The 80839-nt window shown below is 35.4% G+C and carries 69 protein-coding genes; 17 read left to right on the forward strand and 52 right to left on the reverse strand.

Going from position 1 to position 80839, the window contains the following annotated elements:
* Both B0X80_RS17760 and B0X80_RS17765 read right to left on the reverse strand, forming a co-directional pair.
* Nucleotides 1–107 (reverse strand): NAD(P)-binding domain-containing protein (locus B0X80_RS17760; RefSeq protein ID WP_139345340.1); only part of this gene is annotated, 107 nt, incomplete at its 3' end.
* Between the two features lie 219 nt (nt 108–326).
* A complete protein-coding gene (locus B0X80_RS17765; RefSeq protein ID WP_175623983.1) occupies nt 327–1397 on the reverse strand; it encodes a GDSL-type esterase/lipase family protein in 1071 nt (356 codons plus the stop codon).
* 232 nt (nt 1398–1629) lie between these two features.
* Between B0X80_RS17765 and B0X80_RS17770 the strand changes: the two genes are divergently transcribed.
* From B0X80_RS17770 to B0X80_RS17800, 7 genes are all read left to right on the forward strand, one after another.
* The gene (locus B0X80_RS17770; protein ID WP_076418696.1) at nt 1630–1845 is read left to right on the forward strand and encodes a DUF6500 family protein; all 216 of its coding nucleotides are present in this window, start codon (nt 1630–1632) and stop codon (nt 1843–1845) included.
* 36 nt (nt 1846–1881) lie between these two features.
* Nucleotides 1882–2178 carry a hypothetical protein gene (locus tag B0X80_RS17775; RefSeq protein WP_077342744.1) on the forward strand — a complete coding sequence of 99 codons (297 nt, stop codon included), beginning with the start codon at nt 1882–1884 and terminating at the stop codon, nt 2176–2178.
* Between the two features lie 25 nt (nt 2179–2203).
* Complete coding sequence (locus B0X80_RS17780) at nt 2204–2869, forward strand: DUF2982 domain-containing protein (RefSeq protein ID WP_245825495.1); 666 nt, start codon at nt 2204–2206, stop codon at nt 2867–2869.
* 98 nt (nt 2870–2967) lie between these two features.
* A complete protein-coding gene (locus tag B0X80_RS17785; RefSeq protein ID WP_077342746.1) occupies nt 2968–4239 on the forward strand; it encodes an O-acetylhomoserine aminocarboxypropyltransferase/cysteine synthase family protein in 1272 nt (423 codons plus the stop codon).
* A 211-nt stretch (nt 4240–4450) separates the two neighbouring features.
* A complete protein-coding gene (locus B0X80_RS17790; RefSeq protein ID WP_175623984.1) occupies nt 4451–5359 on the forward strand; it encodes an AraC family transcriptional regulator in 909 nt (302 codons plus the stop codon).
* Between the two features lie 153 nt (nt 5360–5512).
* Nucleotides 5513–6535 (forward strand): hypothetical protein, encoded by a 1023-nt coding sequence (locus B0X80_RS17795; protein WP_077342750.1) that lies wholly within the window; start codon nt 5513–5515, stop codon nt 6533–6535.
* Nucleotides 6535–6906 (forward strand): hypothetical protein, encoded by a 372-nt coding sequence (locus B0X80_RS17800; RefSeq protein WP_077342752.1) that lies wholly within the window; start codon nt 6535–6537, stop codon nt 6904–6906. Before B0X80_RS17795 ends, B0X80_RS17800 begins: the two co-directional genes overlap by 1 nt.
* A 175-nt stretch (nt 6907–7081) precedes the next feature.
* On the opposite strand, the gene B0X80_RS17805 is transcribed toward B0X80_RS17800, so the two are convergent.
* The 3 genes from B0X80_RS17805 to B0X80_RS17815 form a co-directional block, all read right to left on the reverse strand.
* Nucleotides 7082–8263, reverse strand: a complete 1182-nt coding sequence (locus tag B0X80_RS17805; RefSeq protein ID WP_077342754.1) for a cystathionine beta-lyase — start codon at nt 8261–8263, stop codon at nt 7082–7084.
* Between the two features lie 217 nt (nt 8264–8480).
* Nucleotides 8481–9329 (reverse strand): delta-class carbonic anhydrase, encoded by an 849-nt coding sequence (locus B0X80_RS17810; protein WP_077342756.1) that lies wholly within the window; start codon nt 9327–9329, stop codon nt 8481–8483.
* Nucleotides 9330–9583: 254 nt separating this feature from the next.
* Nucleotides 9584–12121, reverse strand: a complete 2538-nt coding sequence (locus B0X80_RS17815) for a DNA polymerase II (RefSeq protein WP_077342855.1) — start codon at nt 12119–12121, stop codon at nt 9584–9586.
* 93 nt (nt 12122–12214) lie between these two features.
* Between B0X80_RS17815 and dinG the strand changes: the two genes are divergently transcribed.
* Both dinG and B0X80_RS17825 read left to right on the forward strand, forming a co-directional pair.
* The gene (gene dinG, locus B0X80_RS17820) at nt 12215–14293 is read left to right on the forward strand and encodes an ATP-dependent DNA helicase DinG (protein ID WP_077342758.1); all 2079 of its coding nucleotides are present in this window, start codon (nt 12215–12217) and stop codon (nt 14291–14293) included.
* Nucleotides 14294–14342: 49 nt separating this feature from the next.
* Nucleotides 14343–14774: a DUF3291 domain-containing protein gene (locus tag B0X80_RS17825; protein WP_077342760.1), complete on the forward strand. Its 432-nt coding sequence runs from the start codon at nt 14343–14345 to the stop codon at nt 14772–14774.
* A 116-nt stretch (nt 14775–14890) separates the two neighbouring features.
* Here B0X80_RS17825 and B0X80_RS17830 read toward each other — a convergent pair whose 3' ends face one another.
* Nucleotides 14891–15139: a DUF3297 family protein gene (locus tag B0X80_RS17830; protein ID WP_076418706.1), complete on the reverse strand. Its 249-nt coding sequence runs from the start codon at nt 15137–15139 to the stop codon at nt 14891–14893.
* Between the two features lie 178 nt (nt 15140–15317).
* On the opposite strand from B0X80_RS17830, the gene B0X80_RS17835 reads away from it, so the two are divergent.
* Nucleotides 15318–15860, forward strand: coding sequence for a TrmH family RNA methyltransferase (locus tag B0X80_RS17835; protein WP_077342857.1), 543 nt, complete (start codon nt 15318–15320; stop codon nt 15858–15860).
* A 37-nt stretch (nt 15861–15897) separates the two neighbouring features.
* Here B0X80_RS17835 and B0X80_RS17840 read toward each other — a convergent pair whose 3' ends face one another.
* From B0X80_RS17840 to B0X80_RS17860, 5 genes are all read right to left on the reverse strand, one after another.
* On the reverse strand, nt 15898–17418 hold the full coding sequence (locus B0X80_RS17840) for a methyl-accepting chemotaxis protein (RefSeq protein ID WP_077342762.1): 1521 nt from the start codon (nt 17416–17418) through the stop codon (nt 15898–15900).
* A 56-nt stretch (nt 17419–17474) separates the two neighbouring features.
* A complete protein-coding gene (locus B0X80_RS17845; RefSeq protein ID WP_077342764.1) occupies nt 17475–18719 on the reverse strand; it encodes an ABC transporter substrate-binding protein in 1245 nt (414 codons plus the stop codon).
* A gap of 641 nt (nt 18720–19360) precedes the next feature.
* Nucleotides 19361–19783 carry a DoxX family protein gene (locus tag B0X80_RS17850; RefSeq protein ID WP_139345348.1) on the reverse strand — a complete coding sequence of 141 codons (423 nt, stop codon included), beginning with the start codon at nt 19781–19783 and terminating at the stop codon, nt 19361–19363.
* Entirely contained in the window at nt 19784–20176 is a 393-nt protein-coding gene (locus B0X80_RS17855; RefSeq protein ID WP_077342768.1) for a hypothetical protein, read from the reverse strand. It lies immediately after the preceding gene.
* A 13-nt stretch (nt 20177–20189) separates the two neighbouring features.
* Entirely contained in the window at nt 20190–20726 is a 537-nt protein-coding gene (locus B0X80_RS17860) for a peroxiredoxin-like family protein (protein WP_077342770.1), read from the reverse strand.
* 71 nt (nt 20727–20797) lie between these two features.
* Between B0X80_RS17860 and B0X80_RS17865 the strand changes: the two genes are divergently transcribed.
* The gene (locus B0X80_RS17865; RefSeq protein ID WP_217697166.1) at nt 20798–21418 is read left to right on the forward strand and encodes a TetR/AcrR family transcriptional regulator; all 621 of its coding nucleotides are present in this window, start codon (nt 20798–20800) and stop codon (nt 21416–21418) included.
* A gap of 136 nt (nt 21419–21554) precedes the next feature.
* On the opposite strand, the gene pdsO is transcribed toward B0X80_RS17865, so the two are convergent.
* The gene (gene pdsO / locus B0X80_RS17870; protein ID WP_077342772.1) at nt 21555–22373 is read right to left on the reverse strand and encodes a sortase-associated OmpA-like protein PdsO; all 819 of its coding nucleotides are present in this window, start codon (nt 22371–22373) and stop codon (nt 21555–21557) included.
* Between the two features lie 232 nt (nt 22374–22605).
* Here pdsO and pdsR point away from each other — a divergent pair, with 232 nt between their 5' ends.
* On the forward strand, nt 22606–23331 hold the full coding sequence (pdsR, locus tag B0X80_RS17875) for a proteobacterial dedicated sortase system response regulator (protein ID WP_077342774.1): 726 nt from the start codon (nt 22606–22608) through the stop codon (nt 23329–23331).
* A gap of 81 nt (nt 23332–23412) precedes the next feature.
* Complete coding sequence (gene pdsS / locus B0X80_RS17880) at nt 23413–25662, forward strand: proteobacterial dedicated sortase system histidine kinase (protein ID WP_077342776.1); 2250 nt, start codon at nt 23413–23415, stop codon at nt 25660–25662.
* A gap of 9 nt (nt 25663–25671) precedes the next feature.
* Here the strand turns inward: pdsS and queE are convergent, their stop codons facing one another.
* Complete coding sequence (gene queE, locus B0X80_RS17885) at nt 25672–26349, reverse strand: 7-carboxy-7-deazaguanine synthase QueE (protein ID WP_077342778.1); 678 nt, start codon at nt 26347–26349, stop codon at nt 25672–25674.
* Nucleotides 26350–26468: 119 nt separating this feature from the next.
* Here queE and queC point away from each other — a divergent pair, with 119 nt between their 5' ends.
* Complete coding sequence (gene queC, locus B0X80_RS17890) at nt 26469–27128, forward strand: 7-cyano-7-deazaguanine synthase QueC (protein ID WP_077342861.1); 660 nt, start codon at nt 26469–26471, stop codon at nt 27126–27128.
* Between the two features lie 453 nt (nt 27129–27581).
* Here queC and B0X80_RS17895 read toward each other — a convergent pair whose 3' ends face one another.
* From B0X80_RS17895 to yceD, 36 genes are all read right to left on the reverse strand, one after another.
* Nucleotides 27582–27968, reverse strand: coding sequence for an RNA-binding S4 domain-containing protein (locus tag B0X80_RS17895; protein ID WP_077342780.1), 387 nt, complete (start codon nt 27966–27968; stop codon nt 27582–27584).
* A gap of 170 nt (nt 27969–28138) precedes the next feature.
* A complete protein-coding gene (gene pyrD, locus B0X80_RS17900; RefSeq protein ID WP_077342782.1) occupies nt 28139–29149 on the reverse strand; it encodes a quinone-dependent dihydroorotate dehydrogenase in 1011 nt (336 codons plus the stop codon).
* A gap of 209 nt (nt 29150–29358) precedes the next feature.
* The gene (locus B0X80_RS17905) at nt 29359–34200 is read right to left on the reverse strand and encodes an NAD-glutamate dehydrogenase (protein WP_077342784.1); all 4842 of its coding nucleotides are present in this window, start codon (nt 34198–34200) and stop codon (nt 29359–29361) included.
* A gap of 308 nt (nt 34201–34508) precedes the next feature.
* Nucleotides 34509–36863 carry an efflux RND transporter permease subunit gene (locus B0X80_RS17910; RefSeq protein WP_077342786.1) on the reverse strand — a complete coding sequence of 785 codons (2355 nt, stop codon included), beginning with the start codon at nt 36861–36863 and terminating at the stop codon, nt 34509–34511.
* A 2-nt stretch (nt 36864–36865) separates the two neighbouring features.
* A complete protein-coding gene (locus tag B0X80_RS17915) occupies nt 36866–37891 on the reverse strand; it encodes a WD40/YVTN/BNR-like repeat-containing protein (protein ID WP_077342788.1) in 1026 nt (341 codons plus the stop codon).
* A gap of 90 nt (nt 37892–37981) precedes the next feature.
* Entirely contained in the window at nt 37982–39358 is a 1377-nt protein-coding gene (locus tag B0X80_RS17920) for a DUF1329 domain-containing protein (protein WP_077342790.1), read from the reverse strand.
* A gap of 10 nt (nt 39359–39368) precedes the next feature.
* Complete coding sequence (locus tag B0X80_RS17925) at nt 39369–41414, reverse strand: DUF1302 domain-containing protein (RefSeq protein WP_077342792.1); 2046 nt, start codon at nt 41412–41414, stop codon at nt 39369–39371.
* Between the two features lie 316 nt (nt 41415–41730).
* Nucleotides 41731–41946 (reverse strand): DUF2835 domain-containing protein, encoded by a 216-nt coding sequence (locus B0X80_RS17930; RefSeq protein ID WP_077342794.1) that lies wholly within the window; start codon nt 41944–41946, stop codon nt 41731–41733.
* Between the two features lie 12 nt (nt 41947–41958).
* Entirely contained in the window at nt 41959–44535 is a 2577-nt protein-coding gene (gene pepN, locus B0X80_RS17935) for an aminopeptidase N (protein WP_077342796.1), read from the reverse strand.
* Nucleotides 44536–44730: 195 nt separating this feature from the next.
* Nucleotides 44731–46179 carry a Na+/H+ antiporter NhaC gene (gene nhaC / locus B0X80_RS17940; protein WP_077342798.1) on the reverse strand — a complete coding sequence of 483 codons (1449 nt, stop codon included), beginning with the start codon at nt 46177–46179 and terminating at the stop codon, nt 44731–44733.
* A gap of 215 nt (nt 46180–46394) precedes the next feature.
* Nucleotides 46395–48431 (reverse strand): carboxy terminal-processing peptidase, encoded by a 2037-nt coding sequence (gene prc, locus B0X80_RS17945; protein WP_077342800.1) that lies wholly within the window; start codon nt 48429–48431, stop codon nt 46395–46397.
* 13 nt (nt 48432–48444) lie between these two features.
* The gene (proQ, locus tag B0X80_RS17950) at nt 48445–49086 is read right to left on the reverse strand and encodes an RNA chaperone ProQ (RefSeq protein ID WP_077342802.1); all 642 of its coding nucleotides are present in this window, start codon (nt 49084–49086) and stop codon (nt 48445–48447) included.
* 23 nt (nt 49087–49109) lie between these two features.
* The gene (locus B0X80_RS17955; protein WP_077342804.1) at nt 49110–49391 is read right to left on the reverse strand and encodes a hypothetical protein; all 282 of its coding nucleotides are present in this window, start codon (nt 49389–49391) and stop codon (nt 49110–49112) included.
* Complete coding sequence (locus B0X80_RS17960) at nt 49391–49870, reverse strand: GAF domain-containing protein (RefSeq protein ID WP_077342806.1); 480 nt, start codon at nt 49868–49870, stop codon at nt 49391–49393. The genes B0X80_RS17955 and B0X80_RS17960 overlap by 1 nt, the downstream gene beginning before the upstream one ends.
* 141 nt (nt 49871–50011) lie before the next feature.
* Nucleotides 50012–50419 carry a type 2 periplasmic-binding domain-containing protein gene (locus tag B0X80_RS17965; protein ID WP_077342808.1) on the reverse strand — a complete coding sequence of 136 codons (408 nt, stop codon included), beginning with the start codon at nt 50417–50419 and terminating at the stop codon, nt 50012–50014.
* Between the two features lie 12 nt (nt 50420–50431).
* On the reverse strand, nt 50432–51640 hold the full coding sequence (locus B0X80_RS17970; RefSeq protein ID WP_076417869.1) for a hypothetical protein: 1209 nt from the start codon (nt 51638–51640) through the stop codon (nt 50432–50434).
* 24 nt (nt 51641–51664) lie between these two features.
* The gene (locus B0X80_RS17975; RefSeq protein WP_076417868.1) at nt 51665–53284 is read right to left on the reverse strand and encodes a methyl-accepting chemotaxis protein; all 1620 of its coding nucleotides are present in this window, start codon (nt 53282–53284) and stop codon (nt 51665–51667) included.
* A gap of 192 nt (nt 53285–53476) precedes the next feature.
* Nucleotides 53477–54655, reverse strand: a complete 1179-nt coding sequence (gene prpF, locus B0X80_RS17980; protein ID WP_077342810.1) for a 2-methylaconitate cis-trans isomerase PrpF — start codon at nt 54653–54655, stop codon at nt 53477–53479.
* Between the two features lie 308 nt (nt 54656–54963).
* Entirely contained in the window at nt 54964–57582 is a 2619-nt protein-coding gene (acnD, locus tag B0X80_RS17985; protein ID WP_077342812.1) for a Fe/S-dependent 2-methylisocitrate dehydratase AcnD, read from the reverse strand.
* Nucleotides 57583–57756: 174 nt separating this feature from the next.
* Nucleotides 57757–58881 carry a bifunctional 2-methylcitrate synthase/citrate synthase gene (gene prpC, locus B0X80_RS17990; RefSeq protein WP_077342814.1) on the reverse strand — a complete coding sequence of 375 codons (1125 nt, stop codon included), beginning with the start codon at nt 58879–58881 and terminating at the stop codon, nt 57757–57759.
* Between the two features lie 80 nt (nt 58882–58961).
* Nucleotides 58962–59852 (reverse strand): methylisocitrate lyase, encoded by an 891-nt coding sequence (gene prpB, locus B0X80_RS17995; protein ID WP_077342816.1) that lies wholly within the window; start codon nt 59850–59852, stop codon nt 58962–58964.
* A gap of 32 nt (nt 59853–59884) precedes the next feature.
* The gene (locus tag B0X80_RS18000) at nt 59885–60580 is read right to left on the reverse strand and encodes a GntR family transcriptional regulator (protein WP_077342818.1); all 696 of its coding nucleotides are present in this window, start codon (nt 60578–60580) and stop codon (nt 59885–59887) included.
* Nucleotides 60581–60766: 186 nt separating this feature from the next.
* Nucleotides 60767–61996, reverse strand: coding sequence for a nucleoside recognition domain-containing protein (locus tag B0X80_RS18005; protein ID WP_077342820.1), 1230 nt, complete (start codon nt 61994–61996; stop codon nt 60767–60769).
* A gap of 485 nt (nt 61997–62481) precedes the next feature.
* Nucleotides 62482–63249, reverse strand: coding sequence for a TatD family hydrolase (locus tag B0X80_RS18010; RefSeq protein WP_077342822.1), 768 nt, complete (start codon nt 63247–63249; stop codon nt 62482–62484).
* A 76-nt stretch (nt 63250–63325) separates the two neighbouring features.
* Complete coding sequence (locus B0X80_RS18015; RefSeq protein WP_076417860.1) at nt 63326–63652, reverse strand: PilZ domain-containing protein; 327 nt, start codon at nt 63650–63652, stop codon at nt 63326–63328.
* Nucleotides 63649–64596 carry an AAA family ATPase gene (locus B0X80_RS18020; protein WP_077342824.1) on the reverse strand — a complete coding sequence of 316 codons (948 nt, stop codon included), beginning with the start codon at nt 64594–64596 and terminating at the stop codon, nt 63649–63651. Before B0X80_RS18020 ends, B0X80_RS18015 begins: the two co-directional genes overlap by 4 nt.
* A 135-nt stretch (nt 64597–64731) precedes the next feature.
* Complete coding sequence (tmk, locus tag B0X80_RS18025) at nt 64732–65373, reverse strand: dTMP kinase (RefSeq protein ID WP_077342826.1); 642 nt, start codon at nt 65371–65373, stop codon at nt 64732–64734.
* Nucleotides 65374–65406: 33 nt separating this feature from the next.
* The gene (gene mltG, locus B0X80_RS18030; protein WP_077342828.1) at nt 65407–66468 is read right to left on the reverse strand and encodes an endolytic transglycosylase MltG; all 1062 of its coding nucleotides are present in this window, start codon (nt 66466–66468) and stop codon (nt 65407–65409) included.
* Complete coding sequence (pabC, locus tag B0X80_RS18035; protein ID WP_077342830.1) at nt 66468–67268, reverse strand: aminodeoxychorismate lyase; 801 nt, start codon at nt 67266–67268, stop codon at nt 66468–66470. The genes mltG and pabC overlap by 1 nt, the downstream gene beginning before the upstream one ends.
* A 212-nt stretch (nt 67269–67480) precedes the next feature.
* Entirely contained in the window at nt 67481–68713 is a 1233-nt protein-coding gene (gene fabF, locus B0X80_RS18040; RefSeq protein WP_077342832.1) for a beta-ketoacyl-ACP synthase II, read from the reverse strand.
* A gap of 131 nt (nt 68714–68844) precedes the next feature.
* Complete coding sequence (acpP, locus tag B0X80_RS18045) at nt 68845–69078, reverse strand: acyl carrier protein (RefSeq protein WP_076417854.1); 234 nt, start codon at nt 69076–69078, stop codon at nt 68845–68847.
* 152 nt (nt 69079–69230) lie between these two features.
* Nucleotides 69231–69965, reverse strand: coding sequence for a 3-oxoacyl-ACP reductase FabG (gene fabG, locus B0X80_RS18050; RefSeq protein WP_077342834.1), 735 nt, complete (start codon nt 69963–69965; stop codon nt 69231–69233).
* Between the two features lie 8 nt (nt 69966–69973).
* The gene (gene fabD / locus B0X80_RS18055; RefSeq protein WP_077342836.1) at nt 69974–70909 is read right to left on the reverse strand and encodes an ACP S-malonyltransferase; all 936 of its coding nucleotides are present in this window, start codon (nt 70907–70909) and stop codon (nt 69974–69976) included.
* Nucleotides 70910–70981: 72 nt separating this feature from the next.
* Nucleotides 70982–72013: a phosphate acyltransferase PlsX gene (gene plsX / locus B0X80_RS18060; RefSeq protein ID WP_077342838.1), complete on the reverse strand. Its 1032-nt coding sequence runs from the start codon at nt 72011–72013 to the stop codon at nt 70982–70984.
* Between the two features lie 129 nt (nt 72014–72142).
* Nucleotides 72143–72313, reverse strand: coding sequence for a 50S ribosomal protein L32 (rpmF, locus tag B0X80_RS18065; RefSeq protein ID WP_076417850.1), 171 nt, complete (start codon nt 72311–72313; stop codon nt 72143–72145).
* 41 nt (nt 72314–72354) lie between these two features.
* Nucleotides 72355–72867, reverse strand: a complete 513-nt coding sequence (gene yceD / locus B0X80_RS18070) for a 23S rRNA accumulation protein YceD (RefSeq protein WP_077342840.1) — start codon at nt 72865–72867, stop codon at nt 72355–72357.
* A 118-nt stretch (nt 72868–72985) separates the two neighbouring features.
* Here yceD and B0X80_RS18075 point away from each other — a divergent pair, with 118 nt between their 5' ends.
* A complete protein-coding gene (locus tag B0X80_RS18075) occupies nt 72986–73576 on the forward strand; it encodes a Maf family protein (protein ID WP_077342842.1) in 591 nt (196 codons plus the stop codon).
* Nucleotides 73577–73661: 85 nt separating this feature from the next.
* Here B0X80_RS18075 and B0X80_RS18080 read toward each other — a convergent pair whose 3' ends face one another.
* Both B0X80_RS18080 and rluC read right to left on the reverse strand, forming a co-directional pair.
* Nucleotides 73662–74327, reverse strand: coding sequence for an HAD-IA family hydrolase (locus B0X80_RS18080; protein ID WP_077342843.1), 666 nt, complete (start codon nt 74325–74327; stop codon nt 73662–73664).
* An 8-nt stretch (nt 74328–74335) separates the two neighbouring features.
* On the reverse strand, nt 74336–75319 hold the full coding sequence (gene rluC, locus B0X80_RS18085) for a 23S rRNA pseudouridine(955/2504/2580) synthase RluC (protein WP_077342845.1): 984 nt from the start codon (nt 75317–75319) through the stop codon (nt 74336–74338).
* A gap of 639 nt (nt 75320–75958) precedes the next feature.
* Here rluC and rne point away from each other — a divergent pair.
* A complete protein-coding gene (rne, locus tag B0X80_RS18090) occupies nt 75959–79033 on the forward strand; it encodes a ribonuclease E (protein ID WP_077342847.1) in 3075 nt (1024 codons plus the stop codon).
* Between the two features lie 100 nt (nt 79034–79133).
* On the opposite strand, the gene B0X80_RS18095 is transcribed toward rne, so the two are convergent.
* The gene (locus tag B0X80_RS18095) at nt 79134–79670 is read right to left on the reverse strand and encodes a VC2046/SO_2500 family protein (RefSeq protein ID WP_077342849.1); all 537 of its coding nucleotides are present in this window, start codon (nt 79668–79670) and stop codon (nt 79134–79136) included.
* Between the two features lie 129 nt (nt 79671–79799).
* On the opposite strand from B0X80_RS18095, the gene B0X80_RS18100 reads away from it, so the two are divergent.
* A complete protein-coding gene (locus B0X80_RS18100) occupies nt 79800–80261 on the forward strand; it encodes a GNAT family N-acetyltransferase (RefSeq protein WP_077342851.1) in 462 nt (153 codons plus the stop codon).
* Nucleotides 80262–80839: the final 578 nt, after the last annotated feature.

Here is an 80839-nt window from a genome sequence, read left to right on the forward strand (position 1 = left end):
GAGCGGTTAAATGCTGTTACTGTAAATCCTTTACTTGCCATATTAAGGATCAAGTTTTCGCCCATAACTGCTAGGCCAACAACACCTATATCTGATTTTGCTTTCATGTTCTCTCCAAAGAAATAATTTTATTACATTTGTTATATGTAATACATATAGCGAATAAATATTATTTTTACACGAAGTTTAAATTTCGCACAAATTACCTACATTTATTAAAGCTAAGATACCAGATATTGATATAACGTACAGTTACATTAATATCTGGTTTATAACATTTAGAAATATAGAAAATTAATAATACTTATAACGTTAGTTTTAAACGCTTACCAATTCATTAGCGCCTGAATATGGCGTGTAAGTTTATCAGCATTTGTTACATGTTGCTGCACTCTTGGATGCTTTTTATATCCATTAAATTCAAATAATGTCATATCAATCTTAATTTTGTTGTTTTTTTGTTCAACCTTTTCAATTGCTCGTTTTACGTAACTTGGCCACGTATTATTTTTTGAAGAATCCATGCTACCAAGCACTGATATAAATTGTGCATTTGGATATTTAACACTCAAGGTTGTTATAAAATTTGCGTAGGCATCAATTATATTTTGCTCGGTAGGTTCTGGTTTCAATCTTTTTTCGTTATCAATTAACCAGCTATCGTTTTGCCCTAAATTAACAACCACAACATCAGGTTGCCATTGACTAAAGTCCCATTGTGAATCGTTGTTATTTACACCCGTTAGTTGGTCATAGTAATCAGGCATAATAAAATCAAACCAACTTACCATAAAACCAATACCGCTGCGTGATACGGTATGAAACTCAGCATTTAATGCTCGAGCAGTAATTGCAGCATATGAAAGGTAATGATTTTTTTCAGATGCCCTTTTATCGATGTCGTTATCGGCTGCTTCATTACCCATTGCACTGGTTACTGAGTCACCAAAAAAGGCTATTTTTCTACTAGCCCTCTTAGGTGGGTTTGCTAATGAATAACCATTTTGTACTTCTACGCCATGGAAAAAGGTGCCACCTTCGTAGCCTTCGGTTCTCTTAAATAATTCAAACTCAGTAGTTTTACTGGTAATTAAATGACTTAAATCATATTTTTTAAAACCTTTATTCAACTTAAGTACATACGGGTATAAAGTGTTACCATTAACAATTACATTAAAGTAATTTTCACCTTTTTCATCTTCAATCAGCAATACAAGTTTATTACCGTTTATATTGGCCTTAACACTTGAGCCCGGCCATGTAAGGTAAGGCTTGTTTTTATTAGAAAAATCGATTCTTCCGCTATAGAGAAAGCCCTTATCAGACGCTATAATCTTATCCGCAAGAGCTGAAAAACTTATAACTAAAACGAATAACGCTGTAAATATTTTATTCAAAAAACACCTTCCCATCGTTGAACTAAAAAGCCCCAAAAAATGACGTTCTAAATATGACAAAACCTAAATTCAGTACTTTTATATTAATAACTAATTTAATACTCAAACATTATATAAAAATGTATGATTAATATCAGTACAATAAAAAATATTTTTATATATAAAAACACAGATTCATAAAAAAAACATAAACTTCGTATTTTATATAGCCCCTCCACTTTAAAGGATTTATATGAGAGAAAGCATTAAGACAAAAATCATTCAAGTATGTAACCAAAAAATTGAACAAAAAGGTGATAATGTAGGTTTATCTTTTTATGCGTTTTTCAAAAATAAAAATTCAGAGCCTGAAGTATTAATGGAAGTGGCAACATGGTGGATCATGACAGAAAAATTAGATCATTTTGAAAAAGCAGTAAAAATTAAAAACATGGTACAAGCTTTATAACACCTATTAGTATTCAAACCTTTAAGAACTAAAACAATGAAACATTCTAAAACAACACAAAAATTACAAAACAAACTTGACACCACCATAGAAAAATTAACAACATTATTGCAAGAAGAGTTAACAGGTTTTACTCACGTAAGTTTTACCGTTAAATTTGATAACTTCCCAAATAGTTTATTAGTACATTGTACTTTTGATAATGACGTTAACTTAAGTGCAGCAAAAACCATAGAATCAACTTACCAAAAAAAACTACACCAACTTTTATTTAAACAAGGTATTTTATTAAAAAATTCGAGTCATAATTTAGCTTTCATTCAAACTAAATAACTTGTTTATTTTTGAGGTTAATCAATTGCCCCCTTCTATTGAAGAACAAATAATAATAAAACCCAGAGCCAAACATAATAGTATGTTTCTCATGTTATTAGGTTTTTGTTGTATTTGTATTAGCATGCTACTCAATTCATGGTTTTGGGCCGAATTTAAATTTCAGTTAATGCTACTCTTTTTTGCTAGCTGCATTGTTTTTTTAACAGGCGTATTAAAATATTCAGAGCCAGATATCAGCTACAAATTAACACGAAAACATTTGTGTTTTTTTCATAGGAATGGGAATTGGGCAATACAATGGAACAGTATTATTCGATTAGGTGTGCCTACATCAAGTAGCGTTTTTAATGTAACTCACCTCCCCTATATTGGTATTAAATTAAAAGATATTGCTCTCATTGCTGACAATATTTCACCTCGCCTTGCCAACAAGTTGATTCATGAACAAAGAGAACTACTAATATTAGCGGCTAAAAATAACGAAATAACACTTGATAATGGCTTGATCAGCTTCGATCATTTCACTTTAAATAACAAAGTATATAAAGGTCCTATTGCCGCTTGGCTTTTTAGAACAGAGCAATTAAACACTATTTACGGTTATCACCTTTATTTACCTGATACAGGCTTTGATAGGAATACAGAGGATTTTTTGAAATTACTAAAACAATGTAAAGAACACGCATAACTTTATAAATAACTTATATATTCAAAAATATTTTTTTCGCTGTATTTTAATGATATAAATATTGCACGAATAACCTTTAAACAACGAATGGACCCATTATGAAATTAGCCTCACTAGCCTTACACCACGGATATGAGTCGGAAGCAACGACTAAAGCCGCAACCACGCCTATTTACCAAACAACATCTTATACCTTTGACAATACGCAACACGGTGCAGACTTATTTGATTTAAAAGTTCCAGGGAACATTTACACTCGCATAATGAACCCAACCACTGACGTGTTAGAACAACGTGTTTCAGCGATGGAAGGTGGTTTAGCAGGTTTGGCTGTAGCCTCGGGTATGGCAGCTATTACTTATGCCATTCAAGCAATTACCTCTGTAGGTGATAACATTATTAGTACTAGCCAATTATACGGTGGTACTTACAACCTTTTTGCTCACACTTTTCCAAGACAAGGTGTAAACGTAAAATTTGCCTCTGCCGACAATTTAGCTGCATTTGAAGCCTTAATTGACGACAACACACGTGCTATTTTTTGTGAATCTATCGGTAACCCTGCAGGTAATATTGTCGATTTAGCTGGTTTAGCTAAAATAGCAAACAAGTATGGCGTACCATTAATTGTAGATAATACAGTGGCAAGCCCTGTTTTATGTCGCCCATTTGAACACGGCGCTCATATTGTTATTCATTCACTCACTAAATACATAGGCGGCCATGGCACAAGCATCGGCGGTATAATTGTTGACTCAGGTAAATTTGATTGGGTAGCAAACAAAGAACGTTTTCCTATGCTAAACGAACCAGATCCTTCATATCATGATGTTGTTTACACTGAAGCATTAGGCGCTGCCGCCTATATTGGTCGTTGTCGTGTTGTACCGTTAAGAAATACCGGTGCAGCCCTTTCACCACATAGTGCCTTTTTAATTATGCAAGGCTTAGAAACTTTATGTTTACGCATGGAACGCCATTGTGAAAATGCATTAAAAGTAGCTAACTACCTAAATAATCATGAAAAAGTCAACTGGGTAAATTATGCAGCCCTACCAACAAGTCCTTATCATGAGCTATGTAACACCATAACCAGCGGTAAATCATCAGGTATTTTAAGCTTTGGTATTAAAGGTGGTAGTGAAGCAGGCGGACGTTTTATTGATGCACTCAACATGATTTTACGCCTTGTAAATATTGGTGATGCTAAATCGTTAGCCTGTCATCCAGCGTCTACAACTCATCGTCAGCTAAATCCTGAAGAATTAAAATCAGCTGGAGTTTCTGAAGATTTAGTGCGTATTTCTGTAGGCATTGAAGATATTGACGACATTATTGCAGACATTGAGCAAGCATTAGAAAAAGCGTAAATCTTTTTCAAAAACGATAAACTTAAAGCTCAATTAAACAACCAAAGGAATGAATATTAACGTATTCATTCCTTTTTTATTTATCATTTACTATAAGCAGTTAATCAACAAACAACAGCAAGATCTGTCAGGTAACCTCTCATATGTTATGACACTATTCAGAACCTAATGAATAACTACATTTAATTTATTAAAAATGAACGATATAAATATGGAAAGCATAAACAGCATCCCATTTCAAAAAGTGTGTCATTTTATAGATAAAAATTTAAATACAAAGCTTCCTTTAGATGATCTATGTAAAATTGAACATTTATCAAAATATCATTTTCATCGCTTATTTCACCTGCATGTAGGGTTACCTGTTTTTCAATATATTCAATTACAACGAATGAAAAAAGCAGCTAATCAACTCTATTATCATCACTTAACAATAACTGACATTGCTTTAGATGCAAGTTTTGAAAATACTGAATCATTCTCTCGCGCGTTTAAAAAAGTCTTTTTGGTAACACCCACACAATTTAAACAATCACCCAACTGGGCACCCATTTCAGGTAATAGCCTAAATAACGTAAACACGACACAAGCGAATCAGCCTATGGAACATTCATTAATAGCTAATGTAAAAATACAATGGTTTGATAAAACCCAAATAGCCAGCTTATCCCACAAAGGTTCACCTCAAACGTTACATATCAGCATAAAACGTTTTATTGAATGGCGAAAAGCACACCATACCCCACCAACACTCAGTAAAACCTTTAATATTTTGTATAACGACCCACACACTACACCAGCAGAAGATTACCGATTTGATATAGCCACCAATATCACCTCAATAAACCTAACAAACGACGAGCAGTTAAAAGAAGATAAACTTAAAGAAAACACGCAAGGTGTAGAGCTGAGCGAAATTCCCAAAGGATATTGTGCCGTATTACGATATACAGGAAGTGATGACAATTTAGGTGAACTGATAAACGCTCTTTACAGCCAATGGTTACCTCAAAGCGGTAAACAGTTACGTGATTTCCCCTGCTTTATTGAACGTATAAAAATGTTTACTACCGTTAATCAAACCGAAGCGGTTACTGATATATATTTGCAGATTGAATAGCATAAATACTTTTTAGTTACTTACAACAAACTGGTTTATGTATATGCAACTAGTCAAAAAGAGTTGCTTTATTAAACCTTACATATTGAGTACAATCTCAAACGATTTATTATGGATTTAACAAAATCACAATGGAAATTAAAGGAATAAAACATGGACGCACTACCTAGTACGCAAAACAAAGCAATACATATTGTTGAAAAACAGATGCCTGTAGATCAACTTATTATGATTATGTACAACTCTCCCTCTGAAAATACTTATAAACATTTTAAAATGGTTAACTCTCATATTAAGAATGGGATAGTTCAAGTTGGGCAAGTTGTATTATTATCTCCTGTTGATACTCAAGAATGTACCATTGAGGAAGCTGAGTTTTTAGATATAGCCAAAGCAGTGGATTTAACCTTATTAAAATTAAGTAATTCAGAAAAACAATTACTGGTGAACAGATATGAGTTTTTATCTAATGTTGCTAGCTATAATGGCTTACTTATAGGTGTAAGTAATACTGCGTGGAATGCACATACCAACCAAGTAAAATCAATTCTGAAAGATATTGAGCGCACCTATGTTACTAGTTATAAATCAAATGGTAACTTAAATAATCAACATTTTTTCACTCAACGTAAAATACAATTTGCGAGATTAGACGCAGCTTTAAATCGTTTTGGTCAACCGAGTTTAGGTGGAACACTTGTGACTGGAGATATTCGCAGTAACTTAGGGTTAAGCAGTAAAAGCATCATTCATCAATGGAATAAGCAACCTTCCAATGTTACGGCTATTCCTAATTTTCATAAAAATTATGCAGCAGTAGCTGATATGTCACGTAATTTAAAGCGTGTAGGCTATCTAGGTATTGCACTAACGGGGCTTGATGCAGTCTCTAACATTCAAAAAGCTTGTACCGTTGGTGATAATGATCAATGTAGCAAATCTAAATATACACAAACAGGTAAGGCTGTTGGTAGTATTGGCGGTGGGGCTTTGGGTGGTGGTGTTACAGCATGGGTGACATGCTCTTTAATATTTGCTTTGCCTACAAGCGGAACTAGCTTTTTCGGTTGTGTTATTGTGGCCGGAGCTGGTGGTGGTTATCTTGGCGGAAAATATGGTGGGGAATATGGAGAATATAAAGGAGAAGTTTTATATAAAGCTAATGGTATTAAGTAATGCAAAGCATTGATCCTTCATTTATTTCACTCGTTTCAACCTATTTGTTTTTCGGTGGGTGTTTAGGTATTTTTATTTGGATTGGTATAGTCATTTACTTAAAAAGTAAATGGCTGATTTTATTAGAAGATATTCTTGATGATGGTGTTAGGTTTTATAGTCTAAATATCTTTTTTTCAGGTAATGGGGTTCTACAATACGCTACCATATTTCTTTGGTCTTTCCATGCTAAGCGTTACGGGATGCTTGAAAAAAGAAAAAAAGTCCCTATACATATTCAAAAATGGTTTATTTTTTCTTTTTGTTGGTTTTTTTCAAGCGGATCTTTAATGATGGCAAGTATGGTTATCCATAAAATATACAACCTATAAGTAACTAGCAGTGCTTTAAAATAAAGCTATAGTTAGTTCAAGTATCTCATTGATAGTTATTTAAAGAAGCTTAGTAAACCTTTCATAAAAATATGAGTTAACACTCGTGCTTTAAATAACAATTTAGACAGAAAAAAGCACATAAACGTGCTTTTTTATTGCTTACCTTATAAGATTAACCTTGCTCTAGCACCGAATTAAAGCGCTCAAAACCTTTAGTTAAATCTTCAATTAAATCATCTACATCTTCTAAACCAACATGAAGCCTAATTAACGGAAATTCGTATTTCCACTCTGTAGCAGTACGCATAGACTTTACGTTTGATATAGCTAAAATAAGGCTTTCAAAACCGCCCCACGAATACCCCATTTTAAAGTGTTCCATACCATCAAGTAATTCGGTAATTGCGGCTTGACTGCCCTTGTTTAATACAAACGAAAACAAACCATTTGAACCATTAAAATCACGTTCAAAAAATTCATGACCTGGGCAAGATGGTAAAGCTGGATGAAGTACCGTTTCCACTTCTGGTCTTGTTGCTAACCAATTAGCTATTTTAAGCGAGCTCGCTTGATGTTGTTTTAGCCTAACACTTAACGTGCGAATCCCACGCAACGCCAAATACAAATCGTCTGGTGACGTGCACTGTCCCATAATGTAGCTATTTTCACGTAGCTGTGGCCAGTATTTTTCAACAGCAGTTGCAGTACCTAGCATGACGTCTGAATGCCCTACTATGTATTTAGTAGCCGCTTGTACTGATATGTCTACGCCATGATCAAACGGCTGAAAATTAACCGCTGCGCCCCATGTATTATCAAGCATTACTATACAGCCATGCTTATGGGCCACTTCTGCAATACCAGGGACGTCTTGAACTTCCATAGTGATTGAACCTGGAGATTCTAAAAATATAACACTCGTGTTTTCTTGAATAAGCGCTTCAATACCTTTACCAATTAATGGATCGTAGTAGGTGGTAGTTACGCCCATTTTTGCGAGGATTTTGTCACAAAAATCACGAGTGGGTTCGTAGGCATTATCGATCATTAAAATATGGTCGCCAGTTTTAACCACTGAAATAATTGCATTAGTAATCGCGGCAGTACCTGAAGGATATAAAGCACAGCCAGCTCCGCCTTCAAGCTCAACCATAGCATCGCTAAATGCAAACGAGGTAGTAGTACCTCTTCGACCATAAAACAACGTTTGATTTGTTCTATTTACTGCTGCTGCTTTCATTTGTTTAACAGATTCAAAAACAACGGTTGATGCGCGTTGCACAGGTGGGTTAACCACACCGTTAGTCCATTTAGCAGAGCGCCCTGCTGACACTACTTTGGTTTCAGTTTTCATTTATGTGTTCTCATTTTCAGATATTATAGCTATCTAGCCATCTATAATGTATTTATAACCTGATTAGATTAAAGGTGCACGAATTATTTATCAAACAGAATAAAGGAAAGAATTAATTAATCATTAAAACTATCACTGTTTTAATACGAAATAAGCCAATAAAAAGCACTTTTATTTGAAAAGTACTTTAAAAACGACAGTAAGGATATCAATACGACTATTGAATTTGAGAAAGTAATTTAGGGTTTTTAACGAGGTTTCTAACACCATGAGCATGATCTTCTTGGTAAATATTTCCCTTACACCATTTACCTACACTTGCAATATTAACTTTAGCGACCCTAGGCCTAACACTCCAGCTCACTTGATACGGTGACCCCTTTTCATTATATCCTGGTCCTGTTGTTGAACCTTTATATTGAACGGGAGTCCCTGTATTAGTAGGAATATTCAATGCTTGATTTTTACCTATAATTTTTTTATAAGCCGTTAATTCAGAAAAATCAAGCGCAGTAGTATCATTAACAAGTACATAGACTTGTGTTTCTACTCTCAATTGTGGATTTAATATAGCATCATTAAAACATGAGCCTAACGTTGGTCCGGGCTCTACTTGCGCAGTAGAATATACATAATGAACCTCTATTGTAGCACCAGGCTCTAATGCGCCATGCTCACTAGGGCATACATCTTTATCCGTTTTTTTAAGCTCAGCGGCAGTTAACGACCCTGAATACTTATAACCACTCTCATAACCATGGCCGCTACCATTACCAGCATATTCAGTAAATTCACCGCCTTTATGTTCAGCATTTTCATGAAAATGAATATTACAAAGGTTCATTTTATCTGCTGAAGGCGCAGTATCAAATAATATTGAGTTCTCACCAAAAGCAATATCAATATCTCTAGGTGATTGAGGACCAAAACCTTTACTATTTGTATTGATTGCTAATTCAGCTCTTTGATGTGCTATTTCTTCATCAGAAACGACACTATCTTGAGCTAAAATATGAAGAGGAAGTGAAGCAGTAAGAGCAAATGCAATGAGGTTATTTATTTTCATTAATTTATTCCTTAATTAATGTTACGTTTTTTGGAGTTAGTACGGATAATGATGCACTATAAATTTGGCAAGATATGATTTACAAACATCATACATACAATCCCTTACTTATAAAGTGGTTATATAAACTTTTTAATTATTGTTTATATAAATATGACATTAAACAACATGCAAAGACTAACAATCAAAACATAAATAGTCCAAATCGGTTCCCTACTTTCGCTATTAATATAATCAAACTTGTTAGTATGGGCCTATCCAAACAACCCCATTTGTTTATTAGTCACTTCATTAAAGCTCGAACCGACAAAAGGTAAAATACCATCGGCTACCGCTTCTAATTGTCGGTCAATATAAAACTGATAATCTAACGGCGCCGACAAATACTCTTTTGCCTGCGGACCATTTAAGGTGATGTAATATTCAATCCAACCTTTATGTTGATACCTTAACGGCTTGCCTTGTTCTTGATTAAGCATATCAGCAAGGCGCGCGGCTTTTACATGAGGCGGAACATTTTTTACGTACTCGCTTAGTCTTCTTCTTATACGCTTACGATAAATTAATTTGTCGTCAAACTCTCCTGCTAAGGTTCGCTCTACCATGTCAAGTATGTAAGCGGCGGTTGGTTCATTGTTAAATACTTTTAAATATAAAGCTTGCTGAAATTCTTTCGCTAAGTCTGTCCAGTCGGTTCTAACAGTTTCTAAGCCTTTGTACACCATTTGTTGATGTTCAACGCCTGACGGTTTATCTCGGTTTACAATCATACCCGCATAGCGTTTTTTAGTGCCTACATCTAACCCTCGAATGGTGGGCATTAAAAATTTAGTAAAGTGTGTTTCAAACTCGATTTCTAATTGGCTAGTAACACCATGTTCATCCAACAATAACTTATCCATTTTAGTATTAATTAATGTTTGCAGTTCTTTACCTAAGCTTAAGCTTTGTTCTTGTGATTTATCTACGCCTACATGTACAAATATAGAGTCGGTATCGCCATAAATAACTTGGTAGCCTTTATCTTCAATCCATTGTTTGGTGATTTTTAATAGCTCATGGCTACGCTTAGTAATAGACCCTGCTAAACGCGGATCAAAAAAACGACAGCCTGTTGAGCCTAAAATGCCATAAAACGAGTTCATGATAATTTTGATGGCTTGCGATAGCGCCGCGTTTTTTTCTACTTTAGCTTTATCGCGTTCTAACCAAAGAGATTGAATAATGTCAGGCAAGAAGTGTTTGTCTCTTGAAAAATACGCCCCATCAAAACCTTTAATAGGATTATTACGCTGATGTTTATCGTCTTCTAAACCTTCAATTAGCCCCATAGGATCAACATTAAAGGTGCGAATAATACTAGGATAAAGGCTTTTAAAATCGAGAACTAATACGTTGTCGTATAAACCCGGAATTGAATCCATAACAAAACCACCGGGCGAAACAAGCCCTGATTCACCGTCGCCCATATTAGGTGCTACATAACCACTACGATGCAGTTTAGGTAAATATAAATTGGTAAATGCCGCAACAGAACCGCCCATGCGATCTATCGCTAACCCAGTAAGTTGAGAGCGTAATATGGCAAATTCTAACAGTTGTGTTTTTTCAAAAATCAACCAAACTAAACGACAATCTTCAAGGTTGTAAATAGCAAGATCTTGTTTGTTATTGTGAAAATTGTCGGTAATTTCTTGCACACGGTTATCAACGTCTTTTACTTTTTTACCGGTATTTAATAGTGTATTTGATACATTTTCGAGGGAGAAGCTAGGAAAGTTATGAGTCGCTGTTTTTAATAAGTCGATACCGTCAAGCACCACTCTACCCGCTATTTCAATAAACTTTTGTTCGCTGGTAGCATTTTTTCGCCAATGAGGTGGTGTACCATCTCTGCCAATTGAAAATTTTATACCGTGTAAATCACAACGTTTTTGAAATAAACTAAAATCAAAATTAACAACATTCCAGCCAATCATAATGTCTGGGTCATTAACGTGTATCCATTCAATAAACGCAATTAATAAAGCTGACTCATCGGCTACCCATTGAATATAGTTAAGTTCAGTTTCTTCTGGCTCACCTATCATCAATACGCAATTTACATCTTCACCATTTACCTTAGCGTAAAGCCCTATTGAATATAGCTCGCCTTGCATTGAACATTCTAAATCTACCGACACCATAGTTAGTGCAATGTTTTTATCTGCTTGATGATACGGTAAAGTTTTACACTTTACTTTTGAGTAAGCTTTGTAGTTAGCTGGGTTATTTTTAGTTTCAAAGTTGGCTTTTTCAGATCCTATAAAACTTAAATTAGCCGTAATAAAACGTTCCATTAAAAAGCGATCGTCTGGCCTAAAATCATCTTCATAACATTTTATACTGTGATATTTTAATCTATCGCGTGCAGCATAAAAATCTCGCATAGATTTAAAATAAAAACCGCTGACGACTTCTTGATTAAAAGTTTTAAGCGTTAGCGTATTAACTTTTTCAATTTTAATAGAAGCATCATTTAGTATATCAACCGCTTCTTTTTGTTGAACTTCACTGACAAAAAACACCGCTAATTCATCATGTATTTCTAATTTTACAGGACCTGATGCTGTTTTTAACCATAAGGTAATGCAAATGCGTCCAAAGCGATCTTGCGATTGCCTTGTTAATATAAAACCTTGGTTAATCTCTTGCTGCAAGCCATTATTATTGGTTTGGTTAGAGATTAACCCCTTCTCTAATAAAGCGTCTGCTGAAGAGTTTTTTAAAGACCTATCTGAAGAATTACGCATAATGATTAAAAGAATACTCGAAAAAGACATAACAAAACTGTTAATATATACAGCAGTGTAAATGATACCACTCTCTATGGAAACCTTCTTCACATGCTAAGTGACAAAATAAAGCAAGTTATACGTACCAGCTACAAAGCCATTGGTGAAAATATGACGAACTTTAACCCGCGTAAACAGCAAACCTTTTTAATTGCTGAAATAGCTAAAACACTAGCAGGTGAATACGATAAAGATCGGAAAATCATTGTCATTGAAGCAGGTACAGGCACAGGTAAATCACTCGCTTATTCATTAGGTTCTATCCCTTTAGCACTTTCCCGTGACAAAAAGGTGATCATTTCAACCGCAACGGTTGCTTTACAAGAGCAATTAGTTGATAAAGATTTACCTTTTTTAAAAAAACATTCTAAACTCGACTTCTCGTTTACCTTAGTTAAAGGTCGCCAACGCTATGTTTGTAGGCAAAAGCTCAGTGCCGCAGTTACCAACGGTGACGATCCTCAAGCAGGCTTCACATTTGCACAAAAACCTAATGCCGCAGATGTAAGAACACTTGGCGATATGCATAAAAAACTTTCCGACAATAGCTGGCAAGGCGATTTAGATTCTTGGCCAGACAGCGTTCCTCATTACATTTGGCAACAAGTGCAATGCGATAAACACAGCTGCTTAAAACATTTATCTGAGCATACTCATTGCCCTTTTCATAAAGCACGTGAAACCATGGACATGAGCGATGTGTTAGTTATCAACCACAGCTTATTGTTAGCCGATTTAGAGTTAGGCGGTGGTAAAATATTACCTGCGCCTGAAGACGTATTTTATATTATTGACGAAGCCCATCATTTACCTAAAGTAACGCGTGATCATTCCAGTGCCAACGTTACCGTAAAAGGTGCGATAGAATGGCTAACTAAGCTAAAAGAAACGGGCGATAAAATGGCGAAACTTATTAAATCGCAACGTGCTATTTCGCCTGCTTTAAAATTAGGTGACGATTGCCAAGATTTATTAGTAGAGCTTCAAAAAGTTTTTACCTTTATCGAAAACAACAAAGCCGCCTACTTCCCCAAAGAAAAACAATACCGCTTTGAAAACGGCATCATACCTAAAAATTTAAAAAACTGGGCTGAAGACATTAGCGAGTTAAGTAAAAAATCACTCGCCCATACCAACAAACTTTACAATTTATTAATGGAGTCAGTAAAAGATGGTGAAACCCAAATGTATTTGGCAGAGCCTCTATTAGCCGAGTCTGGCTTTATGATCCAACGACTTGAAAATCTACATGCCCTTTGGCAAATGTATGAAAAAACAGATAACGAAAAAGCTGCACCGCTTGCGCGTTGGATAGAAATGTCTGAAGGTAAACGCTCTGACTATGTTATTTCAGCTTCTCCTATCGAAGTAGGCTTTACGCTTGAAGACAACTTATGGAGCAAATGTGATGGTGCCGTATTATGTTCAGCCACCATTTTAGCTTTAAACTCATTTGATCATTTTAGGTTTCAAGTAGGCTTACATACTAACGATGGTACACAATATCAGCAAGTTAACTCGCCTTTCGATTATCAAAACAAAGCTGAACTTGTTGTGCCTAACATGAAATATGAACCAAGCGCCGATCAGTTTACTGATGAAGTGATTGAAAAATTACCCGAACTTATCGACCAAGGCTTTTCAACACTGGTATTGTTTTCATCTTATTGGCAAATGGAAAAAGTAGCGGCTGCATTACGCGACAAACACAAGCTTGAAATTCAAGTACAGGGTGAGCAATCACGCCAACACATTATCGAGAAACATAAAAAGAACTGCGATAGCGATAAACAAAGCATTATTTTTGGTACACAAAGCTTTTCTGAAGGATTAGATTTGCCCGGTAAATACTTAAATAATTTAATTATTACCAAGCTCCCCTTTTCAGTTCCTACTTCGCCGGTTGAAGAAGCACAAGCAGAGTACGTTACCGCTAAAGGTGGTAATCCTTTTATGTCGCTTTCAGTACCCGACACTTCTAAAAAATTAGTGCAAGCAACCGGTCGATTACTCAGAAATGAAAGCGACGAAGGTACAATTACATTATTAGACAGGCGTGTTGTAAGCAAGCGCTACGGTAAACAACTACTTGATTCGTTACCGCCTTATAAACGTATTATTCAATATTAACTAATACAAATTTTTAAGCTATTTACACAATTTAAAGGATTAAACAAACATGCACCTAGCCCAATTAAATATCGCCACAGCAAAATACGATTTAGAAGCCATAGAAATGAAAGACTTTATGGATAATTTAGAACCAATCAACGCTATTGCAGAATCGAGCCCTGGTTTTATTTGGCGCTTACAAGACGAAGCCGGTGATGCTACTAGCATCCAGTTTTTTAATGATCCAAAAACGATTGTCAATATGTCGGTTTGGGAGTCTGTAGATTCACTTAAAGATTTTATGTTTAGAACGCACCACAAAGATTTTTTTAAACGTAAAAATGAGTGGTTTACTAAAGAAGCTGAAGATACATACGTATTATGGTGGATACCTGAAGGAACAACACCTACGCTTGAACAAGCGGTACAAAAACTCTATTACTTACGCGAACATGGTGAAACTCCGCAAGCGTTTACTTTTAGAAGTCATTTTGAATAAAAATAAAGTAATATAAAATTGAACAACGACTTAACCCAAACTTGGGATACTTATTCTGAGCATAAAAAAAGAGCCTAAATATCGACTCTTTAATACAATAATAGTTTAGGTTTATTTTACTTATAAAACGCTTCAACAGTACCTTTTAGCTTAATCAACATAGGTTGACCACGGCGATCTAGTGCTTTAGGTGAAGGTATTTTAATCCAGCCTTCACTAATACAGTATTCTTCAACATCGAAACGCTCTTTACCGTTTAAACGAATACCAATAGTGTGCTCAAAAATTTCAGCAACATGATGAGGGCTACGTGGGTTACCTGAAAGTTGATCAGGTAAATCAGGTTTTGAATTAGTGTCAGTCATTTTAACAATCTAAGATAAATAAAAAGTGCGCCATTGTAGACAATAAATTCCTAACGCTCAAGAAAGACTGTAAAATTTGAGAACTAAATCTAATTCTCTGTTTGATTACCAAGCCTCACTCATTGATACTAGCGCATATCACTTATCATTCGTGAAACACCAAGAAGAAGCCGAGAGCATGCCGTCGAAAATACAACTCAGTAAAGAAGAAATAAGAAAAAACAAACCAACACGAGATGAGTACATGAATAAACCCAAAGTTCCTTTAATATTGGTATTGGATAACGTAACTAATAGCTACAATATTGGAGCATTTATCCGTTTAGCAGATGCATTTGCTATCGAAAAAATTATTGTTTGTGGTGAGCTGACTATTTCAGACAAAAAACTAAAAAAAGCCTCCAGAAATGAAGCAAAATGGGTCAGTATTGAATATAGCGATAGCACAACAGCCTGCTTAAAAGCGCTTATAGATAAAGACTATACTGTTTACAGTGTTGAGTTATGTCACGAGTCGGTTGACTACAATGAGGTAACCTATTCATCTCCATGCGTATTAGTATTAGGCAATGAACGAAAAGGTGTGAGCGAAGCCGCGTTACAATTAAGCCATCAACACATACATATTCCGATGTTTGGTATGGGCAACTCACTTAATGTGTCTACAGCGGGTGCTATAGTTTTAGCTAAATGCGCTCATGTACTTCGTGAAGCACTATAAAATCTATATAACTACACTACATATATTAGCGACATCGCTATATTTTGAACTTCTCGAGTAAAGCAGCGACTTTATGACTCAACTCGGCAGTACTTTCATTAGATATTGCTGACTTTTCAGCTATTTCTAATGTTTGATCATTTAATGTTTGAATTGACTCTATATTAACTTCAAGTGCCTGCAAGTTTCGCGTTTGTTCTTCTGAAGCTGAGGCTATAACAGCAGTACTGTCAAAGTTTTGGGAAATGGCATGGTTAATTTCTTCAAATACCTCACCGACTTTAGCCACTGAGTTTACATTCTCTTTGGCTTTAATTAATCCCATATTCATTTGTTCATGCGTGTCGGCAGATAAAGTTTGTAGTTGTTTAATAATATTAACAATTTCAGCTACTGACGATTGAGTACGTTGCGAAAGTGTCCGTACTTCATCAGCAACCACTGCAAAACCTCGTCCATGCTCACCAGCTCTTGCTGCTTCAATAGCCGCATTAAGGGCTAATAAATTTGTTTGCTCTGCAATCCCCTCAATAACTGAAATAATAGAACCTATAGCTTGGGCATGCCCATCTAATTTTTCAGTTCCCGTTAAAATATTCTCTACGTTACAGGCTAATTCTTGGATCATACCGTTTGCTAGCGTAATGTTCTCCATACCTTGGGTAGATAAATCTCTTGTATTGGTCATTACCCCTGTTAAGCTGATTGCTTGACTTGTCATATCTTGAGACGTTACTCCCATATCTTTCATTGAACTAACAATATGTTGAGTCTGCTCATTTAAATCAGCGACTAAATCCGTTAACTCTGCAGTATTACGCTGCCCATCTACTGAAGAAGTATCTAATTTTATCGACATATCAGCAATATCACTCACAATAGCATGAACATTATTAATAAATCGGTTAATACCAAAGGTTAATTGTCCTAATTCATCATTAGAGCTTGATTCAATACGTTTAGTTAAATCACCTTGCCCTTGTGCTATATCATCTACCCGATTTTTAATATCATCTATTGTTTTTAAAACAAGTCGATTAACAAGATATCCCATAAAAAAGATAATAATAATATCTAATAAAATAACTTGAATAACGCTACTAATAATGGCGTCTGTAAATGCTTCCTTTAATGTTTTATCTGAAAAAACAAGTTGGATACTGCCCGCTTTAAAAGCTTCTTCCTTAACTTTATATTCTATTGTTTTTTCAATATTAAAAAGTGAAGTTCCAGTATAATCTCCTTTTATAACTTGCTGAGAAGCTTCATCCCAATACGCTTTAAATAACTCTTTCTCATCAGAAGAATGAATAATAATACTCACTAAGTCATTAGTACCTAATTCAGCAGAAGCTATTTCTTCAACATCATTAATACTGTAATCCCACAGAGGTGAAGATAATGTAATACCTAATCTCAGAACTGTGCTATTTGACGCCCTTTTTACTTTTTCTTCTAAAGTATTTTGCTTTAAATAAATATCAATAGCAGCATAACTAAGCAATGTAAGAGTGAGTACCACAGAAAGTGTAAATATTAATTTAATACGTAAATTCATTATGTTCCCTTATGATTCACCTTAATTATTGTATTAATCGTTTAAAACAAGCATTTTTATTTCAACAAGTGTTTATTCCTAGCCTTTTCCAATTGCTCTATTGCAATTTCGATATTACGCTTAGCAATAAATTGAGTAAAAATCTCTGTCGCTTCAGAAGACATTTCATCGTTTGTATCTCTATCAAAAAACTGCGATAAACCAACCGCTTTATTTAACATATCTTTTCCTACTACAGAAAAATAATCATCTGAATCTTTCACATTAATATTAGGAGGGATCATACCTAATTGATGATTGAGTGATTCTTGAAATTTGGTGCTTGAAATAAAGGTAAGAAAACGTTCAATAGTCGGAGTTATTTTGGTGTAGTGAGGTAACATAAAAACGTCTAAAGGCGCTTCCTCATATATAGGTACGTTATCGTCTATAATTGGAAAGCGGAAAAAATCAAAATCATCTTTTAATGATTCAGGCATACGACCAGTAAAAAAATTACCTATTAAAGTCATTCCAGCAAGATGGTGATAAAGAAATGGCATGGCTTCATCCCACTTCCACATATGAGTATGAGCAATAAAATAATTAAGATCTAATAATTGTTTCCAATATTTAAACACCTCTCTGACTCTATCATCATCAAACGAAATTTCTCCACGTAATAGTTTAGAGTGAAAATCTAAGCCATTAATTCGTAAATCAAAATAATCAAACCAAGCAGATGACGGCCATTTGTTTTTATTCCCTAATGTTATAGGAGTAATATTATTATTTTTTAAAACTCGGCATATTTCTAAAAATTCATCCCAAGTATTTGGGGGGCTTAAGTTAAATTTTTTAAACGTCGACTTACGATAATAAAATCCCCATTGGTAATAAGAAATCGGTATCCCATAAACTTTGTTCTCCAAAGTAACAGCACTAACAGAACCTTGACTAAACTTATCGGATAACTGATATTTTTTCCAAATACTATCTACCGATTTTATTTTATTTTTACGAACATACTGATATAAGCGCTCGCCTGCTTGCCAATTAATAACATCAGGACCTTCACCAGAATCTAACCATTTTTTCAATTCGACTTTAAATTCTTTATCAGGATATATGATGAGTTTTATATCAACATCAGGGTTTTCTTTACTAAATTGAGATAGTGATGACGAAATAATAGAGCGTTGCTGGCCACTTGTTAATAAAACAGCAATATTTAACGTTTCTTTCCCGTAGGATTTTAGAGGATTCAGAAACATTACCACTAACAACAATGAGAAAAAACTCATAAAAAATGGTTTTATCACGTTAATCTCCCTAGAAAAAATATTTTATTTAATAATAGTCAACTCTAAATAATTGTCTATTTTTTAAGTAAAACAATACTTAACAACACACATTATTTATATTTGTTGATAAAGCTTGTATAAACTAATCGTATCTTATCTAACTTCATATTGTTGGTTAAGCTGAAAATAAATATTTTAGTATCTTTGATTAACACTACAATATTTGTAATAGTTTTACCGAAGTATTACATTAATTTGAGCACTTACTCTACCTATACTATTTAATACTCGATTGATTTTACTGAGTTTAAAAAGTACATTCATTGATATTCCCAACATTTAAAAATAGCAATAAGAATAAAGTCTGTGGAGAGAACGTCACGACTTTATTGACTAATCATTATGTGAATGTTTATAGGTGATTTTTTGTGTTTATAAATTATCCAACTAAAATCGCATAGTAAATCATTAGGATTCATGCTGTGATGATTCACCTTTATTACTAACAAATCATAAAGCTATGACTATAAAGGTAAAGCGCATAATTGGGTTGAGTTAAATAGTAATATATAACAATATATTTTCGTGATTACTTTAAAATAAAAGGAAGCTTTAGTTTACTTCCTTTGCACATATTAAAATGGTGTTGAGTCAATAATTTAATTAGTCCATCTACCAAATAAATTTCTTTGTGGGCGACCACGTACTTTATTACCCAGTAAATATGAAACAGGAATTACGATCATACCCACTAACGCGTGACCAAAAAAATCACCGTAAATAATATGTCCAACTAACGCCATTGCCATATTGATAAAATAGGCGGCATAAGCCATATCACGCAAATCGTTATATCGATGAGTAACAATAATTAAAATTGTTGCTATTTTTAAATAGGCTAATGGATAAACCAAATAAGTGGGATAACCAAACGCAGTAAAGTAGCCCGCTTGAGTGTCATGAATAATATGATACGAAGCAGCTGCCCACGTTAATAAAAATAAAACAATACCAGTACTTACCCAGTACAAAATTTTGGTTAGTATATGAGGTTTATATTCTGTTGTTCCAGTTGTCATCATTTATTCCTCAGCGTGTACAAATATAACTTCGCGCATAACTTGCCAAGCGTTATTTTCTTTTACTAAATCAATACTCAAAGTAATTTTTTGCTCTTCAGCCATTAACTTAACTTTACGTGAAATGAGTACATGAGCATTTTTGTCATCGGCATCAATTCGGTGAAATTCAGCCCAGGTATTTAATGCTGGTTCTTTGTTATCTCGCTTGCTTTGAAATAAACCTTTAAACATCGCTTTATCTGCAATAGACGTAGCACCAGAAGGATCGAGCATAATAACCTGTAAATCGTTATGATAAATTCTTTCAAGGGCATCTATATCAAAGCTAGTTCCAGCTTGGATCAGATCATTAATTAATTGTTTTACGTCTGCTGCATGGGTATTGGTTGTCATAATAAAATGCCTACTAATAAGTTAACGTACCGCGAATAGGATATTGATTTTCAGGATTTCGAATAAAACCTAATCCTCTGATCACTGACATTAATTCAGGTCTTAGGAATGGCGCATTCGAAATATCAATTAACTGAATTTCCTTCGATGAGTTAATAACAAACAAACCAGGTTCAGCGAAAGGACGATCAGTTTCGGCCTCAGACCTTGGGTTTGAAATATATAAACCAAGTGTTTGCATTTGCTCGATAGATAAATCGTAACCTATCTCAAAATTTGGCTTAACTTCATTTATTTGAATTAACGCTTTTTCTTTTGGATCGGCCGACATAGCGACAACATCGACACCTAATTCATTAAATTTAGGCAGTAACTCATTTAATGTTGATAAATACTGTGTACATAACGGGCAATGTTTACCACGATATACAACCACTAAAAGCCAATCACAATCGCCTTTTGGATTTAAAAAATCTAATTTTCCGCCGTCTAATTTATCAACCGATAACGCTGGAAATTTCTGTCCTGCACTTAATTTTTTACTTGTCATTTTATTTCTCTCTTGAGTTTTGTAATGAACACTATAATAATAGACAAATAATTTTAGTCAAGAGTTTTGTAATGAACGATACAAAAATAAAAAAAATGGGCCGCCCTTTAAAATTTAACAAAGACCAAGCCCTAGCCTCAGCTATAAATGTTTTTTGGAGCAAAGGTTACGAAGGCAGCTCAATGAAAGATTTAACAACCGCTATGGGAATTAATGCTCCAAGTTTATATGCAACCTTTGGCGATAAACACCAGCTGTACTTGCAAGCAATAGACAGCTACACCTCAAAAGACGACTGTGGTCCTATTGTTGCTTTTGAAAGCGAAAGTAATATAAAAGAAGCGATTAAGTCATTTTTTAAAACAGCCCTTGAATATGCCACTACCAATGAAGATGGTATTCAAGGTTGTTTTTTAAGTACCTGTGTTTCAACAAGCGCCGGCTCTATTGAAGGCGTTCAAGAACGCTTAAAGCAAGCCATTAAAGAAACTGATATCCGTTTAGCTGCTCGCTTTGAAGAAGAAATGAGCAAAGGAAATTTACCCAAAAATTTTCCTTCGTTAAAACGTGCACAGCTGATGTTTGATTTAAGGCAAGGTTATTTACTTAGAGCAAGAGCTGGCATAAGTATTGATGAAATGAATAAAGATTTTGAAGACAAAGCAGAAATGGTTTTAGGCTTTTGTAAATAAAAATGCTAGCTGATAAATATCAGCTAGCATTTAAATTAGCAATTAATGGATGTTTCTATTCAAAAAATCTGGAGTCACCTCCTTAGAATAATTTATATTCTGTAATACATTGAATAACATAACTTAAAATAGAGGACTAAAAGTTTTGTGCTGTTTGCCCTTCGTCAGTTTGATGTAACTTAATAACCACCCTACGGTCGTAAAAACTAATTTCTTTATCGGTACTAGCGACTACAGGTTCGCTTTCACCTAGTGCAAATATTTGAATGCGATCGCTTTCTACCCCGTCATTTATTAAGGCATTTTTAACCGCATTTACTCGTGCTAACGACAATGCCTGGTTTAACGCTTCGTCACCTTGTAAGTCGGTATAACCTGACAAGTCGATAGATAAATCAGGCGACTGCGCTAACATTTTAGCTAGCGAGCTAATTTGTTGTTGGTAATGGGCTTTAATTTCGCTTGATCCCGTTGAAAATTGCAGGCTCATTAATAAGTTTTCTGCTTGCAATTGAGCCGATTTTTTATAGTTACTTTCTAACGATAACAGCTCTGCTTGGTATGATTGCTCTGTTGCTTGTAAGGCTTTTTGATGTTGTGCAATTACGTGATCAATATTCTGTTGTTTACTGGCTAGCGTAACCTCTAAATCTTCAATAGAGTTTTCTGCATTGACGTTTTTTGCGATAAGTGTACCAACAAAACCTGCAACTATTGCGCCTATTGGCCCTGCAACTACAGCACCAACAAGCGCACCAGATCCAAATCCTATTTCTACATTAGTATCTGCTTGCTGTGCCTTTTCTTGTTCTGTTGCTACTTTATATTCCTCATTAAAGGCATAGCTCGGTGTTGCCATTAATGAACCGATAACCAATAAACCAATAACTGATTTTTTAGTTACTGAGTGAGGAGTTACGTGGTTTGAGTGTGTAGTTGTGTTAAAAGTTTTCATATTGTTTTCCTTTAGTGGTTGTTTGTTTAATTGCTTAACTCTTTGTTGGTAACTATTAAACAAAACAAGTCGGACGAAATACCGACGCAAAAAAGGAAAATCGACGAACAAATGTGGCAACAATATGGCAATATCAATAAAAGCGCGAAGTTAGGGAAATAATTAGATATATTTACCTCATTGAAGAGTGCAGCTTGGCTTAAAGAGCTAAAACAGAAAGGTAAAAGAATAAATGAGTAAACGCATAGCGATAGTAGAAGATGAAGCAGCCATAAGAGAAAACTATGCTGATGTTCTACGCAGCCAAGGATATCAGGTACAAACCTATGTAGATCGCGAAAGTGCCACACAAGCGTTTTCTTTACGCTTACCCCATTTAGTTATTTTAGATATTGGCTTAGAAGAAGAATACGACGGCGGTTTTATTTTGTGTCAATGGTTACGCACCCTTTCAACCACTTTACCTATTATATTTTTAACGGCTCGCGATAACGATTTTGATACCGTATCTGGCTTACGTATTGGCGCTGACGATTACTTAACAAAAGATATTAGCCTACCTCATTTAAGCGCAAGAATATCAGCTTTGTTTCGCAGACAAGATGCTATGAATCAACCACAACAAGAAGATCATTTAATTAGCGTAGGATCGATGACAATAGACAGCCAACGCATGAGTGTTAAATGGAAGGAGCAATTAATCGACCTGACCATTACCGAATTTTGGATGGTTTATGCACTTGCTAAACACCCAGGTCATGTAAAAAACAGAACCCAGCTCATGCAAGATTCTAATATTTTTGTTGATGACAGTACCATTACCTCGCACATCAAACGTATTCGTAAAAAATTTATCAAAACAGACGACACATTCGATTACATTGAAACCGTTTACGGTATGGGTTATCGCTGGAATGAAGATACACAAAACAGCATGAGTTCAGCAAGCCATGCTTAATATCACGCTATCAAGTACAAGCTTAATAAAAAGTATGTTGATAAAAGTATCATTTCAACAATCAGGTCGTAAACTGTAACTATGCCCGTTAAAAATAAGTCGTTCTTCAGATTTGGTTTACGTATTAAGTTACTTTTACTGTCGTCTTTTCTATTCAGCCTGCCTTGGTTTGGTTATCAATACGTGTGGGAAATGGAAAAGTACCTACGCTACGGTCAAGAGCAAACTATTGTAGGTACAGCACGAGCTTTAGCCACTGCGCTGCATGAGCGCCCTAACCTTTTTAATAACCAAGCAAGTTTTCTTCCTAATGTTGAAAAAGGAAAAGATCTTTACAGCTATAAATTAACCACCGCTATTCAATTAGACGGTCTACCAATCGACTGGCCTTTATTTAACTCGCGCGCCCATTACTACGGTGAAAAAAATCAGCTCAGCAAATCAACCTCAGCAGAAAACTCACTACACTTTAACGCCAGCGTAGGCCAGTACGATAAGTATTTATACATGATGTTTACTGTGGTGGATAACCAACTGATTTATCGCCATAAAAATGCGCGTGGTATTTTTAAAAACGATCATTTAGAAATTGGACTTGTTGATCCACAAAATCACTTTAATCGTTTTATTATCAGCAATAAAAAAGCTGGTTGGTTAGATGCATATAAGGTTGAAACACCGATTATTGAAACAGACCCTTTTACACAAACCAATCCAACTAATCCCCAAAAACAAATAATCACCGTGGCTCCTAAAATTCAAGGCCATTGGTTAGAAACACCTCAAGGTTATAATGTAGAACTACGTATTCCTATGGATATTGTTGGCGATAATATTGCTTTTGCTTTTCATGATGTAGATACAGAGTTTGCTGATGAACTCGCCAGTGTTGGCTCTGCAAATCCAAGTACCGCGCAAACTTTAGGTACGGTTTTAGTACCCTCACCTGAAATTGAACGTATTGTAAAAGGCATGAGCTACACTAACTCAAGTGTTTGGGTGGTCGACCAACATCAACGCGTATTAGCCAAGGCAGGAAATTTAAAACAAGCCAGTGGTGTATGGAATAAAAGAACAACAAGTCATTCAACTTCTAGCAATTCAAACGATTCAATGATCACCTCATTATGGAACACCATTGAGCAAAACTGGTTATTGCCGTTATATTATAAATTTTTAACTAAGCCACCTAAAGACTTTATCGACGAGCTTTACGATGCTCAACACTTAACAGGTAAACACATAAAAAGTGCGTTACAAGGTAATGCGCATTCACAATGGCGTTTAACCACAGACCAACAAGCCGTCGTTCTTTCAGCCGCTTATCCTATTTATATTAATAACCAAGTACATGGCGCCGTTATTGTTGAAGAAACCACAAATGGTATTAGAACCTTAAGAAACCGCGCCTTAGAAAAACTTTTCACCTCAATTATTGCCATTATGCTATTAGGGGCAACCAGCTTCTTTTTGTTTGCTTCGCGTATATCTAACCGCATTAGAACCCTACGGAACCAAGCAGAATCAAGCATTGATGAAAACGGACGTATCAATAACCAGCTTGTTGCTTCAACCGCTAACGATGAAATTGGCGACTTATCGCGTAGTTTTTCAACCGCAGTGAATCGATTGAGCCAATATAATCATTACCTTGAAGGTATGTCGTCGCGTTTATCTCACGAACTTAGAACGCCTATTGCGGTAGTTAGAACCTCTCTTGAAAACCTCACTATGCAGCAATTACCTGATAGCACAGCTCCTTACATAGAACGTGCACAAACAGGCATAAACACCCTTAATTTAATACTCACCAATATGAGTGAAGCCACCAACTTAGAGCAAATGTTAGAAACCACAGAGCGTGTACCTTTTAACTTACAACAAGTGTTATTTGGCTGTGTGCAAGGTTATAAACAAATTTACACAGAGGTAAAGTTTTCATTAACGGGCTTAAATGAAGAAAATGCTCGTAGCAAAGCACCCAATATAGAAGGTTCACCTGAACATATCGCTCAGTTGCTCGATAAAGTATTTGCTAACGCGGTAGAATTTAGTAACGACAATAAGGTTAGCATTAGCTTACAAGAAACATCGTCAACCTTTATTATTCACATAAGTAACAACGGTAAACACTTGCCTGAATTAATGAAAGATAGATTATTTGATTCTATGGTATCGATGCGCGACACTAAACGCCAAGCACAGCCCCATTTAGGTTTAGGGCTTTATATTGCGAGGCTTATTGTGGAATTTCATCAAGGTAGTATTAGTGCGAACGATCATCACAATCCATCAGGCGTTACTTTAAGTATTACCCTTAATAAGATTTAGGTATTAGCGCTATTCAATTCCAATATATTTATGTACTTGAATAGACAAACGCCAATTATTTTTAATACAGGTTTCAATGGCTAATTCAGTCGCGCGTTGCTTTTGACTAATAGGCTGTAAATAAATTGGCGTGTTAGTGACTTCATGCTCGGCAAGTAGTTTTTGAAGCTCGTCAACATGATGTTCAGTGGCTACAGGGTGCTTTATTTCGTTAGCACGATCTAACGCTGAACGTAAAATTTTATAACCGCCTTTCATATTAATTTTAGGCGACACCGTAACCCAGCACTTATCGGTAACTCTCACTTCAAACGTACCTGACGTTTCTATTTGTGTACTATAACCAAGTGCCTCAAAGCCTGCACATAAAGGAGTTAGGTCAACCATGCAAGGTTCGCCACCCGTAATAACAATATGTTTAGCTTGGTAACCTTGTTTTTTTACCCAATCAAGTATTTGTTCAACCGACATATTCGCCCATTGGGTAGATTCTTCACGCTTACTTGCCATTATTTCAGTAGACACTGAATCATCAAGATTAATGTCCCATGTATGTTTAGTATCACACCATGAACAGGCTACAGGACAGCCCTGTAAACGAATAAATATAGAAGGTTGTCCGGTAAAAGACCCTTCGCCTTGAATGGTTTCGAAGAACTCATTAATTTTATAGCAAGTTGTTTTCACTTTTGTGCTTTAGCCTGTGTTGATTTTCTAGTAAAATGCGCGCTTTTATTATTATAACCCGAACTCTTGTTAATCATTTAACGAGAATTGCGGGTATTGTACCTCAAGAGACATTACAAATGGCTAACAAAGTTGTTGTTATTTATTCAGGCGGCATGGATTCGTTCACCGTACTTAATCGCGCTATCAAAGATGGAAAAGAAGTGTATGCCCTCTCTTTCGATTACGGACAACGCCACGTTAAAGAGCTTGAATGCGCAAGCCAAGTTTGTAATGAACTAGGCGTTCAGCATAAAGTAATAGATATTTCAGCCATCAACCAATTATTAGCGGGTTCATCGTTAACTGATGATATTGATATTCCTGAAGGTCATTACGAAGCTGAAAACATGAAGTCGACTATTGTGCCTAACCGCAATATGATTTTACTTTCATTAGCGGTTGGGTATGCCGTTTCAGTAGGCGCTGAACAAGTCTATTACGGTGCACATTCTGGCGACCATGCAATATACCCAGATTGTAGACCTGAGTTTGTAATGAAAATGAACGATGTTTGCCAAATTGCCAACTACGAAGCCGTTGAAATATTTAGCCCGTACTTAAACGTAGATAAAACTGCAATTTTAGCTGACGGTATTAGCATGAACCTCGACTACAGTAATACATGGACCTGCTATAACGGCCGTGAAAAAGCCTGTGGAAAATGTGGTGCTTGCCAAGAACGTTTAGAGGCATTTGAAGAAAATAACGTAACCGACCCAATTGCATACGAAGGTTAGTTATCCATTGAATTCATATACTATTGCGGTCATTTTTGATCGAATAAATAATCTAACTTGGATATAAATATTACAGAAGTTAGTTATTCGTTTTTATTTAGGCCAACAAATCGCTAACAAGTGACATTTGTTTTATCAAAAACATATTGACCATAAATATGCTGAAAAATTGAGCGACAACATTTTATCGACATTTTGGTGAATACAAAACAATAGTGTATTACTCAACTTACAACAGTGATATTACTTATTTTTCAGCGCATCTTCGCTATAACGAGGATGCTAAGCCGCAATAAAATCAAAACTATAGGTAATTGTTCAAACTTAATTTCTATTAAATTTGAGTCAGTATCACTCGTGAAGGCAAAAAGGCGATTGAATCCGTCGTTTCTAAATACTTAACGCTATCTTTCTCACTTTCCTTTTTACAAGCCTATCAATCTACCGAAATTTCTAGAGACCTTTAGGTTCTGTAACTTTCGCTTTTTTGCGTGCGTCCAACGGTTTAGCGACCGTTCCTGAAGCAATAACTCGTGCTTTACTTTTAGCTATTCTTTTCTTTTTTGCGCTTACATTTGCTGATGCTATTTTACTAATAACTTCTGCTGGTTTTTTAGTTGGATTAAAGGCAAGTTTAATAGATTTTCCGTTAAGTTCAATAACATCGCCACGGCGAACTTTTTTACGCTTTTGATCGACTACTTTCTTATTTACTAAAACATTGCCTTCGCTGATCATAGTTTTTGCTTCGCCAGCGCTTTCAGCCATGTTAGAGATTTTAAGTAATTTAAATAGTTCTATCGGTTCAACACAAATGTCGAAAATTGAATGTGCAGACATAAGATACGCCTAGTGATTTTAAATAATAATATGGTTAAATTCTAACATGTATTGAATCAAACTTATATTAAGCATAACTAACAATTAATATTAGATAGATAGTTACAAAAAAACTCCATTACGGAGTTTTTTATTTCAATAACAATAATTAATTAACTAAATAATGCAAACTAAAGCGCGGTAACTACATCTTTAATTAAGTCTGGGCCTTGGTAAATAAAACCGGTGTAAACTTGCACTAGTTTAGCGCCAGCTTCTATTTTTTCTTTCGCGTCAGCACCGTTTGAAATACCACCAACACCAATAATCGGTAATTTATTGTCTAACGCTTTAGCTAATAATTTAATCACTTGCGTGCTTTTCTCTTTAACTGGCGCACCACTTAAACCGCCCATTTCTTCGCCATGTTCTAGGCCTTCAACACCTTCACGTGAGAGTGTTGTATTAGTCGCTATAACGCCATCAATGTTATTGGCAATCAAACATTCTGCGATTGATTCTACTTCTGGTTCTGTTAAATCAGGTGCAATTTTTACCGCTATAGGTACGTATTTTCCGTATTTTTCAGCTAAGGTTGTTTGTTCCGCCTTAAGCGCAGAAAGTAATTCGTTTAAGGCATCGCCGTATTGTAAAGAACGTAAACCTGGGGTGTTAGGTGACGATATGTTAATAGTGATATAAGAGGCAAAATTATACACTTTTTGCATACAGTGAATGTAATCGTCTTTCGCATTTTCTTCTGGTGTGTCTTTGTTTTTACCTATGTTAATACCTAAAACACCTTTAAATTGTGCTTTACGTACTTGGCCTACTAAGTAATCGACTCCTTTGTTATTAAAGCCCATACGGTTAATAACAGCGTTTGCTTGGGGTATTCTAAAAATACGAGGTTTGTCGTTACCCGGTTGTGGACGAGGTGTTACTGTGCCCACTTCTACAAAACCAAAGCCCATTGCGCCAAAAGCAGGAATACATTCGCCGTTTTTGTCTAACCCAGCAGCTAAACCAATAGGATTAGGAAAATCGATCCCCATAACCGTTACAGGCTTTGATGGTACGTTTTGACAATATAAAGCTCTTAGAGGCGTGGTTCCTGTATTTTTTAATGCTTTTATGGTCATTTCATGAATGGTTTCAGCATCAAACTTAAAAAACACTTTACGAATAGCAGAATAAAACATAACACCTCAGAGCGAATAAATAGATAAGTAAACGAGGGGTTCCTTTGTGAAAATAAAAATCCCCGCACAATTGGCGGGGATTTTATCAGTTAAAGATTCACCATTAAAGACTACTTTCTATTTAATAACGATTCATACCAAACGCATTAATGAATTGACCTATTTTATATGAAAAAAAATCATCAACAGGTTATTACAATTGGTATTATCTACTTATCAGGATCACACTTTAAGCTGAGTAGCATTAATTCGCGTAAAGCTACTGAGAACTTGGCAAACTCGTGAGTTTCACCAATTCTAAACTCAGCTAATATATGATTCCAACGCTCTAATGACTGTTGGTTTTCTTCAAACCAGTTGTCTAGTAAAACCTTAGTTTCTTTTGTTTTAGTATCCGTACGTAAAATAACGCTAGCAAGAGAACGTTGTTGCCAATCTAACTCTTCTCGATACGATGATCTTGCTAATGCTTGCCAATGGTTAGCAACTGGCTGGCGTGTTATTTGATCTAAGAACCAATGTAACTCTAATCGAGCTCCTAATTCAAAATACGTACTTGCTACAACACTTACGTTTCTATCACCTTCTGAGGTTAACTCTGCGATATCCATAGCTGAGAAAATAGAACTCAGTTTAGCAACATAACTTGCCACATCTTCAGGTACGTTAGCTTTTACTAAATCGTTTTCAATACGCTTTAATTGCTCTACTTCATCGTCAACCATGTAATTGTGTATATTATTACTCAGATCAATAAAAGTTGAACGGTAAATGTTAATTGAATCTGCTACATTTAATGATTTGTTACGATGACGTAAAAACCATCGTGTCGCTCTTCTTACTGTTCGGCGTATTTGAAATAGCATTTCCGTTTGAACAGCAGTAGATATTTTATTATCTAAGTCTTCAATTTTTTCCCATACTTCAGCCATACCAAATACATTACTTGCTACGGTGTAACAATTCGCTATTTCAGCAACTGTTGCTCCTGTTTCTTCAAACATGCGATTAACAAAGTTAAACCCCATGTAGTTTCCCATAGCATTAGCAAGCTGCGTTGCGATTATTTCAGCACGCAGCGGATGGTTTTGCATTTCAACTAAATATTTTTGCTGTAATTTTTTAGGGAAATACTCAACCAAGAACTTATCGTAATATGAGTTTCCTGTAATTTCTGGGCAAACTAGGTCGTCTTTTAATACCATTTTATTGTAGGCAAGTAATACGGATAACTCAGGTCGAGTGAGTCCATTACCTTTGATCAAACGATCGGCTATTTCATCATCATTAGGAATAAATTCTAATGCGCGATCAAGCTTACCTGTTCGTTCAAGCTCACTGATAAAACGAGACTGCTCTTTTAACTGACTTCCCCCTCGCATAGCAGTAATAGAAAGCGAATGAGTTTGGCGGTAGCAGTCTTCTAATACTTTTTCAGATACATCGTCTGTCATATCGTAAAGTAATTTATTACGTTGCTTAACAGTTAAATCACCATTTTGCACAAGACTATTCAGTAAAATTTTGATATTTACTTCTTTGTCTGAACAGTCAACACCACCTGCGTTATCAATCGCATCTGTATTAATTCGTCCACCATTAGCGGCAAATTCAATTCGTCCTAGCTGTGTAAAACCTAAGTTACCCCCCTCGCCTACTACTTTAGCTTGTAGTTCGTTACCATTTATACGTAAGGCATCATTTGCTCTATCACCAACTTCTAGATGTGATTCTTTTGATGATTTAACGTAGGTACCTATGCCACCATTCCATAACAAATCAACTTGCATTTTTAATATGGCTTGCATTAATTCTAGTGGCGACATGTTTTGCTTTTGTGTGCCCAACATTTTTTTAATTTGTGGGGTTAATTTTAAAGATTTAGCAGAACGGCTATAAATTTCACCTCCGTCAGAAAGTAACTTTTTATTGTAATCGTCCCATGTACAACCCGGTAAATTAAATAAACGTTCGCGTTCTTTATAAGAGCTTGCTGCATCAGGTGTGGGGTCAACAAATATGTGCATATGGTTAAATGCGGCTTGCAAGCGAGTATGTTTAGATAAAAGCATACCGTTACCAAATACATCACCCGCCATGTCGCCTATAGCAATACATGTAAAATCAGTGGTTTGGCAATCTATATCCATTTCTCTGAAATGACGTTTAACAGATTCCCAACCACCTTTAGCGGTAATCCCCATACCTTTATGGTCGTAACCTACACTACCACCTGAAGCAAACGCGTCGCCCATCCAGAAGTTATATTCTTCTGAAATACCGTTAGCAATATCTGAGAATGTTGCAGTGCCTTTGTCTGCAGCTACAACTAAATAAGGGTCATCTTCATCAAGTCTTACAACACTTTTGGGTGGTATAATTTCTCCACCAACAATATTGTCGGTAATATCTAATAAAGCGCGGATAAATGTTTTATAACATTCTTTTCCTGCTTCAAATATTTCTGCTCTTGTTCCTTCTGGTAGCTGTTTACAAACAAAGCCACCTTTAGCACCTACGGGCACAATAACGGTATTTTTAACTTGTTGTGCTTTAACTAAACCTAATACTTCAGTTCTGAAATCTTCACGTCTGTCTGACCAACGTAAACCACCACGAGCAACTTTACCGCCACGTAAATGAACACCTTCAACTTGCGGTGAATAAACAAATATTTCAAACTTAGGTACAGGTTGTGGTATTTCGCTAATTAACTTAGGTAAAATTTTGAATGAGATATAAGGTTTATCTTCATTATTCGCATCTTTTTGAAAGTAGTTAGTACGTATAGTCGCACTCATCATTTCTACAACTTTACGAATAATTCTGTCGTCGTCTAAGTTAGCCACTTTATCTAAAGAGGTTTCAATGTCTTCTTCAGTTTTATTGATTGCTTTTTCTGACGATTTACCTTGTGGATCAAATTTCAAATTAAATAATTTAATCAGTAGCTTGGCGATATTAGGGTAACGAGAGAAGGTATCTTCAATATAACTTTGACTAAAAGTACCACCAATTTGACGTTCATACTTTGCATACGCCCTTAAAATTGAAACTTCTCGCCCACCTAATTCCGCACCTAAAATTAATCGGTTGAAACCGTCATCTTCAAGCTTACCTGACCATACTTTAGCAAAAGCGTCTTGGAATAAACTTTGTACTTTTTCTAAGTTAAATTTACCTTTACCGGTAAGTAACATTGAAAAATCAAGTATCCAGTAAGTTTCACCGCCAGCTGTTTTAATTGAATAAGGACTTTCACCAATAACGCGTAAACCAAAGTTTTCTAAAATAGGTAAAACGTCAGATAAATGAATAGGTTCACCTAGGTGAAATAACTTCAACTTAACTAAACGGCTATCAGCACTTTCTTCTTGCGGCTGATAAAACAACATTTCTAAATTATGCTCTGGCGTAAGAGATTCAAACTTTTCAATATCAACTAAAGCAGAACCTGGTAAGACTTCATCTTTGTATGCTTGTGGGAAGTGAACATACTTTCTAGAAAGTGTTTTGCCTAACGCTTCACCTTTATTAGAGTTTAACGCTGTAGCTAATTTATCGTCCCAACTAGAAGCCGCTTCATTTAAATTACGTTCAATTTCTTTCACATCAATATCCGCTTTAGTTGAATTAACCCTAACAATATAATGCGTACGCGCTTGAGCTGATTCTGAAAAATAAGTGGTAAACTCTACATCTTCTTCGCTACCAAAGGTTTCTTTTAATAACGCTTGAGTTTGTATTCTAAGTTTAGTGTTATAACGCTCTCTTGGTACATAAACCATACATGAATAAAAACGGTCAAAGGTATCTCTGCGAACGAATAGCCCAGTATAATCACGCTCTTGCATTTGAAAAACACCCAACACATTGTTAAGTAATGTTGAGGTAGTCGATTGTAATATTTCATCTCTAGGGTAAGTTTCTAAAATATTAATCAAAGCTTTGTATGCATGTGTACCTTGTGCGAATCCTGAAGATTCACAAACACTGGCCACTTTAGATTTAATAAGTGGTAAATCAAGCGCGCTGTTGGTGTAATAAGCTGAACCAAATAAACCAATAAAACGATCTTCGCCTAGCACATTACCTTTGGTATCAAAACGTTTAACACCAATATAATCAAGTAAAGCAGGACGGTGAACACGCGAGCGTGAATTAGATTTAGTTAAAACTAAAATGTTATTACCTAAAGCGACTTCTCTAGCCACTTCACTTAACTTAGAGAGTAACCTTTCTTCAGTCCCTTTAGATTGCTTCATTAACCCTAAACTTGTTTCGTTTTGAGCAGATAAAGCAATATCTCCTTTGATACTTTTAATATCATACGAGCGATATCCCATGAAGGTGAAGTTATCGTCTAATATCCAATTTAAAAACTCTAAAGTATCAGTGTGTTCTTCTTTGCTACAAAAATATTTAGATTTTTTAATGGTAGTTATTGTTTCATTCAACTTTTCTTTCATGGTTTGCCAATCAGTAACGGTTAATGAGATATCACTAACCACTGAATGTAATTCTTGAACCACACTATCAAGTAAGTTTTGTTCTGTAATACGGTCGATTTCAATAAAAAAAGCAGTTTCTGTTGAGGTAGCTTTAATTTTTTTATCCGATGTTGCTGATAATTCAATAATTTTATTATTACTGTCACGTACAATTTTTATTGGGCTATTTAACATTAAGTGCGGTGTTAACCCTAATCTCCCCAAGGCTATTCTTAGAGAGTCCACCAAAAATGGCATATCTTTAACGACCACCTCAATCACAGTATGGCTTGATTTCCAACCATGCTTTGATACCTGCGGATTAAAGACTTTAATAACAGGTTGGTTAATTTTGTGATCATTAAGCGAATTCCATAAGCTTAATGTTGCACCGTACATATCACTGTCATTGCGATTATTTAAATCGAGTGTTGATATGTTTCCATACAGTAGCGTTGAAAATTGCTCTACTAGTGGTGCAATAGATTTAGGGACTTTAAGGTGTATTAATTCTGTAACGTTGTTAAGTATTACGGAAGGTAAACCGTTTACTAATGCCATGCCTTGTTCCTTTTGGATAAAACACTTTATTGAATGTTGAAGTAATAGTTGTATTTTTATTAACGATTATAAAGAATCGTTTTTTATACCCATCTTTAATGATAGACGGTAATTAGGATTTTATTAGTAATTTTAAGCAATTGCGAGGGATTTTTATTTACATGAAAGGTTTACAAGTGAGTTACAAGGCTAAATATTCATAGGAAATGTTGTTTATTCACTTCCTATAAATAGAAAATGACCTTACGGTCATTTTCATGGTTAATTATTCATAATAAAATAATTAAAAATAATTAAAATTTATTTGATTATTTTTTGTCTTTCCAAAGAAAAGCAGCAATAGCAGGTAAAATAACCACCGCTGCGAACATATTAACCAAAAACATAAAGGTTAATACAATCCCCATATCCACTTGAAATTTAAGATCTGAGAATAACCATGTTGAAACACCAATAGCTAATGTTATACCGGTAATAATAACAGCGCTTCCTCTTTCCGTTAATGCAGCATGATAAGCCGCTTTAACCGTAGCTCCATTTTTAAGCTTTTCGTTCATGGTAGAAAGTATATATATGCCATAGTCCACACCAATACCAACCCCTAAAGCAATAACAGGTAGTGTAGATACTGTTAAACCTATATCTAATGCGGTCATTAACCATTGCGCTAATATAGAAACGATATATAAAGGCACCACAACAGATATTGTTGCTTTGATGCTTCTAAAGCTAAGTAAACATAAAATAATAACGGCGCCATACACATACAACATCATAGGTAACTGAGCTTCTTTAACCGCCTCATTTGTTGCTGCCATTACACCAACAGGACCCGAAGCTAAATTAAAGGTTAACTCTTCGTTATTAAGTTCACTTGCATTAAGTTTTACGGCATCGACTACTCGATTAATAGTTTCGGCTTTATGGTCGTCTAAAAATAAGATAACCGGCATAGCACTACAGTTATTATTAAGTAAACCACTTGAAGAAGGAACACGTGCAATTGATTGAACAAGTGTTTGTTGATTTTTAGAAAGCACACGCCATTTAGCATTACCTTCGTTATAACCCGCATTCACGATTTTTGCGACCGATGCTAAACTAATTGCCGATTGTACTCCTGGAACATTCTCCATACGCCATTGAAACTGATCAATAACATTCATTATTTTATATTGTGTACACGCATCAGGTGTTGTTTCAACAATAACAGACATGTAATCAACACTAATAGCATAACGGTTAGTGATTAAGAAAGTGTCTTGGTTATAACGAGATGTTTCATGTAAAGCTGGAGCCCCCGCATGCAACTCCCCTATTTTCATATTTTGAGAATTAATATAACCAAAAATAAACAAAAAGGAGGTAAATATTAAGATAAAAGAAGCGGGCCCTTTTGTTGCAAAATTTGCGATAAAGTCCCAAATTGTTTTTTTGCTAGTGTCTTGAACACCATAGTTTTTGGGTGAGCTTTTTACTTTTTTCTCTACCGTTGGAGAAATACGAATAAGTGATACTAGTAAAGGTAACAAAACTAAATTCGTTAAAATAATCATAGCTACGCCTAACGAAGCAGCAATAGCTAGCTCTCTAATAATACCAATATCGATGGAAAGCAAAGTTAAAAAGCCGACGGTATCAGACAACAATGCAATACCACCAGGAATAAGCAATGCAGCAAAACTTATTTGCGCTGCTTCAAGGCTTGTTTTCCCTTTTGATACAAGTTTCTTAACTGAGTTAATCATTTGAACGCCATGACTAACACCAATAGCAAAGATCAGAAACGGGATCAAAATAGACATAGGATCTAGGCCGTAACCTAATGTAGATAACATACCCATTTGCCAAACAACGGCAACAAATGAACAGGCAATAGGCAGTATGGTTAATTTTACTGAACGACAAAAGAAATAAACCATAATCGCCGTAATAGCTATTGCTATACCAAAAAAGGTTACAACGCTTTTAGCTCCGTTGGCTACGTCTCCTACCATTTTAGCAAAACCTATAATATGAATACTTATATTATTTTTTTCGAATTTTGCTCGTATTTGAGTTTCTAATTGTTCTGCGATACTAATAGAATCAAGCTTTTCACCAGTTTCTGGATTCACTTCCATTAAAGAAGCATTTACCATGGCGCAACTGTAATCGTCTGAAACTATTCGACCGACAATACCTGCTTTTTCAATATTTCCTTTTACAATATTTAAGCCCGCTTTATTAGCCGTAAAATTAGCAGGAATAACTGGCCCGCCAGCAAAGCCGTCTTCAACAATTTCAACAAATCGAGTACTTGGTGAAAATAACGATTTAACTTGAGTTCTATCTATACCTGGAATAAAAAATAATTGGTCGTGAACCCCTTTTAAGGTATTAAAAAAAGATTCATTAAAAATATCGCCTTCTGAATCACATACTGAAATTAAAATATTATTAGCACCACCAAAATTTTCTTGATGCTTTAAATACGTTTTCATGTAGGAATGTTGTAGGGGAATGTTTTTAGTAAATGATGCGTCTAATTTTATTTGGCTTGCTTGGTATAATAAAAACGCCGTAATAACAGCAAACAAAAAAAGTACGAATGAACGCATTTTAAATAAAACGTTTTGTGTACTTTTAGATGAATGATTATTTGATGAAGAGTTAATAGCCATAATTAATAATTAAACCCTGAAGAATTCATAAAAATGTTTTTAATTCCAACATCTGAAACCGCAACAATTCTATTATTAAACCAAACGCCCGCAATTAATGACTTACCATCAGGCTGCATTTTCAATACAAAAGAATGCCCATCGTCATGACTTTCTAGAATAACGCCGTTGTTACCTAGAATAAAAATACGTCCTTCATCTGACAGCACAATTGAGTTAAGCAAAGAAGTGGTATCTGTTTTACTTTCTTGCCAAGGCGTACCATTTTTTAAACTTCTAAACACATGACCACGTAAACCAGCTACGACTAAATTACCTTCATGGGTTCTTGATAAATCAAAAAATGAACCGCGGTATATTTCATCAAACTTGGTCCATGTCAGTCCTAAGTCATTACTTTTGGCAATTAAACCAATTTCACCTACTAAGTATGTTGTTCTACCGTCAGATATTATTCGATTAAAGTGAGGTAATATACTTTCTCTTTCATCAAAGTACGCCTCTTCATCATCTACTTTTAATTCATCTAAAAAAGCTTTGTCTTCTTCTAATAAAAATTCTTCATGAAATTCTGATAGCCATGTTTTACCCCCATCTATGGTTCGAAGAAATTGGCCGTAAGCACCAACAGCAACACCATGAAAAGGGTCTTTAAAAACAATGTCTAATAGTGGTTTTTGGAGTGAGGGATTGGAATATTGAAGGTGCCAATTATTACCGCCATTGGTTGTTTTTAAAATAGTAGAATTATGTCCTACAGCCCACCCAACAAGGTTATTGATAAAAAATACACTTGTTAACGTTTCTTGAGTAGGAACACTGACTTGCTGCCAGTTATTACCATCTACAGAAAGTAGCACGTGACCCCTTTCACCAACCGCCACTAATTTTTTTTGCTGTATACTTGTTATATCAAGTAATAAGGATTTTTCAGCTAAAGGGGCGAGCATTGAAGATGTTATAGCATCATTTGCATTAACAGCCCCCCCTAAAAAACACCCCAAACAAACGATCAAAATACGTAACATAAAAAATTAAAACTCCAAATTATTTAATTCAATATTTTATCCAAACAAAAACGGCTGACATGAGTCAGCCGTTTCATCACTAAATTAAGATTAACGACGTCCTTCTCTTCTTAATGCTGAAGGAGTAAATGATGAATCACTCAATTCAGTTGAAAAGTCATACATTTTAGCTTCGTTATCTAATCCCATAGCGATATAACGACGAGATTGTAAATCATGAAACACTTCCAGCGTAGACCATTGTGTAGGAACTTCATAGTAATTTAATCCGTGAGCAACACCTACTCTATACAGCTCATCACGATTATCATAAATATCAGTTACGGCTACTTGCCAGCTATCTTCATCAATGTAAAACACACGTTTTTTATAAGTATGTCGGGTATCTGATTTCAGTTTTGCTTCAACGACCCAAACACGATGTTTTTCATAACGTACATATTGTGGATTAATATGACCCGGTTGTAAAATTTGTTCGTACTTTAAATCATTGCTATGTAAGCGATAATCGTTGTATGGAATATATAATTCTTGTTTTCCTTTTAGCTCCCATGTATATCGATCAGGTGCGCCATTGTACATATCAAAATCATCGGTGGTTCTTAAACCATCTGATGCGGTACCTGGTGTATCGTAAGCCACATTAGGCGCACGACGAACACGACGTTGCCCGGTGTTATATGTCCACGCCTGACGCGGTGTTTTTATTTGGTCCATAGTTTCATGTACAAGCAATGCGGTACCCGCTAAACGTGCTGGCTCGGTAACTTTTTGTTTAAACTTAAATAAAATGTTAGTTTCTTGTAATGTTTCTGGCTTAGCACCTTGTACGTTATATGGAAGTATTAAACTTTCTTCAAAACCTAAATAAGTATAGTCGCCACTTGCTGTAGGCGCTGCTTGCCCGCCTTCTCGAGTAACCTGCTCACCACGATAGCGTAATATATGATTCCATATAACTTCTAAACCGGTTTTTGGTAAAGGAAAAGGAATGCCTACAGAAGCTTGAACAATACCATTACCTTCTTCTACGAGTTCAGAACGAGTCGCATTGCTTTTAATCGCATCGTATACATGTGATGGGAACGATGCTGAGCGTCTAGTTTGATATACGTTCATTTTGTATGTGTCAGGATATGTCTCAAATAATTTAACTTGCCCTGGCGTAAGATTATTCTTGTAGTCACTTAAATTACTTGATGTGATAGTGAATAATGTTTTGTCATCTGCGAAAGGGTCAATATGATGCTGACCAACAACATATCCTTTAGGCGCTTGTGTGATCCCACCTTCCCATTCAGGGATTGAACCATCAGCATTTGCTTTTTGTTCAGCTCCCATAGGGGTTAGTTCTTTACCTAATTTATTCGCTTCTTCAGGTGTCACTTTTGCAGCTACATAACCACTTGTTAGCAGTAAAGAAATAGTAATTGATAGTAATTTTGATGTTTTTGTAATTTTTTTCATGAAACAGCTCCTAAATTGAATACTTAACGCTGAAAGAAACGTAATCGCGGTCTGATAGTTGGTTCGTTGTACCTACACCATCAAAAAAGCTGTTATAGCTAATATCTGCAGACCAACGGCTTTGATAATCAAAACCAACACCTACAGCTAATGACTTTCTATCTTCAACAAATAAAAATAAAGGATCTGGCGTTATTCCTTCTACATCATGAGAAAATACAACTTTAGGTGAAACGTTGATACCAGCAAAAACATTGCTATAGTCAAGTTTGCCAACTAAGCGATATCCCCATGCAAAATCATCAGGAAATGGGTTGGCTTCCACACCATCTTGTAAAGCTATTTCTAAACCTTCTTTACCCTCTATACCACCGTTTCTTGCTGTACCAGGACCATTTAAACGTAAAACATCTTGGTCTGGCATATCACGAATATCAATTCCACCGACTTCAAGTAAAGTAGTAAACTGATTGGCTCCAAGTGACGGCCCCCATAAATGCGTTAGTGTTACTTGTGCTTGTAGTGTGTCTGATAATACAAAGCCATCAACTCTGTCACCTAACCCCACTGTTGGAATTTGTGAGATACCATCGAAACCTGCTCCAACAGAAATACCTGCATTAAAAAGCTGTTGTGGCATAGCTAAAAGAAGTAATTCAACATCATCAATTTGTAAAGGTTCATCTTGTCTGTAAGTGACTTCACCCGCAACAGACGTTTCACCTAATGTAGTATTAAAACTAAAAGCATATAATTGAATATCTTCAATATAATCAAGTTCAACACGTGAGAATGAACCTAAATCAGTGTAATTGTCATAGGTAATATCACCTGATGCTATTTTTTGAACATCTGTAGTTATTTGAGAAAAATCAGCCGTTATACCTGAAAAAACAGGACGTCTGCTATGGTAATTCATATAGTACAAACTAACTTCGGTTTCATTAAAGCTAGGTAAATACCAAGATAAACGTAAACCGTATTGACCACCATTTTCAGGTTCATTTTCGGCACCTGATTCTCTTAAGGTTAATTTAGTAGGGAATCCACTTAAGTAGGCCATTCCTGCTTGTTCTGCTGTGAGTCCGCCACCGCGAATAGCATCACCTAAAACATTTAAATTCGTAATTAATGAATCTAAGTCCATATCGGGATTGCTAGCAAAATTTAATTGAACATTATTAAAATGACCACCGTCTCCAGCAAAATCATTAGTTGAGAAGTAACTTCCCGGTGCAGGAAGTATCGTTTTTTCCCAGCTATATTGATAAAACATTTCAATATTAAAGTTATCGGTAACGCCTAATGACGCCCAAACAGCACCAAAAGGAATAAAAGCTTCTTTCAGTTCAGCACCAGGTGCTTTTAAGCGAGCAACATCTACGGGGTTTAATTCGCTAATACCATGAGAAATGAGTGTACTTTCCCCCCAGCTAATCACTTGTTGACCTACTCGCACTGATAATGGCATTTCACCAATATCGAAGTCACCATAAACAAAAGCATCTAATAATCGAATATCACGACAAACTTGGTCTCTGGCTTCATCATCTCGACATGGGTTATGTACTTTATTTGAAGAAGGATTAGTCCAATCTCGATCATTGTCCATCATTTCAAAGTCGTAGTAATACATGCCTCGAGCAAACAAGCCAATATTGTCATATCGGATATCTAGGTCATGTGAACCTTTGATAATTTTAGAAAAACTTTCGCCAGCATCATAGTTTAAATTACCATTATCGCTGTTTGTTGAATAGGTACCTGCTCCATTCCAGACAGTTCCAGCATCAGGGCTAGTATTTAAAGCGGGGTGATAATGACTAAAATCAAATCCATTGTTAAGGTTATTTGATTTACCTACATTACCATTCCAATCACGATTCTCTACACGCCAGCTAGAGCCCACTGAAAAGGTTGAATCGAAACTAATATCAAAATCGCCTAGTTGAAAGTTTTTTGCTTGAGTCGTTGAAGCTGATATCGACAATAAGGCAACACTTATACTTACAGCTATTGGTTTTAATTTACCGTAGCTGCGAGAATTATTTTTCATTTCTTTTCTCCCCAGATCCAAAATAGAGTATTTTTTTCTTATAATAATGCGTTGATTGTTTGTCCCCTTAAACGGGATAAAACAATAATTGCATCATTTAAAAAAACTATCAAGCGTAAATATAATTTATTACATCCCTTATTTTAAAGGGGCCATAGGGAAGAGCAGACCACTTAAAAACTACTGTTTAAAACACTCATTTAAAACAATAAGACTTTAAGAGCTACAACGTTGTATTTCAGTGCCTTCGTTGCAAGTATTAAAAATAATATTCATATCAAAATGGTCAGACCACTGTTTAAAGCAGAAGCTCTAATTATTGAATTTTCTCTAATGATATAAATTTATTATTTTCAGTATGCATACAAAAAAAACCATTTATACCATGCGGCATTAAAAATTTTTTTATATGCATTGCTGGAAACTTAATGCGCTGCCCTTCTGTACTCATAACCATGACCGTACTAATTCTCCCTTGATAATAAGGGAGAAAATCATCGTACGTCATGTTCACACTAAAGTAATATTTCATTATAGTAGATATTTATTTAAGTGCCGCATCGAGCTTTTCTTTTAGATCTTTAGATAAATTAGGTAAACGATTTAATTTATCTAATTCTGCCCTCATTAATTTTTGTCTAGCTTTATCAAAGCCTTTAAATTGAATAAGAGGAGTAATTAATCTTGAAGCTACTTGTGGGTTAATTTCATTTAATTGAATAAGTTGATCAGTTAAAAACGCATAACCTTTACCACTCAAACAATGAAAATATTTAGGGTTTTTAGCAGAGAATGCGCCTATTAAAGAACGCGCTCTATTGGGGTTAGTTAGACTAAATAATGGATGTTTTAACAATTTTGTTAATCGTTCAAAAATATCATCACTTTTTAAAGAAGCAGCAAGAACAAACCATTTGTCCATAACCAAGACGGTATCGCTCCACTGGGTTTCAAATGCTTTCATTTGAGTATCAAATTCTGGCATATTATTGTCCGCACTACATGAAAGCGCAGCAAGTGAATCTGTCATGTTATCAGAGGTTGAAAATTGTTCATTAATAAGGTCAGTTTCACTTGGAATTAACGCTAAGTAAGATAAACAAACATTTTTCAATGAGCGATTAGCAACACTCACTCCATCAATTGCAAACACATCACGACTTAACTCTGTGTACAGCGCCTTAAATGTATCGACTAACCCATGAGCTAGCTGATGTTTAATATTATCTATCGCATCAACTAAAGCTGAAGCATCAACTTCCTCAATAGAATCGGCTACTTCGTCAAATGTAGGTAAAGTTAATTGTTCAGCTTTTAATGCCGGATCAATTGAACTATTCAAAATATGTTTGAAAGAATTGAGTAAGTTTACAGGTAAAATCTCTGATGGATTATTGAATAACTTCTTAATATAAATTTTTAATAATTGTTGCCCTGCGTCCCAACGGCAAAACTCGTCTTGAGCATTTACCATGATATTTTCTAAATCATGGTCAGCTTGTTCAAAGTTAACTTTCACTGGTGCACTGAAATTACCTAAAAAGGCAAGCACAGGTTTTTCATCAAAACCTTCAAAGCTAAAGCTCTGTTCTAGTTGTGTTAACTCAACTAAGTGACTTTGGGTATTAGCTATTGCATTTGCTTGAGTTGAAATTAACTCAACATTCACCGGCACATGTAAAGCATGCGTAGCATGATCTGAGCGACTATTTTTTTGTGTTATATGAATAGTATAAGTTTTGTCTTCAGGGTTATATTCTTCTGTTACAGTAAGAATTGGCGTACCTGTTTGAACATACCATAATTTAAACTGCTCTAAAGATATGCCTGATGCATCTGACATAGCATTAACAAAATCATCACAAGTTACAGCCATACCATCAAAACGTTTAAAGTAAAGATCCATTCCTTTTCTAAAGTTTTCTTTACCTAATATGGTATGAAGCATTCGAATAACCTCAGCCCCTTTCTCATATACAGTTAACGTATAAAAGTTATTCATCTCCATGACTTTTTCAGGTCGAATAGGGTGTGCCATAGGACCAGCATCTTCAGCAAATTGAAGTGATCTTAAAACTCTTACGTTTTGAATACGAGTGACACTTGCAGAGGTCATATCAGCACTAAACTGTTGATCTCTAAAAACAGTTAAACCTTCTTTAAGACTTAATTGGAACCAGTCTCGACAAGTTACGCGGTTTCCAGTCCAGTTATGGAAATACTCATGTGCAATAACGGCTTCAATATTAAAATAATCAACATCTGTTGCCGACTTTTCATCAGCCAAAACAAACTTACTATTAAAAACATTTAGTCCTTTGTTTTCCATAGCTCCCATATTAAAAAAGTCGACCGCAACTATCATGTAAATATCAAGGTCGTATTCTAATCCAAACGTATCTTCATCCCATTTCATTGAATGCTTTAAAGAAGCCATAGCATGATGTGCTTTAGATAAGTTACCTTGGTCAACGAAGATTTCTAAAGCCACCTCTCGACCAGAACATGTAACGAAGGTATCGCTTAATAAATCAAAATTACCTGCAACAAGTGCAAATAAGTAACATGGTTTTGGAAATGGGTCTTGCCATTTAGCAAAGTGATAGCCATTTGCTAAATCACCAGCTTCCACTTTATTACCATTTGATAATAAAAATGGATATAAGTTTTTATCTGCAACAATTTTTGTAGAAAAGACAGCCATTACATCAGGGCGATCTAGATAGTAAGTCATACGTCTAAAGCCTTCTGCTTCACATTGCGTGCAAAACGCGCCGCCTGACTTAAACAAGCCTTCCAAAGAGGTATTTTTTACAGGGTTTATTTGAGTAACAATGGTTAATTCGAATTCATCATCAGGAACATTTATTTCTAATTGGGTGGCCGTTTCAATATAAGAGTCACTCGATAACAACTCCCCATTAATTGAAATAGAAATAAGCTTTAACTCTTCACCTTGTAATATAAGTGACTCTTTAATATTGCTATCCGCTTTAGCAACGGTCATCACATTAGTCACAAGCGTTTTTGTATCTTCCAATTCGAAAGTTAAATCGACTGTAGAAATTGTAAAAGCTGTTTTTTTATAATCGGATAAATAACGCGCGGTAAATTCTGTCATGGGTTTTCCTACAAGGTGATAAAAATGAAATACATTGATTTATTATATTTAAATGGATACCTCTTTACTCTTGATTTTATATAGATAGACATAAAAAGGGATCAAATAATAATATAATAAAAGCTTAATAGGTAATAACGAAAAAGCCTGTAAAATCAGGCTTTGATGTACAATAAATATTTTTATAATTGTTGTTTAATTTGTAACTAATTTTTTAATTTTATAACCTGTAAAACCATAAGCAATTGCTAATATAGGATTAATAAAGTTAAAAAAGCAGTAAAAAATGTATTCATAATTGGTTAATGCTAAAACACCAAACATGAAAGCACCACATGTATTCCAAGGAATAAGTGGTGAAGATAAAGTACCTGAATCTTCAAGTGTTCGGCTGAGTACAAGAGGATCTAAGTTTCGTCTTTTATATTCTTCTTTATACATGCGACCAGGCATTACAATCGATATATACTGATCTGCTGTGACTAAGTTAGCGCCTATACATGTTGCAACTGTACTTGCAATTAGTCCGCCTACTGACTTTACAGAACCTAAAATAGCTTGCACAAATTTTTTCAACATACCAAAGTATTCTAAAACAGCACCAAACATTAATGCACACATAATTAGCCATACGATGTTCAGCATGCTTTTCATGCCTCCGCCGCTTAGTAAGCTATCTAAATCAGCATCACCTGAATTGATAACGACACCATCAAACAACGCCGCCCATACAACCGTAATGTTCGCAGTTACAGTATCTAAACCATTAGCAGCTAAAGTGTTTATAAGTTCTGGTTGAAAAATAATGGCCCAAATTGCGCCAAATAAGGCGCCTATTGCTACAGCAGGAAATGCAGGCACTTTTTTCATTGCCATAGCGAGTAGTAATGCAACAGGAACAAGATTAAGAGGAGTTATATTGAAGTTGGCTTCTAATTGCTGATTAATACCTTCTACCGCTTCAAGGGTAACAGTGGTTTCAACTGATAAACCCAAGAAAGTAAATATAATCAAACTAATAACGATTGACGGTATTGTTGTCCACATCATATATCTAATATGAGCAAACAATTCTGAACCGGCAACAACGGGAGCTAAGTTAGTTGTTTCAGAAAGGGGAGAAATTTTATCACCACAATAAGCCCCTGAAATAATAGCACCGGCGGTTATTGCTGGATTTAATCCTAAACCGGATGAAATTCCCATAAGTGCAACACCTATAGTAGCGGCTGTAGTCCAAGAACTTCCTATACTTAACGCAACAATACAACAAATAATACAAGTAGCCGGATAAAACCAGCTAGGATCTAATATTTTCAATCCATAATAAATCATACTTGGTACAGTACCTGATAGCATCCAAGTACCAATTAATGAACCTACCGCTAATAAAATAAAAATAGCCCCCATAGAAATAGAAATGCCATTAACCATAGCTTTTTCTATATCTGCCCACTTATAATTATTTTTGAGGCCAATAACCACTGCAATACCTGTAGCAATTAATAAAGCAATTTGATTAGGACCACCGGTAGAATTATCACCAAAGTAAAAAACAGCCCCCGAGAGCATGAAGATAAGTGCTATTAACGGTATTAATGCATCCAACATACTAGGAGCTTTATGTTCTGACATATCTGTCATATAAAATTAGCCTTTATTGTCATTATATTTTTTTATTCCGGTAACATGCCTTCTATTAAAAAATAGTGCAAGTTATTTTTCCAACCCATCAGCTTCTAACGCTTTAAAAACAAGACTTTACAAAATAACTATTCACTTATTTTGATTAAATATTTATTTTTAAATAAGCATAAAAAAACCGCTGTATTAGCGGTTTTTTTATGAGTTAATAAAATCTATTTTTTAGCCATACGACCAAGCGATACTAAATCAAATGTAATTTTAGCAGCCTCATCTAAAAACGGATCTAACTCATCTAATTCATCAGGCAAGTCGTCATCTAAACTTTTAACTTTTTCTTTACCTAATCTCACCAATCTCTCATTAACTCTGATCAATTGTTTAGCTTTATTTTTTTCGCGTTTTTCTTTACGAATAGCCAAGTTCAAAGAAACCGTTTTATCGTCCTTTTCTGCTTTATATGTTTTGATATCATCAAGCAAATAATTAAACTCGGTATTTTCCATAATACGTTGATCATGTAAAGATTGTAGATAAGCAAAGTCACTGCTTAATTCATTTAACTTAGTATATTCAGCTTTTGGTATTTTATCCCACGGAAGCGCATTTTCTTCTTTGCTTTCTCCCCAATCTTCAGGATCTATTGCTGAAGGGAAAGAAATATCAGGTAAAACGCCTCTATGTTGAGTACTGCCACCATTGATACGGTAAAACTTAGCAATAGTAAACTGGATGCTGCCAAAAGGTTTTTCGTATAAATCGTAAACTCGACCTAAACCTCTGTGTTGCTGAACAGTACCTTTACCAAAAGTATGTTCACCAATAATGACACCGCGTCCATAATCTTGAATAGCTGCAGAAAATATTTCAGATGCTGAAGCACTATAACGATCAACCATAACCGTTAATGGACCTTTATAATAACTAATACCGTCCCTATCACTATTAACTTCAATGCGATTAGCGCCATTACGTACTTGAACAACAGGACCTTTATCGATAAATAAGCCGGTTAATAGTGTTGCTTCTGTTAATGAACCACCGCCATTACCACGTAAGTCAACAATAACACCTTCAACGTTTTCATCGTTAAGCTTTTTCAGCTCAACTTTTACATCACGAGACAAATTATTATAAAAACTTGGTATATTAATAACACCTAATTTTTTACTGGTTTTATCACCCGGAATTTCATAATAAACTTCAGACTTAGCCGCTCTATCTTCAAGTTTAATCGTGTCTCGTATAATCGATACGGTTTTTATATTGGCTTCATCATCAGATTCACCACTTAAAATCTGTAAGCGAACTTGAGTACCTTTCGGGCCTTTTATTAATTCAACTACGTCGTCTAAACGCCAGCCAATTACGTCAACAAACTCTTCTTTCGCTTGAGCAACGCCAACTATTCTATCTTTTGGTTTAAGTTCTTTAGATTTATCCGCAGGACCACCAGAAACAACACTTTGAATAACGGTATAGTCTTCTTCAGCACGCAAAACAGCACCAATCCCTTCTAGAGAAAGATTCATTTCCATTTGGAAACGTTCTGCGTTTCTTGGTGATAAATAAGAAGTGTGAGGCTCAACAACGCGAGCAAAGCTGTTCATTACTATTTGAAAAACATCTTCGCTTTCACTTTGTTTTAAACGTTTAATTGCATATCGATATCTTTTACCTAAAACTTCAGCAACTTTTTTCCACTCTTTACCAGCAAGAGTTAAATTAAGTGCGTCATATTTAACTTTTAAACGCCATAATTCATCTAACTCAGCTTTGTCTTTAGGCCAAGCAGCATCTTCACGGTCAAAGTTGTAAGATTCATCTAAAGTAAAATCGAAAGGTTTTTCTAATAAACTTAATGCATATTCATAACGTTCTAAACGGCGCTTGAGGTTTACATTATAAATTTCATAGGCTTCATCAAGTTTTCCACGAGAAATAACCGTATCAAAATCCAATCTATATTTAGTAAACTTATCAATATCCGCTTGTATAAAAACATTACGAGCATAGTCCAATTGTTTAATGTATCTATCAAAAATTTGTTTTGATAGAGAATCATCCATTTTTACTTGCTTATAATGTGCACGCGTAAATTGCGCCGTGATTCGCTTACTTGATGTTGCATGTTGCTCTTCAGGAGCCAAAATAGGTATAGGTATATCTTCTACTTTTTTTTCACTTGCATTAACAAGTACACTTGATACTGCAATAGATACGGCAATCGCGAGACGACAAAATTTTTGCATGAATAAACTCCGATTATTCAGTAAATATGTTTTTAACTTGAGTCTTAACAACCATTCCAGAATCTAATTGAACAGTGATATCTTTACCTGAAACTTCGGTAATTGTTGCGTTCATTGGAGAGTTACTTAACTGTACTTTAACTTTTTTACCCACAATTATTGCATCAGCTGTAACAGGTTGAAGTTTAACTTCCGTCTTAACATTTGATCGTTTAGTAGACTTTACAGCCTTAAACTTAGCTTTTTGATCAGGTTTTTCACCTTGATCTTTAGCTGCCTTATGATCTTTATACTGCTTTTTCGGTTTATTATCTTTCTGTTTATTGTTACCAAATTTTTCTTGGCTTTCTTTTAACGTTTTACTGGCGTAATCAGCTTGTACTTGATCGATTTCAGCAGCATCGTTACCGTCGATATCAACTCGAACGCTACCAACTTTTACCGACTTTAAGTAACGCCAACTGCTAGTGTAATGTCTAAGCGCTTGTCTTAAACGTGTTTTACTAACAGTTTCATCATCCGTTAATCTTTCGGCTAAGTCTTGAAAGATGCCTATTTTTAATGGTTTAGCTGGTCCTTCAAGAGAAAAACAAGCGGGAAATTTTTCAGCTAAATAAGCAATAATTTCTTTAGTACTAGTACGTTTAGTTTCCATAAATCAACTTTTCACAAATAATCTTAATTTTCGAGATACTGCTCACGGTTTTCCAACAAGTGTCGGCACCAGTCATAAATATCTTCACTTTCTAATTCAGGCAAACTATCTTGCCCTATCCAAGTATCCCACACCAGAGCTAAAAGTTTTTCTAACTCTTCTGTCGCAATGTCTTCTTCGGCTAAATCGTAAATCAAATGATAAATTTCATTGATACGCTCAGCCACTATTTCTTCATCACCATCCCAGTCGCCAACAACAGCTTCTGAAACTAGGTAATCATGAATAACAACAAATTCTTTCACTAGTTTATCACGCCATGCTTAATGATGATATTTTCAAATAGATTTATTATGTTTTCTAAACCTGTTTGATCATCTTCATCAAAACGTTCGTATATTGGACTATCAATATCTAAAACAGCAACTACCTTATCATTAATAATTAAAGGAACAACTATTTCAGAGTTACTATTAGCATCGCATGCTATATGACCAGAAAAATCGTGAACATTAGCAACACGTATCGTTTTAGCTTTGCCAGCAGCACTACCACATACACCTTTATTTAAAGGAATACGAATACAAGCGACTTTACCTTGAAAAGGCCCTAAAACCAGTTCATCAGACAATACGCGATAAAATCCGACCCAATTTACATCACTTAAGCTTTCGAATAATAAGGCACTAATATTAGCCATGTTGGCAATAACATCAGACTCTTCACTAGCAATAGCTTCAACTTGTTTGAGAATAAGTTCGTATTCTGCAAGTTTGTTCATCATAAACATTCTAGTCAGTAAAAAACGCATAACATACAGGTATAGCGCTTCAATTTAAAGGAATATCGACTCAAATAAGCTAATTTTATTGATAAAATTAAAAAGCCGACATAACGCCGGCTTTGAAATAACACATTAATACCATTAAAACTTAGATACAACTTTTACGCCGTCAATATTAGCTCCATCGCTAACATAGCCAATCATATTAGGATTACTACTTACTCTTGCTATAATTTCAGCATCGCTAGCTAGAGATTCAGGCGCTTGGCCTTTACCAGTAAAGAGCAACTTAGACCAATAAGCTTTCATTTGGCTTTCTGATTTTCCTAATATTTCTTTGATAAACTCTTTGCTTGTATCACCTGAATCTAAATTTAAAGGTGTTGCATCGCTTCCATCTGGAAATTTTTTTGATTTCCCTAAAAATATTTTTGAAATACTCTTATTGTCTAGATTCGCATTATTGGATGGATGAACTATAACGACTCCTCCTGCCAATACAGAACTACAAAATAGTAGAGAAGCTGTCAATGTAATAATTTTTTTCATTTTATTCTCCCCTTAGAATACTAAATCTATACCGAACGATGCACCATTGTAATTATCACTAAAATCACCAAGTTTCGTTCTAAAAACATCTATTTTAAATGCTGCGCTAGAATGGAAGTCATATCGTAAACTTAATGTTTGTGTTTTAAATTTTTTATCAAATAAAGCATCAACTACATTTTTACCAATAGCTTGAGCTGCGGGGGTAAAGTCATTTAACGAAGAATAATCAATTGGTTGATCGAAACTTTCATACGTATATAAAATGGTATATTCATTAATACGTTTACCAGCCATTACATAATAAACTTCGCTGAACGAATTACCAGAATCTTTAATACCATAATCAGCATATTCTGCAGTAAATAACCAATCATTATAATCAACAGCTGCACCTAAATAGTAATACTCTCCATCGCCACTCAATCCAACGGTATCTCTTAATCTCGCTGTTTCATCAGCCGATACTCCAAATGAAGCTGCAGCATTATTAATTCCTGTAGGACCATCAAATAATACAGCATTATCGAGCTCGCTAAAATCAGCCTCAGTAATAAAACCACCTGCAAATAACGTTAACCAGTCATAATTAAATTCAGTACTTACACTTAATATTTTATCAAATTTAGTATTATAAAGTGAATCAAACGCTTCCCAATCACCTTCCCAAGAATAATAACCAAAAGATGAATTAATAGACCAATCACCTAATTCAGTTGAGTTATTTAATCTAACACCTTCTACCACAGAAAAATTAAAATCATCATAAACAGAACGCGGCAACCTATTACCTATAACGGTATAACCAATTTTTTCTGACTCAGATTTATAAAACATAGGTAATACCATACGACCAACATTAACACGCCATTCATCAGTTATATCGTAAGATAAATATGCCCAACGAGCTTCTAAATCAAAGTCATTTCTTCCTTCTGCGTATAACTGAGCAGTGACTGATAACCCTTCACCAAGATCTGAAGATACTTGAAGTGCAAACAGGCTTTCCGGTTTAAAGGATAAGTCCTTATCGTATAATCCATCGAGTATCACTTCTTCGGCATCAAAATTACCATTACTATTCCGATCTTTGGGATCGTCAAATGTTAATCCTCCTTTAATTGATGCGAAGCCATTAAATTTTACATCAGCTATAGAGGGAGCTGAGCAACAAACTCCCGCTATTAATAAAGCAACTTTACATTTTTTCAGCTGTTCCATGTTATACCTCTTTATTTTCATTAATTAGACTTTAAATCCATTGGTTAATATTTGAAGGTTATTAGCCAAATCAGCTAAATGACTACTGACCTCGGCGAGCTCTTCCGATGCTTGATGTGTAACTTTGGTTGTAATACTAATATGGTCAACATGCGAGACTATTTCGCTTGCGACTGTAGACTGTTCATTCGTTGCTTGTGCGATATCACTTGTCATGGCATTAATTTGCTCAACTGACGAAGTTATAGCCGCAAGTGATTCCCCAGCTAGACTTACTTCTGATACACCTTTTTCAGCTAAGCTTCTTCCATTACTCATTGCCTCTACAGCTGAACGTGCTGCAATTTGCAGCTGCTCAATCGTTTTTTGAATTTCAGTAGTAGAATCTTGTGTTCTTGACGCTAAAGTTCTCACTTCATCAGCAACAACAGCAAAACCACGACCTTGCTCACCAGCACGTGCTGCTTCAATTGCTGCATTTAACGCTAATAGATTGGTTTGATCTGCAATACCTTTAATAACATCTAAAACAGCACCAACCTGCTTACTATCATCATCTAGCTTATCAATCACAATGGATGAATTTTCTACTGTTTTAGCCAAAGAGTGTATTGTTTGTACTGTTTTCTCTACAACTATTGCCCCCTCTTTAGAAATACTTGAAGCCTTTGTTGAAGCTGATGAAGCTAAAGAAGCACTTTGAGCAACAGTTTTTACACTCATATTCATATTTTCTACAGCATCTTTTGTTTGTAAGGCTCCTTCTTGTTGCTCTAAAGTGATTTTATTGGTTTCTACGGCTGTAGTGCTCACTGAAATAGCCATTTCAGATAATGGGGAAGCTATATCGACCACTTGTTTGATTGTTGTCTGTAACTTATCCATAAATAAATTAAAACAATGTACGAGTTGACCAATTTCGTCTTCTGTTTTAGCCGTTAAACGTACGGTTAAATCGCCCTCGCCTTCAGCTATATCTTTTAAGGAACTTACAACTTCAGCAATGGATGATTTAATACCTGAAATGATAGGAATAGCTGTACCAAATAATAATATTATGGTGATCACTCCCATAATAAACCCTATTGTTACCATGGATTGAGCAGACTGGTTTGCTCGAAGAATTGTTTCTTCAAATTCGTGAACTTGTTCTGAATTAAAGTCATTAACTGTCGTTAGAATAAGCTCAAATGCCTGATTCATACTCTTTCCTAATGTTGGTAACCTCTCAAAATCAGCTGTTTCATTTACCATACTTAACGAAAGTGATTTCGCTTGAGTATAGTAGTCATCAAATTCTGTTCTCATTTTTGTTTGGATATTTAAAAAACGGTCATTTGTAGCGCCGATCTTTGTGATCAATTCTTTAATTTTGATAGCTATTTCATCAGCATTGTGAATACTGTCTTCATCTCCTGTTGTAACTGCTGAATTAAGGAGCTCTGATATTTTTACAATAGCTACCGAGACCTCCTTAGAATATTGAACAACAGGAAATTGAACATTTTTAGCATCTGAAAGAATATCTACATTTCCGTTCGCATTAAATGTTGAGAGCGTTAAGTAAATAACAAATGAAATCGTTCCTATTATAGGAATTAGATAAATTTTTGCTGATACTGATAACGTTTTAAATAAATTCATACTTAAACTTCCAAATAAACAATTAGTTTAAATGTAGTTCAATTTATCTAATTCACAACGAAATGAAGAAATATATTAGCGGTAAGTTGAAAAGTTAAAATAATTTTTTAAAATAAAAAAGAGGCTAAAAGCCTCTAAAACACTATGACTAATAAAGCTCATATAAAGGTTGTAAACAGTAACCATAACTGACTAAAAGCTATCGCCCGGTACTCTAACGTAACCTTCCATTAAAATACGAGCACTTCTGCTCATTATCGCTTTATTAACAATCCAACGGTTATCAACTAAACTCGCTTGGGCACCTACTTTTAATGTGCCCGATGGATGGCCGAAAGTTACTGATGAACAATGACCACCACCGGCGGCTATGTTCACTAACGTTCCGGGAATAGCGGCAGCTGCACCAATGGCGACAGCGGCAGTCCCCATCATTGCATGATGCAGTTTCCCCATTGATAATGCTCTCACATTTAAATCAATATCGGTTGTATTAATTTGCTTACCACTTGATGATTGATAGCTTTTAGCGGGTGAAACAATAGCAACTTTAGGAGTATGTTGTCGGGCTAGGGCTTCTGAAACATCCGTAATAAGCCCCATTTTTAAAGCGCCGTAAGCTCTAATTTTTTCAAAACGGGCTAATGTTTTTTCATCATTATTTATATCATCTTGTAGCTCCGTTCCTGTAAAACCAAGATCTTCAGCATTTAAAAAAATAGTTGGAATACCAGCGCTGATCATAGTCACTTTAAAAGTACCTATCTCTGGGACTTCAAGTTCATCAACAACATTTCCAGTAGGAAACATAGCCTCACTAGGATCAACAGGTTCGATAAACTCTACGGGAACTTCCGCTGCTGGAAACGTTACCCCATCTAATTCAAAATCGCCGGTTTCTTGTACTTCACCATTTGTAATAGGTACTTGGGCTATAATGGTTTTCTTTATATTAGCTTGCCATATACGCACAGTACAAACACCATTTTCAGGTATTCTACCAGCATCAATTAATCCAGAATAAATAGCAAAAGAACCTACTGCTGCTGTTAAATTACCGCAGTTACCGCTCCAGTCGACAAAGGCTTTGTCGATAGCGACTTGGCCAAATAAATAATCGACATCGTGATCAGCAAGCTCACTTTTAGCTACAATAACGGTTTTACTCGTACTTGAAGTTGCACCACCCATACCATCTGTTTGTTTACCGTATGGATCCGGACTACCTATAACACGTAAAAGCATATTATCTCGTGCTTCACCCGCGACCTGACAACGTTCAGGTAAATCAGTTAAATTAAAAAAAACACCTTTCGATGTGCCGCCACGAATATAGGTAGCAGGAATTTTTACTTGAGGAACATTGGACATATTTATCTCCATACTTATTTTCCGCTTGCTAAAATGTGTTTTAACTTCGTTGAATAACGTCACATAGAAATCTATGCTCCTTTTATTCGCCTTGTTAACTACATATTTAACCTTCGCGGTTTTCTATGATCTAATAAATCATTGCTAAACTAAAAAGCAGCAATTAGTTTTACCCATTTGCTGCTTTAATATAAATAACATCAAGTTTGATGTATAAGAGAGTTACATTAAGTTTGTTCTAGGCGGAAGCGCGGAGTTGACGAACGTCAATGAGCACTTCCAACAACGAACAAAGGTTAATTAACCTCTTAGCCGTTAGACTTTAAGAAATCGGTAGCAAACTTTTGCAATACCCCGCCGCCATTGTAAACGGAGACTTCTTCAGCTGTATCTAAACGACATTTAACTGGAATTTCAATGACTTCACCATTAGCTCTAGTCATGACAACAGTCATAGCTCCACTTGGTGCTGTCGTACCTTCAACATCATAAGTTTCAGTACCGTCAATGCTATAAGTATTACGTGTATCACCATTAATAAATTCAAGCGGTAAAACCCCCATACCAATTAAATTAGTACGGTGAATACGTTCAAAACCTTCTGATACAATCACTTCAACACCTGCTAAACGAACACCTTTAGCTGCCCAATCACGTGATGAGCCTTGACCGTAATCAGCGCCAGCAATAATAATTAAAGGCTGTTTTCGTTCCATATAGGTTTCTATTGCTTCCCACATACGAGATTCAACACCTTCAGGCTCTATACGTGCTAATGAACCTTGTTTAACTTTGCCGCTTTCGTCTCGACACATTTCGTTGAACAGTTTAGGGTTAGCAAACGTTGCGCGTTGCGTTGTTTCATGATCACCACGGTGTGTTGCGTACGAGTTAAAATCTTCTACCGGTAATCCCATTTTATGAAGATAAGCCCCTGAAGCACTATTTAACTGAATAGCATTTGACGGTGATAAATGGTCTGTTGTGATATTGTCACCTAGCACAGCTAAAGGACGCATACCTTTCATAGTACGTTCGCCCGCTAATGCACCTTCCCAATAAGGAGGTCGACGAATATAAGTACTTTTAAGATCCCAATCGTATAGCGGACTTTCAGCAGGCTCAAAAGCACCTAAGTCAAACATTGGGGTATAAATTTTCTTGAATTGTTCAGGTTTTACAGCAGATTTAACAATGGCATCTATTTCTTCATCTGATGGCCAAATGTCTTTTAAGGTAATGTCATTACCCTTTTGGTCTTGACCTAATACATCTTTTTCAATATCAAAACGTATCGTTCCAGCTAATGCATAAGCAACAACTAATGGTGGCGATGCTAAAAAAGCTTGTTTAGCGTGGGGATGAATACGCCCATCAAAATTACGATTACCTGATAATACCGCAGTTGAGTATAGGTCGCGGTCAATAATCTCTTGTTGAATTTTAGGATCTAATGCTCCCGACATGCCGTTACACGTAGTACAAGCGTAACCTACAATACCAAAGCCTAGTTTTTCCATTTCTGATAATAAACCAGCTTCTTCTAAGTAAAGTTTTGCTACTTTTGAACCGGGTGCAAATGAAGACTTAACCCAAGGTTTACGAACCAAACCTAATTCGTTAGCACGCTTTGCAATTAAACCAGCAGCCACAACATTACGTGGATTAGAGGTATTTGTACAAGACGTTATAGCCGCAATAATTACCGCGCCGTCTGGCATTTCGCCATTGGCTTCTTGCGCTTTACAGGCATCTAAGTTTTTAGCAATATCTTTAGATACAAGATCTGCCGTTGCTAAACGACGATGTGGATTAGATGGGCCCGCTAAATTACGACATACGGTAGATAAATCAAATTCAATAACACGTGGATATTGAGCTTCAACTAAATCGTCGGCCCATAGTCCTGTATGTTTTGCGTATGTTTCAACTAATTCGACTTGTTCAGGCTCACGACCTGTTAACTTTAAGTAATCAATAGTTTGTTGATCTATGTAGAACATACCTGCTGATGCACCATATTCAGGTGTCATGTTTGAGATAGTTGCACGGTCACCAATGGTTAAATCTGTTGTCCCTTCTCCAAAAAATTCTAAATAACTAGAAACCACTTTTTGATTACGTAAAAACTCAGTGATAGCAAGTACCATATCTGTTGCCGTAATGCCTGGCGCACGTTTACCTACTAGTTTTACACCAATAATATCAGGTAATCGCATCATAGATGGACGACCCAGCATAACGGTTTCAGCTTCTAAACCACCAACACCGATAGCAATAACACCTAAAGCATCAACATGTGGCGTATGTGAATCAGTACCCACACAAGTATCAGGAAAAGCAACACCGTCACGCAATTGAATAACAGGCGACATTTTTTCTAAATTAATTTGATGCATAATGCCGTTACCCGCAGGAATAACATCAACATTTTTGAAAGCGGTTTTGCTCCACTCAATAAATTTAAAGCGGTCTTTGTTACGGCGATCTTCTATATCACGGTTTTTTTGAAAGGCATCAGAGTCAAAACCCGGAGCTTCCACGGCAAGTGAATGATCTACAATGAGCTGAGTGGGTACAACAGGATTAACCTTAGACGGATCACCACCTTGTTCAGCAATCGCATCACGTAAACCCGCAAGATCAACCAATGCTGTTTGACCTAAAATATCATGACAAACAACTCGTGCAGGATACCAAGGAAAATCAAGTTCTTGTTTGCTTTCTATAAGCTGTTTTAACGAATCAGTTAGTGTTGCTGGGTCACATCTACGTACTAACTGCTCAGCTAATACACGAGAGGTGTAAGGTAGCTTGGCGTAGCTACCTGGAGTAATTGCTTCAACCGCTTCACGCGTATCAAAAAAATCAATGTTAACGCCGTTTACTTTATAGCCAGGCAACGGCTTGCGATAATCGTAATTCATAGTTTATTCCACTTTTTATAAGGGAAAAGAAGTGAGGTAAACTATCACTTAATACACTCCCCCTATTAATATATTCGAGTTATTGACTATTAGTTCAAGGCAGAATGTTCGACGCATAGTTTTTCCTATGCGAGAACATTCTAACGAAAACCTTATGAAAAATAACCAGTCAAATTACCTTTCAGATATAGCAACAACCTTACGTGGCTCTGCTCCTGTATAATCAGCACTCGGACGAATAATACGGTTATTAACACGTTGCTCCATTACATGAGCTGCCCAGCCAGTTAAGCGCGAACATACAAAAATTGGCGTAAATAACTTAGTTGGAATGCCCATATAGTTATAAGTTGACGCATGGAAAAAATCAGCATTACAAAATAGCTTTTTGGTGTCCCACATAAACTCTTCACACGCTACAGAAATATCGTATAAAGAAGTATCACCATTTTCAGCGGCTAGCTTTTCAGACCATGCCTTGATCACTACATTACGAGGATCAGAAGTACGGTAGATAGCGTGACCAAAGCCCATTATTTTTTCTTTACGCTCTAACATGCCAGCCATTTGTTCTTTAGCATCGGCTGGAGATTTGAACTTAAGGATCATATCCATAGCAGCTTCGTTAGCCCCACCGTGAAGTGGGCCACGTAAAGTACCAATAGCACCTGTGATACATGAAAACATGTCTGATAATGTTGAGGCACATACGCGTGCGGTAAAAGTAGAAGCGTTAAATTCGTGTTCTGCATATAAAATTAATGAGACATCCATTACACGTTTATGCTGCTCTGAAGGTTCTTTTTGGTTTAATAAACGTAAGAAATGACCACCTAATGAATCTTCATCAGTCATACAATCAATTTCTACACCATCGTGGGAGTATTTATACCAGTAACACATAATCGCAGGGAAAGCCGCAAGTAAACGATTTGCAGCACGACGTGCTTCAGAAAAGTCACTTTCTGGTTCAATATTACCTAAAATAGAACAACCCGTACGCATAACATCCATAGGATGAGTTTCTTTAGGAATAAGTTTTAATACTGATTTTACCGCTTCAGGTAAATCACGCATGGTTTTTAATTCAGCTTTATAAGCATCTAATTGTGCTTGATTAGGTAATTCGCCGTTAAAAAGTAAATAGGCTACTTCTTCAAACGTTGAGTTTTCAGCAAGATCAGCAACATCATAACCACAATACGTTAAACCACTTCCTGATTTACCCACTGTACATAATTTTGTTTCGCCAGCACTCTGACCACGTAAACCTGCACCACTTAATTTCTTATCTACCATAATATGTTCCTTAACTAACTTGTTGTATCAGTAATTTTTAATCGTTATTTTCAAATTGTAATTTGAATTATTTATTGTTTTTATTTGTTTTTGCCTTCAGCAAATAGGCTATCTAGCTTTTGTTCGTAATCGTGATAGCCAAGGTAATCGTATAAATCCATACGTGTTTGCATATTGTCGATTTCAGCTTTTTGGTCGCCATCAGCTAATAATGTTTTATAAACCGATTCTGCAGCTTTATTCATTGCTCTAAAAGCAGATAAAGGATAAAGCACCATGGCACAGCCCCACTCACCTAGTTGTTCTTTATTCCAAAGCTCTGTTTGCCCAAACTCTGTAATATTAGCAAGTAGTGGAACATCTAATGCTTCTGAAAAGGCACGATAATGCTCTTCTGTTTTTATTGCTTCAGCAAAAATACCATCAGCACCTGCGGCTACATAAGCTTTAGCTCTTTCTATTGCTGATTCTAAGCCTTCTTGTGCGAATGCATCTGTACGCGCCATAATAAAAAAATCTGGGTCAGTTCGTGCATCAACAGCCGCTTTGATACGGTCTACCATTTCTTCAATTGAAACAATTTCTTTATTTGGACGATGGCCACAACGCTTTTGAGCTACTTGATCTTCAAGATGAACCGCCGCCGCTCCCGCTTTTTCCATATCACGAACAGTTTTAGCAATATTAAAAGCGCCACCCCAGCCTGTATCAATATCAACAAGTAAAGGTAAGCTTGATGCCGACGTTATACGTTGTACATCTGCAATAACATCATTTAACGATGTCATGCCTAAATCGGGTAACCCGTAAGAAGCATTAGCAACACCACCACCAGAAAGGTAAATAGCTTGATGCCCTAACTTTTCTGCCATCATGGCACAATAAGCATTGATGGTTCCCACCACTTGTAGTGGTTTATTGTTTTGTAATGCTTGTCTAAATTTTTTACCTGGTGATTGTATTAAAGTCATATTTATCCCCATTTTAATAAATGAATAGTTAATTAAATCTGTTCGGCTATTTTTCTTTCGATATTTTTACGAGAAGCTGCAATGTGGCGACGCATTAAAAATTCGGCTAGTTCACCGTCCCTGTCTGCGATTGCTTGAATAATTTGAGAGTGCTCTTGAAAAGCACGTGTTGCTCTTGAGCTTTTCATACCAAATTGAATACGGTACATACGAACCAGATGGTATAACTGGCCGCAAAGAATATTAATAAGCTGTTGGTTGTGACTACCTAGAATTATTTTGTAATGGAAATCCACATCTCCTTCTTCTTGGTAATAAGAAATACCATCTTTTAGATCTTGTTGCTTACCATGCTCTTCTAACATTTCTCGCATGCTAACAATTTCGTCATCAGTCATGTTCATTGCAGCTTGTCTACACGCCATGCCTTCTAGCGCTTCACGTGTAATATAGAGCTCTAACAATCCTTCAATTGAACAATCTACAACACGTGAACCTACATTGGCTTTGCGTTCAATTAAGTGACATTTTTCTAATCGATTCAATGCTTCGCGCAAAGTAGAACGACTAATTTCAAACTTCTTAGCGAGTTCAGGCTCACTTATTTTACTGCCTGCTCGTATCTTCCCACTTACAATTTGATGGAGAAGCTGCTCGTAAACTTTATCAGCAGTAGTTACTGGAGCTAAGTGTGTTGGATTTTTTAAAGGTACAAAATCTAAAGACATAAAATTGTCGACATATTTTATTGAATGGTAGGATTATAGGCGATAAATAAAATAGATCAACCATAAGCAACAAATATTGTCGACAATTACACAAAGATAATAAAAATAAAGTTCTATAAGCCATATTGGCTACCAAAAGAAAGGATAATAAATAAGAAGATAAAACATTAAAATAAAGAAGATAAATTAGCCAAAAAAACAATAACAAACACTTATGGCGGCAATAATACCCGCTGCATCAGCAATTAAACCACAGCTTACGGCATGCCTACTGTACTTAATACCGACAGAGCCAAAATACACAGCAAGTACATAAAAAGTGGTTTCTGTTGAACCTTGAATGATAGAAGCTAACCTACCTGCGAAAGAATCTGCACCATGAGTATTCATGGTTTCAATCATCATAGCTCTTGCGCCTGAACCACTTAAAGGTTTCATCATAGCGGTAGGTAACGCATCAATAAAACGTGTATCCATGCCTAAAAATATTGCAAGACTTCTAAATATGTCGACAATTACATCTAAAGCACCACTAGCTCGAAATACGCCAATAGCGCATAACATGGCCAGTAAATAAGGAATAAGCTTAATGCTTGTTTCAAATCCTTCCTTAGCGCCTTCAATAAAACTGTTATATACATCAATTTTTTTACGAACCGCTGCGGCTATAAAAAGAATGAGCGTGCTAAATATTAATATATTACCAAATAAGGATGACTGTGTTGATAATGCTTGAGACGTTAACGCAGCAAAATAGACCGTAACACCACCAATAAGGGCGATAGCAGCAGATAAGTAAAGCAACACCACTGGGTGATACAATTTTATTTTTTGAACAGTTGCTACAGCCAGTAATCCTGCAAATGTGGAAGCAAACGTAGCTAAAATAATAGGAATAAAAACATCGGTGGGATTTACAGCGCCCTGCTGTGCCCTATAAACAAAAACAGCAACAGGAAACAGAGTAACAGAAGAAGTATTTAACACTAAAAATAAAATTTGAGCATTAGTAGCTGTATCTTTTTTGGGATTTAACGTTTGTAAATCTTGCATCGCCTTTAACCCTAATGGCGTTGCTGCGTTATCTATGCCTAAAAAATTAGCTGACAAATTCATTGTCATTGAGCCAATAGCAGGATGCCCTTTGGGTACTTCAGGCATTAATTTAGAAAACAATGGCGAAATAGCAATTGCGAGCTTATTAATGAGGCCTGCATTCTCTGCTATTTTCATCATACCTAGCCAAAAAGCTAATATACCGATTAATCCAATAGCAATGTCTACAGTAACTGAAGACATATCAAAAATAGACTTAATTATTTTTTCAAAGATAAGAGCATCACCCATGACTCCCCATTGATACAAGGCTGAAATAAAGGCAATAAAAAAGAAGCTGATCCAGAGACGATTTAACACAAAAGACTTTTATACAAAAAATATTGAAAAGATAATGACATATTTAATCATACAATAATAGTTCAGCCATATAGGCGTTACATCCAAAATATCGTTTTTAAAAACTAAAATATGAATTTGATTTAGGAGCTGTTAATTTTTTATAAAAATAATGCAAAAGTCACAGGTTCAAATATTCAATCTATCGTAAATATTATATTACAAAGGCTAAATAAATTTAAATGCTATCACAAAACACCAATAGATAAATAAAGCATGCTTTTTATATATAAATATCAATAAGTAATAAATATTAAAAATAAATTAGCATTAATAAGATATTACACTACACTTAGTTATTACTAAGTTAATTAACTTAACGAAAAATAATTGCTCGCTGCATTATTATTTTTTACGGATAGGCTTTTTAGCATGGGTTCTTTATTTGAACCTCCCCCTCAACCCTAAACTAGTGATAGTTTGGGGTTATTTTTATCTACTAAACCTTACCTGTTAAATAAAGTATTGAAATTTTGCGTAGAAATTTTTGCTATGTGCTCCACAGATTGGCCACGGATACTCGCAAGATGTTTTGCAACCTCAACCACGTAAGCTGGCTGGTTTTGTTTACCTCGATGAGGAACCGGCGCTAAATAAGGGGAGTCGGTTTCAATCAATATTCTATCGTCTGGTATTTTTTGAGCCACCTCTCTTAATTCTGTTGCATTTTTAAAGGTAACAATACCAGAAAAAGAAATATAAAAGCCTAAATCAATGGCTTGTTCAGCCATTTCCCAGCTTTCAGTAAAGCAATGTAAAATTCCACCTACGTTTTGTGCATTTTCATCACGCAATACTTTCAGGGTATCTTCCTGGGCATCACGAGTATGAATAATAAGAGGTTTATTCACTTTATTAGCCACTCTTACATGCTTAATAAAAGAATCTAATTGCACTTCTTTAGTTTCAGGCGCATAGAAATAATCAAGCCCGGTTTCACCCACCGCAATAACACGTTCATTTTGAGATAATGTCAACAATTCACCTTCATCGACTTCATCTTCTTGATTTAAAGGATGCATTCCACATGATAGAGATACATTTTCATATTTCTTTGTGATGTCTGCCATAGCAGGAAAATCTTTTAAAGTAACACTTACACAAAGGATATGTTCAACATTGACCTGTGCGGCTGACTCAAGAACCTTATCTAAATTATTGTCAAATTCTTCAAGTTTTAAACGGTCTAAATGACAATGTGAATCGATAAACAAACTACTCTCCAATAATAGTGAATTAACAAAGGATAAAGAAAGGTATTAGGTTATTAATATAACAACCTAATAATAATTACATGGTTAAAGTAGGATCTGATGAATTTAAAAAGCGAGCTATATATTTTTCAATTTGATTTCTTATATTGTCAGGATCATCAGTAAAACTAACGCCAACTCCTGCTGGAGTTCCACTTTGTGAGCCTATAGGTGTTAACCAACACACCTCCCCCTTAACTTCTGAATTCTCCAAAGCATCGGGTAAAGAAACTTCAAGTATAACTTCAGTACCTAATTCAAGTTTTGCATTCGTTTTATAAAAAAGGCCCCCGTTTTTTAAAAATGGCATGTAAGATTGATATAATTCTCGTTCTGAAATAAATTCTACGTATATATTTTTCAATGCTTACTCCCGATGTTTGCATTAGATAAACTATTATCAATATCTATAATCAGTTTTTCAATCATAAATTGATTATTTGCCTGACTTAGCTCTTTACTCTGGCTTATTGTAGCGACTATTTGATTGTAAATATGCCATAAAATATTATTATTTAGTAAAGTAGATTGATTTTCGACCTGTATACTACTTTCCCAACCACAAAGCCCCCTCATTGCATTTGTAACAACCTTTTCTAACCAACGTAAACCATGAGGTGAATTTGCAACCATTTTAATCACTGCTGTCACTCCCTCTTTATGTGTGAGGAAATTTAAAAAAGTCTGTTCAAAAAGTAAATATTCGTTGGCTAATTCATCACTGCTTAATTCGGGTAAGTGACTTAAATTAATAAAAGCACTCTGATTTTTATTATTAACATTTATATGCTGAGCTAATAATTCACCTGAAGGCGGTCTTATTTCAAATAAACGGCACCGACTAATAATGGTTGGCAATAAAGTATCATGTTCATCTGATAATAAAACGATAATACTATTATTTGTTGGCTCTTCTAAAGTTTTTAGTAAAGCATTAGCGGCAGCAACTGTCATTTTATCTGCTTCAGGAATGAGTACCGTTTTAATATTACCTATTTGCGCTGTTTTTTCAAAAAAAGTACTGACTTTTCGAACGCTGTCGATTCCCAATAAATTTTTTTCAGGTATTACCGTAGAGTGATCCGGATAATTGTTTTTAAGTAATAAATTACAATGTTTACATTGACGACAAGGCTGTAAAATAGCACCTTGAATAACGTTTTTACATTGAATGACTTGAATTAACCAATTTGCTAAGTCTTCTTTACCACTTCCTTTTACTCCACTTATTAATATGGCATGAGGTAAGTTTCCTGCCGTAATATGCTGTGAAAATAAGGTTTGTTCTTTAGCTAACCAGCTTTTCATGTAAGTAACCTATTGATACTCTAAGTTTTGCTATAAGTTGATGCTTGAGTTATGCATCAGGCTCGGTTATTAAATATAAACGCTGACTAAAACGTGAAATGTATCAAGTTTAGTAATAAATATTCACTATCAAAATTAAGAAGTAGATTGATTTTCAATAAGTTTATTGATGGCTATTATCACTTCTTCAGCCACTTCAGCTTGGGTTTGTGATGCATCTATTACTGTAAATTTACTTGGATTCTGTTTTGCTTGAGTTAAATAACCATTTCTTGCTCGCTCCAAAAACTCCATTTTTTCATCTTCCATTCGGTCTAAGCCTTCACCACGTTGCATTACACGCTCAAGTCCAACTTTAGGGTCCAGATCCAAAATAATATTCATGTCAGGAGAAAAACCGTTTAAAGCCATATCATTAATTTTGCATATGGTATCTAAATCAATGCCTCGAGCATAATGTTGAAAGCTGAATGTTGCAGCATCAAAACGATCTGAAATAACCACTTTTCCTGCCGCTAATGCTGGCAGTATCTTTTCATTAATATGCTGTGCTCTACCTGCCCCAAATAACATGAGCTCGGTTAAATTACACATTTCAGGAGTTGTTGGATCGAGAATAATTTCTCTGATTTTCTCGCCTATAGGTGTACCACCTGGCTCTCTCGTAACAATAACGTCTAAGCCTTTGTTTTTTAGGTACTGCTCAATTGTTTTTATTACTGTTGTTTTACCTGCGCCATTACTTCCATCGCAAACAAGCATAAAGCCTTTTTTCATTAAATTATCTCGCAGTACATTATCTATCTATTATTAAAATTTACTTTTAAAATCAGGTATATCATAACTAAGGCGACGCTGAATCTCTAGCTCTTTACTTTTAGTCGCAGACAAGTACTCAGCAACCGCTTTGTTATGTTCTTTCAATGTTTTTGAAAATACATGTTTTCCATAACCATCACTAACAAAATATAAATAATCGGTTGTATCAGGATGCATTGCTGCTTTTAGTGCTAGCTTTCCAGGCATAGCAATAGGTGTAGGTGGCAGACCATGAATACGATAGGTGTTATACGCTGTTTTTTCTCGCAGATGGATTCGTTTAATATCTCCTTTATACCGGTCACCTAAGCCATAAATAACTGTAGGGTCAGTTTGCAGACGCATATTTTTATTTAACCGATTAATAAAAACAGAGCTAATAACAGGATGCTCACTTTGTAAGGCGCTTTCTTTTTCAATAATGGAAGCCATAATTAACGCTTCATACGCGTTTTCATAAGGTAAATGAGGATCCCTCTCATTCCATAAAGACTCTAATTCTTTAGTCATTCTCTTATTCGCTCTACGAAGTATTTCTAATGTCGAAGTCCCTGAAGTAAAAAAGTAGGTATCAGGGAAAAATAAACCTTCTGCATTTTGATGCTCTAAACCTAAATATTTGGCCACATTATTCACAGAAAGCTCGGTTGCTTTCTGTGTTAAGTTTTTATCGTTTGCCAAAGCTATTAGCCAGTCTTTTAATGTACTGCCTTCAATGAAGGTTATAGCGAATTGATGTTCTTTGCCTTTAACGAGAAGTGTGATTAGATCAACGTAGTTAATGTCTGTTGGAATAAGGAATGAGCCTTGCTTTAAAGCACTTAATTCAGGGGTTAACTTAATGTAAGCTTTAAGCCAAAAGTTAGTCTCTATCCAACCTTTCTTTACAAGTTCTCTAGAAAAAGAGCTAATCGTTGTGCCTTTATTAATAGTAATAAGTTCAGGCTCAAGCAGAGGTATTTTCTTATGTACTTCTTTGTTAATGTAACCATATAAAGCTACAGGAAGTAATATGAAAATTAAAATGACAGAAAAAACTAACTTTTTTAGCATTAATTAATGTTCGCTATAAGTGCTTTAAATTGATGAACTTGGTCAATATTAAGTTTATTACCTGCATAATTTATTATCGGGACTATTTCCATAATAGAATTGGTAATAAACATTGATTGTGCTCTTAGAATGTCGGAAGCTTTTGCTTTAATGATTTTAGTACTAGGATGTTTTCTTAAAACTTCAGCTCGTTGTATACCCGCTACCCCGCTGTCTTTGATTTCTGGTGTAAAAATATCACCATTTTCAAACCAAAAAACATTTGCGCATGTTGTTTCTATAACTTCACCATATATATTAAATACGAGTAAATCATCGTAACTCGTTTGATCTAACTCATCTCTGATCAAAACTTGCTCTAACCTATTTAAATGCTTAACCCCAGAAAACAAAGGATTAATACCTAACTTAATTGAGGCATCAGCTAATGTAATACCTGATTGTGACCAGTGGAGGTATTTAGTCGGAAACTCTGATACTTTGATAATAATATTTGGAGGACTAACACCGAGCCGAGAGTAACCTCTCCCACCTTCGCCTGACGTTATAACGACTTTAAGCACAGCCAAATCATAGGTTTTACAACATTCAATGAGCTCATTCTCTAACGCAATAAAATCAACACCTAAGATTTTGAATAAACAACAACCTGTCTTTAAACGATTTATATGCTGGTGTATAAGTTCTATTTGACCATTATTCACTTTAGCCGTAGTAAATATACCATCACCATAAGCTAAACCTCTATCATTGATAGATATATGGTTAACTTGTTGTCCATTAACTGATTGGAAATACATAGTTATTTAAACACTTAGATTAGTCGTACAAACATAGAAGATGTAGTTTATTATTTATTAGAAGTGAATAACACAAAAAATAGAATTTGTGAGGATATGTTCATCAATTAAATAACATAAAATAAAAAACCTGAATAATTGTAAACAAGTATTCAGGTTTCATTACTGTGATTCAAGTGTTAAATAACACTTAATGCTGTACTGGCATCAACTTACATTTTTTTGAAAATTAATGAACCGTTTGTACCACCAAAACCAAACGAGTTACACAAAGCATATTCTAGAGATACATCTCTAGCAGTATTCGCAATATAATCTAGATCACAACCTTCATCAGGATTGTCTAAATTAATTGTTGGTGGAACAGCATTTTTAACTAATGCTTGAATACTGAATATTGCTTCAACCGCTCCAGCAGCACCTAATAAATGCCCTGTCATCGATTTAGTAGAACCCATCATGACTTTATCAGCATATTGTCCAAAAACCGACTTAACAGCATTGGTTTCCGCTATATCACCAGCAGGGGTCGATGTACCATGAGCGTTAATATACCCAATATTTGCTACATCAACTTTTGCATCGTTAATAGCGTTAGCCATTGCTAAAGCAGCGCCAGCACCATCAGCAGGAGGAGATGTCATGTGGTATGCATCACCACTCATACCAAAGCCTACAAGTTCGGCATAAATCTTAGCTCCACGAGCCTTAGCTTGTTCATATTCTTCAAGCATTAGAACACCAGCGCCATCACCTAAAACAAAACCGTCTCTATCTTTATCCCAAGGCCTTGAAGCGGCTTGAGGATCATCATTACGTGTTGATAAAGCTCTTGCTGCACCAAATCCCCCCATCCCCATTTTAGTTGAGGCTTTTTCAGCACCACCAGCAAGCATAGCATCAGCATCGCCGTAAGCGATCATTCTAGCTGCATGCCCAATATTATGAACACCACTTGTACAAGCAGTAACAATAGAAATATTAGGGCCTTTAAGGCCGTGCATAATAGACAGGTGACCCGCAATCATATTAATGATTGTAGAAGGAACAAAGAAAGGAGATAGCTTACGAGGGCTTGTTTTAAGCATTTTCTCGAAGTTTTCTTCAATAAGTCCTAAACCACCAATTCCAGCACCAACAGCAACACCAACACGCGTAGCATTCTCTTCAGTTATTTCTAAACCTGAGTCTTGAATTGCTTGCACACCAGCCGCTACACCATATTGGATAAATAGATCCATTTTTTTGGCTTCTTTACGAGCCATATAGTCTTCAGCATTAAAATCTTTGATTAAACCTGCAAATTTTGTAGGGTACTCAGTTGTATCAAAATGCTGAATATCGCTAATACCACTTTTACCAAGTAGTAAGTTTTGCCAAGTTGTTTCAGGATTGTTGCCCAAAGGGCTTAACATACCTAGACCGGTAACTACAACACGCCGCATAGGATGAGTTGCCTCCGATAGAAAAGAATATTAGAAAGGATTATATTCGTGAAATAAATATTATATATTGCTACGAATAGTATTTTTAAAATATTTAAGGCGGTGTAAAAACCGCCTTAAATATATAACAATTATTGGTTAGCGTTTACGTAATCAATAGCTGCTTGAACTGTAGTGATTTTTTCAGCTTCTTCGTCAGGAATTTCAGTATCAAATTCTTCTTCTAACGCCATAACTAATTCTACTGTATCTAATGAATCAGCACCTAAATCATCAACAAATGAAGATTCAGTTTTAACTTCTGCTTCACTTACACCTAATTGCTCAATAGTAATTTTTTTTACGCGTTCTTCGATAGTACTCATTTTTTTTCCTTTACTAGAAAATGCTATTTTTCAAATTGCATGTAGTGTATTCGCCAAAAGCTTAGCTTGCAAGTAACTAATTTTATTTTTATTACTGGTCCAACCTGATGGCATTTAAAATATATAATAGATTTTATAAACAATAAAATCAACTATAACATGTACATACCGCCATTAACGTGCAATGTTTCGCCCGTAATATAAGCTGCTGTGTCTGAAGCTAAAAAAGCAACTGCGTTAGCAATTTCTTCTGGCTTACCTAAACGATTCGCTGGTACTTGCGAAAATATACCTTCTTTTTGCTCATCTGTTAATGTTTGAGTCATGTCAGTATCAATAAAACCTGGTGCAACGGTATTAACAGTAATGCCACGAGAAGCAACTTCTCTTGCAAGAGATTTAGTAAAACCTAATAATCCCGCTTTAGCTGTTGCATAGTTAACTTGACCTGCATTTCCCATGCTACCCACAACAGAACCTATATTAATGATCCTACCGTTACGTTTTTTCATCATAGGTCTAATTGCAGCTTTACTTAATTTAAATACAGAAGAAAGGTTTGTATCAATAATATCTTGCCATTCATCATCTTTCATTCGCATAAATAAATTATCTTTAGTAATTCCTGCATTATTAACAAGAATATCTATAGCACCGTATTTATCTTTAATATTATCGAATAAAGCAGCAATAGAATCATTGTCTGTTACATTCAATACTAGGCCGTTACCTTCTCCTAAATACTCACTAATTTTATCAGCTCCGCCTTCGGAAGTTGCCGTACCGATAACCGTTGCGCCCAAATTTTTCAATTGACTAGCAATAGCTTTACCAATACCACGACTGGCACCTGTAACTAAAGCGACTTTACCTTCTAATGAAAACATATTTAAACCTATTTAATTAATTCTAATGCTTTAGTTAATGATGCATTATCATTAACTGATTCACATGAAACTGATTTATCAATTCTTTTTAATAAACCTTGTAAAACTTTTCCAGGTCCTATCTCTAAAACCTGCGTACAGCCATTTTTTGCTAATAATTCAATTGTTTCAGTCCAGCGTACTGGTGAATATAACTGCCTTACCAGTGCACTTTTAATTTTTTCTGCTGAACTCTCAACGGTAACATCAACATTATTAATAACAGGAATACTTGGAGCATTAAAAGTAATGTGATCTAATTCTTTCGCTAATTCATCTGCTGCGCTCTTCATTAAAGCACAATGAGAAGGAACACTCACAGGAAGAGGTAATACGCGTTTAGCTCCAGCTTCTTTGCATAATAAACCAGCGCGCTCTACTGCTGATTTATGACCTGCAATAACCACTTGACCAGGCGAATTGAAGTTAACAGCTGAAACAATTTCTTGTTCTTGAGCTTGTTCACATGCAGCAATAATTTCTGCATCACCTAAACCGATAACAGCAGCCATAGCGCCTACCCCTTCAGGTACAGATGCTTGCATTAATTCACCACGTTTTCGAACAAGTTTAACGGCTGCACCAAGATCAATAATATCAGCGCAAACCAATGCAGAGTATTCCCCTAAACTATGGCCTGCTAATGTAGCAGGTTTAATATCAGATTTAGCAGACCATAAACGCCATAAAGCAACACTTGCTGTTAATAACGCAGGTTGTGTATAGTTTGTTTGATTGAGTTTCTCTGCAGGCCCTTCAGAAATAAGTTGCCATACATCATAACCTAGAGCTTCAGAAGCCTCTTTGAAGGTATTTTGGATAACTGTTTCATCAGCAAAATCAGCAAGCATAGAAACAGCTTGAGATCCTTGTCCTGGGAAAACAAACGCCAAATTATTTTGCATTTTTAGTACCTAATTATATTCTAATTGAATGTTCTAATTGAATGTTATTGTTTTATATAACATGATAAAAAATTAATCAGCTAAGCTTTGTTCCAGTTTTTTTCTTATTTTATCTGGAACTTGTCTTTCCACCTCTTTAGCTGCTTCCATAATTGCAGCAAGAAATGCCAATGAACTTGCATTTCCGTGGCTCTTCACCACAATGCCACGCAATCCTATCAAACTTGCACCATTGTACTGGTCGGGGTTCAACGATTTAAAAAGCTTTTTAATTGTTGAGGCAAAAAACTTACCGAGTAAACGCGTAAACATATGTTGAGATAATACTGATTTAAATTTACTATAAACCATTAATGCTACACCTTCACAGGTTTTCAGAGCAACATTCCCCACAAAACCATCACAAACGATAACATCAGCTTTATTAGAGAGAATATCATTCCCTTCAACAAAACCAATATAATTAATATAAGGATTAGCCTCTAACTGAGCGGCCGTAAACTTGATGTGATCACTTCCCTTAATATTTTCAGTTCCCATATTCAATAAGGCAACCCTAGGACTTTCTATACTATCAACTTCTTCAGCTAAAACAGATCCCATAATAGCAAATTGATAGAGTACATTAGAGTCGCAGAAAACATTTGCCCCTAAATCTAGCATAAAAACATGTTTATTATCGTCATGGGTAGGTAAAGCTGAAATGAGAGCGGGACGCTCTACACCAGGTAACATCTTCAATACATAATGAGCCATAGAAAACAAAGCTCCTGTATTTCCTGCGCTAACACAAGCTTGAGCTTTATTGTTTCGAACTAAATCAATAGACTTACGCATTGATGAATCTTTTTTGTTTCTGAGCGCACTAGCAGGTAATTCGTCCATTTCAACAGTTTCAGTTGTATGACAAATAGAAAGTTGGGGGGAACCTTTAAGGTTATTTTTAGCAAGTTCTTGTGAGATAAGGGACTCATCGCCACAAAGAATAAGATGCAAATCAGGCAACTTTTGAATAGCCATAATTGCAGCAGGTATAGTTATTAGGGGGCCTTTATCGCCCCCCATAATATCTAACGAAATAGTTAGATTACAATCACTATTCATAAAGTTGTTATTTTGTTTAAAATAAACATTACAGTACTCATTACTTTTTATATGGAAAAGTTAGAAACACTAGAACATTCAAAATATCAGCTAGAAAATAGTGATTTTTGATAACAATATAGTTTTAAACTATTTGTTAATTACTTTAACGCCTTTGTAAAAGCCATCAGCTGTTACATGGTGACGACGATGCGTTTCACCTGAAACTGGATCTACTGATAAGTTTTCAGTGGTTAAAGCATCATGTGAACGGCGCATGCCACGTCTTGAACGAGACTTCTTGCTCTTTTGAACTGCCATTACCTACTCCTAAATTCGGTTATTGAGTTAAATAAATTCAACTATTTAAGTTGTTTTAATACATCAAATGGATTTGGTTTCTCTAACTCTTCAGGTAGTTCACCCCAAACGCTGTCAGCCGGAGCCGAACAATCTTTAGGTTCATGCCTGGGAATTAATGGGATAGAAATTAAAAATTCTTCTTCCAGTAATTCAAGTAAATTAACTTCACCATTTTCATCTAATTCTATTGCGTCATAATATGACGGCAATTCAGCAATTGCATCTTGATTTTTAACAGGACTAAAAACGAAATCCGCTTTTAATTCATATTCAAACGCTTCAGTACAACGCTGACAAGTAAGTTTAACTAATGCCGAACCAGCACCTGAAAGTACATTCAGTCCGCGTTCATCCACATCAAAATTAAACTTAGCTTTAACTTGCTCGCTGCTTGACTCACACACAGCAAGCAATCTATTCATTCCAGATAATTTAAACACACCTTCGCACTCCAACCTTCGCTGGGCACTTTTAAATGGATCTATCGTTATCGGGAGTTTAAGATTCTTCATAAGCCGCGCATATTAATGCCCTGAGCCTGATGTGTCAAAAGAAAATTACATTAATTGCTTTAAAAAGTTAATATTGTCTCTATATTAACACTAACATTATTTTTATTGAGACAAGTTAATGGCCTCTAGAACAATTGTATTGGGTTCTACCTCCCCTTTTCGTAAAGCATTATTACAGAAGTTAAATATTCCCTTTGAATGTGCAAAACCTGATATAGATGAAACGGCTCATAAAGGTGAAACCCCTATAGAACTTGTTGAACGACTTGCTATAGAAAAAGCCCAAGCAATTTCTAATTTTCCTAATGCCCTTATTATAGGTTCTGACCAAGTAGCTTTATGCGATGACGAAATTTTAGGAAAACCCCATAACTTTGATAATGCCGTAAAACAGCTGACTAAGTTTAGCGGTAAAGCAGTAACGTTTTATACAGGCCTTTGTGTTTTAGACAGCTCAACAAATAAAGTACATTCATTGGTTGAACCTTTTACTGTACGCTTTAATGAACTATCTCAAACAGAAATTGAAAACTACATAAAAGCAGAAGAACCATACAACTGTGCAGGGAGCTTTAAAAGTGAGGGATTAGGTATCTGCCTATTTAATAAACTAGAAGGTGAAGACCCTAATGCTCTAATAGGTTTACCTCTTATTAAATTAGTCAGCTTATTTAAACAACATAACTTTGATGTATTAAGTGAGCAATAAATCATTATTATTATTCTATAAATTAAAAAAGCTATCCCTTTATAAATAAAAGAATAGCTTTAAATTTTTATTATTTATAACGTGTTTAAATTGTGCTGTTTTTATGTATTAAAAGCTTTTCTAACTCATCTAATGAATGAACAATTGCTTTAGGTTCGAACTGATTAAGTACATCAATAGCATGTGCACCGAAGCTAACACCAATTCGATCAACATTCGCGTGTTTTGCCATTTCCATATCAAAACTAGTATCTCCTATCATTACTGCATCACATGCATCTATATTGAGCTCAGTTAATAATGACGTGATCATTTCAGGATCAGGTTTTGAACGGCAATCGCTCGCTGAGCGTGTTGCATCAAATAAATGTTCTGTTTCTGTCATATTTAAAACGCGTTCTAATCCAGGTCTTGCTTTTCCAGTAGCGACGGCAAGTAAAACATTACTTTCTTTTAAGCTTGTTAGTAATTTTAATGCATTATCAAATAAAGGGGTTGGCGTATTATTTACTTCTAAATATTGATACTTGTACTCTTTTTCTATCTTGTCTTGTAACTCAGTAGAAGATTGAGGAAATAATTGTTCAATACCTTTACTCAAACTTAAACCAATAATACTTTTACCTTGTTCAAAAGTAGCTGGAGTTAAATTTAATACTTTAGCTGCGGCTTGCATAGATAAAACAATCTTTCCAACCGAATCCATAAGGGTGCCATCCCAATCAAAAATAACTAATTTGTAATTTGACATGACTCTTTTTACCCTCGCGCTTTCACTAATTTATTTAAGGATTTTTGCAAATCAGCATCCAATGGCGCTTCAATTTTCATTCGTTCATTACTTAAAGGATGAGTAAACTCAATGCTTGCAGCATGTAAAAACAAGCGTTTAAGGCCAATTGATTTCATTTCTGCATCAAAGGCTTCATTACCATATTTTTCATCACATGCTATTGCATGACCTTTAACTTGACAGTGAACACGAATTTGATGTGTTCTACCTGTTACAGGAAATGCTCTAACTAAAGTGGCATTTTGATATTGCTGTAAAATCTTAAAGCGTGTTTCTGACTCTTTACCATTAATGTTATCTACAATAACAACGCGCTCACCAGATTTTAAATCGTTCTTTCTTAAACCTTCAGTAACTTTTGTTACTTTTGCAGACCATTGACCTTTAACTAAAGCATGATAAAACTTTTGTACAGTTTTATTTCGTAGTTGTTCATGAAGGTTTCTTAATGCCGAACGTTTTTTTGCGATAACTAAACATCCGGAAGTATCTCTATCTAAACGATGCACGAGTTCTAGCATTCTTGCATCAGGTCTAAGCGCTCTCATGGCTTCAATTAAACCAAAATTTAAACCACTACCACCATGAACAGCCATACCCGAAGGTTTATTAATAACAATTAAACGTTCATCTTCAAACAATATTTGTTTTTCTAAATTAGCAACTATGTTGAGCTGTGTTGAAACAGTATCCGTTTTTTCAGCTAACCTGATGGGAGCTACGCGTAAAACATCTTTATCAACTAATTTATATTCAGGTTTAATACGTTTTTTATTCGCACGAATTTCACCCTTACGCAATAATCTATAAATATGACTTTTAGGAACACCTTTAAGGGTTTTAACTAAAAAATTGTCTACTCGTTGACCAGCGTCTTCACTGTCAATCGTAATAAACCTAACTTTAGGTCTATCATTTTCATCCGTATTATTTTCTTTCAAGCGATTCATTACTATTATTTTCTTCAATTAACCAAGTTTATCACAATTCATGTGATAATTAAGCGAATTAAATTAGGTATTTCATTGCTAAACACAACAATATAGTGGGATAATAGGAAGGTTAGTATTTTGAATAAGTACTAAACTAATAAATGGAAGTTCTGAGCGAAACGTAAGAGATATAATGCGGCTACTTTACTATGCGTTATTCGAGATGAATAAAACGACATCTTAATTGAATGGCCTTTTGTAACATTTAACACATCTGACAAATGTAAACAGTTAAAGAGACTACATAAACATTTTATCCGGCGCATAAGAACCATTGTAACAATATTTAGTAAATGAATAATTTCAGATGTAGAGAAAGACAAAAACGATAAAAACTATCGTGTCAACTACCCCATCGCTAACAACCTTTTACTAAAATTTACACAGCACCCATGCTGACTAACATAAAGAAATATATTCACTATGATAAAATATCATAGTTAGATTAATACAATCAGATTTTATAACAGCTTACTACGTAATATGGCGTATTAAGATTGACAATCGAGAGGTTGACGAATTGCTGTTCTACTTTACCAAGATTGCTTTGTGTACATAGCAAATTGTGTGCTGTGACTAAAAAAGAGTCACACAACTATGAAACGTATGTTAATCAATGCTACCCAATCAGAAGAATTGCGTGTAGCCCTCGTTGACGGACAGCAACTATATGATTTAGATATAGAAAGCCCTGGCCATGAACAAAAAAAATCGAATATTTACAAAGCCAAAATCACTCGTATCGAACCATCTTTAGAAGCTGCCTTCGTTGACTACGGTGCTGATCGTCACGGCTTCCTACCAATGAAAGAGATTGCTAGAGAATACTTCCCTAAAGGATATTCTTTTCAAGGCAGACCAAGCATTAAAGAAGTACTCCACGAAGGGCAAGAAGTTATTGTTCAAATTGATAAAGAAGAACGTGGCCAAAAAGGCGCAGCACTAACTACCTTTATCAGTTTAGCGGGAAGTTATTTGGTCTTAATGCCTAACAACCCTAGAGCAGGTGGTATATCTCGTAGAATTGAGGGCGACGAAAGAACTGATCTTAAAAATTCTTTAAGTAAACTTAATTTACCGAAAGGCATGGGACTTATTGTTCGTACTGCTGGTGTGGGTAAAGCCTATGATGAATTAGAATGGGATTTAAGTGTTCTTTTACATCATTGGAAAGCTATTGAAAACGCCTCAGAAAATCGCCCTGCTCCATTCTTAATTCATCAAGAAACTGATGTTATAAAAAGAGCAATCCGTGATTATTTAAGACGTGATATTGGCGAAATTTTAATAGATCGCCCTAAAACATTTGAAGAAGTTAAAAAGCATATTGAAGTTGTTCGCCCAGACTTTATTAGCAAAGTTAAGCTTTACACAAATGACGTGCCTTTATTTACTCATTATCAAATTGAATCTCAAATTGAATCAGCCTTTCAACGTGAAGTTCGTTTACCTTCAGGTGGTTCAATTGTAATTGATCCTACCGAAGCAATGACTTCTATCGATATTAACTCAGCTAGAGCAACAAAAGGCGGAGATATTGAAGAAACAGCATTTAATACAAACCTAGAGGCGGCTGAAGAAATAGCCCGTCAATTAAGACTTCGTGACTTAGGTGGTTTAGTTGTTATCGATTTTATTGATATGACGCCAGTACGCCATCAACGTGAAGTTGAAAACAGAATGCGCGATGCTGTAAGACCAGACCGAGCACGTATCCAATTAGGCCGTATTTCTCGTTTCGGTTTACTTGAAATGTCTCGCCAACGTTTACGTCCATCAATTGGTGAAACTAGCCAAGGTGTATGTCCTCGCTGTAATGGTACAGGTCATGTACGTGGTGTTGAATCTTTAGCCCTATCTATACTTCGTTTAATGGAAGAGGAAGCGATTAAAGAGAACACCTTACATGTTCAAGCACATGTTCCAGTTCCTGTTGCTACTTACCTGTTAAATGAAAAACGTCGTTCTGTAATGCATGTTGAAAAACATCACGGTGTTCATGTGTTAATTATCCCTAACCCTCATATGGACACACCTCAATATGAAGTAGTGAGAATAAAAGAAGATGAAACGATTACAGAAGCAAGCTACAACTTACCTATCAAACAAGCGGTAGTTGAAGAAGCTATAATGCCTAAGTTTGCTGAAGCTATTAAGAAAGACGAACCAGCCCTACAAGGCATGTCTTCTCCTAAACAAAATGCTCCAGCACAACAACCAGTACAAGCATCTGCAGTTAAAACAGAAGTAAATACTAAAACAAGTGGCGGCCTTTTAAATTGGTTAAAGAACTTGTTTGTTACTGAAAAAGTTGAAGAGCCCGTAAAAGCACCAGCTCCTAAAACAGACAGTAAACGTAGACCTCAGCAAGGCCGACAAAATAATAAACGTAACCCTCGAAACGACAAACGTAACGAGAAACGTACTCCTCATCCAAAACCTGATGTTGATACTAAAGACGTTAAATCTAATAAACCAGCACGTAAACCTGTTCATAATAAAGAGACTAAGCCTAAAGAAGAAAAAGTTGCTGAACGTAGGCAACGTCGTAATAATCGTAAAAAAGTAAGAGTAAATGATCAACGCTCAGCTCCTAAAGCGACAGAAGCAAACAAAGCGAACGATGTGGTGCCAGCTAAAGCCACGCCTACTCCTGAAAAGGTAACTTTAGATACTGTTGCAACAGCTACAACAACTGCTGGCGAAACACCAGTTGTTGTAACTGAAAAGAGTAATACTGAGGAACGTACCAGAAACAGACGCACTCCTAGGCATTTACGTACCAACGGTCAACGAAGACGTCGTCAAAACAATGATACAGAAGTAAATAGCGTTGAAGTTACATCAGAAAACAAAGCTGACCCTATTGACTCTCGTTACCCTGAATCAACAGAAATTCAAGTAACAGTAGCAGTCGAAGGTTCTACTGGTGAAGTTCAACAGAACTTACCTCTTGATGATACTAATGTGGAAAGCTCTTCAGTAGACAATACTCCTGAAGTTCAAAAAGCTAAACCAGCTTCAGCTAAAGAAAAAGTATCACACGAAGTGGTAGCTAAACAGCCTACGCCAACAACAGATGAAGAAACTAAAGTTGAAGCAGTGAATGCTACTATGGTTACTAAAGTAGCAACAACTTCTGAATTGTCTACTGAGGCTCCTGTTATCGAAAATACGATTCCTGAGAAACCGGCTGTAGAACAAGTTACTCAAGAAACGGATAAGCTAGAAACGACACCTGTTGAAACTAATGTTGATGAAGCAGTTGAAGTTTCAGAACAAACTAATACTACCGTTGAAGTAGTTGTTGAAAGTGAAGTAATTAACAAAACAGAAACAACTCCTATAGAACAAGGTAATACAATAGAAAACGCTTCTGCTGTTACAGATACAGATACTAAAATTGAAACTGTAACAGAAGAAACAAAACCTGTTAAACCTAAAACGGTAAGAAAAGCTAAAATGCCAAAAGGTACAAAGGCAGCCGCAAATGTTAAACAAGGTAAAGCATCCTCACCGATGACTAAACCAGTTGCAACCGCCATTGTAGGAGATATCCCAACAGCTTCATTAAGTCTTGAAGAAAGGCCTAAACACACGATATCGGGCCGTGCTGCTATGGTATCTAGTGTTATAAATAAAAGCTCAGCAGGCCCAACAAAGCCTCAATAACATCATGATGTAAACACATTCTACTGTTAAATAAAAAACCAGCTTAATCGCTGGTTTTTTTATATATATGGTGAAAATTTATATTTAAAATTTTAAAATTTTAAATAACAGACTTTTCCATTGTTGAATTCATACTTTTATTTATAGCGTTTAACCACTCTGCAGCTTTAAAATCTAACCTAGCTGTTTTAAAGTCGTTATCTAAATTATTACTCTTATACTTTTTCTGACAATAAAGACTAGTATTTTCTAGTATATTTTTTGCTATAAATTTTTTGTCGTCTCTAAAGGCAAGAGGGGGTGGGTTAATGGCATTGAGTAAACGGAGTTCTGATAAATTATTACCTTGAACTAAGTCAGCTTGGTTGTAAGATCCAACTTGCTCTATTTCCTTTAATGATAAAAGCTGCGCTTGAGGTAACTTAAACTGCTTCCTTAAATTATCTTCGTCTGTTTGAGATGTAGCTACTTCTGATTTAGGAAGTGAGAACTGTGCGTGAGCTTGAACATCATCAGTAAGCATCGCCAGTAATAAAGAAAATTGAGACCGCTCTTTTTTATGAACACATTGGTTAAGCTGCTCGCCTAACTGCAATTCATTTATTAATATCTCATTTTTTATATTATCTACAAGCAATTAAGCACACCCACAAGCCATCTTAATATTTATATCGGCATGTAATAAAAAATAATTAGCAGATTTTATTATTATTTTCGCTGTAAAATACGTAACTCAATAGCCGATAGTACTGAAGAACAACTAAAAATGTTTGAAATAAATAAAGCGACGAAACAAGATAAAAAAGATATTAAACGCTTTTATAAAGACAACAACTACTCAGCGAGTTTTATGGGCTACGATCATACTTATATAATAAGGAGAGATAGCATCATCATTGGCAGTGTAATAATTTCTTATATCACTAATAATAGTCAATATGGATTACTACACGCATTACTAATTACTGAACTTCATAGGAGAAAGGGTTATGCACAATTATTAATTAAAGCACTACAAAACGAGCATAGCCATATTATTTGTTTTGCGGATAAAAAATTACAACGGTTATATATCGATATGGGGTTTAAAAAAAACGTAAACAGTGAATTTCCTATCCCTAACTATCTTCTAAAAAAATTTAATAACTATTTAAGAAATAAAAAAGATTTAAAGATCTTTATAAACATAAACTCTCTAACAAATACTCCTCTATTTAACTTTAGCTAGAGATAACAAATTTTATAATATTTTTATTTTTAGTAGATACTTTATCTTTAATATTTAATATTTAAAGGTATTATCAATACTAAGCTCAGAGATAAATTTAAGAGGTTCTATTTGCTCAGCAATATTATGCATCAGAGCAATTAAATATTTGAATAAGCCTAATTGTTGACTCGACAAACAGAAACATTAATCACATATAACCTAAATAAAAAGTCTATAGCGCCACATGCCCCAATCGTTCACGCGAAGGTCCTACTCATGATGATTAACCTAGCAGTTCACTATATAGAAGTAAAAAATGACAATAATATAGTTAGAATGATTTAACTAGACTTTAGTTTTATGAAGAGATCGTTGAAACCTATAGGCTGGCTGAAAGAGAGCAAACCGCTATATGAAACATTATAATTTTAACGAACATCTCAGTCTAACTTGATCATGATATCAATTGGTATGAGATTTCCCTTCGCTCACAAAAAAAGGCTATCCGTTAGGATAGCCTTTTCTTTGAATGAGAAGCCTAGCAATGTCCTACTCTCACATGGGAACTCCCACACTACCATCGGCGCTACTGCGTT

The organism is Pseudocolwellia agarivorans, assembly GCF_002000085.1.
In the GTDB taxonomy this organism is placed as follows: Bacteria; Pseudomonadota; Gammaproteobacteria; order Enterobacterales; family Alteromonadaceae; genus Pseudocolwellia; species Pseudocolwellia agarivorans.

Coding starts and splice junctions, on each gene's coding strand:
- rluC (WP_077342845.1), bottom strand. CDS start 75,319: ATGAATCGCTTGAAAGAAAATAATACGGATGAAAATGATAGACCTAAA.
- B0X80_RS18080 (WP_077342843.1), bottom strand. CDS start 74,327: ATGTCAAATTACAAATTAGTTATTTTTGATTGGGATGGCACCCTTATG.
- rpmF (WP_076417850.1), bottom strand. CDS start 72,313: ATGGCAGTTCAAAAGAGCAAGAAGTCTCGTTCAAGACGTGGCATGCGC.
- prpB (WP_077342816.1), bottom strand. CDS start 59,852: ATGACTTTAATACAATCACCAGGTAAAAAATTTAGACAAGCATTACAA.
- B0X80_RS17925 (WP_077342792.1), bottom strand. CDS start 41,414: ATGAAAAATAATTCTCGCAGCTACGGTAAATTAAAACCAATAGCTGTA.
- B0X80_RS17895 (WP_077342780.1), bottom strand. CDS start 27,968: ATGTCTGCACATTCAATTTTCGACATTTGTGTTGAACCGATAGAACTA.
- rne (WP_077342847.1), top strand. CDS start 75,959: ATGAAACGTATGTTAATCAATGCTACCCAATCAGAAGAATTGCGTGTA.
- fabG (WP_077342834.1), bottom strand. CDS start 69,965: ATGTTTTCATTAGAAGGTAAAGTCGCTTTAGTTACAGGTGCCAGTCGT.
- fabF (WP_077342832.1), bottom strand. CDS start 68,713: ATGCGGCGTGTTGTAGTTACCGGTCTAGGTATGTTAAGCCCTTTGGGC.
- B0X80_RS17920 (WP_077342790.1), bottom strand. CDS start 39,358: ATGAAAAAAATTACAAAAACATCAAAATTACTATCAATTACTATTTCT.
- B0X80_RS17850 (WP_139345348.1), bottom strand. CDS start 19,783: ATGATGACAACTGGAACAACAGAATATAAACCTCATATACTAACCAAA.
- yceD (WP_077342840.1), bottom strand. CDS start 72,867: ATGAAGAATCTTAAACTCCCGATAACGATAGATCCATTTAAAAGTGCC.
- B0X80_RS17975 (WP_076417868.1), bottom strand. CDS start 53,284: ATGAATTTATTTAAAACGTTATCAGTATCAGCAAAAATTTATCTAATT.
- prpF (WP_077342810.1), bottom strand. CDS start 54,655: ATGTCCAATGTTCCTCAAGTAAAAATTCCTGCTACCTATATTCGTGGC.
- queC (WP_077342861.1), top strand. CDS start 26,469: ATGGCTAACAAAGTTGTTGTTATTTATTCAGGCGGCATGGATTCGTTC.
- B0X80_RS17840 (WP_077342762.1), bottom strand. CDS start 17,418: ATGAATTTACGTATTAAATTAATATTTACACTTTCTGTGGTACTCACT.
- pepN (WP_077342796.1), bottom strand. CDS start 44,535: ATGACAGAATTTACCGCGCGTTATTTATCCGATTATAAAAAAACAGCT.
- pdsO (WP_077342772.1), bottom strand. CDS start 22,373: ATGAAAACTTTTAACACAACTACACACTCAAACCACGTAACTCCTCAC.
- proQ (WP_077342802.1), bottom strand. CDS start 49,086: ATGGAAACTAAACGTACTAGTACTAAAGAAATTATTGCTTATTTAGCT.
- acpP (WP_076417854.1), bottom strand. CDS start 69,078: ATGAGTACTATCGAAGAACGCGTAAAAAAAATTACTATTGAGCAATTA.
- B0X80_RS17865 (WP_217697166.1), top strand. CDS start 20,798: ATGAACGATACAAAAATAAAAAAAATGGGCCGCCCTTTAAAATTTAAC.
- B0X80_RS18000 (WP_077342818.1), bottom strand. CDS start 60,580: ATGTCTTTAGATTTTGTACCTTTAAAAAATCCAACACACTTAGCTCCA.
- B0X80_RS17910 (WP_077342786.1), bottom strand. CDS start 36,863: ATGGCTATTAACTCTTCATCAAATAATCATTCATCTAAAAGTACACAA.
- tmk (WP_077342826.1), bottom strand. CDS start 65,373: ATGAAAAAAGGCTTTATGCTTGTTTGCGATGGAAGTAATGGCGCAGGT.
- plsX (WP_077342838.1), bottom strand. CDS start 72,013: ATGAATAGTGATTGTAATCTAACTATTTCGTTAGATATTATGGGGGGC.
- pdsS (WP_077342776.1), top strand. CDS start 23,413: ATGCCCGTTAAAAATAAGTCGTTCTTCAGATTTGGTTTACGTATTAAG.
- B0X80_RS18100 (WP_077342851.1), top strand. CDS start 79,800: ATGTTTGAAATAAATAAAGCGACGAAACAAGATAAAAAAGATATTAAA.
- fabD (WP_077342836.1), bottom strand. CDS start 70,909: ATGCAAAATAATTTGGCGTTTGTTTTCCCAGGACAAGGATCTCAAGCT.
- pyrD (WP_077342782.1), bottom strand. CDS start 29,149: ATGTTTTATTCTGCTATTCGTAAAGTGTTTTTTAAGTTTGATGCTGAA.
- B0X80_RS17835 (WP_077342857.1), top strand. CDS start 15,318: ATGCCGTCGAAAATACAACTCAGTAAAGAAGAAATAAGAAAAAACAAA.
- B0X80_RS17770 (WP_076418696.1), top strand. CDS start 1,630: ATGAGAGAAAGCATTAAGACAAAAATCATTCAAGTATGTAACCAAAAA.
- B0X80_RS17970 (WP_076417869.1), bottom strand. CDS start 51,640: ATGGAACAGCTGAAAAAATGTAAAGTTGCTTTATTAATAGCGGGAGTT.
- B0X80_RS17790 (WP_175623984.1), top strand. CDS start 4,451: ATGGAAAGCATAAACAGCATCCCATTTCAAAAAGTGTGTCATTTTATA.
- B0X80_RS17800 (WP_077342752.1), top strand. CDS start 6,535: ATGCAAAGCATTGATCCTTCATTTATTTCACTCGTTTCAACCTATTTG.
- B0X80_RS17960 (WP_077342806.1), bottom strand. CDS start 49,870: ATGATGAACAAACTTGCAGAATACGAACTTATTCTCAAACAAGTTGAA.
- B0X80_RS17930 (WP_077342794.1), bottom strand. CDS start 41,946: ATGAAATATTACTTTAGTGTGAACATGACGTACGATGATTTTCTCCCT.
- B0X80_RS17805 (WP_077342754.1), bottom strand. CDS start 8,263: ATGAAAACTGAAACCAAAGTAGTGTCAGCAGGGCGCTCTGCTAAATGG.
- B0X80_RS17795 (WP_077342750.1), top strand. CDS start 5,513: ATGGACGCACTACCTAGTACGCAAAACAAAGCAATACATATTGTTGAA.
- B0X80_RS17915 (WP_077342788.1), bottom strand. CDS start 37,891: ATGTTACGTATTTTGATCGTTTGTTTGGGGTGTTTTTTAGGGGGGGCT.
- B0X80_RS17860 (WP_077342770.1), bottom strand. CDS start 20,726: ATGACAAGTAAAAAATTAAGTGCAGGACAGAAATTTCCAGCGTTATCG.
- B0X80_RS17825 (WP_077342760.1), top strand. CDS start 14,343: ATGCACCTAGCCCAATTAAATATCGCCACAGCAAAATACGATTTAGAA.
- B0X80_RS17855 (WP_077342768.1), bottom strand. CDS start 20,176: ATGACAACCAATACCCATGCAGCAGACGTAAAACAATTAATTAATGAT.
- nhaC (WP_077342798.1), bottom strand. CDS start 46,179: ATGACAGATATGTCAGAACATAAAGCTCCTAGTATGTTGGATGCATTA.
- B0X80_RS17785 (WP_077342746.1), top strand. CDS start 2,968: ATGAAATTAGCCTCACTAGCCTTACACCACGGATATGAGTCGGAAGCA.
- pabC (WP_077342830.1), bottom strand. CDS start 67,268: ATGTATTTCCAATCAGTTAATGGACAACAAGTTAACCATATATCTATC.
- B0X80_RS17775 (WP_077342744.1), top strand. CDS start 1,882: ATGAAACATTCTAAAACAACACAAAAATTACAAAACAAACTTGACACC.
- prpC (WP_077342814.1), bottom strand. CDS start 58,881: ATGGTAGATAAGAAATTAAGTGGTGCAGGTTTACGTGGTCAGAGTGCT.
- dinG (WP_077342758.1), top strand. CDS start 12,215: ATGCTAAGTGACAAAATAAAGCAAGTTATACGTACCAGCTACAAAGCC.
- acnD (WP_077342812.1), bottom strand. CDS start 57,582: ATGAATTACGATTATCGCAAGCCGTTGCCTGGCTATAAAGTAAACGGC.
- B0X80_RS17810 (WP_077342756.1), bottom strand. CDS start 9,329: ATGAAAATAAATAACCTCATTGCATTTGCTCTTACTGCTTCACTTCCT.
- B0X80_RS17815 (WP_077342855.1), bottom strand. CDS start 12,121: ATGCGTAATTCTTCAGATAGGTCTTTAAAAAACTCTTCAGCAGACGCT.
- B0X80_RS17905 (WP_077342784.1), bottom strand. CDS start 34,200: ATGGCATTAGTAAACGGTTTACCTTCCGTAATACTTAACAACGTTACA.
- prc (WP_077342800.1), bottom strand. CDS start 48,431: ATGCAAAAATTTTGTCGTCTCGCGATTGCCGTATCTATTGCAGTATCA.
- B0X80_RS17830 (WP_076418706.1), bottom strand. CDS start 15,139: ATGACTGACACTAATTCAAAACCTGATTTACCTGATCAACTTTCAGGT.
- B0X80_RS17965 (WP_077342808.1), bottom strand. CDS start 50,419: ATGAAAAAAATTATTACATTGACAGCTTCTCTACTATTTTGTAGTTCT.
- B0X80_RS18075 (WP_077342842.1), top strand. CDS start 72,986: ATGGCCTCTAGAACAATTGTATTGGGTTCTACCTCCCCTTTTCGTAAA.
- B0X80_RS18020 (WP_077342824.1), bottom strand. CDS start 64,596: ATGAAAAGCTGGTTAGCTAAAGAACAAACCTTATTTTCACAGCATATT.
- mltG (WP_077342828.1), bottom strand. CDS start 66,468: ATGCTAAAAAAGTTAGTTTTTTCTGTCATTTTAATTTTCATATTACTT.
- pdsR (WP_077342774.1), top strand. CDS start 22,606: ATGAGTAAACGCATAGCGATAGTAGAAGATGAAGCAGCCATAAGAGAA.